At 56.0% G+C, this 115,343-nt stretch carries 101 protein-coding genes, 4 tRNA genes, 2 pseudogenes and 2 riboswitches (1 of these 109 cut by a window edge); of the genes and pseudogenes, 58 read left to right on the top strand and 49 right to left on the bottom strand.

All coding sequences use genetic code 11. From position 1 onward, the window contains the following. Positions 1 to 442 precede the first annotated feature (442 nt). Positions 443 to 1,042 carry a glutathione S-transferase family protein gene (locus BIND_RS10955; protein WP_012385143.1) on the bottom strand — a complete coding sequence of 200 codons (600 nt, stop codon included), beginning with the start codon at positions 1,040 to 1,042 and terminating at the stop codon, positions 443 to 445. Between the two features lie 393 nt (positions 1,043 to 1,435). Further along, positions 1,436 to 1,554: riboswitch (TPP riboswitch) on the top strand. Positions 1,555 to 1,617: 63 nt separating this feature from the next. Between BIND_RS10955 and BIND_RS10950 the strand changes: the two genes are divergently transcribed. From BIND_RS10950 to BIND_RS10935, 4 genes are read left to right on the top strand one after another with little or no spacing between them, the layout of a single operon-like run. Then, on the top strand, positions 1,618 to 2,631 hold the full coding sequence (locus tag BIND_RS10950) for an FAD-dependent oxidoreductase (protein WP_012385142.1): 1,014 nt from the start codon (positions 1,618 to 1,620) through the stop codon (positions 2,629 to 2,631). After that, complete coding sequence (gene thiS, locus BIND_RS10945; protein WP_012385141.1) at positions 2,600 to 2,797, top strand: sulfur carrier protein ThiS; 198 nt, start codon at positions 2,600 to 2,602, stop codon at positions 2,795 to 2,797. The genes BIND_RS10950 and thiS overlap by 32 nt, the downstream gene beginning before the upstream one ends. A gap of 29 nt (positions 2,798 to 2,826) precedes the next feature. Beyond that, positions 2,827 to 3,630, top strand: a complete 804-nt coding sequence (locus BIND_RS10940; protein ID WP_012385140.1) for a thiazole synthase — start codon at positions 2,827 to 2,829, stop codon at positions 3,628 to 3,630. Then, entirely contained in the window at positions 3,630 to 4,235 is a 606-nt protein-coding gene (locus BIND_RS10935) for a thiamine phosphate synthase (protein WP_012385139.1), read from the top strand. The genes BIND_RS10940 and BIND_RS10935 overlap by 1 nt, the downstream gene beginning before the upstream one ends. Positions 4,236 to 4,262: 27 nt before the next feature. On the opposite strand, the gene BIND_RS10930 is transcribed toward BIND_RS10935, so the two are convergent. Both BIND_RS10930 and BIND_RS10925 read right to left on the bottom strand, forming a co-directional pair. Next, positions 4,263 to 5,273 (bottom strand): radical SAM protein, encoded by a 1,011-nt coding sequence (locus tag BIND_RS10930; RefSeq protein ID WP_341872325.1) that lies wholly within the window; start codon positions 5,271 to 5,273, stop codon positions 4,263 to 4,265. Between the two features lie 65 nt (positions 5,274 to 5,338). Next, the gene (locus BIND_RS10925) at positions 5,339 to 5,893 is read right to left on the bottom strand and encodes a hypothetical protein (RefSeq protein WP_012385137.1); all 555 of its coding nucleotides are present in this window, start codon (positions 5,891 to 5,893) and stop codon (positions 5,339 to 5,341) included. Between the two features lie 602 nt (positions 5,894 to 6,495). Here BIND_RS10925 and BIND_RS10920 point away from each other — a divergent pair. The 3 genes from BIND_RS10920 to pheS all read left to right on the top strand — a co-directional run bounded on the left by BIND_RS10920 (position 6,496) and on the right by pheS (position 9,830). Then, positions 6,496 to 8,334: an aminopeptidase P family protein gene (locus BIND_RS10920; protein ID WP_012385135.1), complete on the top strand. Its 1,839-nt coding sequence runs from the start codon at positions 6,496 to 6,498 to the stop codon at positions 8,332 to 8,334. Further along, complete coding sequence (cutA, locus tag BIND_RS10915; protein WP_012385134.1) at positions 8,331 to 8,654, top strand: divalent-cation tolerance protein CutA; 324 nt, start codon at positions 8,331 to 8,333, stop codon at positions 8,652 to 8,654. The genes BIND_RS10920 and cutA overlap by 4 nt, the downstream gene beginning before the upstream one ends. A gap of 93 nt (positions 8,655 to 8,747) precedes the next feature. Next, a complete protein-coding gene (gene pheS, locus BIND_RS10910) occupies positions 8,748 to 9,830 on the top strand; it encodes a phenylalanine--tRNA ligase subunit alpha (protein WP_012385133.1) in 1,083 nt (360 codons plus the stop codon). Positions 9,831 to 9,883: 53 nt separating this feature from the next. Here pheS and BIND_RS10905 read toward each other — a convergent pair whose 3' ends face one another. The 6 genes from BIND_RS10905 to BIND_RS10880 all read right to left on the bottom strand — a co-directional run bounded on the left by BIND_RS10905 (position 9,884) and on the right by BIND_RS10880 (position 19,030). Further along, on the bottom strand, positions 9,884 to 11,245 hold the full coding sequence (locus BIND_RS10905) for a carbohydrate porin (protein WP_244395868.1): 1,362 nt from the start codon (positions 11,243 to 11,245) through the stop codon (positions 9,884 to 9,886). Between the two features lie 245 nt (positions 11,246 to 11,490). Beyond that, positions 11,491 to 12,840 carry a sensor histidine kinase gene (locus tag BIND_RS10900; protein ID WP_012385131.1) on the bottom strand — a complete coding sequence of 450 codons (1,350 nt, stop codon included), beginning with the start codon at positions 12,838 to 12,840 and terminating at the stop codon, positions 11,491 to 11,493. Positions 12,841 to 12,845: 5 nt separating this feature from the next. Next, positions 12,846 to 13,502, bottom strand: coding sequence for a response regulator transcription factor (locus tag BIND_RS10895; RefSeq protein ID WP_012385130.1), 657 nt, complete (start codon positions 13,500 to 13,502; stop codon positions 12,846 to 12,848). Next, entirely contained in the window at positions 13,499 to 16,558 is a 3,060-nt protein-coding gene (locus tag BIND_RS10890) for an efflux RND transporter permease subunit (protein ID WP_012385129.1), read from the bottom strand. The genes BIND_RS10895 and BIND_RS10890 overlap by 4 nt, the downstream gene beginning before the upstream one ends. 1 nt (position 16,559) lies before the next feature. Further along, the gene (locus tag BIND_RS10885) at positions 16,560 to 17,771 is read right to left on the bottom strand and encodes an efflux RND transporter periplasmic adaptor subunit (RefSeq protein WP_012385128.1); all 1,212 of its coding nucleotides are present in this window, start codon (positions 17,769 to 17,771) and stop codon (positions 16,560 to 16,562) included. Continuing rightward, positions 17,771 to 19,030 (bottom strand): TolC family protein, encoded by a 1,260-nt coding sequence (locus BIND_RS10880; RefSeq protein WP_012385127.1) that lies wholly within the window; start codon positions 19,028 to 19,030, stop codon positions 17,771 to 17,773. The genes BIND_RS10885 and BIND_RS10880 overlap by 1 nt, the downstream gene beginning before the upstream one ends. A gap of 954 nt (positions 19,031 to 19,984) precedes the next feature. Here BIND_RS10880 and BIND_RS10875 point away from each other — a divergent pair. The 8 genes from BIND_RS10875 (at position 19,985) to BIND_RS10840 (ending at position 29,249) form a co-directional block, all read left to right on the top strand. Continuing rightward, the gene (locus tag BIND_RS10875; RefSeq protein WP_012385125.1) at positions 19,985 to 21,151 is read left to right on the top strand and encodes an acyltransferase family protein; all 1,167 of its coding nucleotides are present in this window, start codon (positions 19,985 to 19,987) and stop codon (positions 21,149 to 21,151) included. A gap of 479 nt (positions 21,152 to 21,630) precedes the next feature. Next, entirely contained in the window at positions 21,631 to 22,683 is a 1,053-nt protein-coding gene (locus BIND_RS10870) for a sulfite exporter TauE/SafE family protein (RefSeq protein WP_202944749.1), read from the top strand. Between the two features lie 247 nt (positions 22,684 to 22,930). Continuing rightward, positions 22,931 to 25,213: a TonB-dependent receptor gene (locus tag BIND_RS10865; RefSeq protein ID WP_012385123.1), complete on the top strand. Its 2,283-nt coding sequence runs from the start codon at positions 22,931 to 22,933 to the stop codon at positions 25,211 to 25,213. A gap of 159 nt (positions 25,214 to 25,372) precedes the next feature. Beyond that, the gene (locus BIND_RS10860) at positions 25,373 to 26,008 is read left to right on the top strand and encodes a MotA/TolQ/ExbB proton channel family protein (protein ID WP_012385122.1); all 636 of its coding nucleotides are present in this window, start codon (positions 25,373 to 25,375) and stop codon (positions 26,006 to 26,008) included. Further along, a complete protein-coding gene (locus BIND_RS10855) occupies positions 26,008 to 26,511 on the top strand; it encodes an ExbD/TolR family protein (protein WP_012385121.1) in 504 nt (167 codons plus the stop codon). The genes BIND_RS10860 and BIND_RS10855 overlap by 1 nt, the downstream gene beginning before the upstream one ends. Beyond that, a complete protein-coding gene (locus BIND_RS10850; protein ID WP_012385120.1) occupies positions 26,508 to 27,398 on the top strand; it encodes an energy transducer TonB in 891 nt (296 codons plus the stop codon). The genes BIND_RS10855 and BIND_RS10850 overlap by 4 nt, the downstream gene beginning before the upstream one ends. A gap of 196 nt (positions 27,399 to 27,594) precedes the next feature. After that, positions 27,595 to 28,305, top strand: a complete 711-nt coding sequence (locus tag BIND_RS10845; protein WP_041778715.1) for an acid phosphatase — start codon at positions 27,595 to 27,597, stop codon at positions 28,303 to 28,305. A 248-nt stretch (positions 28,306 to 28,553) separates the two neighbouring features. Continuing rightward, positions 28,554 to 29,249 (top strand): VIT1/CCC1 transporter family protein, encoded by a 696-nt coding sequence (locus BIND_RS10840; RefSeq protein WP_012385118.1) that lies wholly within the window; start codon positions 28,554 to 28,556, stop codon positions 29,247 to 29,249. A gap of 7 nt (positions 29,250 to 29,256) precedes the next feature. Here BIND_RS10840 and BIND_RS10835 read toward each other — a convergent pair whose 3' ends face one another. Then, the gene (locus BIND_RS10835) at positions 29,257 to 31,776 is read right to left on the bottom strand and encodes a cation-translocating P-type ATPase (RefSeq protein ID WP_012385117.1); all 2,520 of its coding nucleotides are present in this window, start codon (positions 31,774 to 31,776) and stop codon (positions 29,257 to 29,259) included. A gap of 181 nt (positions 31,777 to 31,957) precedes the next feature. Between BIND_RS10835 and BIND_RS10830 the strand changes: the two genes are divergently transcribed. From BIND_RS10830 to BIND_RS10805, 6 genes and pseudogenes are all read left to right on the top strand, one after another. Further along, entirely contained in the window at positions 31,958 to 32,311 is a 354-nt protein-coding gene (locus BIND_RS10830) for an ArsR/SmtB family transcription factor (RefSeq protein ID WP_012385116.1), read from the top strand. Continuing rightward, complete coding sequence (locus tag BIND_RS10825; protein WP_012385115.1) at positions 32,308 to 32,847, top strand: arsenate reductase ArsC; 540 nt, start codon at positions 32,308 to 32,310, stop codon at positions 32,845 to 32,847. Before BIND_RS10830 ends, BIND_RS10825 begins: the two co-directional genes overlap by 4 nt. Beyond that, positions 32,847 to 33,234: pseudogene (gene arsC, locus BIND_RS10820) on the top strand (arsenate reductase (glutaredoxin)). Before BIND_RS10825 ends, arsC begins: the two are co-directional and overlap by 1 nt. 68 nt (positions 33,235 to 33,302) lie before the next feature. Continuing rightward, a complete protein-coding gene (gene arsB, locus BIND_RS10815) occupies positions 33,303 to 34,385 on the top strand; it encodes an ACR3 family arsenite efflux transporter (protein ID WP_012385113.1) in 1,083 nt (360 codons plus the stop codon). A 7-nt stretch (positions 34,386 to 34,392) separates the two neighbouring features. Then, positions 34,393 to 35,148, top strand: a complete 756-nt coding sequence (arsH, locus tag BIND_RS10810) for an arsenical resistance protein ArsH (RefSeq protein WP_012385112.1) — start codon at positions 34,393 to 34,395, stop codon at positions 35,146 to 35,148. A 142-nt stretch (positions 35,149 to 35,290) separates the two neighbouring features. Next, a complete protein-coding gene (locus tag BIND_RS10805) occupies positions 35,291 to 35,746 on the top strand; it encodes a DUF2267 domain-containing protein (protein WP_012385111.1) in 456 nt (151 codons plus the stop codon). 169 nt (positions 35,747 to 35,915) lie between these two features. Here the strand turns inward: BIND_RS10805 and BIND_RS10800 are convergent. Continuing rightward, positions 35,916 to 35,991 (bottom strand) — tRNA-Asn (locus BIND_RS10800). Between the two features lie 208 nt (positions 35,992 to 36,199). Here BIND_RS10800 and BIND_RS10795 point away from each other — a divergent pair. From BIND_RS10795 to BIND_RS10775, 5 genes are all read left to right on the top strand, one after another. Further along, a tRNA-Cys gene (locus BIND_RS10795) sits at positions 36,200 to 36,273 on the top strand. 186 nt (positions 36,274 to 36,459) lie between these two features. Beyond that, on the top strand, positions 36,460 to 36,633 hold the full coding sequence (locus tag BIND_RS21635; protein ID WP_012385110.1) for a hypothetical protein: 174 nt from the start codon (positions 36,460 to 36,462) through the stop codon (positions 36,631 to 36,633). Between the two features lie 504 nt (positions 36,634 to 37,137). Continuing rightward, a complete protein-coding gene (locus tag BIND_RS10790) occupies positions 37,138 to 37,548 on the top strand; it encodes a coiled-coil domain-containing protein (RefSeq protein WP_041778049.1) in 411 nt (136 codons plus the stop codon). A 276-nt stretch (positions 37,549 to 37,824) separates the two neighbouring features. Continuing rightward, entirely contained in the window at positions 37,825 to 40,161 is a 2,337-nt protein-coding gene (locus BIND_RS21315) for an SGNH/GDSL hydrolase family protein (RefSeq protein ID WP_148210614.1), read from the top strand. A 147-nt stretch (positions 40,162 to 40,308) separates the two neighbouring features. Further along, the gene (locus BIND_RS10775) at positions 40,309 to 42,555 is read left to right on the top strand and encodes an SGNH/GDSL hydrolase family protein (RefSeq protein WP_012385107.1); all 2,247 of its coding nucleotides are present in this window, start codon (positions 40,309 to 40,311) and stop codon (positions 42,553 to 42,555) included. A gap of 296 nt (positions 42,556 to 42,851) precedes the next feature. Here the strand turns inward: BIND_RS10775 and BIND_RS10770 are convergent, their stop codons facing one another. Beyond that, positions 42,852 to 43,253 carry a hypothetical protein gene (locus BIND_RS10770; RefSeq protein ID WP_012385106.1) on the bottom strand — a complete coding sequence of 134 codons (402 nt, stop codon included), beginning with the start codon at positions 43,251 to 43,253 and terminating at the stop codon, positions 42,852 to 42,854. 481 nt (positions 43,254 to 43,734) lie between these two features. On the opposite strand from BIND_RS10770, the gene BIND_RS10765 reads away from it, so the two are divergent. The 7 genes from BIND_RS10765 (at position 43,735) to BIND_RS22185 (ending at position 52,283) form a co-directional block, all read left to right on the top strand. Next, complete coding sequence (locus BIND_RS10765) at positions 43,735 to 44,124, top strand: DUF3597 domain-containing protein (RefSeq protein ID WP_012385105.1); 390 nt, start codon at positions 43,735 to 43,737, stop codon at positions 44,122 to 44,124. Between the two features lie 1,125 nt (positions 44,125 to 45,249). Continuing rightward, a complete protein-coding gene (locus tag BIND_RS10755; protein WP_012385103.1) occupies positions 45,250 to 46,584 on the top strand; it encodes an MFS transporter in 1,335 nt (444 codons plus the stop codon). Positions 46,585 to 46,724: 140 nt separating this feature from the next. After that, positions 46,725 to 49,190, top strand: a complete 2,466-nt coding sequence (glyS, locus tag BIND_RS10750; protein ID WP_012385102.1) for a glycine--tRNA ligase subunit beta — start codon at positions 46,725 to 46,727, stop codon at positions 49,188 to 49,190. Positions 49,191 to 49,318: 128 nt separating this feature from the next. Beyond that, positions 49,319 to 50,128, top strand: a complete 810-nt coding sequence (gene aroD, locus BIND_RS10745; RefSeq protein WP_202944748.1) for a type I 3-dehydroquinate dehydratase — start codon at positions 49,319 to 49,321, stop codon at positions 50,126 to 50,128. A 168-nt stretch (positions 50,129 to 50,296) separates the two neighbouring features. Continuing rightward, complete coding sequence (locus BIND_RS10740; protein WP_012385100.1) at positions 50,297 to 51,349, top strand: acyltransferase family protein; 1,053 nt, start codon at positions 50,297 to 50,299, stop codon at positions 51,347 to 51,349. A gap of 173 nt (positions 51,350 to 51,522) precedes the next feature. Then, entirely contained in the window at positions 51,523 to 52,044 is a 522-nt protein-coding gene (locus tag BIND_RS10735; protein WP_012385099.1) for a Cache 3/Cache 2 fusion domain-containing protein, read from the top strand. A gap of 107 nt (positions 52,045 to 52,151) precedes the next feature. Continuing rightward, positions 52,152 to 52,283, top strand: a complete 132-nt coding sequence (locus tag BIND_RS22185; protein WP_012385098.1) for a hypothetical protein — start codon at positions 52,152 to 52,154, stop codon at positions 52,281 to 52,283. Positions 52,284 to 52,594: 311 nt separating this feature from the next. Here BIND_RS22185 and BIND_RS10725 read toward each other — a convergent pair. The 4 genes from BIND_RS10725 to BIND_RS10710 all read right to left on the bottom strand — a co-directional run bounded on the left by BIND_RS10725 (position 52,595) and on the right by BIND_RS10710 (position 55,781). Further along, a tRNA-Gln gene (locus tag BIND_RS10725) sits at positions 52,595 to 52,669 on the bottom strand. A 162-nt stretch (positions 52,670 to 52,831) separates the two neighbouring features. Further along, positions 52,832 to 53,971 carry an L-dopachrome tautomerase-related protein gene (locus BIND_RS10720; protein WP_012385097.1) on the bottom strand — a complete coding sequence of 380 codons (1,140 nt, stop codon included), beginning with the start codon at positions 53,969 to 53,971 and terminating at the stop codon, positions 52,832 to 52,834. Between the two features lie 29 nt (positions 53,972 to 54,000). Continuing rightward, the gene (locus BIND_RS10715; protein ID WP_012385096.1) at positions 54,001 to 54,525 is read right to left on the bottom strand and encodes a GlcG/HbpS family heme-binding protein; all 525 of its coding nucleotides are present in this window, start codon (positions 54,523 to 54,525) and stop codon (positions 54,001 to 54,003) included. Between the two features lie 32 nt (positions 54,526 to 54,557). After that, positions 54,558 to 55,781 (bottom strand): MFS transporter, encoded by a 1,224-nt coding sequence (locus BIND_RS10710; RefSeq protein ID WP_012385095.1) that lies wholly within the window; start codon positions 55,779 to 55,781, stop codon positions 54,558 to 54,560. Between the two features lie 291 nt (positions 55,782 to 56,072). On the opposite strand from BIND_RS10710, the gene ada reads away from it, so the two are divergent. Further along, positions 56,073 to 57,173, top strand: a complete 1,101-nt coding sequence (ada, locus tag BIND_RS10705) for a bifunctional DNA-binding transcriptional regulator/O6-methylguanine-DNA methyltransferase Ada (protein WP_012385094.1) — start codon at positions 56,073 to 56,075, stop codon at positions 57,171 to 57,173. 241 nt (positions 57,174 to 57,414) lie between these two features. Then, on the top strand, positions 57,415 to 57,654 hold the full coding sequence (locus BIND_RS21310) for a hypothetical protein (RefSeq protein WP_148210612.1): 240 nt from the start codon (positions 57,415 to 57,417) through the stop codon (positions 57,652 to 57,654). 156 nt (positions 57,655 to 57,810) lie between these two features. Here BIND_RS21310 and BIND_RS10695 read toward each other — a convergent pair whose 3' ends face one another. Together BIND_RS10695 and BIND_RS10690 are read right to left on the bottom strand one after the other, a co-directional pair. Then, positions 57,811 to 58,704, bottom strand: coding sequence for a pirin family protein (locus tag BIND_RS10695; protein WP_012385092.1), 894 nt, complete (start codon positions 58,702 to 58,704; stop codon positions 57,811 to 57,813). A gap of 38 nt (positions 58,705 to 58,742) precedes the next feature. Beyond that, positions 58,743 to 59,384 (bottom strand): TetR/AcrR family transcriptional regulator, encoded by a 642-nt coding sequence (locus tag BIND_RS10690; protein ID WP_012385091.1) that lies wholly within the window; start codon positions 59,382 to 59,384, stop codon positions 58,743 to 58,745. 146 nt (positions 59,385 to 59,530) lie between these two features. On the opposite strand from BIND_RS10690, the gene BIND_RS10685 reads away from it, so the two are divergent. The 4 genes from BIND_RS10685 (at position 59,531) to BIND_RS10670 (ending at position 63,934) form a co-directional block, all read left to right on the top strand. Beyond that, positions 59,531 to 60,673, top strand: a complete 1,143-nt coding sequence (locus BIND_RS10685) for an ABC transporter permease (protein WP_012385090.1) — start codon at positions 59,531 to 59,533, stop codon at positions 60,671 to 60,673. A gap of 5 nt (positions 60,674 to 60,678) precedes the next feature. Next, positions 60,679 to 61,401 carry an ABC transporter ATP-binding protein gene (locus BIND_RS10680; RefSeq protein ID WP_012385089.1) on the top strand — a complete coding sequence of 241 codons (723 nt, stop codon included), beginning with the start codon at positions 60,679 to 60,681 and terminating at the stop codon, positions 61,399 to 61,401. Between the two features lies 1 nt (position 61,402). After that, on the top strand, positions 61,403 to 62,521 hold the full coding sequence (locus BIND_RS10675) for an HlyD family secretion protein (RefSeq protein ID WP_012385088.1): 1,119 nt from the start codon (positions 61,403 to 61,405) through the stop codon (positions 62,519 to 62,521). A gap of 189 nt (positions 62,522 to 62,710) precedes the next feature. Beyond that, positions 62,711 to 63,934 carry an aldose 1-epimerase family protein gene (locus BIND_RS10670; RefSeq protein WP_158304376.1) on the top strand — a complete coding sequence of 408 codons (1,224 nt, stop codon included), beginning with the start codon at positions 62,711 to 62,713 and terminating at the stop codon, positions 63,932 to 63,934. 83 nt (positions 63,935 to 64,017) lie between these two features. On the opposite strand, the gene trxA is transcribed toward BIND_RS10670, so the two are convergent. From trxA to BIND_RS10655, 3 genes are all read right to left on the bottom strand, one after another. Continuing rightward, positions 64,018 to 64,341, bottom strand: coding sequence for a thioredoxin (gene trxA / locus BIND_RS10665; RefSeq protein WP_012385086.1), 324 nt, complete (start codon positions 64,339 to 64,341; stop codon positions 64,018 to 64,020). A 159-nt stretch (positions 64,342 to 64,500) separates the two neighbouring features. Further along, entirely contained in the window at positions 64,501 to 65,031 is a 531-nt protein-coding gene (infC, locus tag BIND_RS10660) for a translation initiation factor IF-3 (RefSeq protein ID WP_041778040.1), read from the bottom strand. Positions 65,032 to 65,204: 173 nt separating this feature from the next. After that, complete coding sequence (locus BIND_RS10655; RefSeq protein WP_012385084.1) at positions 65,205 to 66,539, bottom strand: glycosyltransferase; 1,335 nt, start codon at positions 66,537 to 66,539, stop codon at positions 65,205 to 65,207. Positions 66,540 to 66,821: 282 nt separating this feature from the next. Between BIND_RS10655 and rplS the strand changes: the two genes are divergently transcribed. Both rplS and BIND_RS10645 read left to right on the top strand, forming a co-directional pair. After that, positions 66,822 to 67,268: a 50S ribosomal protein L19 gene (rplS, locus tag BIND_RS10650; protein WP_012385083.1), complete on the top strand. Its 447-nt coding sequence runs from the start codon at positions 66,822 to 66,824 to the stop codon at positions 67,266 to 67,268. Positions 67,269 to 67,420: 152 nt separating this feature from the next. Then, positions 67,421 to 67,777: a hypothetical protein gene (locus BIND_RS10645; protein WP_012385082.1), complete on the top strand. Its 357-nt coding sequence runs from the start codon at positions 67,421 to 67,423 to the stop codon at positions 67,775 to 67,777. A gap of 5 nt (positions 67,778 to 67,782) precedes the next feature. On the opposite strand, the gene BIND_RS10640 is transcribed toward BIND_RS10645, so the two are convergent. Then, positions 67,783 to 68,190 carry a VOC family protein gene (locus BIND_RS10640; protein WP_012385081.1) on the bottom strand — a complete coding sequence of 136 codons (408 nt, stop codon included), beginning with the start codon at positions 68,188 to 68,190 and terminating at the stop codon, positions 67,783 to 67,785. Between the two features lie 9 nt (positions 68,191 to 68,199). After that, complete coding sequence (locus BIND_RS10635; RefSeq protein WP_041778039.1) at positions 68,200 to 68,562, bottom strand: hypothetical protein; 363 nt, start codon at positions 68,560 to 68,562, stop codon at positions 68,200 to 68,202. Here BIND_RS10635 and leuC point away from each other — a divergent pair. Continuing rightward, a pseudogene (gene leuC, locus BIND_RS10630) lies at positions 68,561 to 69,968 on the top strand (3-isopropylmalate dehydratase large subunit). The gene BIND_RS10635 and the pseudogene leuC sit on opposite strands and share 2 nt — an antisense overlap. 68 nt (positions 69,969 to 70,036) lie before the next feature. Here the strand turns inward: leuC and BIND_RS10625 are convergent. Continuing rightward, entirely contained in the window at positions 70,037 to 70,921 is an 885-nt protein-coding gene (locus BIND_RS10625) for a DUF1259 domain-containing protein (protein ID WP_012385078.1), read from the bottom strand. Between the two features lie 27 nt (positions 70,922 to 70,948). Next, positions 70,949 to 72,127 (bottom strand): IucA/IucC family protein, encoded by a 1,179-nt coding sequence (locus BIND_RS10620; RefSeq protein ID WP_244396020.1) that lies wholly within the window; start codon positions 72,125 to 72,127, stop codon positions 70,949 to 70,951. An 88-nt stretch (positions 72,128 to 72,215) separates the two neighbouring features. Between BIND_RS10620 and BIND_RS10615 the strand changes: the two genes are divergently transcribed. The 6 genes from BIND_RS10615 (at position 72,216) to dinB (ending at position 77,933) form a co-directional block, all read left to right on the top strand. Then, complete coding sequence (locus BIND_RS10615) at positions 72,216 to 72,566, top strand: hypothetical protein (protein WP_041778037.1); 351 nt, start codon at positions 72,216 to 72,218, stop codon at positions 72,564 to 72,566. Positions 72,567 to 72,577: 11 nt separating this feature from the next. Then, positions 72,578 to 73,225 (top strand): Chromate resistance protein ChrB, encoded by a 648-nt coding sequence (locus BIND_RS21950; protein ID WP_244395867.1) that lies wholly within the window; start codon positions 72,578 to 72,580, stop codon positions 73,223 to 73,225. Beyond that, the gene (locus tag BIND_RS21945) at positions 73,138 to 73,587 is read left to right on the top strand and encodes a chromate resistance protein ChrB domain-containing protein (RefSeq protein WP_244395866.1); all 450 of its coding nucleotides are present in this window, start codon (positions 73,138 to 73,140) and stop codon (positions 73,585 to 73,587) included. Before BIND_RS21950 ends, BIND_RS21945 begins: the two co-directional genes overlap by 88 nt. Positions 73,588 to 73,973: 386 nt before the next feature. Continuing rightward, on the top strand, positions 73,974 to 75,005 hold the full coding sequence (gene phaZ, locus BIND_RS10605) for a polyhydroxyalkanoate depolymerase (protein WP_158304375.1): 1,032 nt from the start codon (positions 73,974 to 73,976) through the stop codon (positions 75,003 to 75,005). Continuing rightward, positions 74,989 to 76,755, top strand: a complete 1,767-nt coding sequence (locus BIND_RS10600) for a PHA/PHB synthase family protein (RefSeq protein WP_012385075.1) — start codon at positions 74,989 to 74,991, stop codon at positions 76,753 to 76,755. The genes phaZ and BIND_RS10600 overlap by 17 nt, the downstream gene beginning before the upstream one ends. Positions 76,756 to 76,811: 56 nt before the next feature. Further along, a complete protein-coding gene (dinB, locus tag BIND_RS10595; protein ID WP_012385074.1) occupies positions 76,812 to 77,933 on the top strand; it encodes a DNA polymerase IV in 1,122 nt (373 codons plus the stop codon). Between the two features lie 25 nt (positions 77,934 to 77,958). Here the strand turns inward: dinB and BIND_RS10590 are convergent, their stop codons facing one another. After that, a complete protein-coding gene (locus BIND_RS10590) occupies positions 77,959 to 78,480 on the bottom strand; it encodes a gamma carbonic anhydrase family protein (RefSeq protein ID WP_012385073.1) in 522 nt (173 codons plus the stop codon). Between the two features lie 239 nt (positions 78,481 to 78,719). Here BIND_RS10590 and BIND_RS10585 point away from each other — a divergent pair, with 239 nt between their 5' ends. After that, entirely contained in the window at positions 78,720 to 79,148 is a 429-nt protein-coding gene (locus tag BIND_RS10585) for a GlcG/HbpS family heme-binding protein (protein WP_012385072.1), read from the top strand. A gap of 198 nt (positions 79,149 to 79,346) precedes the next feature. Here BIND_RS10585 and BIND_RS10580 read toward each other — a convergent pair whose 3' ends face one another. The 3 genes from BIND_RS10580 to BIND_RS10570 are packed head-to-tail and all read right to left on the bottom strand — an operon-like array spanning position 79,347 to position 82,486. Next, positions 79,347 to 79,889, bottom strand: coding sequence for a hypothetical protein (locus tag BIND_RS10580; RefSeq protein ID WP_012385071.1), 543 nt, complete (start codon positions 79,887 to 79,889; stop codon positions 79,347 to 79,349). Positions 79,890 to 79,923: 34 nt separating this feature from the next. Beyond that, the gene (locus tag BIND_RS10575) at positions 79,924 to 80,574 is read right to left on the bottom strand and encodes a DUF7676 family protein (RefSeq protein ID WP_012385070.1); all 651 of its coding nucleotides are present in this window, start codon (positions 80,572 to 80,574) and stop codon (positions 79,924 to 79,926) included. Positions 80,575 to 80,584: 10 nt separating this feature from the next. After that, the gene (locus BIND_RS10570; RefSeq protein WP_244395865.1) at positions 80,585 to 82,486 is read right to left on the bottom strand and encodes a TonB-dependent receptor plug domain-containing protein; all 1,902 of its coding nucleotides are present in this window, start codon (positions 82,484 to 82,486) and stop codon (positions 80,585 to 80,587) included. Positions 82,487 to 82,716: 230 nt separating this feature from the next. Then, positions 82,717 to 82,916, bottom strand: a riboswitch (cobalamin riboswitch). Positions 82,917 to 83,157: 241 nt separating this feature from the next. Here BIND_RS10570 and BIND_RS10565 point away from each other — a divergent pair. Further along, positions 83,158 to 83,244, top strand: a tRNA-Leu gene (locus BIND_RS10565). A 168-nt stretch (positions 83,245 to 83,412) separates the two neighbouring features. On the opposite strand, the gene BIND_RS10560 is transcribed toward BIND_RS10565, so the two are convergent. From BIND_RS10560 to BIND_RS10550, 3 genes are all read right to left on the bottom strand, one after another. Continuing rightward, a complete protein-coding gene (locus BIND_RS10560) occupies positions 83,413 to 84,501 on the bottom strand; it encodes an NAD(P)H-dependent flavin oxidoreductase (RefSeq protein ID WP_012385068.1) in 1,089 nt (362 codons plus the stop codon). 64 nt (positions 84,502 to 84,565) lie between these two features. Further along, positions 84,566 to 85,279: an SDR family NAD(P)-dependent oxidoreductase gene (locus BIND_RS10555; protein ID WP_012385067.1), complete on the bottom strand. Its 714-nt coding sequence runs from the start codon at positions 85,277 to 85,279 to the stop codon at positions 84,566 to 84,568. Between the two features lie 145 nt (positions 85,280 to 85,424). After that, a complete protein-coding gene (locus tag BIND_RS10550; protein WP_012385066.1) occupies positions 85,425 to 86,348 on the bottom strand; it encodes a LysR family transcriptional regulator in 924 nt (307 codons plus the stop codon). Positions 86,349 to 86,472: 124 nt separating this feature from the next. Here BIND_RS10550 and BIND_RS10545 point away from each other — a divergent pair, with 124 nt between their 5' ends. Continuing rightward, positions 86,473 to 87,366 carry an alpha/beta fold hydrolase gene (locus BIND_RS10545; protein ID WP_012385065.1) on the top strand — a complete coding sequence of 298 codons (894 nt, stop codon included), beginning with the start codon at positions 86,473 to 86,475 and terminating at the stop codon, positions 87,364 to 87,366. 81 nt (positions 87,367 to 87,447) lie between these two features. On the opposite strand, the gene otnK is transcribed toward BIND_RS10545, so the two are convergent. The 4 genes from otnK to BIND_RS10525 form a co-directional block, all read right to left on the bottom strand. Further along, on the bottom strand, positions 87,448 to 88,725 hold the full coding sequence (otnK, locus tag BIND_RS10540; protein WP_012385064.1) for a 3-oxo-tetronate kinase: 1,278 nt from the start codon (positions 88,723 to 88,725) through the stop codon (positions 87,448 to 87,450). Continuing rightward, the gene (gene otnI, locus BIND_RS10535) at positions 88,722 to 89,531 is read right to left on the bottom strand and encodes a 2-oxo-tetronate isomerase (RefSeq protein WP_012385063.1); all 810 of its coding nucleotides are present in this window, start codon (positions 89,529 to 89,531) and stop codon (positions 88,722 to 88,724) included. The genes otnK and otnI overlap by 4 nt, the downstream gene beginning before the upstream one ends. 135 nt (positions 89,532 to 89,666) lie before the next feature. Beyond that, a complete protein-coding gene (gene ltnD, locus BIND_RS10530) occupies positions 89,667 to 90,593 on the bottom strand; it encodes an L-threonate dehydrogenase (protein ID WP_012385062.1) in 927 nt (308 codons plus the stop codon). A gap of 91 nt (positions 90,594 to 90,684) precedes the next feature. Beyond that, positions 90,685 to 91,992 carry an MFS transporter gene (locus BIND_RS10525; RefSeq protein ID WP_425277053.1) on the bottom strand — a complete coding sequence of 436 codons (1,308 nt, stop codon included), beginning with the start codon at positions 91,990 to 91,992 and terminating at the stop codon, positions 90,685 to 90,687. A gap of 292 nt (positions 91,993 to 92,284) precedes the next feature. Here BIND_RS10525 and BIND_RS10515 point away from each other — a divergent pair, with 292 nt between their 5' ends. After that, entirely contained in the window at positions 92,285 to 93,304 is a 1,020-nt protein-coding gene (locus tag BIND_RS10515) for a LacI family DNA-binding transcriptional regulator (protein ID WP_012385060.1), read from the top strand. A gap of 33 nt (positions 93,305 to 93,337) precedes the next feature. Then, positions 93,338 to 94,000 carry a 3-oxo-tetronate 4-phosphate decarboxylase gene (gene otnC, locus BIND_RS10510; RefSeq protein WP_012385059.1) on the top strand — a complete coding sequence of 221 codons (663 nt, stop codon included), beginning with the start codon at positions 93,338 to 93,340 and terminating at the stop codon, positions 93,998 to 94,000. A 68-nt stretch (positions 94,001 to 94,068) separates the two neighbouring features. Here the strand turns inward: otnC and BIND_RS10505 are convergent, their stop codons facing one another. The 10 genes from BIND_RS10505 to BIND_RS10460 form a co-directional block, all read right to left on the bottom strand. Then, on the bottom strand, positions 94,069 to 95,382 hold the full coding sequence (locus BIND_RS10505) for an MFS transporter (protein WP_012385058.1): 1,314 nt from the start codon (positions 95,380 to 95,382) through the stop codon (positions 94,069 to 94,071). A gap of 129 nt (positions 95,383 to 95,511) precedes the next feature. Next, entirely contained in the window at positions 95,512 to 96,498 is a 987-nt protein-coding gene (gene denD / locus BIND_RS10500) for a D-erythronate dehydrogenase (RefSeq protein WP_012385057.1), read from the bottom strand. A 107-nt stretch (positions 96,499 to 96,605) separates the two neighbouring features. Then, on the bottom strand, positions 96,606 to 97,355 hold the full coding sequence (locus BIND_RS10495; protein WP_012385056.1) for a FadR/GntR family transcriptional regulator: 750 nt from the start codon (positions 97,353 to 97,355) through the stop codon (positions 96,606 to 96,608). 160 nt (positions 97,356 to 97,515) lie between these two features. Next, the gene (locus BIND_RS10490; protein ID WP_012385055.1) at positions 97,516 to 97,950 is read right to left on the bottom strand and encodes a YeeE/YedE family protein; all 435 of its coding nucleotides are present in this window, start codon (positions 97,948 to 97,950) and stop codon (positions 97,516 to 97,518) included. Next, entirely contained in the window at positions 97,947 to 98,357 is a 411-nt protein-coding gene (locus tag BIND_RS10485; RefSeq protein WP_012385054.1) for a YeeE/YedE family protein, read from the bottom strand. The genes BIND_RS10490 and BIND_RS10485 overlap by 4 nt, the downstream gene beginning before the upstream one ends. Positions 98,358 to 98,420: 63 nt before the next feature. After that, entirely contained in the window at positions 98,421 to 99,833 is a 1,413-nt protein-coding gene (locus BIND_RS10480; protein WP_012385053.1) for a lipopolysaccharide biosynthesis protein, read from the bottom strand. A gap of 240 nt (positions 99,834 to 100,073) precedes the next feature. Continuing rightward, on the bottom strand, positions 100,074 to 100,805 hold the full coding sequence (locus tag BIND_RS10475) for a hypothetical protein (protein ID WP_012385052.1): 732 nt from the start codon (positions 100,803 to 100,805) through the stop codon (positions 100,074 to 100,076). 144 nt (positions 100,806 to 100,949) lie between these two features. Further along, complete coding sequence (locus BIND_RS10470) at positions 100,950 to 101,972, bottom strand: ABC transporter substrate-binding protein (RefSeq protein WP_012385051.1); 1,023 nt, start codon at positions 101,970 to 101,972, stop codon at positions 100,950 to 100,952. A 60-nt stretch (positions 101,973 to 102,032) separates the two neighbouring features. Next, entirely contained in the window at positions 102,033 to 104,282 is a 2,250-nt protein-coding gene (locus BIND_RS10465; protein ID WP_012385050.1) for a TonB-dependent receptor plug domain-containing protein, read from the bottom strand. A 197-nt stretch (positions 104,283 to 104,479) separates the two neighbouring features. Continuing rightward, positions 104,480 to 104,707: a DUF1674 domain-containing protein gene (locus BIND_RS10460; protein WP_012385049.1), complete on the bottom strand. Its 228-nt coding sequence runs from the start codon at positions 104,705 to 104,707 to the stop codon at positions 104,480 to 104,482. 171 nt (positions 104,708 to 104,878) lie between these two features. On the opposite strand from BIND_RS10460, the gene BIND_RS10455 reads away from it, so the two are divergent. The 3 genes from BIND_RS10455 to ssb all read left to right on the top strand — a co-directional run bounded on the left by BIND_RS10455 (position 104,879) and on the right by ssb (position 108,848). Continuing rightward, complete coding sequence (locus BIND_RS10455; RefSeq protein WP_012385048.1) at positions 104,879 to 106,270, top strand: RsmB/NOP family class I SAM-dependent RNA methyltransferase; 1,392 nt, start codon at positions 104,879 to 104,881, stop codon at positions 106,268 to 106,270. 144 nt (positions 106,271 to 106,414) lie between these two features. Next, positions 106,415 to 108,160: a heparinase II/III family protein gene (locus BIND_RS10450; RefSeq protein ID WP_012385047.1), complete on the top strand. Its 1,746-nt coding sequence runs from the start codon at positions 106,415 to 106,417 to the stop codon at positions 108,158 to 108,160. A gap of 145 nt (positions 108,161 to 108,305) precedes the next feature. Further along, positions 108,306 to 108,848, top strand: coding sequence for a single-stranded DNA-binding protein (ssb, locus tag BIND_RS10445; RefSeq protein ID WP_012385046.1), 543 nt, complete (start codon positions 108,306 to 108,308; stop codon positions 108,846 to 108,848). Between the two features lie 67 nt (positions 108,849 to 108,915). Here ssb and BIND_RS10440 read toward each other — a convergent pair whose 3' ends face one another. Continuing rightward, positions 108,916 to 109,920, bottom strand: a complete 1,005-nt coding sequence (locus BIND_RS10440; RefSeq protein WP_041778706.1) for an extracellular catalytic domain type 2 short-chain-length polyhydroxyalkanoate depolymerase — start codon at positions 109,918 to 109,920, stop codon at positions 108,916 to 108,918. 192 nt (positions 109,921 to 110,112) lie between these two features. Here BIND_RS10440 and gyrA point away from each other — a divergent pair, with 192 nt between their 5' ends. Beyond that, entirely contained in the window at positions 110,113 to 112,902 is a 2,790-nt protein-coding gene (gene gyrA, locus BIND_RS10435; RefSeq protein WP_012385044.1) for a DNA gyrase subunit A, read from the top strand. Positions 112,903 to 112,958: 56 nt separating this feature from the next. Here the strand turns inward: gyrA and BIND_RS10430 are convergent, their stop codons facing one another. Beyond that, positions 112,959 to 113,810, bottom strand: coding sequence for a LysR substrate-binding domain-containing protein (locus BIND_RS10430; RefSeq protein ID WP_202944746.1), 852 nt, complete (start codon positions 113,808 to 113,810; stop codon positions 112,959 to 112,961). 99 nt (positions 113,811 to 113,909) lie between these two features. On the opposite strand from BIND_RS10430, the gene BIND_RS10425 reads away from it, so the two are divergent. Next, complete coding sequence (locus BIND_RS10425; protein ID WP_012385042.1) at positions 113,910 to 114,482, top strand: DinB family protein; 573 nt, start codon at positions 113,910 to 113,912, stop codon at positions 114,480 to 114,482. Between the two features lie 73 nt (positions 114,483 to 114,555). On the opposite strand, the gene BIND_RS10420 is transcribed toward BIND_RS10425, so the two are convergent. Continuing rightward, positions 114,556 to 115,343, bottom strand: the 3' portion of a protein-coding gene (locus tag BIND_RS10420) for a hypothetical protein (protein ID WP_012385041.1). 349 nt of this gene lie beyond the right edge of the window; 788 of the gene's 1,137 nt are visible here — the last part of the coding sequence; its start codon lies beyond the right edge, outside the window; the stop codon is at positions 114,556 to 114,558.

Raw genomic sequence — 115,343 nt, 5'->3', positions numbered from 1 at the left:
CGCCTCCTCAACCGAAGCGCTTTAAAAAGCCTTGTTTAACTTTGAATAATCGCTGACTCGACTCAACCTAGCTACGTGTTTACGCAATGAGCACGCGACAAACGCTGCCTATCGGCGACCAGGCTAGCCTCTGGTGAACTGCTGCTGCTCCCAACGACTTATACACCGATTGCCTATCGGTACATCTACTTCTACGAGCTTGCAGACTCAAAAACGAGTCGAGTTCGAGACGCCGAGGTCGCCTTCGGGTCAAATTAGCCAGTCGGGCAGAATATCCGCTTAAAAGCAATGAAATCGGTTCGGAAGAGTCGGGTTTTGGCTGACTTGAGAAGTTGATAAAATTATCGATTCTGGCACCAGGAATCATAAATTCCTGACGTCCCTTTCAATCAGAAGCTACGAAGGGCGCATACTCGTGCTTATGCGCCCTTCATAGGCGCACTCACGCTTTGGCGAGTGTATCGACATACGAAGAGCGGGCGGCAAAGGCCTTGTGCCATTTCGCCAGATTGGGGTAGCTCTCCCGCCAGGCGAGATCGGTAAAACGCAGATCGAGATAGCCGAGCGCGCAGGCGGCGGTGATCGTGCCGATTGTCAGCCGGCCTTCGAGATCTGCGGCGCCTTTTTCCATGGCGTCGAGCGCGCCTAGAATTTTGCCCTTCTGCTTTTCGATGTAAGGCTCGAATTGATACTCCACCGGCCGGATTGACTCATGTCGGATCAGTAGAGCGGCATCGAGGAGGCCGTCGGCCAGGGCTTGCCAGCGCAGGGCGTTCCAACGAGCACTGCCAGCGGCTGGAAAGAGCTTTGGGCCATCGTGGAGGCTATCGAGATATTCGCAGATCACGGGGCTGTCGTAGAGGGGGCCGAATTCGGTTTCCAGCACAGGGATCTTGGACAGGGGATTGTGGGCCGACAAACCGCTGGCGGGGTTGGTCGTGTCAATCGGGACCAGTTCGATCCGATCGTGCAATCCCGTTTCAAAGGCCGTGATTCTCACTTTACGGGCATAGGGCGACGTTGAACTGTAGAGCAGTTTCATGATGTTCGACTTCGTGATTTTCGACGTGATTTTCGACTCAAGGGCAGAGGCCTCTTGAACGATCTAGCAGATCGCTTTTCCGCGATCATGGTCGCCATGGTGTGACTTTCGTGAGTTTGCCTTCATCGGTCCTCGCTGGAAACTCATGCGACATGAGGTCTGCCGCTAAGAGCGGGATGAGTTTAGGCCGAATCGCTTCGCGATAAGAAGTCATTGACCCCGCTCTCACTTTTTAAGGGGGAGCAGATGCGAAACATCGCATCTGCTCTAGGACAGGCCATCTAGGGCTTGCGTCTGGAAGCGCCTGTGCTTAAATCCACGGGACGAAGGGTTGATCGAGATCCGCGCATTCGGGGCAATTCCGAATAGAGGCAAGAGATTGGATCAGCTTTCGCGACAGACCAGGGGAGCCCCGGCAGGGGGCTGAGAGGCTGGCATGCCCATAAGGCGCCCGGCGACCCTTTGAACCTGATCCAGTTCACGCTGGCGGAGGGAGGGCGATCGAAATGTTCTATCATCTTCATTTCTATTTCTTTGCCGGCCGCTCGCCTTTTCTGCTTTGAGAGGACGAGACTATGCGGATTCGCATTATCGGCGCCGGAATCATGGGATTGACGACGGCTTTCGAATTTGCCTCCCACGGGGCGGATGTCGAAGTCGTCGAACAGCGTGATGGCCCCGGCAAGGGCTGTTCTTTCCTCGCTGGCGGCATGATCGCGCCCTGGTGCGAGGTCGAAAGCGCCGAACCCATTGTCGGCACTATGGGGCTCGAGGCACTGCGGTTCTGGACCGAAGATGTACCGGTGGCGACGCGTCAAGGAAGCCTAGTCCTTGCCCCGCCACGCGACCGGCCGGAACTTGCCCGTTTCTCTCGCCTTACCAGCCATTATGAACGGATGGACGGCGCGGCGCTCGCCGCGCTCGAGCCTGATCTCGAAGGGCGTTTTGGCGAGGCGCTTTTCTTTCCCGAAGAAGCCCATCTTGATCCACGCCAAGCCACGGCGGCCTTGGGTGAGCGATTGGCGGCAGCGCCCAATGTCATTTTGCGTTACGGCACCGAAGCCGAAGACCTGTCCGAAGCGGGTGCTGACTGGATCATCGATTGCCGTGGCCTTGCCGGGCGGGATGCCTTGCCCGATTTGCGCGGGGTCAAGGGCGAAATGCTGGTTCTGCGGACGGGGGATATCAGACTCGCAAGGCCCATCCGGCTTCTGCATCCGCGTTTTCCGGTCTATATCGTGCCGCGCGGCGACGGCCGTTTCATGATCGGCGCCACCTCGATCGAAAACGAGGAAGAGGGGCGGATCACGGCCCGTTCCATGGTTGAACTTCTGAGCGCGGCCATGACCGTGCATCCGGCCTTTGGAGAGGCGGAAATCATCGAAACCGGGGCCGGTTTGCGTCCGGCCTTTCCCAATAATCTGCCACGCCTGCGGGTTGAGGGTCATGTCGTTCGGGCCAATGGTCTTTATCGGCATGGTTTTCTTCTGGCGCCCCCCGTGGCGCGCAGGATCAGGCGCATGGTTCTTGAAGGCGCTTCTTTTCCGGAGGTCATGGATGCAGATCCGCGTGAACGGCAAAGAGCTTGAGGTGACAGCGGCAACGCTGGACACCTTGCTGAACGAGCTCGATTTTGTGGAAACCCTGGTCGCGACGGCGGTGAACCAGAATTTCGTGCGCCGGGATCAGCGCGCGACGACATCGTTGCAAGAAGGGGATAGCGTGGAAATCCTCATGCCGCGCCAAGGCGGCTAATCAAGACGGACGATTGGGAGGATCATATCATGAGCGATGGCAAGGAAACGGAGCCTTTTTCCGTCTATGGCGTTTCGCTCGCCTCGCGGCTGTTCGTTGGAACGGCGCAATATCCCTCGCCGGCCGTGCTCAGTCAGGCCTTGGAGGTCTCCGGCACGGAGGTCGTCACGGTTTCCTTGCGGCGGGAGTCGGGAGCGAGCCGCGCGGGCGAGCATTTCTGGACACTCATCCGCGAACAAGGGCTGCGCGTGCTGCCGAATACCGCTGGCTGCCGCACGGTGAAGGAAGCGGTTACGACCGCGCAAATGGCCCGCGAAGTGTTTGAGACATCCTGGATCAAGCTCGAAGTCATTGGTGAAGACGATACCTTGCAGCCGGATGTCTTTGGTCTCGTCGAGGCCGCGGGCATTCTCTCGCGGGATGGTTTTCAGGTCTTTCCCTATACGACCGATGATCTCGTCGTGGCCGAGAAACTGCTGGGCGCGGGCTGCGAGGTTTTGATGCCCTGGGCCGCGCCGATCGGCTCCGGCCGTGGGCTTAATAATCCCTATGCTTTGCGCTCCTTGCGCGGACATTTCCCCAATGTGCCCTTGATCGTTGATGCCGGTATCGGCGCGCCTTCCCATGCGGCGTCGGCGATGGAAATGGGCTATGACGCGATCCTGCTCAACACGGCCATTGCCAAAGCGGGTGATCCAGTCGCCATGGCGCGTGCCTTTGCCCTTGCCGTCGAGGCGGGACGTCTCGCTTATCGGTCGCATCCCATGGAGCCACGCGACATGGCGACACCTTCCACCACGATGAGTGGCCTTGCCTTTCGAGATAGCGCCTGATGCTCGATCCCTTTTATCTTATCGTCGATAATGCCGCCTGGCTCGCGCGATTGCTGCCCTGCGGCGTCAAGCTGGTGCAATTGCGGGTCAAGGACCTGACCGGCGAGCCTTTGCGCGCGGAAATCGCCAAGGCCAGAACCTTGTGCGATACGCATGGGGCCCAATTGATCGTCAATGATTATTGGGTCGAGGCGATCGATCTCGGCTGCGATTATGTGCATCTCGGCCAGGGCGATCTCGACACCGCCGATCTCCCCGCGATCCGCCGCGCGGGACTGCGGCTCGGCCTCTCCACACATGATGAAAAAGAGCTGGAACGGGCCTTGGCCTGCGCGCCGGATTATATCGCGCTCGGGCCGATCTATCCGACGATTTTGAAAGCCATGCCTTTCGCGCCGCAAGGCTTGGCGCGTCTCGGTGAATGGAAACGCAAGATCGGCTCCATTCCCCTCGTCGGCATCGGTGGCATCAATCTCGACCGCGTGGCGGGCGTGCTGGAAGCCGGTGCGGATAGTGCCTCTGTTGTGACCGATATCAGCCTAAATCCGGATCCTGAACAAAGGACACGCGATTGGCTGGCCGCGACACGCCGCTTCGTGGCGTGAGCACTCGACGTCTTTACGAAGATACGTTTAATTATCGATATCCTGAAAGAGCTTTCCAGGAAGATAATATTCATTCAACCATGCTAACTTGATCACTTCTGGCACGATTTCGGTGTAATGTTCTTTAATGACTTGCTGAACACGAGAATCGTCATAGATTCTCATGCAGGCTTGACAACAATGTGCATACTTATTTTCCCATAAAATTGTTGGGTCGAACTGTGCCGCCCAAGCCAGGATCTTTTCTGGACCTTGAAAGCGGAGCCAGAGCTTGAGAAAGTCGTCTTCGGCTCTTTCGATAGCCGTTTCCAAGAAGGCGTTCCCTTCCGCCATTCCAACGCTCAGCTCAGGCACCTTCCTCATTCCCAATCCGCAGCACGATCCTACTCGTCCATCAGCTTGGACGACATACGTTTGCAAGACGCTATCACAACCTGTTGATTTCAATACGTTGTCTTGATTCCTGACGTAATTACTTGGGTAGCAAGCAACTTGATTGGAATCTAATGGCATCCAAGGACTTTCCGTGGCCGTTATTAAGCGCTTTTCTCTGTCGGACAATTCTTGGACGAGAGGATGTTGTAAATAGTCATTTACAGATATACTTCTCTCGGCAGTGAGTTCAATCATTGTATGGACTGGCATATTGTTTTTTACGGCGGACAACGTCGCAAACACAACTCTTTGCAAGGGTACAAATCTTATATGTTGGTCTCCTGTGCTAAAGTTGATTTCATCAAGCCCAACATTAGCTAATTCGCTCAAGAGGGCTGTCGCTCTATCAACTGAAGTTGCCCAATGCGCGTTGGTAACAAGGCGGGTAGGCATTTGTAATTCAGTGGCTTTTTGGATAGCGGACAGCAAATCGTTCCAACGAAGAGTAGATTCTCCTCCGGTGAAAACCACATTGGCGAAGCCCAATGCATTTGCTTGTTCTATTGCATTTAGAGCGATGTCGAGACTCAATATATTTTTGTCACTTGGGGTACTAAGCGTTCCGCAATTATTACAAGATGCCGTGCACGCATACGTCAGCATGATACAAAGGGTCTTTGGGCTGGCAATCAGCTTCGTCGGTGCGTGCTTTGCGCAATTCATGGCTGTTACATCTCGTCTGGCGCATGTTGTGGTATATTGGAAGCGTGGAGGAGTTGCTCAGCCAGGCTGACGATTTGCATCGTGGTCCGTGCGTCGTACTGTATTTGAGGAGGTTCCACTACTATCGATATTTTAGTAAAAAACGTTGTGCTGTTATTCAGTGTTTTGACGTAAGTTCTGCTGATGGAATGCACCACCGTAAACCCTATCTCTGGTAATAGAGCTGTGCCTTCTGCGTTTTTCAGTGAACCAAAGTCAATAAAAATACGTGCGAGATCGCGAAAACTGCTTTCAGATTCAAATATTTGAGATTTAGTCCGATGTGCTTTAAGCCAAAGGTTTAAGCTTTCGTCTTTTAAAGCATCAAATATGAACTTCGTAACTTTGTGCTTCGAAGTTAATTCTGAAACATTGGTAGGTGTATTATCACAAATAAGCGCATGAGGAGAGTTAATAAACTCAGTTTGTAGAGCTTCGTTTCCCTTTAATTGATCAAAGAGTTCAGCTATTCTCTCGCTCAAACGAGGATTATTGAGCACCATACCAGAGGTACTAATCATTTCTCCCCCTCCCTGCATCCATCGTTCGATATTGTATTAACGACAAGAAATTTTGAAATGGTCAGAACTCTGAATGCTAGAGTAGCATCTTGATACTGTCGCGAATAGTGTTTGAATTGATTTTGACGTGATATAATATCAAGTCTCGCGGAGTTTTTCAGCAAGACTTGCCCACGGAGGGGCGGCGGTTATCCGCCGAACGTCATGGATCATGACAGATCATGATCCATGAGACTTTGGTAAAGTCCTTCTTCCATCACGACGTGTTTGGAAAAGAGGTCAATAGACCAAGCCGTTAAGGGGATAATATTCGGCACCGATCGACTGTCCGACCGAGGGCTGATTTATCCGCTCCTGGCGCAATTGAAACCATAGGGCGCCAACTTGCTGGCCGCAGGCTTTGATCGATTTGGCATGGACGCGCATTTATCTTGCAACCGACATAGGGTCTTGCAATCTCCTCGGTCCTGGAGTGTCATCATGAGATGAAAGATTTGGCTGGCAAGCCCCCAGCAATTTCTATCCAGACTCATCTAATACCCGATACCGGCGCGGGGCTTGCCTGATAAATCGAGCGCACTCTCTCTTCTTTTTGGAAGCCCATGTTCGAAAGTCTCTTTCAATCCTTCGAGGAGGTTGCTGATCCGTCCCTCGGGCATGAACGTACCGCTCTTTTGCGGTCGAAACTTGCGGAACTCGGTCTCGACGGATTTCTCGTTCCCCGTGCCGACGAGCATCAAAACGAATATGTGCCTCCCTCCGAGGAACGATTGGCCTGGCTTTCGGGCTTTACCGGTTCGGCTGGGCTCGCCGTGGTGCTCGCGGATCGCGCGGTGATTTTCGTTGATGGCCGCTATATTCTCGCTGTGTGGGATCAGGTCGATACCAAGCTCTTCGAGCCTGTTGCCTTGGCGGACATCAGCTCCGAGACCTGGCTTGCGAAGCATCTGCCGCAAGGTGCCAAGCTTGGCTATGATCCATGGCTGCATACGCCGGGACAGATCGAACGGTATCGCCGAGCCGTCGAAGCGGCAGGCGGAGAACTCATTGCTGTCGATACCAATCCGATCGATTCCGTCTGGCAGGATCGCCCGGCAATTCCCCTCGGCAAGATCAATCTGCATCCGAAAAAATTCGCGGGAGAGACGGCGGAGCACAAGCTCGAACGCATTGCAGGCTCGCTTGGGACACGGGATGCGCTGCTGGTCAGTGATCCGCATGCGGTCGCCTGGGCCTTCAACATTCGCGGCAGCGACGTTGCTCATACGCCTTTGCCCTTGGCCTATGCGTTGATTTTCAACCGCGAGAAAACCGCCGACGCAAAGCCGCGCCTTTATGTGGATGCACGAAAGCTCGACGCAAGCCTGCGCGATAAACTGTTGGAATTGGCTGATCTTGCGGAGCCGGCTGCGCTCGAGGCCGATCTCGTCGCTCTGGGACAGCAGAAAAAGAGCGTCGCTTTCGATCAAGCCACGGCGCCAGCCAAATTGTCGGAACTCGTCGCCGGAGCAGGCGGTCATCATGAGATTGGGCCTGATCCGATTGCCTTGATGAAGGCGCGCAAGAACAAAGCCGAGCTCAAGGGCATGCGCGAGGCGCATCGCCGCGATGGCGCGGCCATGATCGCATTTTTGCATTGGTTTTCCCTCAATGCGCCGTCTGGCCGGCTGACGGAGATCGATGCGGCTGAAGCGCTCGAAACCTTTCGGCGCGATACGCGCAAGCTGAAGGATGTGTCCTTCCCCTCGATCGCGGCGGCGGGACCTAATGCGGCGATCCCGCATTATCACGTGACCAACAAATCAAACCGCAAGATCGGCAAAGGGATTTTCCTGATCGATTCCGGCGGTCAATATGAGGATGGCACCACGGATATTACGCGCACGCTCGCCGTCGGCCGGCCGACGGCCCTCATGCGCGATCGTTTCACGCGTGTGCTGAAAGGCCATATCGCCATCGCGCGGGCGGTTTTTCCGAAGGGTACGTCCGGCCAACAGATCGATGCCTTGGCCCGCATGGCTCTATGGCAGGCTGGGCTCGATTTTGACCATGGCACTGGCCATGGTGTCGGCTCCTATCTCTCCGTGCATGAAGGGCCGCAGCGCATTTCGAAGGTGAGCAGCGTCGCGCTCGAACCTGGCATGATCCTCTCGAACGAACCTGGCTATTACAACGCTGGTCATTGGGGAATCCGGATCGAAAATCTCGTCATTGTCGAGCCGCGCGAGATTCCAGACGCCGAGCGTGAGATGCTTGGTTTCGAGACGATCACCTTGGCGCCGATCGATCTGGCCCTTGTCGAGCCGAAACTGCTCGATGCGCAAGAGATTGCCTGGCTCAATGCCTATCATGCGCGTGTCCTCGCCGAGCTTTCTCCGCTCGTCGCACCGGATGTCGCGCGCTGGCTGAAACAGGCGACGCAGAAGCTGAAAAAGCCATGAGCACGGACGCGGCCTTCGCCTTGGTGATGACCACATGCGGCGGGGCGGAAAATGCCCGCCGCATTGCGCAAGCTTTGGTCGAAGACAGGCTCGCGGCCTGTGTCCAGATCCTGCCAATCGAAAGTTTTTATCGATGGGAGGACGCTGTGCAAAATGATCAGGAGCTCCTGCTTTTCTGCAAGATCAAGCGCGACGATTATGCCGATGTCGAGGCCGCTATTTTGAGCCTGCACGAATATGTGACACCGGAGATCGTCGAAATCGACATAAGCCAGGGCGCGCCGGCCTATCTTGCCTGGATCACGTCCGCCACGCGCTGAATCTACGCCCAGGCTCCTTCTCCGCCATGCACTCTCGACTTTGCCACAGGGGCGTGGCACAAGCGGCATAAATTTCGACCGGATTTCCAAACCATGTCTGATCTCGACACCCTACTGATGGAAACGCTGGCCCAGGTGGCCTTCGCCGCTGACGAGGGGGAGCTGGAAAACGTCCGGGTCGGCGCGCTCGGCAAGAAAGGGACGATTTCGGCTCTTCTCGCCACTTTGGGCAAGATGAGCCCGGACGAACGCAAGGTGCAAGGCGCTGCTATCAACGCGCTTAAGGACAAGGTCAATGAGGCGCTGGCTGAGCGCCGCCTCATCTTGAAAGAGCAAAAGCTCGAGGCGCGGCTTGCAGCCGAAATCATTGATGTGACCTTGCCGGTGCTGCCGCGGCCGGAGGAATTGGGCCGTATTCATCCGATCACCCAGGTCATGGATGAATTGGCCGCTATTTTCGCGGAAATGGGTTTCGCCATCGCCGAGGGGCCGGATATCGAAACCGACGATTATAATTTCACCAAGCTAAATTTCCCGCCGGACCATCCGGCGCGTGACATGCACGATACGTTTTTCTTCGAGCCGGATGCGCAGGGACAGCGCAAGGTGCTGCGGACGCATACGAGTCCGGTGCAAGTGCGCACCATGCTCACGCAAAAACCGCCGATCCGCGTTATTTGTCCCGGCCGCACCTATCGCTGCGACTCGGATCAGACGCATACGCCGATGTTCCATCAGGTCGAAGGGCTGGTCATCGATAAGTCGGCCCATCTTGGCCATCTCAAATGGATCCTTGAAGAATTCTGCAAGGCTTTCTTCGAGGTGCCGGATGTGAAGATGCGGTTTCGGCCGAGCTATTTCCCGTTCACAGAACCGTCGATGGAAGTTGATATCCAATGTTCACGCAAGGGGGGAGAAATCCGCTTCGGCGAGGGTGAGGATTGGCTGGAAATTTTGGGATGCGGGATGGTGCATCCCAACGTCTTGCGCAATTGCGGTCTGGACCCCGATGTCTATCAAGGCTTCGCCTGGGGCATGGGAATCGACCGTATCGCCATGCTGAAATATGGCATGCCTGATCTCAGAGCCTTTTTTGAGGCTGATATTCGTTGGCTCAACCATTACGGATTCCGACCGCTCGATATGCCAAGCCTGCTTTCCGGATTGAGTAGCTAATCGGCGTCGTTCATTGGCATGGACTCAATTCGTGTGGATGAGTCCAAAGGCATTCAAAATGTAATGCCTGCGTGAAGACCCAAAACCAGCTCATTACCGATGAGCTTGCCAGTGTTGGGATTGAGAATGCCGCCGCTTGGGTTCCATGTGTATTGGAAGTCCGGCTGGACGATCAGCCAGGGCGTAACCTGCGCGGCATAAGTCAGTTCGAAATGATGTTCGGCGCCCCCAATGGGATAGAAATCGCTTGAAAAATAATAATGGTCCCGATCTGCCGCACGGGCCCGATTGCCCACCTGTCCCATGCCCCAGCCGATGCCGAACGTATCATTCTCGCGACCAGCAAGGGCGCCTTTGAAATTGAATCCCGCATCGACCGCGAAGGAAACGATATTGCGGTCATCATTGGTGCCTGATGCCCGCGCGAAAAAGCCGAGCGCTGTGGGAGAATCCACCGATGGCCGCCAGATCATCTGGTCCATGATGCCATAGAGCATCCAATTGCCCTTGTGCTGCATGGGGTATCCATTGCTCTGCGGTGAAGCGAGCAGATGACCGGCAGTGTCGAAACGGGGGTCGGGAAAGGAGGCGGTATCATAGAGGCCGCCAAGACGATAGGTGCCGGGCAGGCCGGGATCGTCGGTCGCTTTCGACTTGTCGCTGGGGGGCGGATTGAGGGTGTATTGCATCTCTCCAATCAGCAAGGCGCCGTTGCCGAGGTTGAAGAACGTGCCGCTCGGATGCAAGCTTTGATTGGAGGGGTCGACGGGATTGCTAAAAGGTCCGCCGGTCGGATTATCATCCGCGCCGGCGAACAGAAATGTCCATTGGTTATCGGGCCGATAACGCAGGCGAACACCCAACGCACCCATGGGATAGGAAGGGCCGCCGGAATAAAGCTCAAGGGAGGGCATCAAGGCCCAGCCAAATGAGGCATTGTGGAAGAAGGCGGAATATTGGCTGATCCAGAATTCCGTATCGAGATCGATCTGGCCGATCTTGATGTCGAATTTATCGTCGAAAAAGCCTTGCTGGTACCACATTTCGAAGAGGCGTGTGCTCCACCAGGCCTCGGAATCGCTGATATTGTTGAAGGTCAAAAGCTGTGCTTGAGTGATGGAACGGCTGTGGATCTGCAAGGCACTGACATTGAAGAGACCGCCTTCCAGGCCAATGGATTTTTCGAGATCGGCGGTCAAGGTTGCGGCGGTCACGCCGATATAGGCTGGCCTTTGTTCCTTGCCGCCGGTCGTATTGCCGAAGACCTGGTCGATCTCGATGAGGGAAAAAGTGACGCCATAGCCATAGAGCCAGGAGCGCAGTCCACCCATATCGCCGAGTAAATTACCACTCGTGTCAAGTTTGGCGCCTTTCGCCTCCGTTTCTTCGGTAGGAAGCTCCGGCGTGGCGGACAAGTTTTGCGCGTGCGCTGACGCCAGACAGATCAGGCAGGCGAAGCTTCTCGCTATCCATAAAATGCCGGGCCGCATGAATGAGATCTTGATAGGCTAAGGAAAGATAATCCAATTGAGTTCGAGAACTTAACCTAAACGGAAATAGGATTCAATGAAGATAAGGCCAGTTGAATGGCCTTACTCTATTGGGAACTGATTTCCGTTGATTGAGTCTCAATCGCTTTTCCCATACCCTATGTCGTTTTCTAGAGCTCAGACTTTTCCATTATTATATTAAAATTCTCAAATGAAACTCTGATGACAAAGCCCGTGTCTCGCCCAGGGATGGGTGATTTGATCGTCATCTGGCCGTGCATCTGGCTTATAATATTATAGACGATTGCCAGCCCGAGTCCTCCCCCTTTCGAGGAAGAGCTTCCGCGCACGAAGGGATCGGTGATTGTAGTCAGGATTGCTGGATCGAGGGCGGTGCATTCATTGACGATGTCAATAAAGCCATCGCTGGAAACATGAATGTCTATTCCGTGATCCTTGTCTCCATGATTGATTGCATTCTCGATCAGATTCCGAAAGAGAATGCCAGTCGTGTCGATGTCTCCATAAATATAAAAATCACTGATATGATCTGTTTCCATCCTGATCGGTGGACCATTTGGCGCCTTGTCCGAATATTCATCGATCAACAAATAAAGAATAGGAAGCAGATCGAAACGCTCATTTTTCAAGGAAACACCGGATGTGGCCCTTGAAAGTTGCAGCAATTTTTCTGTCAAACGAGAAATGCGTTTTGTTTGCTGGACAATGGCAAGTGTACGAGCGCCATACTGGCTTCCTTTCAATTGATCGTTGAGAATTTGTGTCTGCGCCAAAAGACCAGCGATTGGATTTCGCAATTCGTGTGCACTGTTGGTCGCAAACATCCGTTCGGTGGCGAGTGCCTTTTTCAGACGATTCAAGAGCAAATTGACGGCAGCATGGATCGTCGCGATCTCACTGGGGAGGTCGAGAGAGGGAATCGGATCGAGGTTGGTGCCACCCCGGCTGCCTATTTCCGTTTGCAATCGCACCAAGGGTCGCAAGGCACGAAGGACCGTCAAGCGAACCAGGAACCAGGAGCAGGGCAGGAATATCACGATCGGCAAAATGACAATGAGGACCGCGCGTCTCACGGCTTCCTGGCGGTGAAAGGTGGGTTCACCGACGATGATGTAATAGGGTGTCGCGGCTGAATGCGTAACATAGACGCGAAAGTCTTTGATATTATGAAACCCTTCCTTCAATGGATACACGAAGGCTTCCGGCGAGGCATTTTGCGATCGCAGGCGCACGTTACCGGAAGGGGCAACGATTTGATAAGCGAGGGTCCGTTTATCGACGCCGGGAAGGAGAGCGATGCCATTCTCTGGAATCTGCGCTTGACTAGAGGAGGCAACAAATTCCAGCCGTTCCGAGACTTCCTGTAAGGAATTGTCCAGCCGTTCCGTCACCTCGTAACGCGTGAAGGCACCGACGGAAAGACCGAGGAGGACGAGGCAGCCGGAAATGACGATGAGAACGCTTGCGACAATGCGTGATGCGAGACTCCAGCTCTTCATTCCTGTTACCTCGCGAGACAATAACCGCGGCCTCGCACCGTACGGATGATATTGCGTCCCACTTTTTTTCGAATTCGGCTCACGAAAACTTCGATTGCGTTACTTTCGATTTCCTCGCCAAACCCATAGAGGGCTTCCTCGATGCGTTCCTTGGAGATGATCATGCCGGGCCGGCGGGCCAGAAGTTCGAGTATCGCCCATTCCTTGGCTGTCAATTCCACGTCGACGCCACTTTTCGTCAGGCGTTGTCCGTGAAGATCGAGATGAATGTCATTGATCTTGATCCCCTCCTCGGCAACCGGCGCATAACGGCGATAGACGGCATCGATGCGCGCGATCAGCTCATCGAGGTCGAAAGGTTTGACGATGTAATCGTCGGCACCTTCCGACAATCCGGCGATGCGATCGCTGATTTGATCATGCGCGGTCATGACCAGAATTGCCATTTTGCTATTGCTTCTGCGAATTGCTTTCAGAAACTCAAGGCCATTGCCATCAGGGAGGCCAAGGTCCAAGAGGAGGAGATCGTAATCAGTCGTATCCAGGGCGGCCTGCGCGCTTTGCAACGTCTTGAACCAATCTGTCGCATGCCCCGCGTGACGCACTTGATCCCGCACTGCGGAACCGAGCGCATCTTCGTCTTCGACGATGAGAACTCTCACGAATTTTTTCTCATGAAACGTGTATAGAGTGAAGGTAAAACGAGCAATGTGAGCAAAGTGGACGAGACCAGTCCGCCGATCACCACTGTGGCGAGAGGCCGTTCAACTTCGGCGCCGGCATTGGTCGAAAAGGCCATGGGAAAGAAACCGAGACTCGCCACCATGGCCGTGGCCATGACGGGACGAAAACGTTCCTCCGCCGCCGTGAAAGCCGCTTCGGCAGCACTCTTGCCGGTTTTCCTTTGCTGCTGTGTATAGCTGATCAGCACGACACCATTGAGGATGGCGACACCGAACAAGGCGATGAAACCAATGCCGGCGGAAATGCTGAAGGGCAGTCCCCGCAGGACAAGGGCGATAATGCCGCCGGTGGCGGCGATAGGCAAATTGACGAAAACAAGCAGAGCCAAACGCACCGAACTGAGTGCCACGACGAGCAAGCCGAAGATCAGGGCGAGGGCAATCGGCACCACGATCGACAAGCGTTGCATGGCGGATTGAAGATTGCGGAACTGGCCCTCCCAAATCAGGCGATAACCGGGCGGCATATGGACTTGCTTTCCGACAGCCTGTTGTGCCGCTTGCACGAAAGAGCCGAGATCCCGCCCACGGACATTGGCCTGGACGATCATGCGTCTTTGAATACGGTCACGGCTGATGCGCGGCGGGCCATCCTCAACCACGACACGTGCAACCTGGGAGAGCAAGACCGTGCCGCCACCGGCGCGTTTGACGCGCAAATAGGCGATCTTGTCGCGTGAATTACTGACTTCCGGGTCCAATCTCACCTGCGTGCTGATCAAGGCATTATTCACCACGACCGGCTTGCCGATATGACCACCAATGGCTTCGACAATGTCGAGCACATCCTGCAAACGCACATTGAGCCGGGCCGCGGCCTGTCGATCAATATCGACATGCAGGAAGGGAATACTGCCGCTGCCCTGAGCGGCGACATCCGCTGCACCCGGGATATCATTCAAGACGGAGACGATCTTGTTGCCGAGATCTTGCAAGGTGCCAAGGTCGTCTCCATAGATCGATATAGCGATTTGCGTGCGCACGCCGGATAGAAGATCATCCATGCGCATCTGGACGGGCTGGCTCCAGGAAAATTGCGAATCTGGGACTTGTTCGCGCACGGCCTTGTCGAAAATCGTGACGAGTTCTTCCTGGCTGGACGCGGTCTTCCATTCCGCCGGGTCCTTGAGAAACACGAATGTATCGGTTTCATTCATGCCCATGGGATCGGTTGGAATGGCCGAGGTGCCCGTATTACTGACGACGGTTCGGACCTCGGGAAAGCTCATGAGCGTCCGCTCGACCAGATTGACGGAATGCAGAGATGTCTTCAACGAGGCGCTCGGCAGGCGGGTCTGGGTAACGACCAGCGATCCTTCCTGAAGTTGCGGAATGAATTCACCGCCGAGACGCATAGCGAGGAAGACGGAAAACAGGAAAATCCCCGCCGTCGAACCGAACAGAATTTTGGGGTGATCCTCGCACCATAAAACGAGAGGACCATAGCGACGGCGCAGGACATTGATAAATAAAGTGTCGCCATGCGGTTTGCTGAAAGGCAAGACGATGCTGGTCAGAACGGGAACACAAAGGATGGAGTAGGCTAGAGACGCCATGAGCGCAATGATAACGGTCTGCGCCATTGGCCTGAACATCTTCCCCTCGATGCCGGTCAACGTCAGGATTGGCAGATAGACCATCATGATCACGAGAATCGCGAAACTGACGGGCCGGACCACCTGACAGACCGAGGTGACGACCAGGCTTCGGAAATCGCCTTTTTGTTCCCGCAGGCGATGCGCCATGGTGTTTTCGACAACGACCAAGGAGCTGTCCACGATCATGCCGAAATCGATGGCGCCGAGGCTGAGAAGATTGGCGGAAATGCCAAGATGATGAATCCCCACCATGGCGCAAATCAGGGCGACGGGGATGACTGACGCGATCACGAGAGATGCACGCCAGTCGCCGATGACCACCAGGAGGACGAAAACCACCAAAGCCGCGCCGATGACAAGATTTTCCTTGACCGTCTGGATCGTCTTTCCAGTCAGAGTACCGCGATTGTAATAGGGTTCAAGTGTGACGCCGAGGGGGAGGGATTTCTTGATCGTCGGCAAAGCTTCTTCGATGGCGGCAAGCGTCACCCCGGAATTTGAGCCCGTCTGCATCATGACGACGCCGTTGACGATTTCACCTTTGTTGTCGCGCGTCACCGCGCCTAGTCTCGTGCGAGGTGCCTGCGATATACGACCGAGATCACGCAAATAGAGAGCCGTGCCATTGGGGCCGGCGCGGACAAAAATGGCGCCGAAATCATCCAGATCCCGAATGAGCCCACGACCGGCGACGATCTGCTGCTCCGCATAATGTTCGATCCAGGCACCACCGGAAACTGCGTTGTTCTCATCGACCGCGCGGAAGACGTCGCCGACCGAGAGATCAAAAGCATTTAATCGCGCCATATCCAAGGCTATTTCGAAGGTTTCCTCGGCGCCACCATTGACATTGACATCGGCTACGCCGGGAATCAATTTCAGTTGCGGCACGACCGTCCAAGTCATGATGCGGTTGAGATCCATGAGCGTTTGCGTCGTCCCATGAATCTGGATTTGCATGATTTCACCGAGCCCGGTCGCCAAGGGGCCCATATTGATGGTTAGGCCAGGAACAGAAATATTGGCCCGTGCCGCCTGGATACGCTGTCCGACATACGTGCGATCGAGATTGATATCGGTGTCGTCGGCAAATTGTACATAGACGACCGAAATACCCGAGCGGGAAACGGATCTGAGATCAATCATGCCAGGGATGCCTGACATACTGGCCTCGATCGGAAAGGTGATGAGTTTTTCGACCTCCTCCGTGGCGAGGCCGGGCGCGACGACGGAGACCAGAACTTGTTGCGGCGAAATATCCGGCACCGATTCCACGGGAAGACGAGTGACGTCCGCAATCCCAAACAGCATGAGGATCAAGAGAACGCCGATGACGATGGAACGATTGTTCTGGAGAAGGGAGAGAAGTTTGCTCACCTCAATCTCCACCCGCCGTATCGGCCAGAAGCATGACCGATTTCAAGGTAAAGCTCCCACGCGTGACAACGGATTCGCCGTCCTTCAATCCACTGAGAATGATTGTTTGTCCATCGCTTTCGAGACCGATCTTGACGGCGCGCGGTTGAAAGCTGTCAGCATCGATCGGAATAAAGACGACATCATTGCCGTTAATTTGCTGGACTGCCTCGGAGGGAACGATAACGCCACTGATCTTGGTGGTTGAGGTGATGCGGGCTTCCAGCATCATGCCGGGCCTGAGCGCATAGTGCTTATTGGGAATGTGGCTACGGATACGGATGAGGCCGGTGGCCGGATTGACGACACCATCGATCGTTTCGACAACGGAATCGATCCGCGTTTCGGGTCGACCAGCAAGAAAACTATATTGATGGGCTCCCATTGTAATGAAAGCGGCGTCCATAGGCGGGACTTCCGATACGACCCAGACGGAGGAGAGATCGACGATTGTCGCGACGTCTTGACCGGCAGTCAGATCGCCATCCATCGACGTATTGACGGCGAGGACGAGGCCATCGACAGGTGCGATAAGCGATGATGTCTGCAGATGATCACCTTGTTCCGTTGCCGTATTGAATTCTTTGATCCTATTGGATGTGTTGGTAATATCTGCCTGCCGCATCGCGACGGTGCTCTTGGCTTCTTGCAGCAAGGCATAACGCCTGCTGACTTCGCCACGTGATATGGCGCCGCCAGCCAATTGCCGCGCACGCTGATAGGCGGCCTCGGCCTCATCTTGGGCTGCAATCGCGGCCTCTAGGGCGGCCTGAGCCTGTGTGACCTGGACATTGGCGACGCGAAGCGCATTATCCCGGTATTCGAGAAGGATATCGCCTTTGGCGACCCTAGCCCCGAGGATCAGATTGATGCTCATGACCTTGCCGGAACCGGCTGGCTTGAGATGAAGTGTCCGCGCATCATCGGCCATGACGGAGGCGAGGGCAGGGATGATGCGGGAAAGCGTGCCGTCATGCACAATCACAGTCGCCAATTCCGCGTTTTTTTGTGCATCCGATCCTAATTTCACGGGCTGATAATCGAGAGCAGGTGCGGGCTTGGTCTCCTGCGTCTGTTGTGCTTTGGCATTGGGCAGGGGAAAGACATTCGACAACGACAAGGCGATCAGGAGAAGCCGAAGCTTGAAAGGAAGCTTATACTTGAACATGTTCATCACTGTAGATGCCCCGCGGCAATAAACACTCGGGCAACGGCCACATGCCAGGCCGTTTCAGCTTGATCGAGAGACAGCATGGCGGTGTAGGCGCCTTGATAGGCTCGCAAGGCTTCCACGAGTGAAGATTCCTTCAATTTCCAGGATTGTTCGATATCGGCGGCGCGCTTATTTAAGGCCTCAACCGAGGCTTTGGTGTTCGTCAATGTTGCTGTTGCGGCCGTCAGGCGAGCACGGACCTGCGCAAGTTCGACCCTCACCATGCGCCGGGCTTGGCTCTCCTCGCTTTCGGCTGCGGCGAGTTTATCCCGGGCATTGGCGATGAGCGGAATGTTCTGGGCGTCGCTTGGCAAAGGTATGTTCAAGGTGACACCGGTACGGGTGTCCCAAGGACTTCCAAATTGAATATCGCGAATGGCGGAAATACCGATCTGCGGATTCGGCATGAAGGACTTTTGAGCCAAATGCATGCCTTCTTCGGCGGTCACCACTGCCATGTGGGCCGCGCGCACGCGTGGGTCGTTATCGGGCACTAGTTGCGAAGGATTGAGCCGCGCTTTACGCAAGGCATTGGTGTCGTAAGAAAGAATATTCGGCAGATCCTTGCGGCCGAGAATCTCGGCGAGCGTGGCTGATGCCACAGTGATCTGTTCGGCGGCGTTTTCAACTTCGGATCGGGCGCTCGCGAGTTCGGCATCGATCGCATTCTTGTCGGTTGAAGGTGCTTCGCCCGTCTTGACCATCGTGTTGATGGTCTCGGCGAGTTTTTGAATCGTTTGGAATTGGCGTTGGGCATTTGTCTGTCTGCGACGCGCGAGGACAACGGCTCCCGTGGCGTCCAGGAGTCTCACGGACAAAGACATACGCTCGACATCGAGCCGTTCCTGCACGGTCGCGGATTCAGCTTGCGCCACGCGCACCGTCGCCTCGCTTTGCCCAGGAAGCCACAGAGGGACAGAGAAGCTTCCTTGCCACGTTGCATAACCTTGCCGGCTTCCCAAGGTTTTGTCGGTAAAATAATCGGCGGTTACGACCGGGCCACTAGGAAAAAGCGAATCCGCGGCGCCCGCGCGTGCATTGGCCGAATGTTGATTGGTCAGCAGATTTAGTCGGACTGGATCAATCTTCCAGGCAATATTTATTGCCTCTTGAAAACTGAGTTCCGCTGCTTGGGCTCCATGCGGAAAAGGCTCGCTGAGCATGATCAAAAGGCCGCACAGCAGGGATAGACGGCATCGGGCCACAGGCTTGAAATGCATTTGATAGGGCTTTTCTTTTCGTTATGACGTCAACATTCAAAGCTGGCCTTTCCCGCACATATGCATGCAATATCGACTTTCATGTAAGACAGTTGTGGAGCCGAGTATTAGTCCATATTTTCTTAGCAAGTAAATGTAAATCGTCGGCGAGCCATTTCGGTCCGGCGAGCGCAAAGGGTGATAAGGTTGCCCATTGTGTTTCTATTATATTATTCTGATAGTACAATGTCATTGAAATATAGCCTTTCATCTGGGGTGGTGGAGAACGCGACAAGTAGACGCGTAACGAGAAAGGCGTTTGTTTCGTAGCCGTGGGGGTACCATCGTACTGTTGATTGCGGCACGATAGGGCGGACCTCACCGCAGCGTTGATTTCATCTTCTGGGAATCCGAAATAGGAATTTCGGACCTCAAGATTAATTTTGCAAGGCTTTGTGCAGATCGATTCTGGGGCGGTGACAGCAAAAGAAGGGTTGAGCGTCACAGGGAGTATACAAAGAAAGAGGAAAAGAACACGAGGAAACTTATTCCTTGCCATCTTATGGACGAGGTTCTTCAGTTTAAAGAAACTGGAATGATTATGTGAGTCTACCGTCTTCATAGCCTCTACTCATCAGGAGATGAGGTGTATGACAGACGGGGTAGCACGCTAAGCTGACATCAGCCTGAATAGTCATGGTGCTTGAAGTGGGTGTTTGAAACGCAGGGAATGGGCCGTGTGCCAGCATGGCTGAGGAGGATTCCTCCAATTATTTACATCATCCTTATGTGGAATGTAATGAGGCACGCATGGAATTTGCCGAGCCTTCGCGGCTTTGATGCTTTCAAATGCATGGCTGGTATGAGCTTAATGAATGGCGTGAGTGAGGAATTTTAGATTTTTTAGGGTATGACTTGTGAGAATATGATCGAGCGTAATATAAGTCTAAAATCTATGCTAATCGGAAACACCTAATGGCGACGATTCCAAATGCAGAAAAGCCTTTCCTCTTTACGTTACGTTGGATCAGCTCTCTGATCGTTATGTTCGGCCATGCCTATTCGATGGTTTTCCACCCTTACGAATATGCTGGATGGCATGAATCCTTGGGTGGTTTTCTGCAATATATCGCCCAGTTCCGGCATAGCGCCGTGATCATCTTTTTCGTGCTCAGCGGCTATCTGGTCGGCGGCGGAGTGCTGCGCCGGTTGGACGCTTTCGATTTTTCACATTATTTCTTCCAGCGCTTCGCTCGGATCTATGTGGTTCTCGTTCCCGCTCTTCTGCTGACGGCCTGTCTTGATGGCATCGTCTATCTGATCGATCCGACGACACCCATTTATGCCGATACGCAGCTGACGGAAACGCTTGGAATCGATGGGTCGGTTTTCACGCGTTATGATCCCAGGAGCATTTTCGCGAGCCTGGTTTCCCTTGAGAGCATCGTCGGCGATCCAATTGGATCCAACCGTGCCTTGTGGTCGCTTGGATATGAATGGCTCTATTACTTCCTGTTTCCGGCGACGGTTTTTCTGGCCGCATTCATCGCGGCGCGCCTGAAGCTTTCGCGCCGTTGGGTCGCGGAAATCGGTGTTGTTGTGGTCGCATGCATTTTCCTTGCACTGGGCCAGCGCTTCTTGGCCGCGACCTGGGTGATCTGGACATCGGGCGCCATTGTTTCACGCTGGCGGGCGGAGACATCCTTGCAGCGGTGGCTCGCGCGCTTCGGCGGTGTGATCGCGTTTTTGGCGTTTTTGGCGTCGCCTATCTACAGCCATCGGGTGACCGATCCCATCCTTGGTCTCGGCTTCGCCGCTTTTCTGACCTTGCCGAATGTCCTGCGCTTGAGCTTCAATCCGGCGTTTGATCGCGGCATGGCCAATTGGTCTTATTCTCTTTATGTGATCCATGAGCCGGTCCTGTTGTTCGTCCTGTTCCTATTCGGGCAGCAGGCTTTGTTCGATGTCGCCGGACTTCCCCTTTCCTGGCTCGGTGGGGGCATTTTTCTCGCGGCTAGCGGATCCGCCTTGGCGGTGGCTCTTCTCTTCGGTCGTTTGTTCGAGGATCGGACGGATGCATTCAGACTGTGGCTCATGCGACGTTTGACGACGACCGAGACGGTCCCCGCCGCTTCGCGATAGAGCTTCAAGCCGCAAGCAATACCAAACGGTCATAAAGATGACCGTTTGGGTACCCGCAAATTTCCGCTGTGACATCAGAGATCCTAAGCGATCCCATTAAAACTCCAGAAAAGAAAGCTTATTTTCTCCGCGTAAAAGGACGCATTGAAGCCTACATCCGACGCGCTGTCTGGATGTTGGAAGGGTTTTACCCAGTGTGACGGAGAGTGGAGGTTAGCGGAGTGACGCCTTCCAGCCCAGGCAATCGGGAATGAGCCGTTTCTGTCATGCCAGCAGATGAATGAACGGGAGGCAACGTTCTGCATGCGAGCGAATTTTGTGACATTTTGAAAGCCAATTTTCAGGAATGATAAATATTCGGTGATGGATATAGGCGTCGAATGACGAGATACGGCAAGGTTTCTTTTGAAAAACCGGACATCACATGGTATGATGTAAGTAACAATATGATTAAATATTTTTAATATTTGGGAGGAGAGTTGGAACAAGCGGCGGATCCAATGATCTCTTTCGTTGTAATTTTTATCGTCTCCCTCTTTGCTTTTGCAGTCAGTACGGTTTCTGGTGGTGGCGCTGGGCTGGTGCTAATCCCTATACTGGGTCTTGCCGTCCCCGTCGCGCAGGTTCCTGCCGCGCTCTCCATTGGCACTGTGACGAGTTCTCTTTCCCGTATCGCGGTTTTTCGGCGTTCGATTCGTTGGGATGTCGTTCGCTGGTTCGTGCCGTCAGCACTCCCGTTCTCAGTTTTAGGAGCATGGGTGTTGACGCGTGTATCGCCGCTTTATCTTGAATTGCTGCTTGGATGTTTTCTCGTTTCGAATATTGTCTTTGTCTTTCGTTCTTCGCAGAACAAACAAACGCATACCAAAAGGCTGCCCAATAGTTCTCTTGTATTGATTGGCGCCGCCGCTGGTTTTATTTCCGGTTTCACAGGCGCCGTGGGCCTCGTCTTTAATCAATTTTATCTTCGCTATGGGATGCGGAAGGAAGAAATCGTAGCGACACGCGCGGCCAATGAAATTCTGTTGCATGCCATGAAACTGGCCCTTTATTTCAGTTTCGGCCTCCTTACCGAGCAGTCGTTCCTTGCCGGTGTGCTAGTCGCAATTGCGGCTGTCCTAGCTTCATTCATGATGCACTATCTCTTGCCCTATATTAGTGAAATCTTCTTCCGCCGTGTTGGTTATCTTGCCATGTGCGCGGCTGGCGTTGCCATGTTCATGAGCGCCGGCAGCCAACTGGCGATGAAAGACGGGCTGGCAGTTGACTATGAATTGCATCGTGGCGGCGAGCCGGAGGCGAAGCTTCATTGGCGGCACTATGTTTTCTCTGTCGAATTCAATCATCTTTATGATATGGAATTCGAGCGGATCATTCCTTTGTCGATCCTGCCGACGGCTCTGCAAGAGGCGGTCCAGCAGCTAGCGCAGAATGCGGATGAAACGGTTATCGAAGAGATTTTTGGCTTAGGTAGTCATAATTACGAAGTCAGTGTACGTGACGGCGAGTCGATCAGAAAATATCATTTCTAACATGAGCTCCATTTCTGAGAATATCCGCTTGAGCAGATTCCAGATGGGAAGACATTCATCGAAAAACTATTAATAACGAAAATGTGATTGAACTTTTCTGGCTGCTGAAACGTTGGATCAAGCCGCCTCGGTTTGTCTTTAATTTAGTAAGTTGTCACATAAGTGTAATTTGGCGTGACTAAGAAGACCCGGCTCTAAACATTAAGGAAACGTAACTGTTTCCGGTATTGCTGGGAATTTCTCGAGAATGTCGCTCAATGCGCGCCACTTGCTATCGCGTGGCTTTGGTATCACTTTTCTGGTGCCATCCCTTGTTCCAATCAATGCTGTGATGGCACAAACCGTCGAAATCGGCGCTGTCGATGTCAATGCGACACAAGCGCGATCGGGTGGCGAAATGGCGGTTGGGCGTGATGCTCCCCCCGGATCGGCCGCGGCACTCGCGCCTTCACAATCCAGTTTGCTGGCTAACGAACCGGGCTCCATTGTCAGTGAAAAGATCATTCAAGATGTGATCAAGCCCGGTGGTGATTTCAATGATGTCTTGAAGTTCACACCTGGCTTTTATTCCAGCAATCCGAATGGCAGCGGTGATGCCAAGGGCGGCTGGCGCGGCTTTTCCGACGGTCAGTATAACGTCACTTACGATGGTATCCCGTTCGGCGATGCCAATGATCCCAGCCATCATTCCGGCGCTTATTTCCCTTCACCTTTCATGGGTCAAGTCGTGTTGGACCGTGGTCCGGGCCCGGCGTCTCAGGTCGGTTACGCGCCCTTCGGCGGTACATTGGCGATGTTTGCGCGTCGATTTACGGACAAGCCCAGCGCGGAACTGCAGTTTTCTTATGGTGAATATGGGACTTTCACGAATGCGGTGACGATTCAATCGGGCGCGAATGATGCAACCGGCGGAACACGTTTTCTGGCTCAGTTCAGCCATACGAGTGCGGATGGTATGTTGGCCTATGGCCGTACCATGGGTGATTTCGGTCTGTTGAAAATCGAGCAGCCGATTGGTGACAATGTTGTGCTGACGGGGTTCGCTACCTACGGGCAAGAGCATTATAATAACGTCGGTTATATCACCGCCCAGCAGCTTGCTCTCTACGGTAAGAATTACGGTTCGCTAAACAACAATCCGGCAACCAATAATTATTGGGGTTATAACACGTCCTCTAAGCAAACCGATCTCGAATATGTCGGCATTCAGGCGGATGTAGCTGGTTTTCATCTAGACGATAAAGTCTATACCTATTCCTATACCTATCCCACCTTGCAGAATAATGGCGCCGATCTGACGCAGGAAGGCCCCGCGACAATAACCAGCGCCAAACAGTATAATGGGACAAAAGTGCCGATTATCGGTGTCGGGAAAAATGATGTCACGGGCTATCTGAAAAACAATAATTACCGCGCCTATGGCAATATTTTCAATGTCTCGCATGACATCAATGAAGGTCTCGCCTCGGGCACGGTGCGGGCGGGCGTCTGGGTCGAGCATGTCGATAATCAGCGTTTTCAGCAATATATCGACTATACAAGCTACAAGACTTATACGGCTTTAGGAAATCCTGATAATGCCTCATATAAGACTTGGCTTTCCTCGCATATCGACAATGTGCAGCCCTATTTTGAATACGAGTGGCGTCCAGTCGAAAATCTGACCATCACACCTGGATATAAATACGTTTCGTTTACACGCGATCATAATGCAACGATCAATCAGACAACGTTGCTACCGCTTAACTATCAGCATACTTATACGGCCAATCTGCCTTTTGCTAATATACGCTATCGGTTCACGCCGAATTTGACTGCCTATGGCCAGGTTTCACAAGGGTTTCTTGCCCCGACAGTCAGCGCTTATTACGTGCCGGATCCTTCCGCGAATTCAATCGCTCCGCAGAGCACGACCAATTACCAGGTTGGTATGGTCTATCGCGATGAAACGATCACCGCAGCTTTCGATGCTTATCTGTTGAAAGCAACAAATTTCCCGATTGCTCAGGGCGTCGTACCCAATACAGTTTATGTCAATGGCGGTACAGCAGTCTATAAAGGCCTCGAGGCCGAAATGACTTACGCCTTCGGCAATGGTCTCGCCGTTTATGTCAACGGTTCATTATCCTCGGCACAATTCGTTCAGGGGCCGAATATTGGCCTGGCCGTTCCCAATGCTCCTCGTTACACCGGCGCGGCAGGTTTTATCTATGACAAGGATCAATTTTTCGGTTCTTTCCTCTTCAAGGCAATCGGTAATAGTTTCGGCGATAACGGTCAGGTGCTAGGTAGCAACGCCAATAAAATTGGAGCCTATAATACGACCGATCTTGCTGTTGGATATAGAACTGACGCTTTGCATCAGATCGGTTTCGGTCAAAACGCGGAAGTTCGTTTCGGCGTGAACAATATTTTCGACAATCGCTCGATCGTTGCGATTTCTGGAAATCCCACGACGAATCTCACTGGCCTGACCTATGGCTTCCAGCCTAATCGCTTCATCTACGGGGCCGTGACACTCAGATTCTAAACATCAAAAGCGGGATATTGAAGTATCGCGCTGATCGCGTGCTCATATCCCGCTTTTGCTTTTAAAACCGCGAACGAAAGGGCTCGCGGCCATAAAAGATTTCATGACGCCATGCTCGTTAGTCCTATAGATCCGCAATAATATTGGAAACCTTAACTCATGGAAACTCTTAGCATTTCCCCACTTTCGTTATTTGAGCAGGCGGGCCCTGTTGGCAAAGCGGTCATGGCGATTTTGCTGCTCGCCTCCGTTTGGTGCTGGGTTCTAATTATCGAAGCGCTGGTATCTGTGTCCCGCTTAAAGAAAGCCGTTCGTCTGGCGCGTTCTGGCGGTATTCATCCTCTCGTCGCGCCTTTGCTCGATGCTGGACAGAAGGCCGCGGCGACCACCATTCCCGGCGAAAGTGTTGGCGAAGCACGCATACGCATTGCCGAGGCCATGCATCGCGCCGCACAGACCATTATGAAAAAAACCGAAGGCGGATTGCCTAATCTCGCTGTCATCTCTTCGGTGGCCCCTTTCGTCGGTCTGTTCGGCACTGTCTGGGGCATTATGACGAGCTTTACCGGCATCGCTGCGTCGAAAGATACGAGCCTCGCGGTCGTGGCGCCGGGTATTGCTGAGGCGCTTGCCGCCACGGCCTACGGCCTTGCCGCCGCTATTCCCGCGACTTTGGGTTATAACCGCATTGGCGCCATGCTGGCGGGGCTCGGCCAGACGCTCAGCCATCTTGTCGAGGAACGGGCTGTCATGCTCATCAGCCGCTCATCGCAAAAATCGAAGGAGGTCGCATAATGGCTTTTTCATCCTCTCGCGGGAGTGGGGGCGGCTATCAGCCGCTCGCTGACATTAATGTGACTCCTCTCGTTGATGTCATGCTGGTGCTGCTCATCGTCTTCATGATTACGGCTCCCATGCTGGCGACGGGCGTCAAGGTCAATCTGCCGCAAGCCAAGGCAGCGCAGCCCTTGAATCCAAAGGAACCGGTGGTCGTCATCGTGACGAAGGAGGGGAAGCTCAACCTTAACGCCGACGAGATCGTTTCGGAACAATTGGTAGCGGCCATACAAGCAAAAATCGAAGGCGATATGAATCATGTCATTCATGTGCGTGGTGACAAGGATGCCTCTTATGGCGATGTCATCGCAATCATGGATCTGCTGGCGAGCAATGGCATGACCCATATTGCCTTATTGTCTGATCCGCATGCCAAGGCCGATGCGGCGAAAGCTGCGAAACTTCAGGCGCCGCCGGCTTCTGCTCCGAACACGGCTCCAGCGACGGGAGGGCAGCCATGACGGCGGTCACCGCGGAGGATTTTATATCGTCCTCGCCACAGGAGGAGATTCCTCCGGTCAAGCCGGTTTGGTTGAGGCCGGCAGCGATTACCTTTGCGGTGCTGGCTCACGCCAGCCTGTTTTTGGCCCTCGTCATGCCGCATGACGATCCGCCACCGACCCCGCTTGATGCCGTGGAAGTTTCCCTCGTCCAACAGGGATCCGTGGAAACGGAAGCTGCTGCGGCGCCCGTATCGGACCCGACCTTGAACGACCAGGAATTGGCCGAGGTCCAGACTCCCACGGCGACGGCGCAGCCTCAAGTTGCGGCGCTCGCAGCGGAAGCAGCCATCAAGGAAGTTGAGGACGCGATTGCCATTCCTGTGGCGCAGCCCGATCCGCTGCCGATGACGACGCCCACTTTTATGCCGCCGCCCGAGCCCGTGCCACAGCAGCAAAAGGCGGAGACGGTTCCGGTTAAGGAAAAGCCCCCGGAAGTAAAGCCGGAAAAGAAAAAGGTTGAAAAGCGGCGGGCGCCGCAAAGCGCGGAACGCGCTCCTGTCGTCAAGACGGGCGCAGCCCGTGCGCAGCGGGCGGGTGTTGAAGATGGCGCTGAGGCCGTGACTGGCCAAGCCCGCGCCACTTATGGGGCTTTGGTCCTAGCCGAATTGCATCGTCGTCAGTTTTATCCTCCGGCCGCGCGTGCCGAAGGTCTGAACGGAAACGTCGGTGTCGTCTTTACGATTGGGGCTTCCGGTCGCGTCACCAGCCACTCGATCACCCGTTCATCCGGCCACCCGGCCCTGGATGCGGCAGCCCATCAGATGCTGCAATCAGTGCAAGCTCCCCCGCCGCCGGGTGGATCCTTTTCGGGTAGCACGACAATCCGCTTCAGTTTGAACCATTAGAACATCAGGCCCAAGACTGAAGAGCCCGTTGGAATCAGTCTGATACGGATTCAAAATTTGGTGTCATGCGCTCAGGCAAATTCGCTTGAGCGCATGAAATCGTTCGATGAAACAAGAATGAGTACGTAATGGTTGAATGGATGTGAACACATCCTCCTCCAAACGCCTGTATGCCTCCTGTTCGGGAACTCGTGATTTGAAAAAGAATCTGCTCTCATCCATCGGTCTCTTGGCCCTGAGCCTGTCCCTTGCCCAGGCGAAGGAACCGATTTTCGTCCAGCCCGATCAAACGACCGCTTTCGAAATTTTGCCGCCGCCGCCGGCAGCCGATTCGGAAAAGTTGAAGAAGGAACTTGCCGAACTGCACAAGCTCGAAGCGCAACGCACGGAGGAGCAAGTCCGTCAGGCGAAGGCCGATGACGAACTTGAAAATATGTTTGTCTTCAAAACCATCCTGGGCGATCGCTTCACGCCTGAGGCCTTGCCTGCCACCGCCCGTTTCTCGGACGATGTGAAGAATGACGAAGGGTTCAATACGGCGCCGGCGAAAGAAGGATTTCACCGCGTCAGGCCGTATAATTTGGACAAGACCTTGACCCCTGTCTGCAAGGTCAAGACGAAGGATGATTCCTATCCGAGCGGGCATGCGACAACGGGCTATCTCGAAGCGTTGGCCCTGATCGATCTTCTGCCAGAAAAGCGCGATATCATTCTTGTACGCGCTGATGAATATGCGCGTAATCGCCTTGTCTGCGGCGTCCATTATCGCAGTGATATCGAAGCGAGCAAATTGCTCGCTTATGCGATCCATGCGCTCATGCATTCGACACCGAAATATAAGGAAGAAATGCTGGCTGCTCGCGCGGAGCTGCGCGCTGTGTTTCCGGCCGATGTAAAGGATCAATAAGGTTTAGTCTCACCGTCGAAATCGGGTGCTTCTCTTGGGACATGGATCGACGATGATCGGGATATCGGTGCCATCGCTGATTATCTGAAATCATTGCCGACCGTGCCCGTCTTTATTCATATAAGCCGCGGCAATGCCACCGGCTCGTAATAGACGTGCGGATGGCCTTGATCGGAAAAGATCTTGGTTCGATCTGTTTCAATTGTTAAGACAACGGCACCTTTGCCTCCGTAAGAGGATTCTGTGCCGTGCCGATGACGCCTCATATCGAAAAACATTTCACCGCGACCGAAACCGTCCGTGATGTCGTCATTGGCATGTCGGACGGCCTGACCGTGCCTTTCGCATTGGCGGCGGGTCTTTCGGCCGCCGTCTCGGATACGAGCGTCATTGTCACCGCGGGGCTTGCTGAAATTGCCGCTGGCGCTATTGCCATGGGCCTTGGCGGCTTTCTCGCCGCGCGCACGGATGCCGAACATTACGATTCGGAACGCAAACGTGAATTCAGCGAGATCAGCACTTTGAAAGACCGAGAAGTCGCGGAAGTCGAGCAGATTTTCAAGGCTTATGGTTTACAAGGCGAGGCTCTGAACACCGTCACGAACGCGATTACATCGGACCGCAATCGCTGGAATGATTTCATGATGCGTTTCGAACTGGGCCTCGAAAAACCCGATCCCCGTCGTGCGCTCACCAGCGCCTTGACGATTGGCGGGGCTTATCTCGTCGGCGGATTCATTCCGCTCATTCCCTATATTCTGACGCATTCCGTCAGGGAAGCCTTGCAGATTTCCGTGGGCACGACAGGATTGGCGCTGTTGATCTTCGGCGCGGTGAAGGGGCATTTCACGGGGCTCAACCCCGTCAAGGCGGCGTTGCAAACCTTGTTGATCGGCGGACTCGCGGCTGGCGCGGCCTTTGGCATCGCGCATCTTTTCGGGTGAAAGCGTCTCACGCCAGGAGTGTCCGCCGCCAGAAATGCTTCAATATTTCAAGAACGATGACCAATCCCGCGACAAGAGCGAAGATGAGGGACAGATCATCGGGATGCAAAGGTCCAAAGCGGAAGAGCGTGCGGGCAGGCTCCCAGGTGAGCGCGAAACCAAGCACGATCGCCACGACGACGCTGACGATCCATAAAGCGCGATTGTTCCAGCGCAGAGCTTCGCGCAGGGAACTGCTAAAGGAACGATTGACCAGGACCAGCCCGAGATTGGCGAGCACGAGCGTCACAAAAGTCAGCGCCCGTATATCACCTTCCGGCAGTCCGTTCCTGCAGGCCATGAGATAAAGAGTTCCAATCACGGCGAAGGTGAGCACCCCTTGCAATAGGCTCCAGACCACGATGCTGGGCGAGAGCAGGCGGCTTGCCGCCGCATGCGGGGGGCGTTGCATGACATCTGCTTCTTCCTTCTCACTCTCGAAAACCACCGAACAGACCGGGTCGATCACCATTTCGAGGAAGGCAATGTGAATTGGTGAGAAGATCAATGGCAGGCCGGTCAAAAGGGGGAGAAGGGCGAGGCCTGCGATCGGCACGTGAATGGCGAGAATATAGCCCATCGCCTTGCGCATATTGTCATAGATACGGCGCCCGAGCCGGACTGTTTTTACAATCGAACCGAAATCATCATCGAGTAGAACCAGAGAAGCGGCCTCGCGTGCGACGTCGGTGCCGCGCCCGCCCATGGCGATGCCGATATCGGCGGCCTTGAGGGAAGGGGCGTCATTGACACCATCGCCCGTCATGGCGACGACCTCCCCATTGGCTTTGAGAGCGCGGACGATGCGCAATTTCTGTGTTGGCAGGACCCGGGCGAAGACCGAAACCGAGGTGATGCGCTGGCTGAGTTCGTCGTCGTTGAGTGCCGTAACATTCTCACCCGTCATCACGGACTCTGTGACAAGGCCGGCCTTTCTGGCAATGGCCAAGGCGGTCGCGGGATAATCGCCGGTGATCATGATGACACGAATACCAGCCTGCTGGCATTCGTGGATGGCTGCCGGTACAGAGGGCCGAAGCGGATCGGCCAAACCGACGAGACCAAGAAATGTAAAGGAGAAATCATACGGTGTTTCGGGCCAGTCCTGTCCTTCGAAACGGGCTTCCGCGACGCCAAGAACCCGCATTCCCTCACTGGCCATTTGATTGATGTCACGGGAAAGCCGGGCCATTGCCATCGCGTCGAAACGACAAAGCGCGGCGATGGCCTCGGGAGCGCCCTTTGTGGCGATCACGGACCGCATCTCACCCGGAATGCTCCAGGCCTGTGTCACGGCCAGCAAGTCTGGCCTCAGACCATAGGAATGCAGAAGCTTTTCCCCCTCCGTGGTCGCGCCGATCTGTTTGGCGAGAGTATGAAACGCCGTCTCCATCGGATCGTATGGGTTCGGTGCACTCGCCAGCCGTCCATAATTGACAAGCCGTCGGAAGGCATCCGGCAGTCCTTTTTCGTCCTTCGGGTTGAGGATTGTGTCATCGCCTGCTCTCAGGGCAGCAATCACCATGCGGTTTTCAGTGAGTGTGCCGGTCTTGTCGCTACAGAGAACGCTGGCAGCTCCCAGGGTCTCGATGGCTGAGGCGCGGCGGGTCAAGACGCGCGCCCGTGAAATACGCCAAGCGCCCATAATGGTAAAAACTGTCAGGACGAGCGGAAATTCTTCTGGCAGCATCGACATGCCAAGCGCGATGCCCGCAAGAAAAGCCTGAAGCCAGGAACCGCGCCACAATCCATAAAGGATTACGATCGCGAGACAGCAAATTAGACTGAAAATGGCGAAGATACGCACGAGGCGGGCGGTTTCCCACGCCAGATGCGGTTGTGCGCTGTCGATGGCTTGCAAAGCCTGGCCTATCTTGCCAATTTCGCTGCGTGGGCCTGTGGCCAGCACCTCGGCGAGACCTTGCCCCCTCACGATGAGGGAACCGGAAAAGACGAAAGGCAGATCGTCACCACCCGGGTGTCTGGTCTCGGTTGCTTGTTCCTTCACGGACTTGCGGACGGGTGCTGACTCGCCGCTCAGGAGTGATTCATCGGCTTGAAGATCGCTCGCCTCGATAAGTCGTGCGTCGGCCGGCACGCGATCGCCTTCACCCAGCACGATCATGTCGCCGCGTACGACCTCGCGGCCAGCGATGCGTTGGCGTGCGCCATCGCGGATGACGAGCGCACGTGGACTGGTGAGATCGCGCAGCGCTTCCAGAACCTTTTCGCTGCGGCTTTCTTGTACGACTGTAATGATGACAGAGATCGAAGCGAAGACGAGCAGCAGGAGTGCTTCCGTATGATCGCCGAGCAATAAATAGAGGAAACCCGCACCGAGGAGCAGGCCGAACATCGGTTCGCGTGCGACCTCGAAAATAATGCGTAAGAGAGAGCGATGCCCTGCGCGCGGCAGCTCGTTATAGCCTTCTTTCTTCAGACGGGCTTGCACTTCGTTTTGCGTCAACCCCCGCAAGCCATCCGGCACGGCTCCACTCCTCTTCGAACTGGGTGTCTACTGTCCCTATACTCAGTTGATAGAATAGGATGATTGAACTTTTCTGTCGCCTGTCAGAGGTGGTTTGACATCCACGCTTTGGATAGAGATGGGGGATTAAAAGTGAACGGTATGTCTTGCTCATTTTCCATATATCGAGTATTCTCGATATATGGAAAATGAGCAAGCTCTTCTCACTTTCACGGCTCTGGCGCAGGCGACGCGTCTGGAAACCTTCCGATTGCTCATCAAGCATGAGCCTGAGGGCTTGCCGGCTGGCGAAATCGCGCGCCTGCTTGCTGTTCCCCAGAATACAATGTCCGCGCATCTGACGGTCCTGACGCGTGGTGGTCTTGTTACCTCACAAAGGCGGAGTCGGTCGATCATTTATCGCGCTGATCTCACATGTGTGCGTGAACTCATGCTGTTTCTTGTAAAAGATTGCTGTGGCGGTGCGACGGAAATTTGTGCGCCATTGATCGCCGATCTCATGCCGTGCTGTCCGCCGGAAAAGGTGTCTTCATGACTGAACGCTTATGGAATGTTTTGTTTCTCTGCACAGGGAATTCAGCCCGCTCGATCCTTGCGGAAAGCATTTTGAGAAAAGAAGGTGCAGGGAAATTCAAAGCCTTTTCCGCCGGCAGCCAACCGAAGGGCGCTGTCAATCCCTTCGCACTCAAAGTTTTACAGAGCTTCGACTACCCGATTGAAGGCTTGCATTCCAAGAGCTGGGATGAGTTTGCGGGGCCAGAGGCTCCTGTCATGGATTTTATTTTCACCGTCTGCGACAATGCAGCAGGTGAGACTTGTCCAGTCTGGCCAGGACATCCAGCCACAGCGCATTGGGGAATTGAAGATCCAGCGGCTGTCGAAGGATCAGACCTTGAGAAGGAACGCGCCTTCGTCACAGCCTTTAGATATATGAAAAACAGGATCTCGGCCTTTGCCGCTTTGCCGCTGGAACAGCTCGATAGTCTTGCTTTGACTAGCAAGCTGCGGGAGATCGGCCAAAGCGCGGGAGCGAGTCAAGCTGCGAGTGCGCCTCATCCCGAGGTTGCCTGATGAGTGCCCCCATCGACATTATCATCTACCACAATCCTGATTGCGGTACGTCGCGCAACACCTTGGCGATGATCCGCAATGCCGGCATCGAGCCGCATGTCATCGAATATTTGAAGACGCCGCCGAGCCGGCCTCTGCTGGAACAGCTCATTGCTCGCATGGGCGTGCCGGTGCGGGCCGTGATCCGTGAGAAGGATACGCTTTGCGCAATTGATCGATGCCATGATGGCGCATCCGATCCTGATCAATCGTCCGATCGTCGTCTCGCCGCTCGGCGTCAAACTCTGCCGACCTTCCGAAACCGTTCTCGGTCTCTTGCCCAAGCCGCAGCAAGATCGTTTCACAAAGGAGGATGGGCGGTTGTCGATGATGACGGCCAGCGCGTGATCTAAGCTTTTCTTCTTCACTGTCTCAAGGCTCTTGGCGCAGGCATGGTCACGCCTGGGAGATTATCTATGTCCTCTGTTCAACCCGAGTCTCGCCTCTCTTTCCTGGACCGTTATCTCACGGTCTGGATTTTTGCTGCCATGGCTGGCGGTGTCCTTCTCGGCACGGCCTTCAAAGGCTTGCCGGAAGCCTTGAACGCACTGTCGGTCGGCACGACCAATATTCCGATCGCCATCGGGCTCATCCTCATGATGTATCCGCCGCTGGCAAAGGTGCGTTACGAGGAGCTTCATGAGGTCTTTCGGGACAAGCGGATTCTGGCTCTCTCCCTTGTGCAGAACTGGCTGATCGGGCCTGTCCTCATGTTCGCACTGGCCGTTCTCTTCCTGCGTGATTCACCCGAATATATGACCGGGCTCATCCTGATTGGCCTCGCGCGGTGTATCGCCATGGTCCTTGTCTGGAACCAGCTCGCGCGTGGTGACAATCAATATGTCGCGGGTCTGGTTGCCTTCAATTCGATCTTCCAGATCCTGTTCTTCAGCATCTATGCCTGGATCTTCCTGACGCTTCTTCCACCTCTGTTCGGTCTGCAAGGCAGCATTGTCAATGTGAGTTTTTGGACCATTGCCGAGGCGGTGTTGATCTATCTCGGCATTCCTTTCCTGGCTGGTTTCCTCACGCGCCGCATCCTCATCGCTCTCAAGGGCCGAGCCTGGTACGAGCACGAATTTCTTCCCCGTATCAGCCCGATGACCTTGGCCGCGCTCCTGTTCACTATTGTCGCCATGTTCAGTTTGAAGGGCGGTGATGTCCTGCGCCTGCCTGTCGATGCGGTGCGGATCGCGATCCCTTTGTCGCTTTATTTCATCATTCAATTCTCAATCAGTTTCGTCATGGGCAAGCTGATCGAGGCCGCTTATCCTCGTACAACGGCGATCGCTTTTACCGCTGCCGGCAATAATTTCGAATTGGCGATCGCCGTCGCCATCGCGGCTTTCGGTCTTGCCTCGCCGGTTGCCTTTGCTGCTGTCATTGGTCCTCTCGTGGAAGTGCCGGTGTTACTGCTTCTCGTCCATGTAGCCTTGAGGCTCGGACACCGCTGGTTTCCGCAATCCTGCGGCACTGTTCCGACACCATCCAAAGCTTGAGGGATAAATGAGACTGCGCGAACTCCCCGATGCAACCCATCTCCCAGCGCTTGATCCTCGCTATGTTATCAAAAGGCCGGGGCAGGGGCTTGGACCCGATCAGCCGCCACCTCGTATTCTTTTGCTCTACGGTTCTCTTAGGCCGCGCTCCTACTCGCGCCTGGCGGTCGAGGAAGCCGCGCGGCTGTTGCAATTGTTCGGTGCCGAAACGCGCATTTTCGATCCGTTCGATCTGCCTTTTCCCGATCAGATTCCCGATGACAATCATCCCGCGATCATGGAATTGCGCGAACATTCTCTGTGGTCCGAGGGGCAGGTCTGGTGCAGCCCCGAGCGGCATGGCCAGATTACTGGCTTGATGAAGGCGCAAATCGATCATCTTCCACTCGCGATGAAAGGCATGCGGCCAACACAGGGACGCACGCTGGCTGTCATGCAGGTCTCCGGGGGATCGCAAAGTTTTAACGCTGTTAACACGTTGCGTCTCATGGGCCGTTGGATGCGGATGTTCACTATTCCCAATCAATCGAGCATTGCCAAAGCCTATCAGGAATTTGACGAAGCGGGCCGGATGAGGCCTTCGAGTTTTTACGATCGGATCGTTGACGTTATGGAGGAATTGATCCGTTTCACGCTTCTCGCGCGTCCGTATACAGATCAACTCGTGGATCGCTATTCTGAGCGCAAGGAGGCGGGTCACCCAGCGAGAAACCTGGCTGATCCAGCCGCTCCGGTCGTGGCGGTTCCAAGCAAAAGCACGTAGGGACTTTTGCCTAAGAGATCGAACGATGCGGGCTTTGATTCGAAAGAGTTCGAGTCGCCGTAGCCAATGATCGCGCAATGGGAAGTGGAACAGATCAGCGTTCGATCCGTTTGCTTACCAAACTCTAAAAAGGGAGAAACCCATGAGCGCGACTGGCCTCGAAGTTTTCGATAAGACGCTCCAGACGACAAACACGTGGCTTGATGAAATCGAAGCGACGATCGGTCCGGATCGGAAAGTTGCTTGGAAGGTCCTTTCCATCGTGCTTCATAAGCTACGCGATAGGCTGCCTGTGGAGCTTTCGGCCCATCTCGGCGCAGAATTGCCGCTTCTCGTCCGTGGCGTTTATTATGACCAGTTCCAGCCGGCCAAACAGCCTACGGATTATAATTTGGATGAATTTATAGTCGAGGTCTCGAAATGGCTCTCGGACATCCGGCCGCTCGATGCCAAAGAAGCTATCCGGGCCGTTTTCATGGTTCTGTCGCGACATTTATCGCCTGGCCAAATCGCCAATGTGCAGGATGCCTTGCCTCATGATCTGCGCGGGTTCTGGCTTGCAGCCGAGGAATATATCATTCCGCCCTTGGGAGCGTGAGGAAGTCAACGGCAAGGACGACCAGAGACTTTGCGATAGGATTTGAGAAGGATTCGGCTCCTGAGCGCCAGTCTCAGGCGACGCTCCTGGAGCCGTACAATCTTCGACACCACTGCAAGACCGGCTATGAACACGGCAAATACTTGAATTTATGGGAATATTCGAGAATTGGCTCCCTGAGCAGGACTCGAACCTGCGACCGATCGATTAACAGTCGATTGCTCTACCGGCTGAGCTATCAGGGATCGTTGCCGAAGCGATGGAGGGCCATATAGCAAGCTTGATCGCACTTTGCAAAGGCCTAATCGAAATTTGGGTTGGACAAAATTGAGAATGGATTTTCTTATCGTCCTTCCTTGCAGGATGGCCGCATCCTTTGCTATAGGCACCAAGCGGGGTGCAAAACCATCCCCCGCACCGCAGCCGATTTGAAGCGGCGCAGCGGCTGATCGAGGCCTCGTGGCGGAGTGGTTACGCAGAGGACTGCAAATCCTTGCACCCCGGTTCGATTCCGGGCGAGGCCTCCATCGCATAAACACCCATTTGATATTATTGGGATTTTTCTTTTTTTTTGTCCAACTTTTTATCAAACCTGTCTTGTGGTTGGACACTTAACGCTCTTGTAAAGCGTGGGCTTTAAACCTGTGTGACGAGCCAAAGAGCGCTGCCACGTGCATTTCGGAATATGCCTCTTTAAATCGGCATGAGATGACATGCTCTGGGTGCGCCGGAAGAGTTTTGACGAATCGAATCTCCAAAAATTTCCGATCCTGGCGCCGAATAGTCGCGATTTCCCTATTGGTCCGAATGAAAGCACAGCCGTTGTGCCGCACGGGAAGCTGGTGATTCGTGAGTTGATGCCCGAACAGCATCTCGATTCCGGGTGATTCCGGCGCCTTCTCGCATCAAGGGAATGCCTCCTCCGGACTCGATGGCGTGGGTTTTAAGTACATTTTTCCATTTAGCCGCGCCGATCAAAGATTGTGTCTGAGATTTCCACGCCATAATATTTTGATGCGTGCTGGAAACTCGTTTTGGATATGTATCCGCCAAAGAAAACATCTTTAGTCCTGGCCTCGTATCCTTGTGATTATCTGTTTATTTGGTGTGAGGCATATTCGGTTTCAGTTCTGCTGTCAGTCCCTTTCGGTCGAAGTGATGGTCACTTGACCGATAGTGTTATGTCATTCTGCTTCAAATGCTTTTTCGGGGCTCACTGGCGCAAGGAAGGTTTGAAAACATTTCCTGCTTCGGGGCGAGATTGACGCGCGTGGGTTGCTGCCTGCGGCTTGAGGCTTGGATCATCTTTCTGCTCGCATGGCTTCTGGCAGCCGTCCGTTGCGTCAGGTCAGGATCGATTCAACCTTTCGGCGGAAATGGGCAATCCCTAAATGTCCTTCCCCTATGAGGGTCACGAATGGAGCGTGATCCAGAGCTTTTTTTGTCGCACCTGTGATGCCGATCATCACGGCGACGTCGTCTTGGCTCAGCCACAAGAAATAAGGAGCAAATCGTTTATGTCCGATACGGGGGATTTTTGGCAGAAGACCGAAGCATGGCCTTTATGGACTGCTGTAGGCGGCATAGGGACCGCGATCGCGGCAATCATCGGCTGGGCGCGTAAGCAGTTGCATGAAGACAGTGGTCAAACCTTGAATCTCGTCACCGAACTGGTTGGATTGCTCAAGACCGCTAACGAAACCATTATCGACCTCAAGGCAAAGGTCGAAGAGCTTGAGCGAAAAGTCGATGAGCTTTCCGCGCGGCTTCACCAAGTGACGAGCGCGGATGCGGTGCTCTGAACTCAACGCCTGGACTGAACGGATCAATATCGAACTCAGTCGCCTTATGCATGCCGCGCAGGCACTCGAAAATGCCAATTTAGATATGCATCTTGCCGCAGCGCGCGGAGCGATCCTCTCGGCCCAGGCCGTTCTCTCTATAAATCCATGAAACCGAGCAACGCGCGACGCAACGCCGGAAATCCATGCTGCGCCTCGTGATCGATAATTAATGACTCCAGGTGGGGAAATAGTTTGACATATCAATATATATCGATGGTTCCACCGGGTGGCGGATTGAGTAATCAGATTACAATCAATGGGCGCGTCTATACATCGGATCCTCTGACACCCATTAACATCCCATCGTTTGATGCGCTGGTTGCAGAGGCAAATGGATGGATACGAATATCTGCTTTTACCGGAGCCAGTTCCAGCCTCAACGCCCCATCAACCACTGACTACAAAACGTTCTCGGGTTCCGGGCTGGCGCCAGGCTCAACCGTTACCGTTTACAAAAACAATGTTTCGGCGGGGACCGCGATAGTCGCCGTTGACGGGACTTGGTCGTTCACTTTTACCACAGCGCCTGCTGCGCAGTCCTCCATTACCTATTCTGGTGTGCCGGAAAGCCCCGCAATAACGATTCCTAACAGCGGTAATGGAACGTCAGGACCACTGGCTACTCTGTCACTATCGCCGCTCACGGGCTCGGCAGGCGTTGCCTATTCCGGCGCGATTGCCGGTGTCACCGCGGGGTCGACCATTGTTGCAGCCTCCAGCGACGGAACGGCGCTCATTGTCAATGGCACGAGCGTCACAGGCACGTTCCCGACCGGTGGCACTAAGTCTATCACGCTCACGGAAACTCTTGCTGGCGCGGCGAATAGCCCAAATCTGACTATCATCAGCTTGACGATCACCGCCGTCTCAGGCCCGACGCTGGTTCCCTTAACCGTTTCTCCGCTTACTATCACGGCTGGTAGCGTGTTCTCGGGTGCCGTGACTGGGAGCACCGCTGGTTCGACAATTTCTGCGACTTCCAGCGATGGTATTGCAGTTAATTCCTATAGTAACTCTCGTGTCACCGCAAACTTCCCGACCGCTGGTTCGAAAACGGTCACCATTACAGAAACTCTTGCTGGCGCGACCAATAGCCCCAAAGTTACGACGCAGACAATCAACGTCACCGCCAGTGGTGCACCCAACTCTTCCACACCTTTTACTCTCAGTCGTATCGTCAATGTTGCGGGTGGCGGTACGAGTCTTACGGCGCTGGGCCATTCGTGGACGGCAGTGAACATTTCTGGTGTAAGTAATGTTTACGCCAATACGCGCTATGCGAGAGGATATACCTGCGCTTTGATGCTTTATCTTGGATGGAACTACACACCTGTTCGCACTTATGCCGTCAGCGGTTATACCTTATCTCTGGATCTGGGCATTTATAATGGGAGTCGGACCACTGACGCGCCTGTGCTGAGGTATGGTGCGATCGGGTCGGATGGATGGAACCCTGACATCTTCCTTTTCGAAGGCGGCTCTAACGATATTTCCGGTGGCAGCACGTTTTCGCAAATGCAAACTGATGCCGCAGCGGCACAGAACTATGTCCTGGGCCTTGCTCAGAAGCCGCGTATGCCTCTGCTAGACATTATCCCGCGCAACAGCTTCTCAAATGATGCTGTAGCGCAAGCAACGAGAACTCAATATAATAGCTGGAGCAATACACGTAACGTCGCGGATGATTATGTACTTCCTTATGACGTGAGTTATATTTTCGAAGATCCGAGCAATCCGGGGCATATGCTTGCGAATGTTTCGGATGATGGCGTTCACCCGAACACGTGGTCAGGGTTCCTTTTCGCGAAAAAGGCTTTTGACAGTATGAGTGCGAAGGGCTGGCTTCCGGCTCCGATCGTGTTCCCTTATGCCAAAGATGCGGCATCCGATCCGACCAACCTTTTGCAACATGCGGTTTCCGATAATTCGGCCAACCAGCTTTTTTCCAATACAGCGGGTGCGGCGGTCAATCTGGCCGCAGGCTCCGTCGTGCCGAGCGGTTACACTCTCTCGGCTGATACCTCTTGGACAACTTCAGCCGGTGCGCAGCCGTCCTCCGCGCTCGTTTTGGATGATGGAGCAACTCTCAGAAAGAAGCTGGTTATCACGATTCCGAACGGAAACGCGCCTGGCTCGGTGGCGGCCGATGTCGGTAAAACATGGCTGACCTTGACGTCCTCAACCATTATTTCTTCCGCGCGGTCGCAGACCTTCAATGGTGGCGCGACGCCGATCGTTGCCGGAAATACCTATCGTGCCGGCATCAAGTTGAAAATTTCATGTCCCAATATTTTTATCAGCGGATTGACATTTCGTTGGGTTGTCGATGGTACCATTGTTAATCAGATCGCTTATGCTTCAAGCGGCTTCTCCAATGCGGGCGAAGTATTTCCACAAGGAGTATATGATCTTCTGACGGAAGCATTTACGGTTCCCGCATTTCTGTCGTCAATCCAGCTTTCTAGCCTGATTTTGACCCTTGCATCCGTACCTGGCTCAGCGACAGGTGGAACGATAGAAATATCAGCACCTTATATTAGGCCATACACGTTTCTTGCGGCTGCTCCGTAATCAAGAATATCGGTTTGGCTGGTTGCGCAGCCATGCCGATGTAATGGTAATGCAAATACATCTTATTTTTATCGTCGACGCAAAGCACTGTTATCAACCAGTAACAGGAGTGTGTTTGTGGACGGTAATTAAATATTGAGGTTAAGCATGGCTGACAATTCTATATTTGACACATATGTGAAGGATCATATTGCAGAATACGCAGAAAAAATTCTGCCCGCTCCCTTCACGGCGGATTACAAAACTTATTACGGGTCGGGAATGGCACCTGGCTCCGCAATTATCGTCTACAAAGACAACGTGCAATCTGGAACCACTACCGTCGCTGTCGATGGCACATGGTCGTATACATTTGCGTCGACTCCAGGCGCACAGTCTCAAGTCACATATTCTGGTGTTCCGAACAGTCCGGCGATTGCTGTCCCCGACAACATCTTGGGCCCGCTCGTGACTCTCTCCCTTTCTCCGCTCACGGGTACTGCGAGCTCGGCCTATATTGGCACCATCACTGGCCAAACACCTGGTTCGACCATCGTGGCAACCTCCAGTGATGGAACGCCGCTTGCCGTCAACGGCACGACTGTTTCTGGCCTGTTTACAACGGGTGGTACCAAGACAATTACGTTGAAGGAAACGCTCACCGGCGCTACGAATAGCCCAAATACGACGAGCATTAATCTGGCAATCAATGCCGTATCGTCGCTTGTCCCTCTCACGTTGTCTCCTCTTACTGTACAGGCAGGTGGCGTGTTCAGCGGAGTGATCACCGGCACGACTTCTGGCTCGACGGTTGACGCCGCTTCGACGGATGGCACCCTACTGACGATTAATGGAACCAACATCACGGGCACATTCAATGGTAATGGCGTCCCGACGATCAGCCTGACGGAGACGCTCGACGGGGCCACGAATACTCCGAATCTCTCCACGTCGGAGTTTATAGTCTCGAACAATACGTCTCAGGATCCAGCATTCAGTCTTGCGCGTACCATTCGCGTCGCGAATGGCGGCACGAGCCTCAGCGCAAATGGGTTTTCGTTTCAGACAATCACGATCCCGAATGTTTCCAATGTCTATGCCGATTCATATTACATGCGCGGCTATATGACCCCGCTCATGTCTCTCATGGGTTGGAACTATGAAAATTCCCGCGTCTGGGCTGTCGGCGGAAATACACTCGCTCAGGTTCTCGCCAATTACAACGCTACTGCGGTGACTACAGCCAATACCCGGTGGGGCGCGCTTGGATCGGGCGGCTGGTCGCCGGATATGTTCTTTGCTGAGGGCGGATCAAATGACCTTGGCAATAGTTTATCCAAGATGGAGACCGATGCTACGGCCGTTGACAATTATCTTCTCAGCCTTAACCCGGTTCCTCGCATTCTGAATGAGTCCATTTGGCCTCGCACGGGCCTGGGCAATCCGAGCATGACCTATCCGGAAAGGCTCCAATTCAATCAGTGGCGTGAACAGAAGAGCACAGTAAACCCGAAGCTGAAGTGCTACAATCTTGATGCATTGCTACAAGATCCCCTGAATCCTGGAAAAGCCAATCCCCCCTATACGTATGACGGTGTGCACCCGAATTCCAAGGGTGCAATTCGTGTCGCGAATGATATCTTCTCGAAGCTGTCATCGCTCAACATGCTTCCAGCGCCGGTCGTCCTTCCTCTCACCCTTGATGCGGCGGCCGATCCGACAAATCTGCTGCAGCACGAAGGTGCGGCTAATTCGGCGCGACAGCTTCTTGGCGGAACCTCAGGTGGTTTGACGAATTTTGCGGCGGGTAGCACGTTGTGCTCCGGCTTTAATGCTTCTGCGGATGCGAGCTGGGGAACGACAGACACTTTGGCGCTCCCGTCATTTGCTATGGAGGCGGATGGTACAAGCACCAATCTGAAGCGGATGGTGTTGACTGTACCAACGAGAACAGCGCCAGGAACGCTCGGCAACGGCTCCGCTGATGCGACGAAGGTATGGATGACAGTTGGCACGGGCGGTACGCTTATCTCTGCGGCGCGCGCTTCGAACTACGATGGAGCTGGAGCTAGCATTGTGGCCGGCAATCGCTATCGCGCAGGCTGTCGGCTTCAGATTATCAACGGCGTGAATCTGTTCCCCGTTGCTTTCTACTTCAAGTGGAAGGTGGATGGCACGGTGGTTACCCATTCATCGTGGGGTAATTCCAGTGTTTACGATTCAAACGACGTCTTCCCGGATGGGACCTATGATCTTCTATCGCCCATCTTCACGATCCCATCGTTTCAGACATCGATCGAATTGACTGGCGTCCAAGTCTTCCTGGGGTGTATTCCTGGTGCGCCCTGCGGTGGCACGATCAAGCTCAGCAAATGGTACATCCGTCCCTATCAATACCTCGCCTCTTGGCCGTAAGAAGGGATCTTCGGCGCGGCTCCAACAGCCGCACCGAGGACCGACATTGCGGAGCCATTTTGCGTAAGGCGATCGTTTGATCCCCCGGAACAGCTTCGCGATTGTCGGCGGAGCACGAACGATCCGAGGTAAGGGGAGGCGTCTTTTCGCAAATAGGTGCTTCGGGCTGTAAGCTTTAGAAAAACCGTGCATGTAGCGAAAGAAGCCTTCGCTTTGTGATAGCACGGGCTGCAAATTAAAACGCGGGGCCGATCGATTGACGAAACGGACCCGCGTTTGGATGCCTCAGAGAGCGATTACTTTTTCAAGCCCCACTTATTGTCACGCAAACGGATTTTGCCGGCGCCGCGCAGACGCTGCAAGGCGACCGAAACCGTTTGCTTGCCGATGTCGCGATCAGCTCTGATGGCGCTTTCGATCTCTGCTCGCGGCATAGGGCCTTGCGCTTCCAGAATGCCCAGAATGGCTTGAGGCGTAGAACCTTCACGGCCGGCTGATTGTTGCCGCCGTTTTTTCCCAGACACGGACGCGGGAGCTGCAATGGTCGGGACCGCAATTTTTGGCTGACGGCCACGCCGCGCTCGTTCTGCCGGTACCCCGCCTTCGAGTTCTGTCAAAATAGCTTCCGCAACGCGGAGCTTGGCGATGCGTTGCTCGATGGCAGCGATCTCATCACGGATTTGGTCAATAGACTGCAATTTCGGTGTCCTGTTGTAAATGAACCGACATCCTCATCGGAAACGGTAACATATTTCTTCTCTTAAGATATTTGGAAAATAACAGTCAAACAATAAAATGGTTGCATCTGTTCGTTTTGTTCGAGAATTCATGCCACATGCACATTTTGCCGAACCCAGAGAGTGACATTGACCTCGAACATTGCCAGGAAATATAATCGACAATGCATTGCTTGAATGTTCTCGGTCGGTTAGTTTTCCTTTCATTGGCAAAGTTGCTAGTCAAAGAGCAGGTAAACAAGGTGAGCCGGGGATCCCAATGAAAAAGGAACTCTCGTGGCCTTTTGTCGTTATGGGACGGTGTAACTTGCATTAGGCAATGTTGTAGCCAACTCAAGGCCTGGATTAAGAACCCGTTATTCTTGAAATGACTATGCAATGTTCGAACTGTCGAGCGTCGATACATAGAGTTTTATTCGCATCTTCCTAAAGGAATAATACGATGAGCTTTTTTGGTTCGATAATGTCCAAGATCTTTGGGACACAGGAAGCCAAAGCCGAGACGACCGGGACCGAGCCGGCGGCGCCGACCCCCGAAGCCCCTGCAGCAGGAGCCCCGGCAGGAGGCACCACCGTTGATGTGGCTGCCGTTCTCGACAAATTGCTGCAGGACAAACAGGAGAGGCTCGATTGGAAACATTCCATCGTCGATCTTCTGAAGTTGCTCGATCTGGACAGCAGCCTCACAGCCCGTAAGGAATTGGCTGATGAGCTTCATTATGAAGGCGACAAAAGTGACTCGGCGAGCATGAATATCTGGCTTCACAAAGAAGTCATGAAGAAGCTTGCGGCGAATGGTGGACGTGTTCCCGATGATTTGAAGGCTGCTTGAGCTTCGGATCAAGTTCACAAGCGAAACAAAAACAGGCGCGCCATTTGGCGCGCCTGTTGCTTTATAGCTGAGTTTGCTCAGTCGCGCGTCGTCGAGTATGACGCGGCATGAATGCTGATTGCTCTAAACGCATTCGCCGTTTGTTTACCCGCCTTTGACAGCTCAATCAGAATGCCGCTGAAATGTCCGTGGCTTGTGCTGAGAAGCGTAGACGCCTCTTATCACTCTATGCCCTTTTTCGATTTGAAGATCGCGCCGGCGATCTCAATTTTCATGGAGGGGCCATGAGGGATTAGCCACTACGGCTCCGTTCGAAGAAATCTGACGGCCTGTCGGCTCCGGAATCGAAGCTGTGGTTGTCTGGTGATGCGCACGAAAGATTGCTTCCTTCGAACACGCATAGAGAACGCTGTAAGGTGTCGCGCTCGCCGCATCCGCGCGTCGTATGCAATCCATCCGATCGTTCTGGATGAGCTGGTGCCACAAATGTGAAGTGATGGCTTCCAGCCGCGTCTGGTGACGGAGGCAAGTCGTGTGCGCGGCCGTATTCTTCTGCCAAGCCTGTCCGCAACGGTTTGCCAGATCATAACGTGGGAAATCAGTGTCGACATTTTTCGCCATCTGAATATCGGCTCCACCCAGAATGGTGTGGCCATCGACGGCTCCCGCTAAATTGGGAATGCAAACAAATAAAAGAGATAGCTTTTTGAGCATTAGTGCAAATCCGGACTTAGAAATTAATATTTTGAAAAGAAGTAGGCATGGGGAAGTTTTACGTCAATAAGTTGTTGAGGGAATAAGTTAATATTAATTATTAACTGCTCATGAACAGCAGATGAACATGATAAATATTTAATATAGTTGTATATTTATATTTACAAAATATATTTGTTATTGTTGTTCGGAAAAGGAAGGTGCCACGAAATCATGCTGACTGCTTTTTAAAGATCTATCGTGTTGGACATGGCTCAAGGTGAATGTCTGATGCTCGGGTGGGCTCGACCAATCGCAAGCGATGACACCTCGCCTCGGATGACTTAAGCGACCGACCTGGACAGGTAAGGATGAAAGATCCAGAGTTGCTTTCTGCCGGCAAGGAGACAGGGCTGGGCATGGGGAGGAAACATGGTCGAGGTCACGCGGGATTATCACTTCTCACCGGCGGCTGATCCTTATGATCGCGCGGATGTACGACGGCGCACGAAAGCCATTTTGATCGGTTCTGTTGGCAACCTGATAGAATGGTATGATGTCTACGCCTATTCGGCTTTTGCGCTTTATTTCGGCGGTGCCTTTTTCCCGAGTGCCAATCTGGTTGCGCAGCAATTGGCGGCGGCCTCCTTGTTTGCCGCGGCTTTTCTCATGCGTCCCATCGGCAGCCTGTTGTTTGGCTATTTAGCCGATCGTTATGGGCGGCGCATGGCGCTGACCTTTTCTATTCTTCTCATGTGTTTCGGTTCCTTGCTGATTGCCGTGGCCCCGACTTATTCGACAATTGGCATCGGGGCACCGATCTTGTTGGCCTTCGCTCGCATTCTGCAGGGGCTCAGCCAAGGCGGCGAATATGGCACAAGCGCCACTTATCTGGCGGAAGTTTCGCATCCGGCGCGGCGCGGTTTTTATTCGGGCATCTGGTACACGACCTTAATTGGCGGCCAGCTCGCTGCGATCATCGTTCTGCTGATCTTGCAAAAATTGGTGCTCACGCCGGAGCAGCTTTATGCCTTTGGTTGGCGTATTCCGTTTTTTATCGGCGCCGCTCTCGCGCTTTATTGTTTCTTCATGCGTCGTGACCTGCACGAGACCGATTTGTTCAAGAAATCGCAGGCGCTGGCCGAGAAAGTCGGCACCTGGACGACCCTGCGCCGCAATTGGAAGACGATCCTTTATGTCATTGGCTTCACGGCGGGAGGCACCTCGGCCTTTTACACCTACACGACCTATATGCAGAAATTCGTCAAATTGTCCGTGGGGCTCACCGAGGACGAGACGACGCTGATCATTTTCGGCTCATCGACGCTCGCCGTTGCTCTTCAGCCGCTTTATGGCGCCTTGTCTGACAAGATCGGTCGTAAGCCCATGTTGCTTGCCTTCGGTATCATGGGGACTTTGTTCACCTATCCGTTGCTCACGACGCTGCAGACGACGAAAAGCCCGCTCGTGGCCTTCCTGTTGATCTGCGCTGGCTGGGGCATCATCACGCCCTATACGTCGACGGCGGTCATTGTGAAGGCGGAGCTTTTTCCGACCTCCATCCGGGCGATTGGTGTCGGTTTTCCCTATGCCATTGCGGCTGCGGTCTTCGGCGGCACGATTGACAGCGTGGCCTTGTCTTTCAAGAACCAAGGCCATGAAGAATGGTTCTTCCTCTATGCGACAGCCTGTATTTTCATGTCGCTGATCTTTTATTGCTTCCTGCCGGATCTGAAGAAAAAATCCCGGATGGATGAGGCGGTTTAGCGTCTATATCGGGGTCGGTTTATGAGCGTCGGGCAATAAAGGATGCTTTCACCCTGGCCTCGATGCGTCTATGACGGAGGTGGCCCGGTGCTCTCGCCCGGGTCACGCCTCATCCCGCTTCCAGCCAAGATAAATCCGCAATGCCCGATCTTCTGCTTGAACTTTTCTCCGAGGAAATCCCCGCTCGAATGCAGGCGCAGGCCGCCGAGGATTTGAAGCGGCTGGTGACCGGGGCTTTGAGCGAACAGGGATTGAGTTTCGAAGGTGCGGCGAGCTTTGCCACACCGCGGCGCCTGGCGCTGCATGTCGCGGGCCTGCCCATCCGCCAAGCCGATGTGCGGGAGGAAAAGAAAGGCCCCAAAGTCGGCGCGCCGGAAGCCGCGCTCCAAGGCTTTTTGAAAAGCGCTGGCCTCGCCTCACTTGATCAGGCCATTGTTCAGAAAGACGCCAAGAAAGGCGATTTCTATGTCGCGGTCATCGAGCGTGCAGGCCGTCCCGCACTCGATGTCCTGGCCGATATTTTGCCGGCCGTTATCAAAAGCTTTCCCTGGCCTAAATCCATGCGCTGGGGCAGGGCCTCGGCGCGCTCCGATGCCTTGCGCTGGGTGCGGCCTTTGCATGCGATCCTCGCGACCTTTGGTCCCGAAACGGAAGAGCCGGATGTCGTGCCCTTTTCCGTCGAAGGGATCGAAGCGGGTCAGACGACCTTCGGCCATCGCTTCCTGGCGCCCGAGCCCATCAAAATCCGCCGTTTCGACGATTATCTGCCGGCCCTTGAAAAGGCCAAGGTGGTGCTCGATGCTGAGCGGAGGCGCGACATCATCTTGCATGACGCGCGTGATCTCAGCTTCGCGCAAGGCCTGGATCTTATAGAAGACAAGGCTTTGTTGGAGGAGGTGGCGGGGCTTGTCGAATGGCCGGTGGTCCTTTTGGCGGAATTCGATCCGCAATTTCTTGAAATCCCGCCGGAGGTTATCCGCGCGACGATTCGCGCCAATCAGAAATGTTTCGTGTTGAGGGATCCGGTCAGCGGCCGTCTCGCCCATAAATTCCTGCTCGTCGCAAATATCGAGGCGAGCGATGGCGGCAAGGCGATTGTCGCGGGTAATGCACGCGTCGTGCGCGCCCGCCTGTCTGATGCCAAATTTTTCTGGGAGACGGATCTGCAAACACGGCTCGAGGCGCGGCTACCCAAGCTCGAGACCATCGTGTTTCATGAAAAGCTCGGCACGCAGGGCGAACGCGTACAGCGCTTGGTCTTGAACGCGCGTGATCTCAGCCCGATCGTTGGCGCGGATCAGGCCGAGGCGGCGCGGGCGGCGGAACTCGCCAAAACCGATCTTGTCTCGGAGATGGTTGGTGAATTTCCCGAATTGCAAGGCTTAATGGGCCGCTATTATGCGCAAAAGCAGGGGGAAAGCTCCAATGTCGCGGCGGCGATTGAGGAGCATTACAAGCCGCAAGGGCCGAACGATCTCGTGCCGAACGCGCCAGTGTCCATTGCTGTAGCCCTTGCTGACAAGCTCGACAGCCTCGTGGGCTTTTTCGCCATTGACGAGCGCCCGAGCGGCAGCAAGGATCCCTATGCTTTGCGCCGCGCGGCGCTCGGTGTGATCGCGCTCATTCTTGAAAACAAGCTGCGCCTGCCGCTGCGTCGCCAATTGGAAAATGTTTTTGTGCATCTGGTCCGGGTCAGCGAGGCGGTTCCAGCCTTTAACTTGCTGACCCTTCGTGATGATCGAGATGCCGATGCGGGCGAACTTGCCAGACTGGCGCAAGGCGGCCTTTGGGCTTGGGAATTCGCGCGCGAGCCGGCTAAAAGCGCTCATGCCGTCGCATCACGCTATCTGGAGGCTCGTTTCGCCGGTGAAGGTGAAGAGCGAGAAGAGGATATGGCGTCGTTCGCTGCCCTCCACGACATCGTCAAACCTTATGAGCGGCTGCGCGAAATCTGGCTCGCTTCGGGTCAGGCGGGGGCAGAGGATCCAGATTTCATCGACATGCGGCAGGCCTTTTTGGCCGCTCGGGAGGATCTCATCGGGCAGCTCATCGCCTTTTTCGGCGATCGTCTCAAAGTTTATCTGCGCGAGCGTGGTGCGCGCTATGATCTGATTGACGCGGTTTTTGCCTTGCCGGGCCAGGATGATCTGCTCCTCATTGTCGCGCGCGTCGAGGCCTTGGCGAGTTTTCTTGATACAGAGGAAGGCAAGAATCTGCTCGCCGGTTACAGGCGCGCGGCCAATATTTTGAAGGCTGAGGAAAAGAAAGATGGCGTTGGTGCTTTTAATGCGCCAGCCGATCCCGGCCTGTTACGCGAGGGACAAGAACGCGCCCTTTGGGAAAGAATCCGGCTGATGCGGGAAGAAGCCGAAACCCATTTGTACAAAGCAGAGGAAGAAATCGGTCGGAAAACTTTTGAAGGCCCGACTCCCTTCGAAAAAGCCATGGAAAATTTGGCCTCTTTGCGCGCGCCGGTCGATGCCTTTTTCGATCATGTGACAGTGAATGCGAGCGAGCCGGAACTTCGCGTGAACCGTCTGCAATTGCTGAATGAACTTCGGCAGGCGGTGCATCGCATCGCGGATTTTTCCAAGATTGCGGGATAGAGCCTTAGCCAAAAAGGTCTCCAGCATCGCAGATGCTGGAGACACCGAAGCCCGTATCAATCTCCTTCATCGGCGAGCATTGCATCCCTTCGCGTCGAATTGTCCTTTGTTGCAAGGAGACGCGATTGTTGTCGAATGTTGCCGGTCTGCTTGAATGGAAAGCCGAAATGCGCGTGGTGAGCGTCAAAGATGTTGTGATCGGAGCGGGGCGACCCAAGATCATCGTGCCCATCACGGCCAAGACTTTCAAGGATGCATTGACGTCCGCCACGCGGCTCTCAGAAGAAAAGACGCTGGACCTCATCGAATTGCGGGTGGATTATCTTGAGAATGCGCTCGATGCTCGCGGTGTCGCGGGCCTCTTGCGGGAAGCAGCGAAAATCCAAAATGCCAAGCCGATGATTGTGACTTTCCGAACCAAGGCGGAAGGTGGCATGACAGCGCTCGACGGATCGAGCTATGTGGATTTTTACAAGACAATCCTCCAGGAGGGCCGGCCCGATCTGATCGATGTGGAAGTCATGCGCGGTGATGAGATCGTGCGTGAAGTAATCGATGCTGCCCATGGTGTGGGGGTCGGTGTTATTCTTTCCAATCACGATTTCAATGGGACAGCGCCGGCAGAGGAACTGGTCGCGCGTATGCGATCCATGCAGGATTTAGGGGCGGATATCGTCAAGATCGCCACAATGCCTAAAGACGCGGGCGATGTTCTGCAGCTTCTCAATGCGACATGGCTCATGCACAGCCGATATGCCGAATGTCCCTTGATCACGATGGCCATGGCGGGGCAGGGGGTGGTCTCCCGACTTTCGGGGGAAGTTTTCGGCTCGGCGGCGACATTCGGAATGGTCGGTGAGGCCTCTGCTCCCGGCCAAGTCCAGCTTCATGAACTACGGCCGGTTCTGGATCTCATTCATGCCGCGCTCGGGCGTTAAGTTTGAAAGGATAGCCTTTCAGGCTAAATATGCCGGATTCCAGAGCATATAAATTTAAGATCCCTTTCATCAAAGAAAGAGTATATTGAACCTCTTGTGGCTTGTAATCCAGGATTGAGATAAATCGGCCAAAAGTCTCTGATATTATATAATGCTTAAAGGGCCCTCATGTCGAACAAATCATATCGACCTCAACTTGATGGTGTCCGTGCATTTTGTATCATCTTTACTGTTTTTCATCATATTCAGAATGTGCCGTGGTTTATCAATGGCAGTGTCGGTGTTGACGTCTTTTTTTCTTTGAGCGGCTGGTTGATCACCTGGCTCTTGCTTCAGGAAAAGGAGCGTAATGGGTACGTCAATGTCGGCGCATTCTATATTCGTAGAATATGCCGTATCATGCCTATGTATTATCTCACCATTCTCATTTACGCGGTCCTCGCGCTGGCTGTCGCGGGGCATGATCCTGAGAAACTGGAGTCGTTCCGATTTGCGGCTCCCTATTTGCTGACGTTCAATAGTGAATATCGCCCGCCGGGAGGAGGTCCGATTTTCGCTCATGCCTGGACATTGGGGATCGAGGAAAAGTTCTATCTCGTCTGGCCCATGGCTGTCGTGTTCTTGCCGCGTCACCGTGCCGTGACCATGATCGTCTTAGCCTGCCTGCTGACTGTGGTTCTGAGCTTTGCCGTGAGCCTGGAGGATTTGATCCGCGGTTATTTCGGCCTTGGTTTTGGCACTGTGCTGGCCCTGACAGTGCGCCGCAATCAGCGCTTGATGGATTGGCTTCGCGTCGCCGCTCCGGCCTTTCCACTCTTCATCGCGCTGGTTACCGTCTATACGCTCTCTGTCTTATACCCTGTGCCCCTTTGGTGGAATCTGATGATCTCGGCTCTTTCCGGCCTGATGATCGCCAGTATCTGGTTCAATCAAACGCAAGCGGTCAGTACGTTCTTGAGATTGAAACCCCTCCCGTTCCTCGGCAGCCTGACCTATGTGATTTATCTCTTGCAGGCCTTGGCGATCAATGCCGCGTTGGTCCTGTTCCGCAAGTTCCATATTCCTGAACATTGGCTACTGGTTTTTGTGGCGAGTTATGCCTTGTCCATACTCTTGGGATATGCGGCGCATCGGCTCATCGAAGAACCGTTCATTCAGCTTGGCCGTCGACTCTCGAGAAAGGCCACAACCACTTCATCTGAATCGGCCATGGCCGGTTAGCGCCGGAGGCGACGGAGGCCGCATGGCGGCAGTCTTCACCTGAGCAATTGATTAGTATTTGAATTTTCATTGTTCATCTGGGGATTGGTAGTATACTGATCTGTGATCCCTCGAATGGTCAAAAGCTATTCATTGATAACGCAAACAAAAAAGGCGTGGCCAGGGAGGATAAAATGAATAGAGCCCGATTTCTTCACTTAGCCTGGACAGCAGGATTCCTCGTTGCAGCGTCGATGTTCATTCCGACGACAGGCTATAGCCAGACTGATACGAAAGTCGCCAAGGCCATGGCTGACCTGAAAGCGGCGACCAATAAACTCGGAACGCCGAAGCTGGAAGGAATGGACCCCGTCAGTGGCAAAAACGCTGCAGCCTTGTATTTCGGCAAAACCAAGGTCAACAACGATTTCAGCGTCGTCGACGCCGTCACCAGGGAGAACGGCGGAACGGCTACGCTGTTTGCGAAGACTGAGGACGAATACGTGCGCGTTTCGACCAATGTCCCTAAAGGCGACGGCCGCGCGACCGGAACGATCCTGGACCCGAAGGGCAAGGTCATCGTTCAGATCAACGCCGGCAAGCCTTTCTATGGTGACGTCGATATCCTCGGAACGATGTACTCGACAGGCTACGAGCCAATAAAAGACGCCTCCGGCAAAATTATCGGTATCTGGTATGTCGGGTATAAGAAATAGCCGGATTTGACACGTCTGGCGCCAGAAGTGGCGTTGCGACTGTTTGGGAGGGCGGCGCGTCCTTAACGCCTGATGCCCCAACTCTCCTGCTCGAATTTACGCCCGCCATGCGGATGCTGATCGAGGACGTCATCAAGGCGCTGATCCTGCTGCTGGACGAGATCGACGGCGACGCCGATCTGGAAGACAGCCCAGACGACGAGGATGGCGCCGATCGCGAGCCGGAAAACGGACTTTAGGACGACATCAGTTTGACACAAGTGTCGGCTATTTAGATCGCAATTCCAAGGCGCGCTCGGATGTACAGCCGCCAAGGAGCGGGCCCCGCACGGTGAAAACCGGTTGCGGGGTTTTTGTTGCGCGCAGGCCGCCGGATGTACGGCGGGCGTTTTTCATTAGCCCCTATCGATTCGTAGCCGGAACAAAGCGCGATTTCATGTCGCGGAATTGCCGCGCTTCTTTGAAAATCGTTGGAAATCGCCGCAACACGTTGAAACATGAAAATCGGCGTTTTCAGGCGCGAAAAGCGCAAAAAAGGTAATTAAAACAATGGCTGGGGCGGGAGGACTCGAACCTCCGAATGGCGGAATCAAAATCCGCTGCCTTACCACTTGGCTACGCCCCAATGCCTTTGCCGCGAAGCAGGCTGGCGGACCATAATGCGGGCTTTATCGCATCGCAACCGGCCCGTCGCTTTTATTCGTCATATTTTCAATCATTATTTGTTTGGATCCGACCAACAGGAATAAAGAGTTTCAAACCCAGGGTCGATGACGGGCTCCTTGAGCTATTGCCGGGGTTCCGGCGTCGGTGTGATCGGCACGCGAATCAGGAGGTAAGGTGGCTGGCGGAGGTCCTTGCCGCCGTTGAAACCGGGCAGCCGATTCCACTGACCCAATGTGCAATAGACATGGGTCTCCGTGGCGAAAATGCCGTCGGGCCAGACGATGCGCGGATCACGCGCCACGACTTCGATGCGCCCGTTCGGGTCGCGCCGGAGAATCGAATCATGTTCGCTCGCGGTAATATAGATGCGGTTCTGTTTGTCCGTGGCGAGGCCATCGGACATGCCCTTCTCGCCTTCATCGACGACGCCGGCGGCCAAAGCCTCGTCGCTTGCAGAGAAATCGGAAAGCAGCGCGGTCGCGATGCTGTAGAGCCTGCGGCTGGTCAGCGGCGCATAATAGAGACGTGTGCTGTCAGCACTGAGCGTAATGCCGTCCACGCCGCCGACGGGAAAAGTCGGATGCAAAGGATCGTAACGGAGCGGTTTGCCATCGAGAATGGTCAAGAAGCCCTGTTCCGGCCGTATCGAAGGATGGGTGGTGAGCACACGCCGCTGCCGTCCGGACGCGATATCGATGACAACGAGGCCGGGTTTAATCCCAAACGAGGAATCGGCGATATAGGCGGTGCCAGCCTCACCGTGAGTCAGATCGACGCGCAGATCGTTCATGTGGCTTTCCGGCAGCATGGCCGGAGATTTCAGGACGATGCTGGCGATAACCTGATCGGTCGCCGGATCGATGCCGACCACTTTGGCGGCGCCGGGTGCGATGGGCTCGCCGGCGATTTTACCATCGTCAATGACCCACAGCCGTCCTTGGGTGTCGGTCGTCATGCCATGGACGGAAACGAGCCTGGCCGACGGCTTGGCCTCGGAGGGAAGGCTCATCGCCGCATTGGGGTAGGGAATGAGCTTTCCGTCCCGTAATTCGGCGAGTGTTGCCTTGTTGTGATTGTCCGCATGCCGGGGAAAACCGATGAAGAGGCGACCATCGGGCGTCAGGGCGACGCCGGAAGGGCCGGGATCGCGGAATTGCGCGACGATTTCAAAGGAGCCGACAGGCACATTATCGCCCGAGACCGTGTTGGCGAGGCTCTTTTCCGACCCCACCGAGAAGAAAGCGATGCCGGCGGAGGTCACGAGGGAGCTTTGCAGGAATTGACGGCGGTTTATTGGAATTCTCCCTGGAGTTCTGCCACGGCGTCCTTGGCACAGGCCTCATCCTTATCGCCGCCCGGAGCGCCAGAGACGCCGAGGCCGCCGATCACGCGATGATCAGCCTTGCGCAAGGTGACGCCGCCCGGGACGAACAGCACTTCCGGTATCGTGTTCAGCGCGCCATTTTCAGGCCCGGCGAGCTTGGCATTGATGAGTTCACTGGTGGTATTTTTGTCAAAAGCCTGACCGTAGGAAAAGGCGGTATAGGCTTTGCGGTAGGAGACGGAAAGGGATTGCAGCGGCACTGTATCGCCTTTGACCACGGCTTGTTGATGACCGGAAGGATCAACGACCGCAGCCGTCACCGAATAGCCTTGCGCGGCGCAGATCCGCACCGCTTCCGAGGCGAGTTTCGTGGCTGTCTCCCAATCGAGCTTTTGCGAGGAGACGAGATGGCTTCCGGCCGCTAGGGCGCCAGGCGTGGCAAGGCCCGAAAGGATAAGCGCAAAAGCACTCTGCCGCATAAGCACGCGCATGATGTTCTCCATGTCTACCGCGATGTAATCGATCAAGCTTCCCGCGCCAATGGCTCCAAGGGCTCGGAATCGGACCGGCCGAGCCAGAGGGAGAGACCGAAAACGGCAAGCCCACCCAGGGCCAGGAGCGCGCCGACCCAGCCGGTTGATGTCCAGCCCAACCCTGCCGCAATGGCGAGGCCGCCGAGCCAGGCGCCCAAAGCATTGGCGATATTGAAGGCGGAATGGTTGAGGGCGGCGGCCAGGGTCTGCGCCTCGGCCGCCACATCCATCAAGCGGGTTTGCAATGCCGGAACGAGCGCGAAATTGGTGCCGACGAAGAGAACGCTGAGAAGGGCGGCGAAAGGATAAGGCGCGGTAAAAGTGAAAAGCATCAAAACAAATGCGTTCCAGATCAATAGACCGCCAATCGTCGGCAGAAGCGCCCAATCCGAAAGCCGCGAGCCGATAATATTGCCGAGAATCATGCCGATGCCGAAGACGCAGAGCACGAAGGGAATGATGGCCGCGGGCATGCCGGTGACGTTGATCAAAATGGGCGCGATATAGCTGAAGACGGTGAACATGCCGCCAAAGCCGATCGCGCCGACGCCGAGCGTCAGCCAGACCTCGCGATTGCGCAAGGCGCCGAGTTCGCGCAAGGGGCTTGCCTCTTTATCGGGTTGGTCGGCCGGGACAAATCGATAGATCAAGGCGACCGTAAGCGCGCCGATCAGTCCGACCGTCACAAAGGCCGCGCGCCAGCCGACGCTCTGGCCGAACCAGGTGGCGAGCGGCGTTCCGAACAGGGTCGCGATGGTGAGGCCAAGCATGACCCGGCCGACCGCGCGGGCTCGTTTATCGGGGCCGGCCATCATGGCCGCGACGAGCGAGGCGACGCCGAAATAGGCCCCATGCGGCAGGCCGCTGAAGAAACGCAAGGCGAGCAGAGTGCCGAAACTCGGAGCCAGCGCGCTTGCAAGATTGCCCAGCGCGAACAGGCCCATCAAAAAGAGCAACAAGACACGCCGTGACAGGCGCGCGGCAATCACCGTGATGATCGGCGCGCCGACCACGACGCCAAGCGCATAAGAGCTGATGACATGACCGGCCTCGGGGACCGAAACTGCATAATCTTCGGCGACATTCGGCAACAGGCCCATGATCGCGAATTCACCCGTGCCGATGCCGAAACCGCCAACAGCCAAAGCGAATTCGGTCCAGCGGACGGTGGTTTCGGAAAATGGGGATGCTTGTCCGGAAGCGGCGAGAGACATAGGAAAATCAGTCCAATGCAAGGAGCGCTCGGCGATGCGTCCAGCTTTTGGTCTCGCCTGTCGCGGGGGATCGCCTGAGTCAGGCGTAGGCTTTGCCGATTATTGAGCATGAGCCGCGGGCAAATCCGAAATCACATTTCGGGGAAATGGCTCGAAATCCATAAGGTGCTGTTTAATGAGTGTTTTTCAGCGCGTCTTTGGCGTGATTTCGTCGATTCGACAGCAAGAATCGGAGTGCGCCGCAATCTTGTCCTCGCTATGGAGAATGATCTGGAAAAGAGGAGCAGGATCATGCGTCAGCATGCTCTTCCAAGGGGTACACAGCCCGCCGTCCCGATCGAGGATGATCCGCGTTGGATAGCCGTTGTCGATCGCGATTCTCGTTTTGACGGCACCTTCGTCTATTCCGTGAAAACGACAGGTATTTATTGCCGGCCGTCCTGCCCCTCACGTCTGGCGAAGCCAGGCAATATCCGTTTTCATGCTCATTGCGCGGCCGCGGAAAAAGCAGGGTTTCGGCCGTGCCTCAGGTGCCGTCCACATGAGGCGTCGCTCGCGCACGATCATGCCGATCTGATCGTTGCGGCCTGCCGCCGGATTGAAACGGCGCAGAAGCAACTGAGCCTGGATCAATTGGCGAAGGCCGCCGGCCTGAGCCCGTTTCATTTTCACCGATTGTTCAAATCGATCACCGGCCTGAGCCCGAAAGCCTATGGCGCTGCCCATCGCATGAACAAGATCCACAAAGCGCTCAGTGCGGGTGAGGAAAGTGTGACGGCAACGATCTACGCCTCTGGATATCAGTCATCGAGCCGTTTCTATGCCACCTCAAAGGAGATGTTGGGGATGACCGCGACTGCATTCCGAGAAGGAGGCAACTTGGCCGAAATCCGCTTCGCGCTAGGTGAAACCTCGCTCGGCTCCCTTCTTGTGGCCTGTAGCGCGCAAGGCGTTTGTGCCATTTTCCTTGGCGATGATCCGGAGGCGCTCGTCCATGAATTGCAGGGGCGGTTTCCGAAAGCGCATCTCATCGGCGGTGACGAAGGTTTCGAGGCTCTGGTCGCCAAGGTCGTCGGTTTCGTCGAAACGCCCGCACGCGGCCTCGATCTGCCGCTGGATATTCGTGGTACGGCGTTTCAGCACAAGGTCTGGCAGGCCTTGTGTGAAGTTCCTTTCGGAGAGACTGCCAGCTACACTGACATCGCCCGGCGGATTGGCGCGCCCAAGGCCGTCCGCGCCGTGGCGCAAGCCTGCGCTGCTAACAAGATCGCCGTGGCTATCCCCTGTCATCGTATTTTGCGTACTGACGGAAGCTTGTCTGGCTATCGCTGGGGCGTCGAGCGCAAGCGCGCCTTGCTTTTGAAGGAGGGCGCTACGAAGAATTCGAACTGAAGGGCTTCGTTAGGATACCATCACTTTGAATAAGCGATTGATACGAGAGTATTCAATTTACGGTCCTCTGATCAGAACCAATTTGAGCGAAATCGACAACGAATCCTCAACGGTCTTAGATTATATTTTTGCCTATCTGAATGACTCAGACTGGCTCTGGCCACACGTAGACATCGTCCGTGTTCGCCGCGCTAACGCCATGATGGCGACCGCTCCCTCGACACGAAAAAGGTTCAGCCACATGTCAATATCTTCGATTGGTTCTGCCGTCGCCACACAGGTGGCTCAAAAGGCGCCGGCCGTTTCGCAGAGCGCGCGTGCGGCCGATGGGGATTATTTAACGCCAGGTGCTGGGCGTTCCACGGTCAAAGACAATGACGGCGATTACAAAGCGACCCCTGTCAAGGTCTCGACATCGCCTCAGGCAGCACCTTCGAGCTCAACACAAGCGGCTTTGTCCAGCCTCAAACTCGGTGGTTGAGGACAACGGAACCAGTAGATCGCTGCGCCAGCCTATCGGCGCAGCGACTACACATTATGATAAACAGACTAAATCGCGGTCGTTCTCCCTGCTATTGTATCCGCTACGCCGATGGCGGTTTGTCGTCTATCCCTGGGGCGCGAGCGCGAGAGCTGATCACGACATGGGATTAGGGGCGGGGGAGGGCTCTTCCGGCAGAGGAATGAATTCGTCATGGTCAAGGTCGGGCAGTTTCATGCGGCCGGCCCGCCAATCCGCTTTTGCCTGTTCGAGGCGAGCTTTCGAAGACGAAACGAAGTTCCAGAAAAGGAAACGCTCGCCGAGCGGTTCGCCACCGAGCCCCATCACCAGGGAGGGTTCCTCCGCTGTGAGTGAGGCAGCTGAGCCGGCGCTGAACAGGATCATTTCGCCCACTCCGAAACTGCGGCCCTCGATTGTGACCCGGCCCGCTGCGACATAGGCGGCGCGTTCGGAATATTCATCCGGCAAGGCGATCGTCGTGCCCTGAGCGAGGGTCCAATGGATATAGAAGAGAGGTGAAAGCGTCGCGACCTTCGCCTTGGCGCCAAAAGCCTCACCCGCGAGGAGACGCGCCGAAGTGCCATTCTCTTGCCAGACTGGCAGATCCGTGCCGGTATAATGATGAAATGAGGCGGAGATTTCCTCGCTTTCCTTCGGCAATGCGACCCAGGCCTGAAGCCCGTGGACATGATCGCCCTCGCGCCGGGCGCGTTCGAAACGCTCGCTATGGGTGACACCGCTTCCTGCCGTCATCCAATTGATCTCGGCGGGGTGGATGGCCTGCTCCGAGCCGACGCTGTCACGATGCATGATCTCGCCTGCAAAGAGATAGGTGACGGTGGAAAGGCCAATATGCGGATGCGGCCTGACGTCGACGGAACGGGGCAGGCCGGCCTGCATGTCGAGCGGTCCCAGATGATCGAAAAAGATGAAAGGTCCGACCATGCGCCTTTGTGCGAAGGGCAAGACACGGCCCACCTCGAAACCGCCGAGGCTGCGCCGACGCTGAGAAATGACCATTTCGATCATGATCGTTCTTCCTCCCATTTCCTTTGGTGGGAGATATTCTATTTCCGATTCCGATAAGCGGCCAGAAAAACACGGACAGCGATTCCAACCACATGATTAATCCGCGCTTCGGTCAGCGGCGTTCCGGTATTGAAGAGAAGGGGCCGAAAAATTGTGGCAAGGCAGGAATCCAGAAACTGCGCCGCCGCGACCTCGCAATCCTCGATCATTAGATTTCCAGCGGAGACCTCGCGTTCGAGATAGCGTTGCAGCATCGTTATGCCCAAAGAGGGCCCCGCTTCATAAAATTCTCTGCCGAGTTCCGGCATACGATCGGCGATGCTGATGACAGTACGCAGCGGTGACAGGAAGTCTTGACGGCACAGGAAGGTGACGAAACCTCGTCCAAGACGGGTGAGAACGGCTTCGATGTCATGGTCGTCGAGGTCGAGACAAAACACATGTTTAGCATGCTCCATGCAGGCTTCATGCGTCACTGTCTGGAACAATTGCTCTTTGCTCGTGAAATAAACATAGAGCGTGCCCTTCGACACCCCTGCCTTGCGCGCGATCTCGTTCATGCTGGCAGCGTCAAAACCTTGCGCCAGAAAAACCTCACGCGCTCCATCCAGAATCTGCCGCCGCTTGGCATTATCTTGCTCGTTGCGTGGAGAGGGGGCGGGCGCAATCGGAGCATCCACGATTTTTATCCTTTTTAGGATCTTTGAATGAACCGAACGGTTCGGTCAGTCTTGACATAAATATGGAAGACCCTTACGTCAATGTTTATGACCGAACGGTTCGGTCAAAATCTCGCTTGGATGAGAGCTTGGGCGAGGAGCTTGAGATGAACGCCGTCGCGCTCAGAATGTTGTTCGGCGATCGAGCCAAATATATCGGGCTCATCTTCGGCATCGCCTTTTCGACGATGCTGATGTCGAACCAGATCTCGATCTTCACCGGGCTGATGCTCCGCACGGCCAATCAGATCCTCGACGCGCGTGAACCCGATATCTGGGTCATGGATCCGCGCGTTGAATATATTGATGAAATCGAGCCGATGACCGACACGGAGCTTGGCCGTGTGCGCGGTGTCGATGGCGTCGATTGGGCCGTTCCCTTCTACAAAGGGTTGACCGTCGCGCATACACGCGATGGTCTCTTGCAACAGGTGATCCTGCTTGGTGTCGATGACGCAACCCTGATCGGTGTGACGCCGCGCATGGTTATGGGCTCGGTCGAAAATTTGAAGCAACAAGATGCGATGATCATGGACAGGGCCGGATTCCAGTTCATGTGGCCGGGCGAGAAGCCGGAACTTGGCAAGGTGATCGAACTCAATGATCATCGCGCTGTCATTGCTGCGATCAGTGATGCTGGGGCGCCTTTCACCACATTTCCGGTGGTCTATACGAAATATTCCAGCGCGATGAATTTCATCGGCCGCACGCGCAAGCAAATGTCCTTTATCCTGGTGCATGCCAAGTCGGGGGAGGATCATCAGGCTCTCGCCCGCAAGATCACCGCCGAGACTGGCCTTAAGGCATTGACGTGGCGGGATTTCACCTGGGCGACGGTCGGTTATTATCTCAAACGGACGGGCATTCCGGTCAATTTCGGCATTACCGTCGCGCTTGGCTTCATCATCGGCGCTGCTGTAGTCGGACAGACCTTCTATCTTTTCGTGATCGAAAATCTCCGCCAATTCGGCTCGCTCAAGGCCATGGGCGTGGCCAATGGGACGATCCTGCGCATGGTTCTCTTGCAGGCGATGGTTGTCGCCGGCATTGGCTATGCCATCGGTATTGGGCTCTGTGCTCTTTTCTTCCAAGTCACTTCACGCGTCTCGATTAACCTGCGTGGTTTCGAACTGCCGTGGCAGGTCGCGGCCGGAACGGCGGCGGCCGTTTTCGTGATCATCATCATCGCCAGTCTCGCCAGCGTCCGTAAGGTCATGGTCGTGGACCCGGCCATTGTCTTCAGGGGGTAGTCGGCATGAATGACACATCCTCTGCTGTGCGCTGCCGCGGCATTTCCAAGAGCTTTCCCGCTGGTGATGGAATCATTGAGATTCTGCATGGCATCGATTTCGATGTCCCGGCCGGCGCGCTTACCATGCTTGTCGGACCATCCGGTTGTGGCAAGACGACCCTGATCTCGATCATCGCCGGAATTATGAGCCCGACAAACGGCACGGTCGAGGTCTGCGGTCAAACCATCAGCACATTACCCGATAATGAAAAAGTCGCCTTTCGCCGCAAGATGATCGGCTTCGTTTTCCAGCAATATAATCTCTTGCCGGCGCTTACCGCTGCCGAAAATGCGGCCATTCCTTTGGTCGCGGCCGGTATGCCCCTCACGAAAGCGACGGAGGAGGCTGGCGTCATACTCACCCGGATCGGCATGGGTGACCATCTTGACAAAATGCCGAACCAACTTTCCGGCGGCCAGCAACAGCGCGTCGCCATCGCCCGCGCCTTTGTCCATTCGCCCCGTCTCATCGTTTGTGACGAACCTACGGCCGCGCTCGATGCTGGAACCGGCCGGACCGTGATGGAAATTCTCAAGGAGGCGGCCGTGACGCCCGATCGCGCGGTCATCGTTGTCACCCATGATTCCCGCATTTTCCCTTTCGCCGATCATATCGCCACAATGGAAGACGGCCGCATACGTTCTGTCCGGTCCGCTCCGTTCGGCCAGCTTTCGGAGGTCGCTTGACATGAAGCCGTTCTCCTTTTCCGTCACCAGACATGGCATTCCCCTGTTTGCGATCGTGATGATAGGCTTTGCCGGCTGGACGATTGCTTCGACAATGCGCCCGCGATCGGTGACCTCGCCGCCGATCGCCGCGCCGACGCAACCCTATGAGAAAAATGTCTCGGGCACCGGTATTGTCGAACCTGCAAGTGAGGTCATGGCGCTCGCCATCGAACGCGGCGGTGTCGTGACCAGCGTTGATGTTGTGGCGGGTGATCACGTCCGGTTCGGACAAAAACTCTTTTCGATCGATGCACGCAATTATCAGGCGGCCGTTGATCAGAATGAGGCAGCGGTTTTAGCCGCAGAGGCCGCGATCGGGTCCATCGATCAGAACATTCTTCTCCAGCGCGACGCGATCAATCAGGCTCGAGCGAATCTCAATGTGACGGAAGCGGAGCGGACCCGTGCGTCTCTGGATCGATCGCGCTATGCCGCGCTCGTGCGTAATGATTGGACGCCGCGCCAGCGCTATGAGCTCGCCACCGCTGATGCTGACAAAGCGGATGCGAATGTCATCGCCGCGAAAGCGGCGCTCGCCAGCGCTGAGCAGCAGATCGAGGTTCTGTCGGCCCAGCGTCGCGAGGCTGAGGCGAGACTGGCCCAAACCAAGGCTTTGCTCGAGGGGGCAAGGGCTGACCTCGATAAGACCGTGGTCAAAGCGCCGGTTGAAGGTGTGATCCTCAAGGTCAATGTCAGGCTTGGTGAATATGCCTTGGCGGGCGTGCTGAATAATCCGCTCATGACAATGGGGACTGTCGATCCGCTGCATGTTCGAGTGGATATCGACGAAGCTGACGCCTGGCGCGTGCGGTCAGACAGCCCCGCAACGGCCCGTATGCGCGGCAATCCCAGCATTGCGGTGCCGCTCTCTTTCGTTCGTTTCGAACCCTATGTGCTGCCGAAACGCTCCCTCTCCGGCGATACATCCGAGCGGGTGGATACGCGGGTTCTCCAGGGGATCTACGCCTTTGCACCACAAGATTTCCCGGCCTTTACGGGGCAGCAGGTCGATGTGTTCATCGAGGCTCCAAAGCGGGACGGGGATGCGCAAAGGCTCGCCACATACAGGAATGATTGATTTTGCTGATTGCGCATTATTATTCACTATGATTTAATAAAAGAAGCTCGATCGCGCTTCAGCTCAATTCCTCTTTTAAAGAGGTCAATACCAAGCTGCCACCGGCGGGATCTTGCCTTCATAACGAACGCGTTAATCGCGATGCCGCTACTTGCGGTAAAAAATCAAAACGGGGGGAAGCCTGCATTGTTGACCGGAAGATCATTTATCATCGGTACCATGGGTGCCTTGCTCTGGAGTCTTTCCGCCTTCGCGGATGAAACTATTCTCACGAGCGCCAAGAAGAATATCCATCTTGACGAATGGAGCGCCACAAGTCCTGCGGGATCGGCTCAGACATGGAGCGTGAAGAAGGTCACGCTGCATGGCGGCAAACAGGAAGGGGTCGATCTCATCACGGTCGACAATGGCAAACTCAGCTTTTCGATCGTTCCAACGCGCGGCATGAGTGCCTTGCGTGCCCAGATGGGTGACATCCGTCTCGGATGGGACTCGCCTGTCAAGGAGATCGTCAACCCCGTTTACATCAACCTTCTTGCGCGCGATGGAGTCGGCTGGCTCGACGGCTTCAATGAATGGATGCCGCGCGCCGGTATCGCCTGGGCTGGCCATCCCGGCAAGGATGGCGCGAACACACTCACTCTGCATGGCCAGATCGGCAATATTCCAGCATCCGAAGTGTCCGTCAGCATCGAGAAGGGCAATCCTGGGCGGATTGTCGTAAAGGGGCTGGTGAACGAAATCTCGATGTTTGGCTCAAACTTGACGCTGAATTCCGAAGTTTCGACGGAGATCGGTTCCAATCACATCGTCTTCAACGATTCGATCGTCAACAATGGGACGAAGCCGCAGGAATACCAGATCATCTACCATAGCGATTACGGCGAGCCGATCCTGGAGGGCGGTGCTAAATTCGTCGCGCCCATCAAGGAACTGCGCCCCTTTGACGGCGTGGCGGCGAAAGCGATTTCGACATTTGACAGCTATCTGGACGCCAAGCCGGGTTTCACCGAGGAAGTGTTTGGCATTGTCCCCTATGGCGACGCGAATAATCGGACCAGCGTTCTGCTTCACAACGCTGCTGGCGATAAAGGCGTCTCTCTCACCTATGCGATCGACGGACTTCCCTATTTCGCGCTTTGGAAAAATACGGGTGCGAAAGGCGAGGCCTATGTGACAGGTCTCGAGCCGGCCACGAGCTTTCCCGCCAATCGCAGCATCGAACGCAAGGCGGGCCGTGTCCCGACGCTGGAGCCGGGAGCCTCGCAATCCTTCACGGTCGACTTCGCCATATTGAGCGGCAAGGACGCCGTGAATGCTGCCGTGGATAAGGTGAAGGCGATCCAGGCCGGGCGTCCGACAAATGTGAATACGGAGACGATCAAGCCCTGCTGCCTATCGGTCGTGAATTGATCGAAATCCGGGCAGCGCATCAGGCCTAAATGGGATACAGAGCATCGGACTCAAACATCCGATGCTCTCAATGTGAACTTTCATCAGGCGATCGTTTCAAGAATCCAGGCACGCAGGGCGTCCTTGGTATAGGCGCCAATATCCTGCGCGGCGAGCTCGCCATTTTTGAAGATTTTGAAAGTCGGGACGGAATGGATGTCTTGGAGCGCCGTCGTATCCGGATTCTCGTCGATATTCAGCTTGGCGACGATAACCCGGCCTTGCAATTCATCGGCGAGGTCTTCGAGAAGAGGGGCGACAGCGTGGCAGGGGCCACACCAATCCGCCCAGAAATCCACAAAAACGGGAAGGCCCGCGTCGATGACAGCGCGGGCGAAGGTAGCGTCAGTCACTTTCAGGCTTGGCATCTCTGCCTCTAACCTCAGCGGCCTTGCATGGCTAAAGCCACGATTGATTTCGCCTTCGACGCAAAACCAATGCTGCTTTGAATTTTAAAATATAAGCAAACTTTGAGAAAAGTTTGCTTAAGGGGCTGTGCGGGATGCCTTGTTCTCAGGGCAGAGAAATCACGTCCGCGGTGCGAGCACCATGATCATCTGACGGCCTTCCATAGAGGGTTCCGCCTCGACCTTCGCGAAAGTGCCAGTTTCGGACTTCACCCGTTCGAGCAGGCGGAAACCGAGATCCTGATGGGCCATTTCACGGCCGCGGAAGCGCAGCGTGACCTTGACCTTGTCACCTTCTTCGAAGAACCGTTTCACGGCCTTCATCTTGGTGTCGTAATCATGCTCGTCGATGCCGGGCCGCAGCTTGATTTCCTTGATCTCGACGATCTTCTGTTTCTTGCGGGCCTCGGCGGCTTTCTTTTGTTCGAGAAAGCGGAATTTTCCATAATCCAGAATCTTGCAGACTGGCGGCGTGGCATTGGGCACGATCTCAACGAGGTCGAGTGAAGCCTCGTCGGCCAGGCGTTGCGCGTCTAGAATCGGGACGATCCCGCGATTGTGCCCTTCGGCATCGATCAACTGGATCTCACGGACGCGAATGTCGTGGTTGATACGGGGTCCATCCTTCTGCGGAACAACGGGGGCTTTCATGGGACGGCGAATGGGTAAAACTCCTATCTTGTCAAACGAACCCGTCCGCGACGCAAAACCCGGCAAGGAACCCAATTTGTCCTTGTAATGGGGCTTCGACGGAAAGGGCCCAGTAAAAGATCGGGTCATTATTGCAAGATGTCAATAAAGACCTCTTTCCCGAGTAGAATTAATTATTCTTCCCCGCTCGGGAACAGAGAGCCATAGGCATCAAGCGTTGCCCGACACATTTCATCGAGTGAGAAATGGGCCTCGACATGACGCCGGCCACGTTCTCCAAGCAGGCCGCGTGCCGTGGCGCCGAGCGAAAGGACCTCGCCGAGCGTCGCGGCCAGCGCCGCGGCATTGCCTGGCGGCACCAGCCAACCGGTGCGCTCCGCTTGATCGACCTGCGGCGGCGCCAGAATGATTTCTGGCGCGGCACCCAAAGCCGGGAGGATCATCGGAGTGCCCATCGCTTGGGCTGCAATGGCGAGGGGACCGAATCCTCCGGGCCGTGCGATAGGCGCGACGACAGCGGCGCTCGCAAGCAAGGCGGCTGGAAGATCGGCCTCCCTCTTGGCGCGTCGCATGATGCCGGAGAGGCCGGCAGCGCTGATCTTGCGATCGAAATCCTTGGCGGCTTGGCTATTGGTCAGGATCTTGATCCGCGCGCTGCTGCCGCCATGCTCCTGAATTTTGTCTTGATCTTGTTCGCGACCCCTCTCCTGGCCGCGCCCCAAAGGCGGCGTGGCATCGCCAGTCAGGATGAAAACGACCCCTTCGAGGTTTTGGGCGCGAAGGAGGCGGGCTGCCTCAATGAAGGGCGGCTCATCCGTCCCGCCGCCATCCTCCCTTGAGAGATCGGAAAAAGGGTCGGTCAAAAGCACCGCTCGTTGATCCGGTGTAATGCCCCAGGCCTGTCGCAGAGCCTGAACCCGGGCGGGATCGACACTCTGAGGGGCGAAAACCTGGAAATCGATACCTTGGGGGATGACCTTGATCCGGGTCCGAGCCTGTGGATAGCGGGCCTCGATCCGCCGCGCGCTATAATGGGAATGGGCGATAATGCAATCACCCCGCGCCATGACGGAATTATACCGCTGCTGTAAGCCGATGCCTTCGGTATAGCCACTGTGGAAGGTGGTGACGAAAGGCGTTTTGGTCCGCCGTGTCGCGCCATAGGCAACCCAGGCGGAGGCCCGCGAATGGGCGTGGACGAGATCCACTTTTTCCATTTCGATCAGGCGGGCGAGCTTACGTATGTTGAGCAGCATGGCGAGCGGATCGCGCGAGGCGGCAGGGAAAGGGATCCAGAGCCCGCCCATGGCCTGCAACGAACTGACCAGCCGTCCCCCCTCGCTGGCAACGAGGGCCTTGCCACCTGCCTCGGTAATCGCGGCCGCGATTTCGAGGGCGATATGCTCTGTGTCGCCGCCCACGAGGCTGGGGACGATTTGCAGCACGGTTCGGCGGTTCAGCGGATGCCTTGCGCGATCGAGCAGGGGAGGGAACAGGGGCTGGCGCATCAGGGGCAGGTGTCGACCGTCATGACGAATGTCCGATAGATGTAACGAAATCGGCGATGGGAAGACAATTCTTGAGTAAAGACAAAGCGGATTAATTCACACTCGCGCGCCCTTGACGAGCCGGAATTGACGAATAGAGATCGGCATCCCGGAATCGGGACGAGAGGTCTTTGGTTTTTCTCTCGACAAGAAAACCACCCTTCTGTAAAGATCAGGTTTCAACTTAGAACAGCGCACCGAAACGCTCGCCCTTCACGGCGAAACGGCTCAAAGGTCAACTCCATGAATATTATTGAAACTTTGGAAGCGGAACAGGCTGCCAAACTGCTGGCCAAACGTCCGATTCCGGCTTTCCAGCCTGGCGACACCGTGATCGTCAACGTCAAGGTCAAGGAAGGCGAACGGACTCGCGTCCAAGCCTATGAAGGCGTTTGCATCGCTCGCAATGGCGGCGGTCTGAACGAGAGCTTCACGGTTCGCAAGATTTCCTATGGCGAGGGCGTCGAGCGCGTCTTTCCGATCTATTCGCCGAATATCGATTCCATCAAGGTCGTCCGTCGCGGTAAGGTCCGCCGGGCGAAGCTGTATTATCTGCGTGATCGTCGCGGCAAGGCGGCTCGTATCGCCGAGAAGATGGAAACCCCGGCTGCAAAGGCCGCGCGCGAGGCCGCCAAGAAAGAGGCCAAGGCCGCCGCTAAGGCCAAGAAGGCAGCGTCTGCGGCCGAATAAGATCATGCAGAGAGTTCGCGCGCATGACATGCGGGCTCTCCAATGTTGCTTTCCCCGGTGGCTGATCGTCGGGGAAAGAGCGCTCTTAAAGAGCAGCCCGACGATCCTTGCGGCCGCTGGGCAAGATTATGTCCCGCGCTGGGATTAACACCATGGCCGAGTTCGACGATAAGGAAGAAGACGAACGCCCTCTCGAATGGGATGAGGCTCTGGCCGCCGAACTTGTCGGCAAATATGTGATTGCCGGTTTCATTCATCTGGAACGGGATGGAATCTCCGTCCGCGAAAAAAGGCAAGTGCATGGCGTCATTCTCGACGCTCAGCGCGATGAGGGTTTTCACCTCGCCTTGCGCGGGCATGGGCTTGGCGAGACGATCATCTTGCCGCCCAATACCAGCGCCTTCGTGAAGCTCAGCCGTGGCCGTTACCGTCTCAAGGGGACAGATGAAACGGTCAGCAATCCTGATTATACCAGTCTCTGGACGATCAAAACGCCCGTTTTGCACTGATTGGCTCAGAATATTGGCGCGTTCAGAATCCAGCGATGGCCGAATGGATCGCGCAGAGTGGCGACGCGCGTGCCCCAGAAAGAATTCATAGGATGGACCTCACCCTTGGCGCCGAGGCTGGTCGCCTTGGCGAATGTCTCGTCCACGAGCTTGGATGAGGGGAATTCCAGGCTGATAGAACAGGTCGCGGGCTCTCCTGGTATGGGCATGCGTGTATTGCCGAATTCCGGAAAGGCGTCAGACAGCATGATCGAGCCGCCATTGATCGCCAATTCGCAATGCAGGATGCGCACCCCATCGAGTGCGGGCATGAGCGCTTTCTGCTGCGCGCCGAAAACCGATATGTAATAGGCGATTGCTGCCATGGCCGGAGTAACGGTCAGATAAGGCGCGACGGGCGGACGTTGGCTCATGCGGTTTCCTCAGACGGCGGAGCGGATTTTAGCGCTGGAATCTGACTGATTCTCTCTTTGCTCTTTGGTGTAATACCAAGCGTCGCAAATAGCGACTCTTGCTTGTGGCGTTGAATTTTTTCTTTTTTCGAGAATTTTTGTTTTTAAGAGGATCATCGACTTGGAAGGGAATCGCAGATGAATTCTCGGCCAGTTGTCGAAAATGTGCCCGGCGATAGAAAGATTGCTGTCGCCTCTTTCGCTGAATATGCGATAGAGGGCGCATATGGAATGAATTCGATGCCCGCCGGAACACCAAGCGTGCAGGATAGGCTCGACTTCGCTACCAGCCCTAACGATTCCATAAATGAAGAGGACCGACAGGACAGCCATGGCGCAACCGCGTACCCTCTATGATAAAATCTGGGATGATCATGTGGTCGAGACCCAGGCCGATGGCACGAGCCTTCTCTATATCGACAGGCACCTCGTCCATGAGGTGACGAGCCCGCAAGCCTTCGAGGGTCTGCGCATGGCTGGCCGCAAGGTTCGCGCGCCCCAGAAAACCTTGGCTGTCGTTGATCATAATGTGCCGACCACCGATCGCAGCCATGGGATTGAAGATCCCGAAAGCCGGATCCAGGTTGCCCAGCTTGCCGCCAATGCGGCTGAATTCGGCATTGAATATTTCGATGCGCTGGATCATCGGCAGGGTGTCGTTCATATCATCGGGCCGGAGCAAGGGTTCACCCTGCCGGGCACGACGATTGTCTGCGGTGATAGCCACACCTCGACGCATGGAGCCTTTGGCGCCTTGGCGCATGGCATTGGTACGTCCGAGGTCGAGCATGTGCTGGCGACACAGACATTGATTCAGGCCAAGGCGAAGAACATGCGCGTTCTCGTCGATGGCGTTCTGCCCGATCACGTCAGCGCCAAGGATCTCATCCTTGCGATCATCGGCCAGATCGGCACGGCGGGCGGTACTGGCCATGTCATCGAATATGCTGGCGAGGCGATCCGCGCCCTTTCGGTGGAAGGCCGTATGACGGTCTGCAACATGACGATTGAGGGCGGCGCGCGTGCCGGCATGATCGCGCCGGACGCCAAAACCTTTGCCTATCTGAAGGATCGTCCCAAATCGCCGCGCGGCGCCGCCTGGGACGCGGCCGTGGCCTATTGGGAAACCCTGCATTCCGATGAAGGTGCGGTTTTCGATCGGGAAATTCGTCTCGACGCAGCCAATTTGCCGCCGACCGTGACTTGGGGCACGAGCCCTGAGGATGTCGCGTCCATCAATGGCGTGGTTCCCTCGCCTCAGGACGCAACGAGCGAGGCGAAGAAAGCCTCGATTGCCCGTGCCCTCGAATATATGGGCTTGAAGGGTGGCGAGAAACTGACCTCGATCGCCATTGATCGCGTGTTTATCGGCTCCTGTACCAATGGCCGGATCGAGGATTTGCGGGAAGCCGCGAAAATCGTCCAAGGCAAGCATATTGCTGCTTCGGTCAACGGTCTCGTCGTGCCGGGGTCTGGCTTGGTCAAGGAACAAGCGGAAGCTGAAGGTCTCGATGTGATCTTCAAAGCGGCGGGCTTTGAATGGCGCGAACCTGGATGCTCGATGTGCCTTGCCATGAACCCCGACAAGCTTGCGCCTGGCGAACGCTGCGCCTCCACGTCCAACCGTAATTTCGAGGGACGTCAAGGCTTCAAGGGACGCACACATCTCGTCTCTCCGGCCATGGCGGCGGCAGCCGGTATTGCCGGCCATTTTCGTCGACATTCGCGATTGGCACTAAGATAAAGGGAGCCATCCCGCGTCGATCGAAGCGGGATGGCTCCAGCTTCTCATGAACTCTGCCTCGCATTAGCTCTTGGCGATATTGACCTTGCCGAGCGCCTCTTTGAGCCCGCGCGCAAGTTTGATTGCATCATCAGCGGCCCAGAAATGCATGAAAAAAAGCCGAGGCTGGTCGTCCAACATATGATTGTGGATCGCTGTCACCTCGATGCCGTTCTCTCGCAGCACGAGCAGAACCGGATTGACCTCTGAGGCGATCAGCACGAAGTCGCCGGTGATTGCGGCTCTGCCATTACCCATGGGCTGAAAGTTGATGGCGATGCCGCTTCCCATCGAGGCGGGAATATTCATGCCGCCATCCGTGATCATCTCGGCGCGGGCGATCGTGAATTGATAGACGCCACCATTGGCTTTGCCCTGAGCACCAAGAAGCTTATCCAGTGCAGTCGTATCGAGCTCAAGAGCTTGCGGCTGTGCTCCAGGGGGCGCCGCCTCGAGCGGCGTCTTGCTCATGGCGAGAGCCTTGTGCAGGGCTTCCGCCAGCCTTACGGCGTCACCATGCCCGGCAATATGCATATACAGAGGCATCGGTTCAGCGCGCAGCAGATGATTGTGAAGTGCAGTAATTTCGATTCTGCTTTCCGCAAGACTTTTCATGACTGGATTGGCCTCGTCTTGTGTCAAGACGAGGTCGCCCATGACCATGGCCTCATCGCCATTTTCCCGGAAAGCGAGCCATGAGCCGAGCGCCAGCGCTGGCTTGATCGTGACACCATCGACCGTGATTTCGAGATCCGATCGGGGCAATCCGACGCGATAGACGCCTTCCGGTAGCTCCGTGCCGGATTTTCCGAGCGCTCGCGCGACTGCGCCCCAATCGGGCTTGGCATGAGCTGATGTAAAGGCGAGCATCACTAACAAAGCGGTACATGCCGCAAGCTTTGCACGCATCGAAACCTCCCTTTTCACTTTTTTGTTCTATCGCCATTCCGGCGTTCGCCGCATGTCTTCAAGTGCGAATTCGCGACCCGGCGGCGGCTCCTTCGAGAAGTAGAACATTGTTTGCGCGGGGAAAAACCTTTCGGCCTCGGGAAAGGACCGGTGAAAGGCTTTGCGGACCTGGCTCCGGACGGCGTCTTCGTCCACGCCATAAAAGCCCTTCAAAAGCGCGAGCAGATAATCGAAAAATCCATGACCGATAAAGCGGTCGTAGATGAGGCTGTAATATTGCTCAATCACATGACCCTTGTCGGCGCTGAGTCCCTTTCCGAGAAAGGGCATTTCGAGATCTGCACGGCGCCTCGTCTCCATGTCGATCCAGACATCGAAGTCGCGATGAACAATTCTCCGGGGCCTGAAATCCCGGTCGATCTCGAGAAGCGTATTTTGTGCATGCGACTCGAACAGTAAACCTCGGCGGGCGACGAGGCACCAGCATTCGATAACAGGGATAAAGATTTCATTGATGACGAATGACACAGGTTCGGCATCAAGCCGCTTGATCATTTGTATCAGCAGGGGAAGATCATCCGGCTGGTTGAAGTCTCTTCCAAAAAGGGCAAAGCAGGGGATGAGGAATCGTCCTTGGATGATCGGATGAGGAATGGTTTCCCTCACCAGGAAGCCCCAGGCGTTCTCATCTCTGCCGATTGTGAACCCCAAAACGTCCGGCAGATAAGCAAATTTATCGAGGTGAAGCTGTGCGACATCCCTTGTGACGGCAATACTGTTTTCAATGTTTTTCCGCATAAGCCTGCGATTGAAGCGGGAGATGAGGACAGGATAGTGGAGCTTGAGGAAATGCGGCGGGACATGCTCGTCGTGCTCTAGCGTCAGCACAGTCCTGGTCGAGGCGGTGGGAGCCACCCTGATCGGCGCCTCACGAGGGAAGGCGCGGATTTCATTGAGATAATCGATCCCTGCGGTCGTCCATGTCTCTGGATGCACAGCGAACAAAATGCCCTGTGGCCGCACATAATGATTCAGAAGGCTCAGTGAAGGATCGGCCTGGAAAATGGTCACCTGTTCCTTGGGCACGTTGACAGTCAAAAGATCGAAAGAAGGTCGACCGCTTTCTGGCTGATAGCAAGGTGCAGCTTCCGTCCTTGCTGCAAAAGGGCTGTAAGTCTTCGTGCCCTTGCCAACATATCTTTCCATCGTGAGGAACGATTGGTCTTCGCGGATAACGGCTTCGAGCTTCATGAGACCGTCTCTCTCTATCAGCGAGCCCCACGCTTGATCAGGATTGCGCGCAATCATTCCGGCTCTGATTGAGTTCATGCCCTATTGGGCCGCGTGGCTGTGGCTGATCGTCCAGCGGATTGCGGCGTTCTGGCCTATGAGTGTCCGAGCCTTGGATGATCGCCGCAAGCGTGACGATCATGGGATCACGATTGAGACCCTATTGGACGACGAATGTCTCGAAACGGCAACCATCGCCTCCATGGATCCGTTGACGTCTCGATGTCGAAAGGTGTCGCGCCCGGCGAAGGTTTGGACTCGGAGCACGGCTCTTTCATCCACTCTCGCCCTTAATTTCATGCAAGCAGGTTACATCCAAATCAAAAAAGATACAAGTGTTGCATTTTATATGTAAAATGATATAGTATGAATATGAACGAGGCGAGTCCACAGCAGGAGCAGCGCTGGCTGCTGCTGATTCATCAATTGCCGGCTAAGCCCGCTTATTTCCGGGTCAAGATCTGGCGGCGGCTGCAAGGTCTTGGTGCCATCGCGGTCAAGAGCACGGTCTATGCGTTGCCAGCGAATAGCGAGACGCAGGAAGATTTCGAGTGGCTCCTGAAAGAGATCATCGAAGGTGGCGGCGAGGCCATGGTTTGCGAGGCGCGCCTGATTGATGGTCTCTCCGATGCACAGGTACGTGCGCTCTTCGATGCCGCGCGCGATGAAGATTACGCGGTGATCGCCAAGGAATGTCGCGTTCTTGCCGCGATGCTTGAGACCGATAGTTCGCCGGAAAAACAAATTGAAGTGCGCGTTCAGCTCGGCCGTCTGCGCAAACGATTGACGGACATCGAGAGAATCGATTTCTTCGGTGCCGATGGTCGTGAACCGGCTGAAGGGCTGCTGAGGGGGCTGGAGCTGAGAGCCACCAAGGAGCAAGCCATGATTGGTCCCTCCCCACACTCAATCCTTCTCAGCCTTGGTTGGAGGGCACAGCGGCGAACCTCAAAGGGCGGATCTGGATTACGCGCCAAGATGTTCATGTCGATCGTATTGCTTGTGCTTGGCTGATCCGCCGCTTTATCGATCCTGAAGCCGAGATCCGTTTCGTGTCAGGCAAGAATTATCGGCCAAAGCCGGGTGAATTGCGTTTCGACATGTTCGACGGTGAGTTCACCCATGAAGGAGACCGCTGTAGTTTCGAGGTTCTTCTGGCCCGCGCGGGCCTTTCCGATTCGGCTCTCCAGGAAATCGCCGAGATCATCCACGATATTGATCTGAAAGATGGCAAGTTTGGGCGCGCGGAGGCCAGTGGCATAGCCCATGTCGTCGCCGGTATTGCCATGGCCAATCAGGATGATAGGCAGCGCATCGCCCAGGGAATGCCCGTCTTGGATAACCTCTATCAATATTTCCGCCGCAAACGTGGTTGATCAAGGAACCGCAGAAGCGCAATGTGGGACATATGAGTATCGTGTGACATGCTTTCGCTTATATCCTTGGGTGTCTTGTTCTTGGGTATCTTGTGGGAATCCAAATCCGGGGATCAACAAAGCGTGGGACACAAAAATCTTTTTTTATGAGTAATATAGCCCCAGCTATCAGGGGCTTGGAAAAGCATCGGCCAAGGTACGACGGCTCGTCATCACGGCATATGTGACTCTCTTATTTCGCCAGCGCGCCTTCAACTAACGGCCCTTGAGAACGTTCTCCTTAAAAATAGGAGGAATTCGCATTGGGAATAGCGGGAAATTTCTGCCTATCGGTCGATAGAAACCAAACGGATCCGAGGGCTCGGCGTGCCTTTGGCATTGAATCCGTGGTCATTGACGGGTGGCAGGCCAAAATCTCCGAGCGTGTGCTGTGCCATTGGCCTTACGCTGATCTCCGCGTCTTTTCTCACATTGATCCACGCCGGGATCAAAATCTGGGGCCGATTTTAGTGATTGCACCGCTCGCCGGTGCCTTTCCTGTTTTGTTGCGTGATCTTGTGATTTCCCTCTTGCGGGAAACAGAACAGGTGGCGGTCGCCGATTGGTTCGATGTTCGCTATTTGCCGCTCAGCCGAGGTCGTTTCGGCTTCGACGAAAACATTTCTTCCATTGTCGATATGATCCGGTTGCTCGGACCGGATGTGAATGTCATCGGTGTTTGCCAGGGTGTAGTCTCGGCACTCGCGGCGACAGCTTATCTGTCGGCGCGTGAACCGTATTCGGCACCGCGTTCCGCCGTTTTGATCGGCGGTCCCGTCGATCCCCTGGCCAATCCTACGGCCGTGGTGCAGCGTCTGCGCTCGCATTCCCTGGAATGGTTGCGCAAGAACGCGATTGTGCGCGTGCCCGAGGGAGTCCCTGGCGAGGGCCGGCTTGTCTATCCCAAGATGACGCAGCTAGCCACTTTCACCAGTTATCTCATGCGCCATTGTCTGGAAGGAAAGGAGCTCTATTGGAAGCTTTTTGCAGATGATGGCGAAGACCCCCTGCATTTTCCGTTTTTGTCACTTGCGACCCAACTCATGGATCTTCCTGCGGAACATTTTTTGGAAAACATCCGCTGCATTTTTCATGATCGTGATCTTGTTTCAGGAACTTTTTTCTTCGCCAATACCAGGATCGATCTTCAGGCGATCAAGAACACGGCGTTGATGACGATGGAAGGCGAGCGCGACGATATTGCCGCACCGGGTCAGACACAAGCGGCGCAAGAACTCTGCCGATCGATCCCCAGCGCAAAACGTCGTCATATACTGATCGAAGGTTGCGGTCATTTTTCACTGTTTCACGGTCACATTTGCCGCACGCGGGTCGTACCGGAAATCATGGGATTTCTTCATCATGAAGCACGAACTTGATCTCACCCGACTGGCGAGCGCCAAGGAAGTAGAGCCTTTCGAGCAGGCAGCAGCCGCCATCGACCAGGCTTTTCACGGAATGGTTGCACGTTACACCAATGTCCTATCGCCCATGGTTTTTGGGGCGGCTTTCATGGATTGGGGCGTGCATCTTGCCTTATCGCCAGGCAAACAAATGCAGATTGCCGTGGACCAGCTTTTCCAATGGCAGCGTTTTGGGGCGATCATGCTGGAGAGTCTCACCGGTCAACGCTCGACGCACGCGATTCTTCCACGACCGGAGGACAACCGTTTTTCGGAACCGGAATGGCGACAATGGCCTTATTATGCGTTCTGGCAAGCCTTTTTGCTTCAGCAGGAATGGTGGCATAAGGCCACGACCGGTGTCGAAGGCGTGACGCAGAAACATGAACAAGTCGTCGCTTTTGGCATGCGTCAGCTTCTCGATATTTGGGCGCCTTCTAATTTCATTGTCACTAATCCTGCCGTGCGGCGCCGTATGCGGGAGACGAACGGTGCCAACCTCATGGATGGTGCGGCGAATTTTCTTGAAGATTGGCAAAAATTACGAACTGGCCAGCGTCCTATCGGCACGGAAGCTTATCAAGTCGGGCGCGATGTCGCGGTGACTCCGGGCAAGGTCGTGTTCCGTAATCGGCTGATCGAATTGATTCTGTATACGCCGAAGACGGAGAGTGTAAAGGCTGAGCCGATCCTGTTCGTTCCGGCTTGGATCATGAAATATTATATTCTCGACCTGTCACCGTCGAATTCCCTGGTCCGTTATCTCGTCGAACAGGGATTCACGGTTTTCATGATTTCCTGGCACAATCCGAGTGAAGCCGATCGCGACCTGAGTCTGGAAGATTATCGTCGTCTCGGCATTATGGCCGCGATTGATGCCATCTCGATGCTTCTTCCTGGCCGGAAAATCCATGCCACCGGCTATTGCCTCGGCGGCACTCTTCTGTCCATCGCCGCAGCCACCATGGCGCGGGACGGATGCGAGAAATTGAAAACCGTGTCCATGATCGCGGCGCAGGTGGATTTCCGGGAGGGCGGCGAACTCACTTTGTTCATCGATGAAAGCCAGCTCAAATTCCTCGAAGACCTCATGCGGCAACAAGGTTTTCTTGATGGTCGCCAAATGCTGGGTGCCTTTCAGCTCTTGCGCTCGAACGATCTGTTCTGGTCACGGATCATCCATGATTATCTGATGGGCAAGCGCCATTCGATGACCGATCTGATCGCCTGGAACACGGATACGACACGGATGCCCTATCGGATGCATTCGGAATATTTGCGTAAATTGTTTCTCGACAATGATCTCGCCGAAGGCCGTTTCGAGACCGACGGTCGGCCCATAGCCGTCAACGATATCCATGTTCCGATCTTTGCCGTTGGCACGGAAAAGGACCATATCGCACCATGGAAATCAGTGTTCAAAATTCACCTTCTGGCAAAGACCGAGGTCACTTTTCTGCTGACATCGAGCGGCCATAATGCCGGGATCATTTCCGAAATCGGCCATCCTGGACGCCATTACCGGTTTCACACCAAGACCGAAAAAGATCATTATATTCACAGTAACCGCTGGTTCGCTATTGCCAAACGGCAAGAGGGATCCTGGTGGCCACAATGGGTCGATTGGCTCCAAGAGCATTCGAGTGGTGAGAGAAAGCCGCTTCTCCTGGACGGCAATGTGAGCGCCTTTGCGGATGCGCCGGGAACCTATGTGCTCGAAGCTTGACCGGGTGAGTGGATAGCTCTCTATTCCACGGCAGGGTGAGAGAGGATCAGGCCAGTATGGGGGAGGGCGGGAACGGCGGCAATACGATGCCGCCGCATCAGCGCAAAATCATTCATATCGACATGGATGCCTTCTACGCTTCCGTCGAGCAGCGCGATGATCCTGGGCTGCGTGGCCGGCCGGTTGCTGTCGGGAGCGCACGGGCGCGCGGCGTTGTTGCTGCGGCGAGCTACGAGGCCCGAAAATTCGGTGTCCATTCGGCTATGCCTTCCGTGACGGCTTTGCGCAAATGCCCAGATTTGATTTTCGTGCCGCCGCGTTTCGATATCTATAAAGCGGTATCGCGGCGCATACGCGCGATTTTTGCCGAACATACAGCTCTCATCGAACCGCTTTCGCTCGATGAGGCCTATCTCGATGTCACGAGCAATTTACGGAATGTCGCATCAGCGACCGAGATCGCGGAACAGATCCGCGCGAGAATTTTGGCGGAAACGGGACTCACCGCCTCGGCGGGTGTCTCTTATAATAAATTTCTGGCCAAGCTCGCCTCGGATCACAACAAGCCGAACGGGCTATTCGTCATCACGCCCAAAATGGGGCCTGGTTTTGTCGAGGCTCTGCCAGTCAGCAAGTTCCACGGGATCGGCCCTGCGACGGCGGCCAAGATGGAAAAACTTGCGATCGCGACCGGCCGCGATTTAAAGGCGCGGCCGCTTGCCTTCCTGCAACAGCATTTCGGCAAAGCTGGAACCTATTATTACTGGATCGCGCGCGGCGTTGACGAACGCCCGGTGCGGCCGGACAGGGAACGCAAGTCGATTGGAGCCGAAAATACCTTCGCAATCGATCTCTACACTTTCGAGGCAGCCTATGCCGCTTTGACGCCGATCATGGAGAAAGTCTGGCGTTCTCGCGAGATGATGAATCTGCGCGCCAGGACCGTGACCCTCAAGGTGAAATATGCCGATTTTCAGCAGATCACGCGCAGCCGGACCGATGACGAGGGGATTGTGACGCGGGTTCTGTTTGAGGAAAGGGTCGCCAGCCTGCTGGCGCCGCTTTTCCCCACCACGAAGGGGATCAGGCTTTTGGGAGTGACCCTCTCCGCTTTCGCAAAACCCGAGCCCGAGGCAGTGGGGCAGCTCAGCTTCCTGTTCGAGCAGGAAATCGGCTGAATATGGTTTTTCGGTTTTCTGCGCTTTATCCCACCGGCTGCAGATGCAGACGATAGCGTTGCGCGCGTTCGCGATAGGTCTTGGCGGTTCGCGCTATATTGGCCAGATGCTGCTCGCTGACCTCGCCGACGACCTTGCCCGGGGCTCCGCGCACGATGGAGCGTGGCGGGATTTCCTTGCCCTCTGTGATGAGACTGCCGGCGCCGATCAGGCATTGCGCTCCGATCTTGGCGCCATTCATGACGGTTGCGCCCATGCCGATCAGGGAGCCCGCACCGACAAAGCAGCCATGCACGATGGCGAGATGACCGATGGTGACATCCTCTTCCAGAATGAGGGGAAAGCCCGGATCGGCATGCAGCACGGAATTGTCCTGCACATTACTGCCGCGGCCAATGTGCAGGGCCTCGGTATCCCCGCGCAGGACCGTGCCGAACCAGATACTGGCCTCCGCATCGACATGCACTTGACCGATCAGCGTAGCATTGGGGGCGATGAAGCAGGTCGCATCGATCCGTGGTTGATGATCATCCAAACGATAGAGCATTTCTCTTCCTTGGGCTGGTTCTTGTGAAGGGCGTCAAAGGGCTTCCACCCTTGTTTCCGATTCTGCGGGAAACCTCCTCTTTTTCTCATCTAGGCATTTTTATTTTAAAAATGGAATTCATTTTCATAAAAAATGCTCTAGGGTCTTGGCGAGCGTGGCCGTGTCCTCGAAAGGGGCCTTTGCGCTCATGCGAAGAATTTGAACCAGCAATCAAAGCATGAAGAATGGAGCTTGGTGAAATGGCGTTGACCTTGGATATCGCCCGCCGAGTGGTCGAGGCTGCTCTTGCCAAAGGGATTGAAAAGCAGTTGAAGCCGCTCGCTATTTCCGTGTTTGACGAGCGTGGCTGTCTCAAGGCCTTTGTCGCGCAGGACGGAACCAGCCTTCTGCGTGCCGAGGTGGCGCAAGGCAAGGCCTATGGCGCTCTCGCTCTCGGCATGGGCTCGCGCGCGATTTTCAAACGTGCTCAGGAACAGGCCTATTTCGTCAGTGCAGTCAATACATTGGCGGAAGGGAAGATCGTGCCGGTGCCGGGCGGGGTGTTGATTCGCGATGAAAGCGGCGTGCTTCTCGGGGCCATCGGAATCAGCGGCGACACCTCTGATAATGATGAGCTTTGCGCCGTGGCTGGGATCGAGGCGGTCGGTCTGCGCCCTGATATTGGATAACTGAGCGAGCCGATCATCACGGCACCGCCGTGATGATCCTATGGATGAAATATTTCGTCGAGCGATTCTTCAGCGTCGACGACCGCGCGCTCGTCAAACTCGCCGCAACCAGACTCTGGATGTGATGTGCGAGCGGTGGCCTAGTATCGAGAATCACAGATTCTCGATACGTCACTTTTTAAACTTATCCACTTGTCCTCATTGAACCGCGAAAAGTCGCGCTTCAATGAGGGTGGATACTAGCACCCTGACGGCCAAAAGGCCGGCAAAGGTGACAGCATTGATGAGAAAGATCCGGCCGATGACCGCCGCCGCGAGGGCTCCGGCCCCGGAATCTGTCGCCAAGGCAAGAGCCAGGATCGTGCCCTCATAGATGAGAAAGCTCGCAAGGAAGGCTGCGAGCGCCCCCGCAAACGTAGAAACGCGGTGCGTGACGGTGCTGGCGGCCGCGCAGGAGAGAAGCGTAATGGCACCGAGCGCGGCGCCCCAGGCGAGAGTTGTTACATCGGTTGGATAATGCAGGAAGGTGAAACCGACCGCTTGATTGACAAGGAACACCGAAAAGCTGGCGATCAATGCCTCGCGCCGGTTCAGCGTAAGAGCAGAAATCGCGGCGAAAGCGGCGAGCGGAACGGCACAGGCCAGTGCACCACTGAAAATGAGGCTCGCGGCTGCGAGCAGAACACCCCAGGCAAGGCGTGTACCGCGCGGCGCGGTGGCAAGCGAAAGTGTATTCATCATTTTATCCATACTCCTTGGTTACCTGATACAGGGTCTATCCTGATCCATGAAATCCGGTGGAAAGCGGAAGAATACATTCCGCCGTCATGTGACGCCGGTGATCTGGCGGTCGATCGGATCGGGTTCGGTGAGGCCAAGCCAGTGCGCCCGCAGGCGATCCCACAATGCAAGGCGTGACCAGTCCGGCTGCCCAGTGATCCTTTCCGTTCCAGGATCGAGAAAAGGATTGGGCAGAAGGATCGTTATCTGCTGCTCGTCCGCACCGTTGAAAAGCCGGATACTCCAGGATAGGGGCACGCAGCTCTTCCCGATCCGGCGGTAGAGTTCCGCGCGATGTGTGCGCCGGTGCTGCGCAAGCGCGGCGGAGGTTGGCGCGTTGTGGGCCCTTCGTCTCGCCGATGCAGATGTGAAAATGCGTGAGGCCGAAGGCAATCGTCAGATAGCCGTCAAGCAGGCTGATTTTCGTTGGCGGGCCGGGAGCATGGATCTCCCAGGCGGCGCCCTCGATGATTGGACCGAAGGTGATCTCATACCAATGGTTGGTGAAGAGATCGCGCAGGAGTGCTTCAAGACTCTCCTGATCGCTGGGCAGGGAAAAGACATCGAGCGGGACACCATCAGCGCCGATCACGCGCTGCGGCACCGTCTGTGTCTGTTTGGAAGGGGGTGTTGCTGTTGTCGTCATCGGCCATTTCCTACCATGTCACTCTGAGGCCTCCGTAGAGGGACCGCCCTGGCGTTCCGTAATTATAGACTTCCTCGTAGCGTGCATCATTGACATTCTCTATGCGCGCGAAACAGGTCACGGTTTCATTCAGTTTGTAGCTGGCGAACAGGTCGATCCGTGCATAGGCCGGGAGCATGACGGCGTGGCCGTATGTATAGTCGTAATCGGGCGTCGCGCTGACAAAAAGGCCGCGTGCCTCGAACTCGAAATCCGGAATGGCGCTATAGATGATCGACAGCATGCCTTTGTCGCGAGGGCGCCGTGGCACGCGCTGCTGTGTGTCTAAATTCGTCGCGACGAGATGCGTATAGCTCGCGCGGAGGCGCCATTCGTCGGGAATAAGGACGGCTTCGCTGGCGAATTCGACGCCTTTCGTCTCGGCTCGCCCGATATTATTGTAACAGCCGGAGACCTGAATCGCGAAGCAGCTCGCCGACATGCCGAAATCGATCAGATTGCGAAATCTGTTTTCGAAATAATTGGCTGAGAACGAGACATGTCCGCCGAACAGGGTTTGCTCGATACCTGCATCATAGCCGATGCTATATTCGGGTGCGAGCGCGGGATTGCCGTATTGGCTAAACCTTTGATAGAGCGAGCCGATACGCGCGCCAGTGCCTGCGCTTGCGCGCAGCTTGGTTCCCGTCTCCTCGATCCGATAGGCACCGGTTGCTCTCCAGGTTGTAAAGGTTGGGCCTTTGTCAATGGCGTCCATGCGCCCGCCATAGGTGATATCGAACCGGTCGAACAGGGTGAGCTGATGTTGTGCAAAGCCGGAATAAGTGGTCTGGCTCGCATGGATCGGATCAAAAGCACCGGGCGGCGCTGGGTCCTGTGACGTGTCCGCGACTTCTTTCTCAAGACGCACCCCGAAAGTGAAAAGGCCCAAGGAGCCGAGGACCGCATCACCCTGATATTCGCCGCCGCGCCGCGCGCCGCGAAAACCCATGCGGCAGTCGAATGCGTTATAGGCGGTGTCATAGCAGGATTGGGCCTGCCAGACCGAGTGGTCGGTGATATTGCCGAAAAGGCTCAGGCGGTTGTGCAGAAAATGGTCGAACAGGTCGGCCTTGCCCAGGAGATAACCTTGCAGGAAGGTTGCATGCTGATGATTATAGGGATTGAAGATGTCAGCAGTATTGTATGCGTAAGGATTGTCGAAGCGGATTGAACTATCATAGCCGATCACACCGCCCTCGATTGAAATATCGTTCGTAAAGTTATAGGCGAGGCGACCGTGGAAGCCTCCTTTGCGGGTTGGGTCGCTTGACGGCGCTGGTGGTAGGGGTGTCACGCCATCGCCGATCGTCAGAGGCCTCGTGATGCGATAGCCGTAGCGTGGAAAGGCAGACGTATAAAGGCCATCAATGGAGAATGCGTAGGAGAGGCGGTCAGTGCCGCCGGACAGGGCTGCGCGTGTGTGCGCCGTGCCATATCTGCCCCCTTCCATGAGGACTGAGGCGCGTGGCGCGCCGCTGCCTTTGCGTGTGACGATATTGATGACGCCGCCCATGGCAGCCGAACCATAGAGGGCCGATTGCGGACCACGCAGCACCTCGATCTGGTCGAGATCCGTGGCGACGAGGCCACCGAGATCGACAGAGCCATCGATCGAGGAGGGATCGCCGATACGCATGCCATCGATCAGCACCAAGGTTTGTCCAGGGGCCGAACCACGCAGAAAAACCGAAGTGGCGGTGCCGGGACCGCCAGTTTCGTAAAGATCAAGCCCTGGAACGCCGCGCAATACGTTCGGCAGGCCGAAAGTGCCCCGTTTCTCTATTTCCTCCGAAGGGATGATCGTTATCGAGGATGCGGTGCGGGAAATTGGCTCCTCGACACGGTCAGCCGTGACAATGAGAGCGGGCAAGGCTTCCTCGCTGAATGCGGAGGACGTCAAGAGACAGGAAAGAAAACACGAATGGTATAAAGCGCGCGGAAAGAATCCGCTTTGCGCCATGCGCAAGGATGGGGAGAGCACGCGGAGAGACTCGCAGCAAACGTGGGCCGTCACTGCGAAGGGTCTTCACCTAGCTAGAGGTGCTGAACGCACATAGAATAAGTTCGACCGCACCGGTGCACCCCGCCCGACGCTCTCGCGCGTGACCACGAATGATGGCAGGTCTCCTGGCTCATGGGTCATCACCTCGAACCGCCTTCCCAGAGACATCAGCTCCAGTGGCTTGGTTGGTCCTCGGCTCGCCATATACAGTTGCGGGGGCAGCTGCGGCATCGCGCGGAGTGCGCTAACCACATTCCCTTTTGATCCCTTTTGGGGAACCATCGCGTTTAAATAAGAATCAAGACTGTGGCTGTGTCAAGAAGTGTGACAGCTGGACCTCTGTCAGAAACAGCTTGATCTCTGTCTCGATGGATTATTCCACGCGCATAATCCAATCGCAGCGCATGAGCGTGCTCGCCTTACCTTGCTCAACAGGCCGTTCATTCGCAACCTATGCAACAGGTCCACATTTTCTATGCATCTTCGATAGCTTGAGACTGGACATCTGTCGCGCTCTCATGCAAAAGGCTGCGTACCGCGCGGGCGTGGCGGAACAGGTAGACGCGCCGGACTCAAAATCCGGTTCTGGTAACAGAGTGTCGGTTCGATTCCGACCGCCCGCACCAAAATCTCGAAAGAATCGATGAATCAAATAAAGGCCGCTTCCGCGGCCTTTATTTGATTCCAGCGTTTAATGACGCGATCTCTTGAGCGGCACGGACGGATGCACCAAGGTCTCGCCAAAAGCATGCAGAGGCAAAAAGCCTTTTGAGCAGCGGGGATATTGGTTCCGATCAATGTGCACCGCCAGGGTACAGGCGCTTTTCTGCCTCATCCGCCAATTGTCGGGTCAAAGTTCCGGCAGGCAGGAGCTTATGCGCCAGGCGCGCGGCCTGACCTGACCAAAGGTTGGTGAAATCCCCCGATTGCTTGGCTTCCGCATGGCTCTTTAAGGGGGCGAGTGCCCCGCCTGCGGTTGGAAAAGCGGGAGCAAGATCCGAAAGCGGGCCGATCTCGCGCATGATTCGGTTGAGAATGCCGCGCGCAGGCCGACCGGTGAAGAGATTGGTCAGCGCCGTATTGTCGTCGGTGGCGGATTCCAAGGCTTCCCTGTGGATCGCGGGGATTTTCGCTTCCTGTGTAAAAAGATAGGAGGTGCCGATCTGCACAGCCGAAGCCCCGAGCATGAAAGCGGCTGCTATGCCGCGCCCATCGGCGATGCCGCCGGCCGCGATGACGGGGACGCGAACGGCATCGACGATTTGTGGCACGAGCGCGATGGTCCCGACTTGGGTCGCCATATCCTGGGTCAGAAAATTGCCGCGATGACCGCCGGCTTCGAAACCCATGGCGATAATGGCATCAATGCCACGCTCATTGAGCCAGAGGGCCTCGGCGACAGTCGTGGCAGAGGATATGACCTTGGCGCCGATCTTTTTCACCCGTTCCAACAAAGAAGTTTCCGGCAGGCCAAAATGGAAACTGACGACTTCCGGCCGAAATTCCTCGACGACCTGACAGAAAGCGTCATCAAAGGGGGCGCGGCCCGTAACGGGCGGGGGGACGGCTGGATCGAGCCCAGCCTCCACGTAATAGGGCGCGAGCCTGGCCCGCCAGGCCATTTGCCGCGCGGGATCGTCAGCGGGCATGACGTGGCAGAAGAAATTGACATTGATCGGCCGGGATGTACCAGAACGTATGCTTTCCAAAGCCGCGCGAAGCTGCTCGACCGTATATTGAGCGCTGGGCAATGAGCCGAGCCCTCCAGCCTCGCTGACCGCGATGACCATCTCGGGAGTCGTGGCCCCGGCCATCGGTGCCTGGATGATGGGGAGCTCAATGCCGAAGAGATCGAGGATTCGTGTGTCGGGCCATGTTGTCATGCGAGGCTCCTTTGGGAACTGAGAAGAAGAGTTTGGAATCGGCGTCATATTTCGCGTGTGGGGCTCACCAATGGCCGGCGTTCTGGCCACCATCGACATGGAGAATTTCGCCGGTTATGAAGCTGGCCGCTTCCAGGAAGAGGACAGCCTCGGTAATGTCGCGGATCTCGCCCATGCGGCCGAGTGGATGCAGTTTTGCCAGGAACTCGTGGGTTTCGACCGGATGCATCGGGGTCTTGATCACGCCGGGTGAGACCGCATTCGCGCGGATGCCTTTCGGTGCATATTCGATGGCGAGCGATTTGGTTGCCGAATTAAGACCGCCCTTGGTCAAGGAGGCCAGCACCGAGGGCACACTGGCTATCGCCTGATCGGCGAGGCTCGTTGTGATGTTGACGATATGGCCTGAGCCTTGTTTCAGCATTTCTGCTACCGTGCGCTGTGTAATGTGAAAGAAGCCCGCGAGATTGACCGCGAGGATCGCGGTGAAATCTTGCTCCGTATATTCGGTGAAAGGCTTGGCGAGGAAAATGCCGGCATTGTTGACGAGCGTGTCGATTCTCCCGAAACGGGCGAGACCTTCACGGATCACGCGGTCCGCTGTTTTGGGGTCGGCAATATCGCCATCAATGGTGAGGACATCGGGATCGTTCGACGGTTTGATCGAGCGAGAATTGGCGATGACGCGATAATTGCGGTCACGATAGGCGTTGACGAGGCTCGCGCCAATGCCTTGCGATGCGCCCGTAATGATGGCGACTTTCTGTTCCGTACCCATGAGTGCCTCGATGATCTCTTCGGATGGCTGGATTGCCGCCGATCCGGCCTGTTCAGAGCCGGCACAAATCATTTATGTTTGATCTTTTGCGATCGAATAGGCGCTATTCGGCAGAAACTCTTCCGTAAAACGAGTGAATGAAAGATCAGCCCTTGGTGTCGGTGGTCAGGCGGCCAAAGTGCTTGCGCAGGCGTGGCACGGCAAAATCCACGAAAGCACGAACTTTCGGAACAGAAAGCCTGCCTTCCTGCGTGATGACATGGACCGGCAAGGATGTGTGTTCGGTATCGCTCAAGATAATCAGTAATTGGCCTTCCCGGACCTTTTCCGCGACATGATAGGAAAACAGTCGTGTGACGCCATGGCCTTCGGCGGCGGAGGCGACTGCTGCCCGCACACTATTGACGATGAAGCGTGGCGTGAAGGAAACGCTACGGGGAATGGTCGAGCCTTCCATAGGCGGAAAACTCCAGGAGTCCAGCCCGAAATGCGTCATGGCGATGATCTGGTGTTTAGCGAGATCGCTGGGCTCCAGGATGCGTGGATGTTCGGTGAGATAGCGAGGAGAGGCGACAATAATGCGCCGGACTTCGCCGACGCGGGTCGCGACCATTGATGAGTCGGGAAGGTGCGCGATACGCAAAGCGACATCGACTCCCTCATCAATCAGATTGACCGGCCGATCAAGCAGATAGAGTTTGGCTGAAACGGTGGGGTAGGCATCGAGAAAAGCGTCGAGGATCGGCCTTAGGATATCCTCGCCGCTGATGACCGGCGCTGTAATGGTCAGCGTTCCACGCGGCGCCGAGCGCTCGCCGACGGCGAGAATATCGGCCTCCTCGAGATCGGTTAGCACACGGCGGCAGGCGGCGGCATAGCGTTCGCCCGCCTCGCTCAATTTAATCGAGCGCGTTGTTCGATGGAGGAGTTGCACGCCGACATGGTCTTCGAGAAAGGCGACAGCGCGACTGACGGCGGCCGGTGAACGCCCAAGACGACGCCCCGCGCCGGCGAGACTGCCTTCATCGAGCGCGGCGACGAAGACTTTCATCGCATCGATGCGATCCATAATTCTTCCGAAAGTTGGAATACTGACTGCCGAACTCTAAATATTCTGCCGGAATACGCAAGGCTATATCACAAGAAGGCATGATGATACGCGTCGATGAGACGTGATAATCCGGAGAGACGCTATGAATATGAATATCGCAGCCATTCCGAACTCTGTGGAAATCTCCTTGCGCACAGCCAAGGTCGGTCCTGTGACGGTCTTCTACCGCGAAGCTGGCGATGCAGCGAACCCGACGCTTCTGCTGTTACATGGCTTTCCGACTTCCTCGCATATGTTCCGGGATCTGATCCCGCTTTTGGCTGATCGTTATCATATTATCGCGCCTGATATGCCGGGTTTTGGTTTCACCACGGCGCCCGAACGGGGTCGGTTCGACTATACATTCGACAATTTGACAAAGGTCATCCAGGATTTTACCGATGTCATCCGCCTTGAGCATTATGCGATCTATGTCTTCGATTACGGGGCGCCCGTCGGTTATCGTCTGGCCATGGCGCGGCCCGAGCGCGTGTCAGCGATTATCTCGCAGAACGGCAATGCTTATGAAGAAGGTTTGAGCGAGGGCTGGACGCCAATCCAGAACTATTGGCGTGAGCCAAGCCAGGAGAACCGGGACGCTATTCGCTCGCTGCTGACGCTCGAGGGCACCAAATGGCAATATGTGCATGGTGTCGCCGATGAGATGAAAGTAGCACCCGAAGCCTATTGGCTCGATTATGCTTTGCTATCGCGCCCAGGCAATGACGAGATCCAGCTCGACCTCTTTGGCAATTATGCAACGAATGTCGCGCTCTATCCCAAGTTTCATGCCTATTTCGCGGCCCAGCAGCCGCCATTCCTCGCGGTCTGGGGCAAGAATGATCCGTTCTTCCTGCCGCCAGGCGCCGAAGCCTTCAAGCGAGACAATCCAAAAGCCGAAGTGCATTTCTTCGACACCGGTCATTTCGCACTTGAGACGCATGCGCGTGAGATCGCCAGCACGATACGGGCGTTTTTGGGCCGCGTGACTGCGTGAAACCGAGACTTGATTCCCGTCATTGGTCGAGGATTGGCATGATCACCAACCCTCTTGCCATGTTGCATGGATGCGTCAGGATCATTGCATCAGTTCAAGCGCTCGGCTGAAGAAATCACGGCCGCCAAAATTGCCGGATTTGAGAGCGAGCAGCATGGCGCCATGTTCCTGATCGGATACCTCAAGAATGGGCACGCCTGGGGCGATTTCCTGTCCGATCGAAAAGGCTTGCACATGCAGCCGATCCACCGTTGCGCCCGATGTTTCGCCCCCCGCGACGACAAGCCGTTTCACGCCGGAATTGACGAGTCCCGAGGCGATTTCGGCGAGCGCCTTTTCGATTGCGATGCCGGATTCCTTGCCATGGCGGGCTTGCAGGGCAATGACTTCGGAAGGCGGGGCACTGCTGGCGATCAGTACCGGCCCCGATGCCAATTGTGGGCGGGCCCAGGAGAGGGCTCGTTCGACCGTATGGGCCGGGCTGGCGATGAGCTCTTCGGGTTGCAGGCGCAAGGTTGGAATAGCTCCCGCTACGGCCTCGATTTGCTGCAAAGTCGCTTGCGAGCAGCTTCCGGCAATGATCGCGGCATGTCCCGCGACCGGCGTGGAGGCCTTCTGTGACTGCACGCCAGCTTGGATCGGCTTGGACGCGGTGAGCGCGCGGGCCAGGCCAAGGCCGAGTCCTGAAGCGCCGGTCGATGTCGGCGCTTCCAGTGCAATCATTCCAATGGTTTCGAGATGCCGATCGAAAACCGCGTCGATGATTGCGCTTTGCACGCCTTCACTGGCTAGAGCGACGAGATGTGTGCGAACTGCCTCGACACCTTGTTCGACGACGGACAAAGGTACAAGGCCGACCTTGTCTCGACTCTGGCGCGCGAGAACGCGAACGAGATTGGCGTCATGCATCGGATTCAACGGATGGTCCTTGAGAGGACTTTCATTGAGCGGCACGGAACCAACGAAAAGATGGCCTTGATAGACAGTTCGCCCTGTCTCGGGAAAAGCCGGTGTCACCAGAGTTGGCAGCGTTGCATCCGCGTTGCGCAAGGCCTCCGTGACTGGACCGATATTGCCAAGATCGGTTGAATCGAAGGTCGAACAGATTTTGAATAGGACATGTTTGGCGCCGTGTTCGCGCAGCCAATGGTTCGCGGAGACGGCCAAGGCGACGGCCTCGTCCGCAGGAATGGAGCGGCTTTTGAAAGAGACGACGGCGGCATCGATATCCTTCAAATCGAGATCGGCCGCAGGCAGGCCGATGGTCTGGATCGTCCGCAATCCATTGCGGGCAAGTGTATTTGCGAGATCGGACGCGCCTGTATAATCATCGGCGATGCAACCGAGCAGCAAGCTCATGACCGTTCTCCCGTCAAGCTCAACACGGGTTCTCTCCGCGCATAGGGTTTGAACCAATCGAGTCCCGCCAAGGTGCCGGCGCGCGGGCGGTATTCGCAGCCCGTGAAACCGGCATAGCCCAGCCGGTCCATCTCCTCGAAAAGAAAACCATAGTTCAATTCCTCGCCATCCGGTTCATGGCGCGAGGGGACGCTTGCGATCTGCACGTGACCGATGAAAGGCAGGAGCTGGCGGAAAGCCATGGTCACATCGCCATGCATGATCTGACGATGATAAATGTCGAATTGTAGTTTTAGATTGGGCGCGGCGAGCTCTTTGATGAAGGCATCCGTCCAGGCAAAATCATTCAGGAAATAGCCTGGCATGTCACGGCTGTTGATCGGTTCGAGCAGAAGGTCGAGGCCTTTGTCGGCCAAAATTTCCGCCGTCCAGGCAACGGATTGAGAATAGGCGGCGGTCGCTGCCGCACTCGATCGCTCGCCGATGCCCGCCATCAGATGCAGCCGCTTGACACCCGTCGCCTCCGCATAGGGGAGAGCGTGTGTCACGGCCGCCTTCACATCCTCGAAGCGGCCGGGTAGGGCGGCAAGACCGCGTTCGCCGGCGGCCCAATCGCCCGGCGGCAGATTGAACAGGGCCTGGGTCAGACCATTGCGTGTCAAACGCTCGGCAATCGCCTCCGGCGTGAAATCATAGGGAAACAAATATTCGACAGCCTCGAAACCGGCGTCGGCGGCGGCATCGAAACGATCGAGAAAATCCCATTCATTGAACATCATCGTGAGATTGGCGGCAAAACGTGGCATGGCGGCATCCTCTACACGTTCAGGGTGATCGCATGGCTTATCGGTGTATTTCCAGATTCATCCGAATCTGAAAACGCCCTTATCTTGTTGTCTTAACGCATAATCGTGATCCAGAAAGCGTTCTGCTTTCGGGGGTTATGCTCCAGGCAGTTTCGTCCCGGTGATGTTGGCATAAAGCCGTGCGACTGAGGCATCATCCTCGCGGCCCATGCCGGCGGCGGAGGTCATCAGAAACATTTGCAATGCGGCGGCGGCGATCGGCACGGGAAATTTGGTGTTGCGTGCCATATCCTGAATAATGCCGAGATCCTTGACGAAAATATCCACGGCGCTGCGCGGCGTGTAATCGCCTTCGAGGACATGTGGCACGCGATTCTCGAACATCCAGGAATTGCCTGCCGAAGCGGTGATAACCTCATAAACCTTGTCGAGGTCGAGACCTTGACGGGCGGCAAAGGTGATTGCCTCGCTGGCGACGGCAATGTGTACGCCGGCGAGAAGCTGGTTGATCATTTTGAACGCGGCGCCTTGGCCTGGCGCATCGCCGAGTTCATAGAGTTTGGCAGCCATGGCATTGAGTGCCGGGCGCGCCTTTGCAAAAGCTTTTGGCGAACCGGAGGCGAGGATGGTCAAGGCGCCTTCCGCCGCGCGCTTTGCGCCGCCGCTGATTGGTGCATCGAGATAATGTCGGCCCGTCGCTTCGAGCTTGGCAGCGAGACGGCGAACAATATCGGGATCCATGGTGGCGCAGGAGATGAACACGCTGTCCTTGGGCATGGTCTCGGCCACGCCACCATCGCCGAAGAGGATAGCTTCCGTCTGCGCCGCATTGACCACGACCGAGATAACGCAATCGGCGTCCGCCGCTACGTCCGCCAGTATGGGGCTGCTGCGTCCCCCCTCCGCAACAAAGCGAGCAACGGCGTCCTGATTGGTGTCGCAACCGGTGACATCGAAACCGGCGCGCTTTAACGATTGCGCCATGCCATAACCCATGGAGCCCAGTCCGATGACGGCGACGCGCCCGAGCCGGAATTCCGTGGCATTTGTGACCGCATTCATTCTATTTTTCCTTCATTGTCGAAGAGGCCGTGAAATGATTGGTGAAAATGTCTGAGATCGGGTGGATTCAGAGCCGGATCCACCCTTGGTCTCAGTGATTGACCAATCTGGCGGGTGTCAAAAGTGTGACGATAGCCCCAAGGACGAGCATGGCAGCGAGCGTATACATGGCGTATTGCGTATTGCCCGTCGCGTCGCGGATCATTCCAATGACATAGGGGCTGACGAAACCCGCAAGATTGCCGATGGAATTGATCATGGCGATACCGCCTGCCGCGGCTGTTCCCGAAAGAAAAGCTGTCGGCAGTGACCAGAACAAGGGGGCGCATGTTAGGGCGCCGGCGGCTGCCAAGGACAAAAAGAGAATGGCAAAGCCCATATTGGTGGTTGTTGCTGCGGCGATGAAACCGACGGCGCCGAGCAAGGCGGGGATGGCGAGATGCCAACGGCGTTCACGATAGTGATCGGCGCTGCGGCCAAAGGCGATCATGACCACGACCGCGCACAGGAACGGGATCGCGCTAATGAGGCCAATATTGAAATTCCCGGTCACACCCACAGTTTTGACGAAGGTCGGCATCCAGAATGTCAAACCGTATTGACCTGTCACGACGGCAAAATAAATGAAGGCCATTTGCCAGATGCGCGGATTGGTGAAGACCTGCCTGAGCGAATGCGTTGTTTCCCGCTGAGCGGCTTGCGCCTTGATATTCTGTTCGAGGATCTGCTTTTCGTCGTCGCTGAGCCATTTGGCATCGCGGATATTATTGTCGAGATAGAAATAGGTGATGATGCCGACGATGACAGCGGGGACCGCTTCGATCAGGAACATCCACTGCCAACCTGCAAGCCCGCCGGTATGATGGAACTGGTCCATGATCCAGCCGGAAAGCGGATTGCCGAAAATGCCAGAGACGGGAATGGCCGCCATGAAGATGGCGATGATCTTGGCGCGTTTATAGGACGGATACCAGAAGGTCAGATAGAGAATGATACCTGGGTAGAAACCTGCTTCCGCCATGCCGAGGAGAAAGCGCATCACATAAAAGGCTGGCGCCGAGCCAACAAAGATAAAGGCGGCGGAAATCAGACCCCAGGTCACCATGATCCGCGCGATCCAGACGCGGGCGCCGACCTTGTGAAGGATCAAATTGCTCGGAATCTCGAACAGAAAATAACCGAGAAAGAAAATTCCGGCCCCTAATCCGTAAACGGCTTCACTGAATTGCAGGTCTTGCGCCATCTGCAATTTCGCGAAACCGACATTGATGCGGTCGAGATAGGCGACCACGTAACACACCATGAGAAAAGGGACGATGCGCCAGAAGACTTTGCGATAGGCCTGGCTTTCAGCATCCACATTGTTGGATGCCGCAAGCGGCAATGCATGCATTTCCATGCTCATATTTTCCTCCCTCGCCCGCTTCGGGCTTGGTTTTCCTTGATTGTTTTCAGGGGGGTCCCTTTCGCGATCAGCGAGATCACGCGGAAACTCTTGTTATTGAATCCTTGCATTGTCTGACGCGGGCGAAGCCCATCGCGCATGCCAATGCTTTGGCGCTGCTGTTCTGCGATGCAGATTGGCAGCGCTACCATTTTCTCTATCACATTTTGGCAGCGCTGCCAAATAGGACTTGAGACTCACTGCATTTTTATGGGAAAAGAGGTAGAAAGGGCCGGGAGGATTTTGCGTGTCTGAAGACCGCTGGCTTGACAATCGTAGGATCGCTTCCAGCGTGACCTTGACGGATGTCGCGCGCGAGGCGGGCGTGGGCGAGAGCACGGTCTCCCGTGTTTTGCGCAACCACGGTTCCTTTTCGGAAAAGACGCGCGAAAGGGTCCAGAGCGCGGTCGATCGGCTGGGTTATGTCCCAAACAAAATCGCCGGCGCGCTAGCTTCCACGGGATCGAATCTCGTTGCGATCATCATTCCCTCCCTTGCGAATATCGTGTTTCCTGATGTCTTGCGCGGCGCGCAAAACGCGTTGATGACGGCCGGTTTTCAATCGGTTATCGGCATCACGGATTATGATCAGAATCAGGAAGAGACGCTCATTGAATCCATGTTTGCCTGGCGCCCCGCGGGCCTGTTGATCGCCGGTCTGGAGCATAGCGAGCGCGCCGTGACGATGATGCGCGCAAGTGGCGTCCGCATTGCCGAACTTCTCGATACCGACGGGACGGGGATCGATCATGTCGTCGGCTTTTCGAGTCGTGAAGCGGGCCGGGTCAGCGCGCGTTATCTGCTCGCGAGAGGCTATCGCCGCATTGGCTATGTCGGCCATGATCTGAATCGTGACCGCCGCGCGGCGAAGCGGCTTGCGGGCTTTCTTGAAATCCTGGCCGAGGCAGGCATTAAACTTTATGATCGGGAAATCATCGACGCGGCCTCTTCTATCGAGAAAGGTCGCGCCGGCCTTGAGCGCTTGTTATCGCGCTGCCCCAAGCTCGATGCGGTTTATTTCTCCAATGACGACATGGCCATGGGCGGCTATTTCCTGTGCCTTGGCCGGGGGATCGCGATACCGGATCGCTTGGCCCTCTTCGGCTACAATGGATTGGATGTGGGCCAGTGCGCACCGCAACCGCTCACGACGATCAGAACACCGCGTGTTCTGATCGGTGAATGCGGCGCTAAACTCGTCTGCTCGGATGGACCGTCGCAGCTTATTGATGTCGGATTTGAATTGATGCAAGGCGCGACGGCCTGAGTGAGGCTGGCATACGAAGAGGCGGAAAACACGATGAGCGAGACAAAATTGCGCGACGAAATCTGCCGTTTTGGTCGTTCGCTCTTTGAACGTGGCCTGACGCCTGGGTCTTCCGGCAATATCAGTCTTCGGCTTGATGATGGAGGCTGGCTTGTCACGCCAACCAATGCCTCGCTCGGTTTTCTCGATCCGGCGCGCATCACGCGGCTCGATGCCACTGGAAAACTGGTTTCTGGTGATGCACCGACCAAGGAGATCCCGCTCCATGCGGCGCTTTATGAAACGCGAAGCAGCGCCCGCGCCATTGTGCATCTGCATTCGACGCATTCCGTCGCGCTATCTATGCTGCCGGAAATTGATCCGCGCGCGGTCTTGCCGCCGATAACGCCTTATTATCTCATGCGGGCGGGCGTGACCGCGCTTGTGCCCTATTATCGTCCCGGTGATCCTGCCGTGGCCGATGCCATCAAGGGGCTTGCCGGCCGTTATACGTCCGTCTTGTTGGCCAATCACGGTCCCGTTGTTGCTGGTGATACGCTCGAAGCAGCCGTCTTCGCCACTGAGGAATTGGAAGAGACCGCGAAGCTTTATCTTTTGCTGCGTGGTCTCAACCCGCGCTATTTGACGAAAGAACAGGTCGAGGATCTCGTCAAAACTTTTGGCCTGAAATTGGCCGAGGAACCGCATTCACATTGAATGCGGTTCATTTATTACGTCTTGCCGCATTCACATTGAATGCGGTCCAGGGACTGTGGCTCTAATCGTCACGCTTTGCCGGTCAGTTTGGCAGGAACCAGGAGAGTGAGGCCGGCACCGAGAAAGAGGAAAGCGGCGAGCATATACATGCCCAAATTGGAACTTTCCGTGGTGTCGCGGATAAAGCCGATCATATAGGGGCTGACGAAACCGCCGAGATTACCGACTGAATTGATGAAGGCAATGCCGGCCGCTGCGGCTGTGCCGTTCAGGAAAGCTGTCGGAATGCTCCAGAACAAGGGGAGTGTCGACAGAGCGCCCATGGCGCCGAGCGTCAATCCCGCCATGGCCAGGGGAATACTCTGCGATAGAAGCGCGCTGAGGATGAGACCAATGCCGCCGACGACGCAGGTCAGCGCGAGGTGCCAGCGCCGTTCGTTTCTGCGATCGGCGCTGCGGGCGATGAGCAGCATGGCGATACCGGCGGATGCATAGGGAATGGCGGTGAGCAAGCCGACATGCCAAGCGCTTTTGACGCCGGTGGCATTGATGAGTGTGGGCAGCCAGAAACCCACTCCATAAAATCCCATGATGAGACAAAAATAGATTGTTGTCATGAACCAGACTTTACGGTTCATCAGTGCAGCCCAAACCGAATGCACAGTTTTGCCGTCCGCATCACGCGAAATATTCCGGCTCAGAAGCGTCTTTTCGGCATCGGACAGCCATTTGGCTTTATGAATATGATCGGTAAGGAAAATAAATGCGGCAATGCCCATTACGATGGACGGCAAGGCTTCCAAAAGGAACATCCATTGCCAGCCGGTCCAGCCGGCCACGCCGTTCATGCCATCGATGATCAGGCCGGACAAGGGACCGCCAATAATGCCGGAGAAGGGCACGGCCGTCGCGAAAAGGGCGTAAATCCGGCCACGCCGCTCTTTCGGGTACCAATAAGTCAGATAGAGGATGACGCCGGGATAGAACCCGGCCTCTGCGACGCCGAGGAAGAAGCGCAGCACATAGAAGGCCCAAGGCGTGGTGACAAACATGGTGGCGCCTGAAATCAGACCCCAGGAGATCATGATGCGCGCGATCCAGACGCGCGCGCCGAGTTTGTGAAGCAGGATATTGCTGGGAATTTCGACCGTGAAGAAGCCGATGAAGAAAATGCCGGCGCCAAGACCATAAACCGTTTCACTGAACTGCAAGTCGGCGGACATTTGCAGTTTGGCGAGACCGACATTCACACGATCGAGATAAGCGCAAAGATAGCAAAGAAAGAGGAGGGGAAGAATGTGCCAGGTCACCTTGCGATAGATGGCATCTTCAACCTTTTTCTCCTCTGAATCCGCGACAAACGCGGTGACCGATAGAGACATGGATGTTTCCTCCGGGTATTCTGTATTTTTGACAGCACCCCACATGACAATGGTGCGCGGCAGGATCGGTTGATACGCCGATCTCATTGATTTTTATGGTTACTCAATACATTATTGTGTCTAATGGACTCAGACTATGGCGCCGCCCAATTCGTCATCGATGTGAGTCTTGATGATCGTATCCATTGATGTTTCGGCGACGAAACCGAGGGCCTCGGCGCGGCGCGCGGCGAAGGCGCGCGGCCAGCTTTCAATGATACGGGCAATCGCTGGGTCGGGGACCCGTTTGATAAGGCGTACGGCCTTTTCTCCAGCAACCCGCCGCAAGGCTTCGATTTCCTCCCCGACGGTCGCCGAGAGGCCGGGCATGGTCAAGCTGCGGCGCCAGCCGAGCGGTTCAAGATCAAGGCTCGCCGCATGTACGAGGAAAGAGACGGCGGCGCGAGGGCTTGCGAACCAGTGCCGGACATCATCCGAGACTGGCAGAACGGCTTCTTGCCCGATGAGCGGTTCGCGAAGAATATTGGAATAAAAGCCCGACGCCGCGGCATTGGGTTTGCCGGGGCGGATACATATTGTGGGGAGCCGCAGGCCAATGCCGTCGAGAAAGCCCTTGCGTGAGTAATCGGCCAAGAGCAGTTCGCCGATCGCCTTTTGTGTCCCATAGCTCGATAAGGGCGTGAGGATGAAATCATCCTCGATGACATCGGGAAGCGGGGCCCCGAAGACGGCAAGCGAGGAGGTGAAGATGACGCGCGGTTTGTAAGGCGATTTTTCGCCTTCATGGCGGATCGCCTCGAACAAAAATCGCGTGCCATCGAGATTGATGCTGTATCCCTTGTCGAAATTGGCTTCGGCCTCGCCAGAGACGATGGCGGCAAGATGAAAGACGAGGTCTGGCCGGGAGGCTATGATCGTGGCAGCGGCGTCCTTCTGGGCGATATCGGCGGCACGGATCTCGATCTTGCCGGTAAATTTTTCCGGCACGGGCGCCTCGATGACATCGACGAGGGATAGTTTTTCGATCTGTTTCTCACCGATCCGTCCGTCCTGAACCAGACGATGTGTCAATTTGCGGCCGATCATACCGGCGGCACCGATAATGAGAATATGCATACCCAAACCTCCCCTAAACGCGCTCTTGTTCACGCGTTTTGTTTTCACGGCCTCGTGTGTTCACGAGCGACATATCTTTCCGCCGCTGTAGGCGCGGCTGGCGTGTTCTATTGCGACCCGCTTCCCATGAGCTTTTTGCTGGTCGCATAAATACGATTAATGTGACGATCGAAAACCAGGCTCGTGGCTTCTGGGTCGTGGGACCTCAAGGCCTCGACGATCGCGGCATGATCCTCGTAGCTCTGGTTCATGGCGTCTGGTTTCGACATTGCTACACGGCGCCGGTCGAGCATATAGGTGTAAAGATCGGTCACGAAATCCGCGAGTAACGGATTGCTTGCGGAATGGTAGATGGCGAGATGGAATTCTCGGTCATAGATCAGAAAGCGCATGGGATCGTCGAGCACCTCATGCTGGGCCACAAGCGATGCATCGAGAAAGGCGAGCGTCTGCGCGGAAATATGCCGCGCCGCATCCGCTACAACGGCTCGTTCGACGAGCAGCCTCGACGCGTGAACCGTTTCGAGATCGTAGGTGTCGATCGTGCCGAGCGTGGAAAGACCACCGCGCCGCTGCGCCACCGAAACATTGGCGACACGCGTCCGTGCCCCTTGTGAAACCGAGACAATGCCGCGTGCGGAGAGGGTCTGAATGGCGCCGCGCACGGTCTCCCGGCTGACGGAAAGCATTTTGGCCAGTTCGCGCTCGCTCGGGAGTTCATCACCAAGCTGGAGAATACCGGACGCGATCAAGTCCTCGATCCTGTCGCCGATCGCCTCCTTCACCGTGCGCTTTAAGCCGAGCGAAGAGCCGACGACCGAGGCAATGGGAGAGGTATTCTTGTCATGCGGGCTCATTTGACTGACCTGCTGGACCAACCAGCAGACCAGTAAGCTCAAATAATCTGACCGTCAAGGCACAATTCGCAAGGCACAATCGGCAAGGAATAATCTTTAAGAGAAGGCTCCGCACATTAAGGCGCGGAGCTAGAGGCTTGAACCATGAAGAAACGCGCTGTCAGCGCGAGCCGCCTTTGTAGAATCGGTCGTGGATGACCATACCAATGGCCATGGCGAGAACGAAAAGGGGTGTCTGCCAGAGACCCAGCGACAGGGATGCTATGGCTGGACCAGGGCACAACCCTCCCAATCCCCAGCCGATGCCGAAAATCGCTGAGCCAAACAGAAGTGGCTTGTCGATTCTTTTGGTGGTCGGCAGATAGAAGGTCCATTCGAAGATCGGATGTTTCAGGCGCCGCGCGAGGGTGACCCCGATGAAGGCGACGATCACGGCGCCACCGAGCACGAAAGCCAGGCTTGGGTCCCATGCACCGAAAAGATCGAGAAAACCCTGAACGCGCACCGGATTGAGCATGCCGGAAAGAGCAAGGCCGAAACCGAAGACGGTGCCGCAGGCGAGGGCGGACAGGATGCGAGCAAGCTGGTTGTTCATAGGCCGAACTTTCTGAGAAGGAAGACCGTGAGAATGCCTGCGATGAGGAAGGTGACGACGGCGGCGAAGGAACGCGGGGACAATCGCGCAAGACCCAGAACGCCATGGCCGCTGGTGCAGCCCGATCCCAAGCGTGTACCGAAGCCGACCAGGAGCCCGGCGACGATCAGCAGGGGCCAAGGCTCGGTGATCGTGACATCCGGCGCATGGCCGAAAAACACTTTGAAGACCAGAGGTCCGAGGATCAGGCCAATGAGAAAGGCGCCATTGGCTGGAAGATGGTCTCCGCCAAGTAGCCGGCCGATAATGCCGCTGATCCCGGCGATGCGTCCATTAAGCAGCAGAAGCAGGGCTGCTGAGAGGCCGATCAACAGGCCTCCAGCCAGTGAATACCAATAGGAACTCATGTCAAATCCCCTGTCGTTCGAACATGGAATGAGAATGTATAGAAAAAATGCGATGTCTACACATCAAGTCCGCAATCGGGCCATGATGATGCCGCGCAGGCCGGCGAAATCGAGGCTAAGCGTGACGGTGGCATAGACGAGAAGACCTATGCCGATCTGCAAGGTCAGCGTCGCAAGGCCCGGCTCGCGCGAGCGCAGCGGCAGCAAGGCCGCCGACATCAGGGCCGTGGCCAGCATGGCAATGGCGAGATCGCGCCAGCGCGGCCATTGCGGTTTGGTGAAAGCAGCGAAGGTGATGAGCGCGATCAGTGCCGCCAGCATGGCGCCAGCCTGGGCGATGGCGAGGCTGGACGCATCAGGATTACGCGGCAGGACATAGACTAAAATGGGATCAACGAGACAGCCGATGAAAGCAGCGGCGATCAGCGGCACGGTTCTTTTCTCGATTTGAAAAATCGGTGTGATAGCGAATTGGATGAGCGCCGAGCAAAACAGTCCGGTCAGCATCAAGGGCAGCAGCATATAAAAGGGACCGCGAAAATCGTTTGGGACAATCATGCCCTCGATCGATGGCAATGTGAGCCAAAGGCCGGTACAGGAGGCGAGCACCACTGAGAAAATGATTGCTATATTATTGGCGAGCCGTTGCCGGCCGTGGCTCGGCCCCAGCAATTCATGGGTCGCGACGGCGATCTGGAAGAGAACGACATCGAGCGCTGAGCCAATGGCCTGTATGGCCTTGGTGCCGAAATCGAAGGCCAGGGAGAATTGTCCGGTTTCTGAAAAACCGTAAAAAATCGCGATCAAGGAGCGGTTGGCTAGGGGAATCGAAAGATAGAGCAGATTGGCGCAGACGATTGGCAGGCTATAGCGCACCAGCGCACTTGCCGTGGCAAACTGTGGCAAGGCTTGGCAGGTCTCACCGGCTGGCAAGCCGCTGCGTGCCGCCAGGACCGCTCCGCCAAGGCTCAATGTGGCCCCGACGAGGGTGAGCATGGCGGAATTGAACCAGAAGGCGGCGCCGCCCATCAGCAGGGCGCCGAGGAACGTCTTGACCAGAATCAGCCGGACATAATGCTGATCGTGGAAACGGGCCCGGGCCAAAGCCGCATGATAATCGAAGAGGCCATTGGCAATGGCAATAGCGAGCGCCAGGCCGATGAAAGGGTTGGAAAGGGTGAAATGCACCCCCGACAGCATGAGAAGGCCACCACCGATCGCGATGGCGCAGCCGATCAGGCTGAACGAGACATCGAGGGTTGGCCGTAGGGCCGGATTTTCGTGTTGCGAACGTTGCGAATAAAAACGCGTTGCGCCGAGGCGAATCCAATCGAAGAAAGCCGTCTGCACAGCGATGGCCGTCGCATGCGACAGAGCGAAACGGCCATATTCCTCCGGCCCGAGGAATTTCGCGATCAGCAGGCCAATCGCGAAATTGAAGAGAATATTGCACAGAAAAGCCAGAAAAACGGTCATGAACCGGGAAAAACCAAATGGAATCTCGCAGGCTGGTGGTCACGATGAACGCCAGCGTGGATCGGGAATAAGATGTCCTTTACGTTCCTTGTGTGACGATCCGCTTGCCGAAAATGCGCTGGAACTGACCCAAAATTTCTCATGATGCGGCTGCTCATGGAAAAAGGACGTATGGACCGCCCCTTTCTGCCACAAGATGAGAAAATTCAAAAATCTTCGGTGAACTTTACCGGTGGCGCGTCACTCGGCAACCTCCGCGTCGCGGGCTTTTTTGCCGAGGGCTTTCCATTGTCCATCCTCGAGAGACACCGGAACGATGGGGCGGCCGCCCCAGAGGCGGGGGCTCAGCCAGCCATTGGTCTCGATCAGGGCCTGCGACGGCGGCACGCTGGCGTCCTGATCGAGTGCTACCGGCAACAGGCCATGCGCGATCAAGGCATCGACGCGGACAGGATCAGGGAGATCGCGCAGACCATTGAATTCCAAAAAGCGGCCGCACCAGCCATAGGCCGTCAGCCCGACGGCGGCGAGAGCGCCGATCACGCCATCCTCGGTACCCCCGAGACCTTCGAGCAAGAGACCTGACTCGGCCGCTAATGTGCGCGCCTCGTCCTGCGTGACAAGATTTTGGGTGCAAGCAAGCCCGAAGGTGATGACGGCCGGCGTGCAGAGATCGGCGCGGGCGACGCAGAGACCTGGATCGCTCCCAGGACTTGCCAGAAGCCTGATATGATCCCTGACCCGCTGAATGAGTTCGGGGATAAGCTCTTCATCCTCGAGATCGACGGCGATACAGGCGGGGCTATTGTGGGACGTATAAGGGATGCGGGCATCGACTAATAATTGATGACGCAAGACACCCCAAAGCCGTACATGGTCCGGAAGTTTTTTTTCGAACATGCGGGCCAGTCGTCCGGTGCCGATCGGCGCGCCCAGAACGTCCGTGTCGTCAATGCCGATCAACAGGCGCATGGCTTTTCTTTTCTTTCGATTTGCGGGAGTTCCACCGAGAGCCGCCCATCGCGATTCTCGGCTCCGTTCTCCAATTTTTGCGTTGCGCGAGCATAAACGAAAATAAGAGGGGGTGAAGACGGCCTTTTCTATAACCATCCCTCTTCAGTGCAAGATGTGTTCTATGTCTTCGTCGCTTGGTTCGACGCCGAAGAAAAGCTTAAAGAAATCGCGTGTTTCCGTTTTGGTGTCGAAGGGCAGGAGATCCGGGTAAAAGACATGGGCTAACCATTGAATCCCGAGCGCGCGCATGACGCTCGGCGGTCGGTCGAGCCAATTGAAGGGAAGGCGCGGAACCGCGATGACGCGGTCCTTTTGCACGGCCTCGATATGACGCCAGCTGGGATCGGCTCCGATGCTCCGGGCAAAGCCCGGATCCTGGGCGAGGATGAGCTCCGGCCGATCGGCGATGATCTGTTCGAGCGCGATGCGTTCCATCCCCATATGGGTCGTCTGCGCGCAATGATGCACGTTCAGACCGCCCGCGATGACAATGGGTTCGGCGTGGAAGGAGCTATCGCATTCGGTGGCGAGACCGTCCGGCGATTCCGCGTAATAGATGCGGATTCTTTTCTCTTGTGGCAGTGAGCTGACAGCTTTAGCCACGTGTGTCTGTGCGGCTTCGATATAGGCGGCGAGTTTTTCCGCCCGCGCTTCCCGATGGAGCAAGATGCCGAGAAAGCGGAGCGCCGCCGGATAATCGGAAAGTTTGTTGAGTTCGATGAAGAGGATTGGGAGCCCGGTTGGACCATATTGCCGGATCGTGTGCTCCGTCTCTCCGGTTGGATCGACCCAGGCCAGGATCACGTCCGGATGCAGGGCCATGATTTCTTCCGGGTTCAGGGAGCGGCCGCGCCCCTGCATGGCACCGACGACCGGCAAGTTCAAAAGCGCGGGGTCGAGCAACGGCTTGGCGGGTTCGGCGATCGGGAAATTGGTCGCGGCCAGAAGATCCGGCGCCAGCGCATAAAGAAGTACCGTCAAGGGATAGGACGCGGAATAGATTTTGGTGATCGTCTCCGGCATGCTGACGTGACGGTCTTTCATGTCGATGATGTCACGCGCCTTGGCCGGCGAGAGAAGCAAAAGGCTCGCTAAAAGGAAAGCCAAGACGATCCAGCGTTTCATGACACGAGAGCCTTGCATGAGCGACGGAGCGACCCTTCGGTCTGGGTCAAAAGGCGGATTTTAGAACGAGATCACCAATTCGCTGCCATAAGTGGCCCCCCAGGCGGGATAGCCGTAGACCGTTTCATATTTGCGATTGGTGATGTTGCGGCCGTAAACGGAAATACGTGTATCCGAGAGCCCCAGTTTGAAACCGTAACCAACGCTCAGATCGACAACGACCGCATTGCCGATCTGATGGTAGCCACCGTCCGCCGAATTGAAGTTCGACAGGAACGGAGAGAAATAGCTCAGGGCGACTGTCCCGTTGAACCGGTTCCAGTTCTGCGTCAATGTGAAATTGACAATATCACGCGCCAAGGTCGCGCCATAGACCGCGATCGATGAACTCGAAGCTTGTCCGAGATGCATCCAGCTTGCGCGATAGGTCGTTGGACCGAGATCGCCCAGATCTGTATTTACGAGGTCTGGATTGCCGTGACCGAGCCAATCCACAGGCAGCACAGTCCCATTGGCCAGCAATTCGAAACCACTTCTATGTGTATTCGATTGCGACCAGATGGGGGTCTGATAGCCATTGATCGTTTGATAGCTCGTCGGTGTCTTATCGTTTGCGACATTGATGTCGAAATAATTGAAGCCTGGCTGGAAATAGGGAGCGATTGGCGCCGCGATGCCAACTTCCCATTTGTTTTGCGTTTCCGGAGCGAGCGATGTTCCCGTGGTGGTCAAGATTGCCATGGGTAACCCACTCTGTTCGGTATGGGAATAGCGGGCCGTTGCCAGCAATTGCGGCAGGATTTTCCATGTTCCGCCGGCGGCATAATTCAGAGCAATCGGCAATTGCCGATTGTAGAAATAAGAATAGAGGGTGGAGCTAGATCCGGTGCCAGATCCCGTGCCGGAGCCGGAGCCACTCCCGGATTTGCCCCCACCGGTTCCAGAGCCTGCCTGACTCGTGCCACTATTGCTGCCCGTGCCACTTCCCGCATTACCGCCGCCGCTGCCGCTACCCAGATTATAGAGGTCGATGCCTTGATTGATCGTGCGGTCATCGACCCTCGCCGAGGCGTCGAGGGTCAGGGCATCATTGAAGAACTTATGTTCGAGATTGCCATAGCCGCTCAGAATCGATTCCGAATGTGCATAGCCGGCACTGAACATCTGGCCGGTGGGTGAATCATAGGTGACATATTGCGTGCCGAGCTGCAGCAAAGTATCGCCTAGATGGATATTGTGGCGCATGTGCACGTTGAATGTATAGGTGCGATCATAATTCGAGGTGATCGCACTGTTTGCGTAGCTCGCCTGCACATTGTTGGCGGAGACGAGATTATAGGACAAGATCAGCATGGTGGAGTTGATCGCGTCCCAGGTGAAGAGAGAATTCGATGTTGCGACCAATGTATCGATTGGCGTGAAGGACCATTGTTGCGCAACAAGCGAGGAGACGTTTTGGCCATCCGTCGCGCGTTGAAAACCATAGCGCGCATGGTCCTGAAAGACTGTGAAATCAGTTCGGAAGCCGCCAGCAATGACGCCGCCCGCCACCTGCGAGGATTGTGTATTCTCCCAGGCGTTATAGCCAGAGGGGCCGTTGGTCTTGCGATAGGAGAGCAAACCGGAAACATAGGCATTGGGCTCGCCAGGCGCGCCGACAAAGGTCGTGCCGGCATAACCTGAACTTGAGAATGTGCCGAAATTCTCGATCCGGGAGCGCGATTCACCTTCCGTCTTTGACGGTCGGCGGGTGCGGATGACGATGAAACCGCTGTTCAGGGCGCCAGAGGCCGTATCCAAATTCGTCATCGGACCGAGCGTCAGGGCCGTCGGGTCTCGGATGATATCGACTTGCTCGATGAGCGAGACCGGCAAGGTCCGCAGGACACGGCCGGCCGTCGCAAGCGGCATATAGGCGCCATCGATGATGAAGCCGTAATTGGAATCGCCGCGAATCTGGAGATTATTGGAAAGTTTCCGCCCCTGAAAGGTCGGCATGACGCCGGTCGCATGGCTCAAGAGGTCGTAGACATCCACGGGTTTCAGGGCATCGATATCGGCGCGGGTGAAGGTTTCCGTATGCGGTCTGCTGCTCGCCGCGACGCGAGCGAGATTACCCGTATTGTCGGGTTTCAGATCGGCGCGTCCGAATGGACTGTTGTCGGGGCTGGCCTCGATGGTAATGGGGGCAATATTCGTCACCGGGGCGTTTTGGGCAAAAGCTGAGACGGGAAGTCCGATGAAAGCAAAGGTGGAAAACCTAAAAAACTGGAAGGATTGTCTCGCTCCTCGCCTGAATGTTCCACTCATGCTTGTTATCCCGGCCGTTCTCACTCGGGAATAGCAATCCGAGCGAGCCTATTGATAAATTGGGTCCCCCTGCGAACCCTCCCGGCGGGATATATATCTTTAGAGGTATAGCTTTGAAAGCGATTTTTGACAGGAACGGCGGACATTGCTCGTGCTGTTGGGATCAAGATCGGTGCGGCTGATCTCGCGCTGCCAGATCAAAAATCGCTCGCAATTCCGTTTTTTTCCCAATCTCCATAACGGACCGGTTCGGGTCCATCCCGGCCATTGATTTCCTTGGGGAGTGTATTGTGTTGCGCGTCGTGGAGTTTGCGGCGTTCGGCGGCTTCCGCCAGCGCACGTTTGGCCGCTTCCGACAGTGGCTTTGCCGCTGCTGCATCAGCGGGTTGATTGGATTCACTCGGGGGTTGTTTGTCTGACGTCATGTCTATTTCCTTGCGATAAAGCAGGCCTAAGGCTTTTACCGGACCGGATTTAATTTGAACTCTTGTCGGATTAGGAAGGCCGCATCAGGAAGAAGGAGAATGCGGCCTTCGAAACTTCCGTTGGCGCAACAGTCGCGACGTGCATAAAATGAAATGTGAGAGATAAAAAGCGTGGCAAATTCATCCATTCGGCCGGCGGCGTCCGGGCGCTCGAAACTCCGCAAGCCAGCCGCTTCGAGCACCGAGGAGCAGCCTGCGGGGCTCGGCGTACGGCGGACAGCAGCGGCGATCTTACGGGCGATTGTGACCAAGGGACAGGCGCTCGACGATTTTTTCGCGCCCGAGTCGAACCCTGAAATTCTGGCGGGTCTCGAGCCGCGTGACAAGGCGCTGGCGCGATCGATCGTCACCGTGGCTCTAAGAAGGCTTGGCACGATCCGGGCGGCGCTCACCGGGCTTTTGGCACAAGGTCTCCCGCGCCAGGCGCCGGACCTCGAATGGATTTTGCTCGTCGCTGGAGCGCAAATCCTGTTTCTTGACGTTCCCGATCATGCCGCTGTCGATCTTGCGGTGCGCGCGACGCGGCTCGATCCCAAAAGCACGCCTTTCGCTCCGCTAGTCAATGCGGTTTTGCGCAATCTTGCGCGTGGGCGGGAAAAAATCCTCGCCGAGAGTGACGCGCTGGCCATGGATACGCCGGCTTGGCTCGCCAAGCGCTGGCGCGAGACTTATGGCGAAGAACTCGCCCGCGCCATCGCTTTGGCGCATCGCGAAGAACCGACCCTCGATGTGACGGTCTTGGCCGAGCCGGATCTCTGGGCGGAAAAGCTTGGAGCCCGCCTGCTGCCGACGGGTTCATTGCGCCTTGAAACGCATGCGCCGATCGCCGATCTGCCCGGTTTCGCGGAAGGTGTGTGGTTCGTGCAAGATGCCGCCGCGGCCCTGCCGGCGCGCCTCATGCCGGCCGGTCCCGGCTTGCGCATCGCCGATTTTTGCGCGGCCCCGGGCGGCAAGGCCGCGCAACTTGCCGCAACGGGCGCGCATGTGACGGCGATCGACCGCTCAGCAACCCGATTGAAACGGTTGAGCGCCAATTTCGCGCGATTGCATCTCGAAGCCGAGGTACTGGCTGCCGATGTCTTAACCTTCGAGGCCGAGCCTTTCGATGGCATTCTGCTCGATGCGCCCTGTTCGGCGACTGGCACTATTCGCCGGCATCCCGACATTGCCTGGATCAAACAGCCGAAGGACATTCTCGCCCTCGCTTTGGCGCAGGCACGCATGCTGGATAAAGCGGCAACCCTTTTGAAAGCCGGCGGAACACTTATTTATTGCACCTGTTCGCTTGAACCCGAGGAAGGCGAAGAGCGGATCGAGGCTTTTCTCCAAAATCATCCCGAATTTCGGCGGAGGCCCATCAGCCCGGGAGAAGTCGGGAACTTGAGCGAAATCATTAACCAAAACGGCGATTTACGGATTCTTCCGGCGCATTTTCAAGGCACCGAGGCGCGTTTTTCTGGCCTTGATGGCTTCTTCGTCTCTCGTTTGGTTCGGTGTGGTTAATAAAGCCGAGAGGTTTTTAGCTTTACATGGGAGGCGGCCTTTACGACGGGCCTCGAAACGCGGGGCAGGGCAGTGGACGTCACCTGGACTCATGTTGGAGCTAGAGGAGAGAATTCCCTGAGCGGCGCATCATTTAAGGATCGGTTGCGCCTTTTGGGTTTGCTCTCGGCGCAAGGAAAAGCCCTGGCTCGGCGTCTCGTCAGCCTGCCGCTCCGGCAATTGCCTAATTTGCGCGGCAGGCCGTTGGAACGTCTGCTGATCGCGCCGCAGGATATCAGGACCAGTGATCCAACGATCGCGGCCGATATTTACGCCGGCTATTTTTCCTTCGAGGGCAAGATCGTCAATACGCACGGCCGCTCGCCTTTCGAGATCGAACCCTTGTCCCCTGCCTGGGCGCGGGCCTTGGCCGGGTTCGGCTGGCTGCGTCATTTGCGTGCGGCCGATACAGCGCTCGCTCGTGCCAATGCCCGCGCCTTGGTCGATGATTTTCTGACATTGCAGGGAAAACCTCGCCCTGGCCCCGCCTGGGAAGTCCGGCCGGCGGCCCGGCGCATGCTGGCCTGGCTCTCGCAGTCACCAATCATTCTTGAAAATGCCGATCGGGCTTTCTACCGCCGGTTCATGAAGGGGCTCACGCGGCTCCAGATTTTTCTCGAACGCAAATTGACCGAGGGGATTGTCGGCGAGGATCGTTTGCTCGCGGTGATCGCCTTGGCCGAACTCGGACTCTGCGCGGAGGGCGCGAATAAAGTTTCGGCGCGTGGGACCCGTCTTCTGACCGAAGAGCTCGAGCGGCAGATTCTGCCCGATGGTGGCCATATCAGCCGCAATCCGCGCATTCTTATTGATCTTCTGCTTGATCTCTTGCCCTTGCGGCAGGCCTATGCGGCGCGTGGGTTCCAGACGCCGGCGCAGCTTTTAAACGTGATCGACCGCATGATGCCGATGCTGCGGCTGTTTCGCCACGGTGATGGAACGCTCGCTTTATTCAACGGCATGGGCGTGACCGCGCCGGAGCTTCTGGCGACCGTCCTTGCCTATGACGATGCCCGCGCACAGGCCCTGACCAACGCGCCCTATTCGGGTTATCAGCGGATCGAGGAACAGGATACGGTCTTCATCATGGATGTCGGCCGGCCGCCGCCGCAGGGTTTTTCCCAGCGCGCGCATGCGGGGTGCCTGTCCTTTGAATTTTCGATCGGCGCGCATCATCTCGTGGTCAATTGTGGCTCGCCCGAAGCCAATCGGCCTCTGGCGCGCGAGGCGGCGCGCGCCACCGCGGCCCATTCGACGCTCGTCATCGATGATAGTTCCTCCTGCCGTTTCACCACCAATGCAGGCCTTTGGCGCTGGCTCGGCACGGAAATCCTTTCAGGACCTGAAAAGGTCGAGGTCAAGCGGCAGAGCCGGGCCGAAGGGGTTGAGATTATCGCCTCGCATGACGGTTACGCACCCCGCTTCGGCTGGTTGCACGAGCGCCGGGTCACGCTGAGCCGGGATGGGCGTCAACTGGCCGGTATCGATAGTTTGCAGCCAGCCGTGACGGAAAAGGCACCGGAGCCTCGGCCCTTTGTCCTGCGTTTTCATATTCACCCGCAGGTGCGGGTCAGGCGTCTCCTCAGCGGAACCGGTGTTCTCTGCTTGCTTCCCAATGGCAGAAGGTGGCTGTTCGAAGCCAAATCCGTGGCGATCGATTTGGAGGAAAGCGTCTTTTATGCCTTGCCCGATGGTCCGCGCAAAAGCGCGCAGATCGTTGTCCAGGATCTGGCTCATGAAAAGCTGGAAATCGCCTGGCGTTTCCGCCGTATCGAGCGCAAGCCGCGAGGGGCAGGCTCTGCTGAGACCATGCAAATGGGCGAACCGCAGCCGGGGACCGAAAACGCTTAAACGCCCTTGATCCCCGTCCGAGGGGAGAAAGCTGGGCATATCGGGCGATTTAAACGCTTGCCAGCATGCAACCGCGCCGTTTCCTGTTATCACAGGCATTGAAGCATTATTTTAAACGCAATGCTGCTCAGGATAGGAGGCGGTGATGTCGGGAAGTGTCAATAAGGTCATTCTCATCGGCAATCTCGGCCGGGACCCCGAGGTGCGGCGGATGAATTCCGGAGAGGCGGTCGTCAGTTTCAGCCTGGCGACGACGGAATCCTGGCGCGATAAGATGTCGGGTGAGCGCCGGGACCGGACGGAATGGCACAATGTTGTGATTTTCAACGAGAATCTAGGCAAGATCGCAGAGCAATATTGCAAGAAGGGCTCAAAGGTCTATCTCGAAGGCCAATTGCAGACGCGTGAATACCAAGATCGTGACGGCAACCAGCGCCGCACCACGGAAGTCGTCTTGCAGCGCTTTCGCGGCGAATTGACCCTGCTCGATAGCCGTGGCGGCGGGCGTGGCGATTATGGCGGTGACGCTATGGTCGAAGGCGGCGGCAATGCCAGTTTCGGGCGCAGCTCGCCCATGGAACGTTCGCAGGATCGCCCGATGGACCGGAATGAGGACAGAATGTCCGATCGCCGCTCGAGTGGTCCGGGCCGCATGGCCGATGTCATTGATGATGATATTCCATTCTAAGAGAGTGTGTGATCAAACTCCAAAATGGATTCACTTTGGAGTTTGATCTGAATACAATATACAATACTCAAGGGGCTTGTTCCAAGCGCTCGACCATGGCGTGGACAGCGGAAAGCTGCGGACCGCTCCGGACCTGGAAATTCAAGCCGCTATAGCCCCACCAGTCCCAACAGCCTTGCGGATTGGCTTCGCTGATCTCGATTTGCGGATACAGCATGATAATGCTGTTGCTGTCGGCCCATTCATTATAGCCGAGCTTGCTATAGACGGCGTCGCCCACCACATCGGCGCCTTGCTGGCAGCCATGGAAAACCACGTGAACGGGACACTGCTCACGGCTTTTCTTGTTGCCATCATTCCGGCACTGGGCGGGAACATACACATAGCCCCTCGCTGCCAGACTGCTGTCGGCGCTTCTGTATGCGCTTTGATCGAAGGCCTCCGGCTGGCTCGAAAGTGTCACCGCCTCAGGCCGCAAGGGCCCGTAAATCTGTGTCAGAATGGCTTGCGGCTGGTCATAGGCCTTCCCGTCCATTGAACATTGATCGATAAAGGGTGGCCTGGTGAGAGGGCAGGCATTGCCGAAGATATTTGAGATAAAGGCATGGCCGGCGGCGAGTTCATGCGTATAATGAATATTGCCAGCGGGGACGCCCGCCGCGAGATAGAAATCCTGGGTCGCGTCGACGACGGATCGTTTGACGATCGTATCCTTGGTGCCGCTGAACAGATAGATCCTTTGCGCGGCAATGGCTGCAGGGGAATCGATCTGCCCCAAGAAAGCGAAGCCTTGTGCTGCCTTTAAGGAGGCAGCACCACTCGGGTTCCCCGTGAGGCAGGTCTGTACCGAGCCCAAATTCACAAAGGCGCAATTATAGGGCCCACCCGCTACGACGCCGACGCCGATCGTGCTGGAGGCGAAGGCGACGCCATATTGTACGGCCATGAAGGCCCCTGACGAGAGGCCGGAAACTGACATATGCCCTTTGTCGGCGCCCAGCGCCGGCAAGGCTGGAGCCGTCGTGATTTTTATTGTCTCTTGCGCCCTGTTTTGGGCTGCATCTTGCGCCATGACGGCGAGAGGAAGGGATAAAAGGAGAAGAAGTGATGAACAACGAAGAAAAGGGGCAAATGTGATAGGCATAGGAAACCCTTAAAGAATCTCTGAAATCATGCCCCCGATCCCGGCGCGCCGCAAACTGGTTTTTTTGGACGCCATGATCGGATAAAATGAATTTTTCTTTTCCTCCTCCTGGATTCGAACTTGGCCGATCATGATGAAAACGGGCAGGGGCCCGGCGGTTCCGACATAAAGCCCGTCTCGCTTTCCGATGAAATGCAGAGCAGCTATCTCGCTTATGCGATGAGCGTGATCGTGAGCCGTGCTCTGCCCGACGTGCGCGACGGCTTGAAGCCGGTGCATCGGCGCATTTTGTTCTCCATGCATGAGAACAACCACACGCCGGACCGGCCCTATGTGAAATCCGCCCGTATCGTCGGCGACGTCATGGGTAAATATCACCCCCATGGCGATACGGCGATTTACGACGCCTTGGTGCGTATGGCGCAGGGCTTTTCCATGCGCCTGCCGCTCATCGATGGCCAGGGCAATTTCGGCTCGGTCGATGGCGATCCGCCAGCGGCCATGCGTTATACGGAGTCGCGTCTCGCCCGGCCGGCCCTGGCTTTGCTCGCCGATATTGATTCCGACACGGTCGATTTCCAGCCGAATTATGACGGCAAGGAGCATGAGCCGGTCGTTTTGCCGGCCCGCTTTCCCAATCTTCTCGTCAATGGCGCGGGCGGCATTGCCGTCGGCATGGCGACCAATATTCCCCCGCATAATCTCGGCGAGGTGATCGATGCGGTCATCGCTCTGATCGACAATCCCGAGATGAGCATCGAAGAACTGACGGCCATCGTCCCAGGACCGGATTTTCCGACCGGCGGCAGCATTCTGGGCCGGGCTGGCATCCGCTCGGCCTATGCGACGGGGCGCGGCTCGGTCCTGATGCGCGCCAAGATCGAGATCGAGGAGATCCGCGAAAAGCGCGAGGCCTTGATCGTCACCGAAATTCCCTATCAGGTGAACAAGGCCACGCTCATCGAGAAAATCGCCGAACTCGTGCGTGAAAAGCGCATCGAGGGCATTTCTGATCTGCGCGATGAATCCGACCGTCAAGGCATGCGTATCGTCATCGAGATCAAGCGCGATGCGGTGCCCGATATCGTGCTCAATCAGCTCTGGCGCTATACAGCTCTGCAATCGAGCTTTCCCTGCAATATGATTGCTCTGAACGGTGGGCGGCCGGAAACCCTCACCTTGCGGGATTTCCTGACGGCCTTCATCGACTTCCGCGAGGAGGTCGTCACCCGGCGCACCAAATATCTGCTTGGCAAAGCGCGCGATGCCGCCCATCTCCAGGTGGGCCTTGCCATTGCCGTCGCCAATATTGATGAAGTCATTCGCCTGATCCGCACCTCCGCCGATGCCGCGGAAGCGAGAGCCGCTCTTTGCGCCCGCGATTGGCCGGCACGCGACATGGCGCCTCTCATCGCCTTGATCGCTGATCCGCGCCACACTTTGACGCCTGAGGGCACGATCCGGCTGTCGGAAGCCCAAGCGCGCGCCATTCTCGAATTGCGGCTGCAAAGGCTGACGGCGCTTGGCCGCGACGAGATTGCTGAAAACCTGAACAAGCTCGCCGCCGAAATCGCCGATTATCTCGACATTCTCGGCTCGCGCGCGCGGCTCTTCGGTATCATCAAGGATGAGATGATCGCGGTCAAAGAGGCCCATGCCACGCCGCGCCGGACGATCATTCTTGATAGTGACGCCGGCGTCGATGACGAAGACCTGATCCAGCGCGAGGATATGGTCGTCACGGTTTCGCATGCAGGCTATATCAAGCGTGTGCCTTTGTCCACTTATCGCGCGCAAAGGCGCGGTGGCAAGGGCCGTTCCGGCATGCAGACGCGCGATCAGGATTTTGTGGCGAGGCTATTCGTCGCCTCGACCCATGCGCCGGTCCTGTTCTTCTCCTCGCGTGGGCAGGTCTATAAGGAAAAGGTTTGGCGCCTGCCCCTTTCGGCCCCGCAGGCACTCGGCAAAGCCCTGGTCAATATTCTGCCGCTCGAACAGGATGAGCGGATCACCACCATCATGCCGCTGCCGGAAGATGAAAAGCAGTGGGAAAGCCTCGATGTGATGTTCGCGACGACGCGCGGCACGGTGAGGCGCAACAAGCTCTCCGATTTCGCGCAGGTGAACAGAGCCGGCAAGATCGCCATGCGGCTCGATGAGGGCGAACAGATTGTCGATGTGCAGATCTGCACTGAGCAAGACGATGTCCTGCTGACAACGGCCAATGGTCAATGTATCCGCTTCGCCGTCACCGATGTGCGCGTCTTCAAGGGACGCGATTCCATGGGTGTGCGCGGCATTGCTTTGGGCGAGGGCGACCGAGTCATTTCGCTCGCCATTCTGCGCCATATCGAGGCCGATAGCGACGAACGCACGGCTTATCTCAAGAGGCGCCGTGCCGTGGCCGGAGAGACGGCGGAAGAGGCTGCGAGCGAGGCGGAAGAAGCTAATGCCGAGGAGGCGCTGGGCTCCACAAGCCTCAGCCTCGAACGTTATGCCGAAATGTCGGCCGGTGAGCAGATCATCCTGACCATTTCCGCCAATGGCTATGGCAAGAGGACATCCTCGTTCGAATACAGGATCACCGGACGCGGCGGCAAAGGCATTGTCGCCATGGCGGTCAATGCCCGCAACGGCAAGCTCGTCGCCTCCATGCCGGTGGAAGAGGGTGACGGCATTATGCTGGTGACTAACGGCGGCCAGTTGATCCGCTGCCCGGTCGAAGGCATTCGCGTCGCCGGACGTGGCACGCAGGGTGTCATTGTATTTAATACGGCCGAAGACGAGCAGGTTGTCTCCGTGGAGCGGATTCCTGAGGATGAGGCAGAGCGCGGCGAGGAAGAGGGACCGGGCGAGCAGGGGCCTTTGGGAGATTCAGGGCCAAGTGATAATGGGGATACGCCCGAGTGAGGCGAAGGGTAGAGGGGGAGCCATAAAGCAAGACACGCTTTGGCTTGCCCCTTATCCTAGTGAGCAGCAGCTTGGTCTAAAAGCCAAGCCTTAAATAGCTTGACGGCTTCAGAAGGTTGTCGTCGTGCATCTGGAACAACGAGGTAATAGCCTTCCGCGAGAAAGATTGTTTCGCCGAGCGTGCGGAGTCGCCCTGCTGCGACATATGGCTTGATATAAGCCTCATCCATCATGGTGATACCGGCACCTGCCAGGACAGCATCCATCGCTTGAGCCCGTGTTTCGACGATGACGCCACGTGTGGGTGGATTGCCGGGCAGCCCGCAGGCTCGCCACCAGCGCAACCAGTCCCGAAATCGGGAGCGTGCACGGATCAGCATACTCGCCTTTGAAATGTCAGATACATCAGGCCTTCCCACGGGCACGAGCGTTTCCCGAAATAGGAGGGTGGATGCAAGTCCTTCCCATTTCCCCAAACCATGGCGCAACGCGCAGTCGAAATCCTCGGCTGTCAGATCGACCGGGCGGGTTGAGGTCGAGATCAACAGATCAATGTGCGGGTGTCGTGTCTGCCAGTCGGGCAGACGGGGAAGCAACCAATGCGATGCGAAGGTCGCTACGGTGCTGATACGCAACTGCTGACGTCGTCGCCGTAGCGGCTCTATTGCGGCTTCGATCCTGTCGAGAGCGTCTCCCATGACGAGGAGAAGTGCTTGCGCGTCGTCAGTTAAAACCGCTCGTCTGCCCGCTTGACGGATCAAGGTGACACCCAATTGCCGTTCCAGTTCGGCGATGCGATGTGACAGTGCGGATCGGGTAGCGCCGAGCAAGACGGCAGCATGGGAAAGGCTGTCTGCCTTCTTCAATGCAGCGAGCGCTTGCAGTCCTTTAATCGACGGTAATTCCAAGACAGACCACCACATGATCGGAAGAGTGAAAATATCTCACGCTTTGGCAGTCTGAAACCCCCTATATTGGAGGCGTATCGAAAAACGAGGAGATAGGGTATGAGCAGAGCCCTTTTTCAGCAGCTTGCAGCCTATAATCGCTGGGCAAATGCACGATTGTATGCGGCTGCAATGACATTGCCTGACGAAGCCTATCGTCGACCGGTCGGTGTCTTTTTCAGCAGCCTGCACGGCACGCTGAATCATCTTCTTACGACCGACCGGCTATGGCTGAAGCGCCTCACAGGTGAAGGTGATCACCCAACGCGGCTCGACACGATCATCCATGACGATCTCACAGACCTTGCTCTAGCGAGACACGCCGAGGATAAGCGGATCATCACCGTGATTGACGGGTATAGCGATGTCGATCTGAGCCGGCGGCATGCCTATCGAACCACGAGTGGTCAACCCCAGGAACAGCGATTGTCGGACATTCTTTTGCATGTGTTCAATCACCAGACCCATCATCGTGGGCAGGCGCATGCCTGCTACTCAATCTTAACCAGGCAGGAACCGCCAACCCTCGATCTTCTTGCCTTTCAGCGTGGGGCCCCGGCCCCACATTTGAATATCGATGAAAATGCCGGACACCGTCTGCGCCAATCCGCGGCAGTTTCGGGAAAGGCCTGACATGACCCACAATTCTATAACATGTGGGGATGGTTTGGCGCTCTAGGTTGCCCAGTCTACGCCAATGACGGTTCTAAGCCGCTACAACGGGCGCATCCTCTGGCTCCATAGGCCCGCGCTTTGTATCCGCCAGCATTGGTCCGAGCTGTTCCCACACCCCCAGATATTTTTCGATCTGATCGAAGGCCGGACCCTGCCAAGCCAGGCGATAGGAGTCCGAGTCCAAGGGCAGGCGACGCAGGCGACAGATGGCGCTTTCGGCTTCGAGGCCAGCCATGGTGGCATGGGTCATCCAGGCATCCATGGAGAGGTCCGACCAGCCTTGCCGCTTGGCGACCGCCGCGACGGTTGGCAGCAGACAGGCTTGGCGTAAGGCTGCTGGCGGCTGCGAGCGGCGGGTGATGTCGGCGCAAGCACTCGCTTCGTCATAGGATCTGAACAGAGCGTAGATTGCGACCCAAGTGAAAAACCAGGACGCTGTATGCGCGCCATCGGCCGGCAGCGCATGGTCCTTCAACAGGCCCTTGGTGAAATCTTGAAACGGATTTTCACGATGGACGCGCGCGAAGACTTTCTGGATGGCGAAGGAATCGGCGTCGAATTCCAACGCCTGCATGAGCGGCAGATCGAGGCATTCGCCCTCATTCAGGTGCATTTCCTGGATCGGCTTCGGGCTCATGCGATGCAGCAGTTCGACATGGCCGTTCCACAGATGCGCGAGTTCGTGCATCAAGGTGAAATCCATCGCGACATCGAAGAGAGCCGTGGCGAGGCGTCCACGGACCGGCTCGAAATTGGGGGCGGGCTGATCCGGCGGGCGCACGAAGAAGAGTTCGCCATTGGCATGCGGGGCCTGTTCCT

It is taken from the genome of Beijerinckia indica subsp. indica ATCC 9039 (assembly GCF_000019845.1).
Classification (GTDB): Bacteria; Pseudomonadota; Alphaproteobacteria; order Rhizobiales; family Beijerinckiaceae; genus Beijerinckia; species Beijerinckia indica.
This window is presented reverse-complemented; position numbering and strand designations above follow the sequence as displayed.

Coding starts and splice junctions, on each gene's coding strand:
- BIND_RS10955 (WP_012385143.1), bottom strand. CDS start 1,042: ATGAAACTGCTCTACAGTTCAACGTCGCCCTATGCCCGTAAAGTGAGA.
- BIND_RS10950 (WP_012385142.1), top strand. CDS start 1,618: ATGCGGATTCGCATTATCGGCGCCGGAATCATGGGATTGACGACGGCT.
- thiS (WP_012385141.1), top strand. CDS start 2,600: ATGCAGATCCGCGTGAACGGCAAAGAGCTTGAGGTGACAGCGGCAACG.
- BIND_RS10940 (WP_012385140.1), top strand. CDS start 2,827: ATGAGCGATGGCAAGGAAACGGAGCCTTTTTCCGTCTATGGCGTTTCG.
- BIND_RS10935 (WP_012385139.1), top strand. CDS start 3,630: ATGCTCGATCCCTTTTATCTTATCGTCGATAATGCCGCCTGGCTCGCG.
- BIND_RS10930 (WP_341872325.1), bottom strand. CDS start 5,273: ATGCTGACGTATGCGTGCACGGCATCTTGTAATAATTGCGGAACGCTT.
- BIND_RS10925 (WP_012385137.1), bottom strand. CDS start 5,893: ATGATTAGTACCTCTGGTATGGTGCTCAATAATCCTCGTTTGAGCGAG.
- BIND_RS10920 (WP_012385135.1), top strand. CDS start 6,496: ATGTTCGAAAGTCTCTTTCAATCCTTCGAGGAGGTTGCTGATCCGTCC.
- cutA (WP_012385134.1), top strand. CDS start 8,331: ATGAGCACGGACGCGGCCTTCGCCTTGGTGATGACCACATGCGGCGGG.
- pheS (WP_012385133.1), top strand. CDS start 8,748: ATGTCTGATCTCGACACCCTACTGATGGAAACGCTGGCCCAGGTGGCC.
- BIND_RS10900 (WP_012385131.1), bottom strand. CDS start 12,840: ATGAAGAGCTGGAGTCTCGCATCACGCATTGTCGCAAGCGTTCTCATC.
- BIND_RS10885 (WP_012385128.1), bottom strand. CDS start 17,771: ATGAACATGTTCAAGTATAAGCTTCCTTTCAAGCTTCGGCTTCTCCTG.
- BIND_RS10880 (WP_012385127.1), bottom strand. CDS start 19,030: ATGCATTTCAAGCCTGTGGCCCGATGCCGTCTATCCCTGCTGTGCGGC.
- BIND_RS10875 (WP_012385125.1), top strand. CDS start 19,985: ATGGCGACGATTCCAAATGCAGAAAAGCCTTTCCTCTTTACGTTACGT.
- BIND_RS10865 (WP_012385123.1), top strand. CDS start 22,931: ATGTCGCTCAATGCGCGCCACTTGCTATCGCGTGGCTTTGGTATCACT.
- BIND_RS10860 (WP_012385122.1), top strand. CDS start 25,373: ATGGAAACTCTTAGCATTTCCCCACTTTCGTTATTTGAGCAGGCGGGC.
- BIND_RS10855 (WP_012385121.1), top strand. CDS start 26,008: ATGGCTTTTTCATCCTCTCGCGGGAGTGGGGGCGGCTATCAGCCGCTC.
- BIND_RS10850 (WP_012385120.1), top strand. CDS start 26,508: ATGACGGCGGTCACCGCGGAGGATTTTATATCGTCCTCGCCACAGGAG.
- BIND_RS10830 (WP_012385116.1), top strand. CDS start 31,958: ATGGAAAATGAGCAAGCTCTTCTCACTTTCACGGCTCTGGCGCAGGCG.
- BIND_RS10825 (WP_012385115.1), top strand. CDS start 32,308: ATGACTGAACGCTTATGGAATGTTTTGTTTCTCTGCACAGGGAATTCA.
- arsB (WP_012385113.1), top strand. CDS start 33,303: ATGTCCTCTGTTCAACCCGAGTCTCGCCTCTCTTTCCTGGACCGTTAT.
- arsH (WP_012385112.1), top strand. CDS start 34,393: ATGAGACTGCGCGAACTCCCCGATGCAACCCATCTCCCAGCGCTTGAT.
- BIND_RS10805 (WP_012385111.1), top strand. CDS start 35,291: ATGAGCGCGACTGGCCTCGAAGTTTTCGATAAGACGCTCCAGACGACA.
- BIND_RS21635 (WP_012385110.1), top strand. CDS start 36,460: ATGCTCTGGGTGCGCCGGAAGAGTTTTGACGAATCGAATCTCCAAAAA.
- BIND_RS10790 (WP_041778049.1), top strand. CDS start 37,138: ATGTCCTTCCCCTATGAGGGTCACGAATGGAGCGTGATCCAGAGCTTT.
- BIND_RS10775 (WP_012385107.1), top strand. CDS start 40,309: ATGGCTGACAATTCTATATTTGACACATATGTGAAGGATCATATTGCA.
- BIND_RS10765 (WP_012385105.1), top strand. CDS start 43,735: ATGAGCTTTTTTGGTTCGATAATGTCCAAGATCTTTGGGACACAGGAA.
- BIND_RS10755 (WP_012385103.1), top strand. CDS start 45,250: ATGGTCGAGGTCACGCGGGATTATCACTTCTCACCGGCGGCTGATCCT.
- glyS (WP_012385102.1), top strand. CDS start 46,725: ATGCCCGATCTTCTGCTTGAACTTTTCTCCGAGGAAATCCCCGCTCGA.
- BIND_RS10740 (WP_012385100.1), top strand. CDS start 50,297: ATGTCGAACAAATCATATCGACCTCAACTTGATGGTGTCCGTGCATTT.
- BIND_RS10735 (WP_012385099.1), top strand. CDS start 51,523: ATGAATAGAGCCCGATTTCTTCACTTAGCCTGGACAGCAGGATTCCTC.
- BIND_RS22185 (WP_012385098.1), top strand. CDS start 52,152: ATGCGGATGCTGATCGAGGACGTCATCAAGGCGCTGATCCTGCTGCTG.
- BIND_RS10715 (WP_012385096.1), bottom strand. CDS start 54,525: ATGCGCGTGCTTATGCGGCAGAGTGCTTTTGCGCTTATCCTTTCGGGC.
- BIND_RS10710 (WP_012385095.1), bottom strand. CDS start 55,781: ATGTCTCTCGCCGCTTCCGGACAAGCATCCCCATTTTCCGAAACCACC.
- ada (WP_012385094.1), top strand. CDS start 56,073: ATGCGTCAGCATGCTCTTCCAAGGGGTACACAGCCCGCCGTCCCGATC.
- BIND_RS21310 (WP_148210612.1), top strand. CDS start 57,415: ATGTCAATATCTTCGATTGGTTCTGCCGTCGCCACACAGGTGGCTCAA.
- BIND_RS10695 (WP_012385092.1), bottom strand. CDS start 58,704: ATGATCGAAATGGTCATTTCTCAGCGTCGGCGCAGCCTCGGCGGTTTC.
- BIND_RS10685 (WP_012385090.1), top strand. CDS start 59,531: ATGAACGCCGTCGCGCTCAGAATGTTGTTCGGCGATCGAGCCAAATAT.
- BIND_RS10680 (WP_012385089.1), top strand. CDS start 60,679: ATGAATGACACATCCTCTGCTGTGCGCTGCCGCGGCATTTCCAAGAGC.
- BIND_RS10675 (WP_012385088.1), top strand. CDS start 61,403: ATGAAGCCGTTCTCCTTTTCCGTCACCAGACATGGCATTCCCCTGTTT.
- trxA (WP_012385086.1), bottom strand. CDS start 64,341: ATGCCAAGCCTGAAAGTGACTGACGCTACCTTCGCCCGCGCTGTCATC.
- infC (WP_041778040.1), bottom strand. CDS start 65,031: ATGAAAGCCCCCGTTGTTCCGCAGAAGGATGGACCCCGTATCAACCAC.
- BIND_RS10655 (WP_012385084.1), bottom strand. CDS start 66,539: ATGCGCCAGCCCCTGTTCCCTCCCCTGCTCGATCGCGCAAGGCATCCG.
- rplS (WP_012385083.1), top strand. CDS start 66,822: ATGAATATTATTGAAACTTTGGAAGCGGAACAGGCTGCCAAACTGCTG.
- BIND_RS10645 (WP_012385082.1), top strand. CDS start 67,421: ATGGCCGAGTTCGACGATAAGGAAGAAGACGAACGCCCTCTCGAATGG.
- BIND_RS10640 (WP_012385081.1), bottom strand. CDS start 68,190: ATGAGCCAACGTCCGCCCGTCGCGCCTTATCTGACCGTTACTCCGGCC.
- BIND_RS10635 (WP_041778039.1), bottom strand. CDS start 68,562: ATGGCTGTCCTGTCGGTCCTCTTCATTTATGGAATCGTTAGGGCTGGT.
- BIND_RS10625 (WP_012385078.1), bottom strand. CDS start 70,921: ATGCGTGCAAAGCTTGCGGCATGTACCGCTTTGTTAGTGATGCTCGCC.
- BIND_RS10620 (WP_244396020.1), bottom strand. CDS start 72,127: ATGGAAAGATATGTTGGCAAGGGCACGAAGACTTACAGCCCTTTTGCA.
- BIND_RS21950 (WP_244395867.1), top strand. CDS start 72,578: ATGAATATGAACGAGGCGAGTCCACAGCAGGAGCAGCGCTGGCTGCTG.
- BIND_RS10600 (WP_012385075.1), top strand. CDS start 74,989: ATGAAGCACGAACTTGATCTCACCCGACTGGCGAGCGCCAAGGAAGTA.
- dinB (WP_012385074.1), top strand. CDS start 76,812: ATGGGGGAGGGCGGGAACGGCGGCAATACGATGCCGCCGCATCAGCGC.
- BIND_RS10590 (WP_012385073.1), bottom strand. CDS start 78,480: ATGCTCTATCGTTTGGATGATCATCAACCACGGATCGATGCGACCTGC.
- BIND_RS10585 (WP_012385072.1), top strand. CDS start 78,720: ATGGCGTTGACCTTGGATATCGCCCGCCGAGTGGTCGAGGCTGCTCTT.
- BIND_RS10580 (WP_012385071.1), bottom strand. CDS start 79,889: ATGATGAATACACTTTCGCTTGCCACCGCGCCGCGCGGTACACGCCTT.
- BIND_RS10575 (WP_012385070.1), bottom strand. CDS start 80,574: ATGACGACAACAGCAACACCCCCTTCCAAACAGACACAGACGGTGCCG.
- BIND_RS10560 (WP_012385068.1), bottom strand. CDS start 84,501: ATGACAACATGGCCCGACACACGAATCCTCGATCTCTTCGGCATTGAG.
- BIND_RS10555 (WP_012385067.1), bottom strand. CDS start 85,279: ATGGGTACGGAACAGAAAGTCGCCATCATTACGGGCGCATCGCAAGGC.
- BIND_RS10550 (WP_012385066.1), bottom strand. CDS start 86,348: ATGGATCGCATCGATGCGATGAAAGTCTTCGTCGCCGCGCTCGATGAA.
- BIND_RS10545 (WP_012385065.1), top strand. CDS start 86,473: ATGAATATGAATATCGCAGCCATTCCGAACTCTGTGGAAATCTCCTTG.
- otnK (WP_012385064.1), bottom strand. CDS start 88,725: ATGAGCTTGCTGCTCGGTTGCATCGCCGATGATTATACAGGCGCGTCC.
- otnI (WP_012385063.1), bottom strand. CDS start 89,531: ATGCCACGTTTTGCCGCCAATCTCACGATGATGTTCAATGAATGGGAT.
- ltnD (WP_012385062.1), bottom strand. CDS start 90,593: ATGAATGCGGTCACAAATGCCACGGAATTCCGGCTCGGGCGCGTCGCC.
- BIND_RS10525 (WP_425277053.1), bottom strand. CDS start 91,992: ATGGAAATGCATGCATTGCCGCTTGCGGCATCCAACAATGTGGATGCT.
- otnC (WP_012385059.1), top strand. CDS start 93,338: ATGAGCGAGACAAAATTGCGCGACGAAATCTGCCGTTTTGGTCGTTCG.
- BIND_RS10505 (WP_012385058.1), bottom strand. CDS start 95,382: ATGTCTCTATCGGTCACCGCGTTTGTCGCGGATTCAGAGGAGAAAAAG.
- denD (WP_012385057.1), bottom strand. CDS start 96,498: ATGCATATTCTCATTATCGGTGCCGCCGGTATGATCGGCCGCAAATTG.
- BIND_RS10495 (WP_012385056.1), bottom strand. CDS start 97,355: ATGAGCCCGCATGACAAGAATACCTCTCCCATTGCCTCGGTCGTCGGC.
- BIND_RS10490 (WP_012385055.1), bottom strand. CDS start 97,950: ATGAACAACCAGCTTGCTCGCATCCTGTCCGCCCTCGCCTGCGGCACC.
- BIND_RS10485 (WP_012385054.1), bottom strand. CDS start 98,357: ATGAGTTCCTATTGGTATTCACTGGCTGGAGGCCTGTTGATCGGCCTC.
- BIND_RS10480 (WP_012385053.1), bottom strand. CDS start 99,833: ATGACCGTTTTTCTGGCTTTTCTGTGCAATATTCTCTTCAATTTCGCG.
- BIND_RS10475 (WP_012385052.1), bottom strand. CDS start 100,805: ATGCGCCTGTTGATCGGCATTGACGACACGGACGTTCTGGGCGCGCCG.
- BIND_RS10470 (WP_012385051.1), bottom strand. CDS start 101,972: ATGAAACGCTGGATCGTCTTGGCTTTCCTTTTAGCGAGCCTTTTGCTT.
- BIND_RS10465 (WP_012385050.1), bottom strand. CDS start 104,282: ATGAGTGGAACATTCAGGCGAGGAGCGAGACAATCCTTCCAGTTTTTT.
- BIND_RS10460 (WP_012385049.1), bottom strand. CDS start 104,707: ATGACGTCAGACAAACAACCCCCGAGTGAATCCAATCAACCCGCTGAT.
- ssb (WP_012385046.1), top strand. CDS start 108,306: ATGTCGGGAAGTGTCAATAAGGTCATTCTCATCGGCAATCTCGGCCGG.
- BIND_RS10440 (WP_041778706.1), bottom strand. CDS start 109,920: ATGGCGCAAGATGCAGCCCAAAACAGGGCGCAAGAGACAATAAAAATC.
- BIND_RS10425 (WP_012385042.1), top strand. CDS start 113,910: ATGAGCAGAGCCCTTTTTCAGCAGCTTGCAGCCTATAATCGCTGGGCA.